110 protein-coding genes, 2 tRNA genes and 1 pseudogene (2 of these 113 cut by a window edge) are annotated in these 108,844 nt (G+C 67.7%); 41 read left to right on the top strand and 72 right to left on the bottom strand.

Annotated elements, in window-relative coordinates; genetic code table 11:
* Positions 1 to 1,262: the 3' portion of a PAS domain-containing sensor histidine kinase gene (locus BSP_RS05495; RefSeq protein ID WP_152949569.1), read on the top strand. The gene continues 646 nt to the left of window position 1, outside the view; 1,262 of the gene's 1,908 nt are visible here — the last part of the coding sequence; its start codon lies off the left edge, out of view; the stop codon is at positions 1,260 to 1,262.
* A 4-nt stretch (positions 1,263 to 1,266) separates the two neighbouring features.
* Here BSP_RS05495 and BSP_RS05490 read toward each other — a convergent pair whose 3' ends face one another.
* Positions 1,267 to 1,881, bottom strand: coding sequence for a TetR/AcrR family transcriptional regulator (locus BSP_RS05490; protein ID WP_152949568.1), 615 nt, complete (start codon positions 1,879 to 1,881; stop codon positions 1,267 to 1,269).
* 59 nt (positions 1,882 to 1,940) lie between these two features.
* Between BSP_RS05490 and BSP_RS05485 the strand changes: the two genes are divergently transcribed.
* On the top strand, positions 1,941 to 2,726 hold the full coding sequence (locus BSP_RS05485) for a Coq4 family protein (protein ID WP_370513375.1): 786 nt from the start codon (positions 1,941 to 1,943) through the stop codon (positions 2,724 to 2,726).
* Complete coding sequence (locus BSP_RS05480) at positions 2,726 to 3,178, top strand: DUF2147 domain-containing protein (RefSeq protein ID WP_152949567.1); 453 nt, start codon at positions 2,726 to 2,728, stop codon at positions 3,176 to 3,178. The genes BSP_RS05485 and BSP_RS05480 overlap by 1 nt, the downstream gene beginning before the upstream one ends.
* A gap of 1 nt (position 3,179) precedes the next feature.
* On the opposite strand, the gene BSP_RS05475 is transcribed toward BSP_RS05480, so the two are convergent.
* Positions 3,180 to 4,850, bottom strand: a complete 1,671-nt coding sequence (locus tag BSP_RS05475) for an FAD-binding dehydrogenase (protein WP_152949566.1) — start codon at positions 4,848 to 4,850, stop codon at positions 3,180 to 3,182.
* A gap of 225 nt (positions 4,851 to 5,075) precedes the next feature.
* Here BSP_RS05475 and BSP_RS05470 point away from each other — a divergent pair, with 225 nt between their 5' ends.
* The 3 genes from BSP_RS05470 (at position 5,076) to BSP_RS05460 (ending at position 11,017) form a co-directional block, all read left to right on the top strand.
* Entirely contained in the window at positions 5,076 to 8,072 is a 2,997-nt protein-coding gene (locus BSP_RS05470; RefSeq protein ID WP_194167005.1) for a TonB-dependent receptor, read from the top strand.
* Between the two features lie 217 nt (positions 8,073 to 8,289).
* On the top strand, positions 8,290 to 8,769 hold the full coding sequence (locus BSP_RS05465; protein ID WP_152949565.1) for a hypothetical protein: 480 nt from the start codon (positions 8,290 to 8,292) through the stop codon (positions 8,767 to 8,769).
* 106 nt (positions 8,770 to 8,875) lie between these two features.
* The gene (locus BSP_RS05460; RefSeq protein WP_152949564.1) at positions 8,876 to 11,017 is read left to right on the top strand and encodes a TonB-dependent receptor plug domain-containing protein; all 2,142 of its coding nucleotides are present in this window, start codon (positions 8,876 to 8,878) and stop codon (positions 11,015 to 11,017) included.
* A 145-nt stretch (positions 11,018 to 11,162) separates the two neighbouring features.
* Here BSP_RS05460 and mmsB read toward each other — a convergent pair whose 3' ends face one another.
* The 6 genes from mmsB to BSP_RS05430 all read right to left on the bottom strand — a co-directional run bounded on the left by mmsB (position 11,163) and on the right by BSP_RS05430 (position 16,679).
* A complete protein-coding gene (mmsB, locus tag BSP_RS05455) occupies positions 11,163 to 12,065 on the bottom strand; it encodes a 3-hydroxyisobutyrate dehydrogenase (RefSeq protein WP_152949563.1) in 903 nt (300 codons plus the stop codon).
* A 51-nt stretch (positions 12,066 to 12,116) separates the two neighbouring features.
* Positions 12,117 to 13,160 carry an enoyl-CoA hydratase/isomerase family protein gene (locus tag BSP_RS05450; RefSeq protein WP_152949562.1) on the bottom strand — a complete coding sequence of 348 codons (1,044 nt, stop codon included), beginning with the start codon at positions 13,158 to 13,160 and terminating at the stop codon, positions 12,117 to 12,119.
* Positions 13,157 to 13,585 carry a type II toxin-antitoxin system VapC family toxin gene (locus tag BSP_RS05445; RefSeq protein ID WP_054764810.1) on the bottom strand — a complete coding sequence of 143 codons (429 nt, stop codon included), beginning with the start codon at positions 13,583 to 13,585 and terminating at the stop codon, positions 13,157 to 13,159. The genes BSP_RS05450 and BSP_RS05445 overlap by 4 nt, the downstream gene beginning before the upstream one ends.
* The gene (locus BSP_RS05440; RefSeq protein ID WP_082382609.1) at positions 13,566 to 13,835 is read right to left on the bottom strand and encodes a type II toxin-antitoxin system Phd/YefM family antitoxin; all 270 of its coding nucleotides are present in this window, start codon (positions 13,833 to 13,835) and stop codon (positions 13,566 to 13,568) included. The genes BSP_RS05445 and BSP_RS05440 overlap by 20 nt, the downstream gene beginning before the upstream one ends.
* Before the next feature lie 57 nt (positions 13,836 to 13,892).
* Positions 13,893 to 15,032: an isobutyryl-CoA dehydrogenase gene (locus BSP_RS05435; RefSeq protein ID WP_152949561.1), complete on the bottom strand. Its 1,140-nt coding sequence runs from the start codon at positions 15,030 to 15,032 to the stop codon at positions 13,893 to 13,895.
* 144 nt (positions 15,033 to 15,176) lie between these two features.
* Positions 15,177 to 16,679 carry a CoA-acylating methylmalonate-semialdehyde dehydrogenase gene (locus BSP_RS05430; RefSeq protein WP_152949560.1) on the bottom strand — a complete coding sequence of 501 codons (1,503 nt, stop codon included), beginning with the start codon at positions 16,677 to 16,679 and terminating at the stop codon, positions 15,177 to 15,179.
* Positions 16,680 to 16,771: 92 nt separating this feature from the next.
* Here BSP_RS05430 and BSP_RS05425 point away from each other — a divergent pair, with 92 nt between their 5' ends.
* The 5 genes from BSP_RS05425 (at position 16,772) to BSP_RS05405 (ending at position 21,386) form a co-directional block, all read left to right on the top strand.
* The gene (locus tag BSP_RS05425; protein ID WP_152951058.1) at positions 16,772 to 17,701 is read left to right on the top strand and encodes a LysR family transcriptional regulator; all 930 of its coding nucleotides are present in this window, start codon (positions 16,772 to 16,774) and stop codon (positions 17,699 to 17,701) included.
* 386 nt (positions 17,702 to 18,087) lie between these two features.
* Positions 18,088 to 19,104, top strand: a complete 1,017-nt coding sequence (gene dusA / locus BSP_RS05420) for a tRNA dihydrouridine(20/20a) synthase DusA (RefSeq protein WP_152949559.1) — start codon at positions 18,088 to 18,090, stop codon at positions 19,102 to 19,104.
* Between the two features lie 87 nt (positions 19,105 to 19,191).
* Positions 19,192 to 19,881: a hypothetical protein gene (locus BSP_RS05415; protein ID WP_152949558.1), complete on the top strand. Its 690-nt coding sequence runs from the start codon at positions 19,192 to 19,194 to the stop codon at positions 19,879 to 19,881.
* Positions 19,882 to 19,916: 35 nt separating this feature from the next.
* Positions 19,917 to 20,741 (top strand): sulfite exporter TauE/SafE family protein, encoded by an 825-nt coding sequence (locus BSP_RS05410; RefSeq protein ID WP_152949557.1) that lies wholly within the window; start codon positions 19,917 to 19,919, stop codon positions 20,739 to 20,741.
* Between the two features lie 84 nt (positions 20,742 to 20,825).
* Positions 20,826 to 21,386 (top strand): 3D domain-containing protein, encoded by a 561-nt coding sequence (locus tag BSP_RS05405; protein ID WP_152949556.1) that lies wholly within the window; start codon positions 20,826 to 20,828, stop codon positions 21,384 to 21,386.
* 72 nt (positions 21,387 to 21,458) lie between these two features.
* Here the strand turns inward: BSP_RS05405 and BSP_RS05400 are convergent, their stop codons facing one another.
* The 3 genes from BSP_RS05400 to BSP_RS05390 form a co-directional block, all read right to left on the bottom strand.
* Positions 21,459 to 22,349, bottom strand: a complete 891-nt coding sequence (locus BSP_RS05400) for a hypothetical protein (RefSeq protein WP_152949555.1) — start codon at positions 22,347 to 22,349, stop codon at positions 21,459 to 21,461.
* Positions 22,350 to 22,441: 92 nt separating this feature from the next.
* The gene (locus BSP_RS05395) at positions 22,442 to 22,765 is read right to left on the bottom strand and encodes an Mpo1-like protein (protein WP_054764802.1); all 324 of its coding nucleotides are present in this window, start codon (positions 22,763 to 22,765) and stop codon (positions 22,442 to 22,444) included.
* 38 nt (positions 22,766 to 22,803) lie between these two features.
* A complete protein-coding gene (locus BSP_RS05390) occupies positions 22,804 to 24,717 on the bottom strand; it encodes a DEAD/DEAH box helicase (RefSeq protein WP_152949554.1) in 1,914 nt (637 codons plus the stop codon).
* A 206-nt stretch (positions 24,718 to 24,923) separates the two neighbouring features.
* On the opposite strand from BSP_RS05390, the gene BSP_RS05385 reads away from it, so the two are divergent.
* Positions 24,924 to 25,133 carry a flagellar basal body rod C-terminal domain-containing protein gene (locus tag BSP_RS05385; protein WP_054766837.1) on the top strand — a complete coding sequence of 70 codons (210 nt, stop codon included), beginning with the start codon at positions 24,924 to 24,926 and terminating at the stop codon, positions 25,131 to 25,133.
* 13 nt (positions 25,134 to 25,146) lie between these two features.
* Here BSP_RS05385 and BSP_RS05380 read toward each other — a convergent pair whose 3' ends face one another.
* Positions 25,147 to 27,054, bottom strand: a complete 1,908-nt coding sequence (locus BSP_RS05380; protein ID WP_152951057.1) for a methyl-accepting chemotaxis protein — start codon at positions 27,052 to 27,054, stop codon at positions 25,147 to 25,149.
* 91 nt (positions 27,055 to 27,145) lie between these two features.
* Positions 27,146 to 27,841 carry a winged helix-turn-helix transcriptional regulator gene (locus tag BSP_RS05375; protein WP_152949553.1) on the bottom strand — a complete coding sequence of 232 codons (696 nt, stop codon included), beginning with the start codon at positions 27,839 to 27,841 and terminating at the stop codon, positions 27,146 to 27,148.
* Between the two features lie 56 nt (positions 27,842 to 27,897).
* Here BSP_RS05375 and BSP_RS05370 point away from each other — a divergent pair, with 56 nt between their 5' ends.
* Genes BSP_RS05370 through BSP_RS05355 form a run of 4 tightly spaced genes read left to right on the top strand, consistent with a single transcriptional unit; the run spans position 27,898 to position 29,677 of the window.
* Positions 27,898 to 28,344 carry a VOC family protein gene (locus tag BSP_RS05370; RefSeq protein WP_054764799.1) on the top strand — a complete coding sequence of 149 codons (447 nt, stop codon included), beginning with the start codon at positions 27,898 to 27,900 and terminating at the stop codon, positions 28,342 to 28,344.
* A 13-nt stretch (positions 28,345 to 28,357) separates the two neighbouring features.
* Complete coding sequence (locus BSP_RS05365; RefSeq protein WP_152949552.1) at positions 28,358 to 28,825, top strand: SRPBCC family protein; 468 nt, start codon at positions 28,358 to 28,360, stop codon at positions 28,823 to 28,825.
* Positions 28,825 to 29,307 carry a VOC family protein gene (locus BSP_RS05360; protein ID WP_152949551.1) on the top strand — a complete coding sequence of 161 codons (483 nt, stop codon included), beginning with the start codon at positions 28,825 to 28,827 and terminating at the stop codon, positions 29,305 to 29,307. The genes BSP_RS05365 and BSP_RS05360 overlap by 1 nt, the downstream gene beginning before the upstream one ends.
* Before the next feature lie 22 nt (positions 29,308 to 29,329).
* Positions 29,330 to 29,677, top strand: coding sequence for a DUF1428 domain-containing protein (locus tag BSP_RS05355; RefSeq protein ID WP_054764796.1), 348 nt, complete (start codon positions 29,330 to 29,332; stop codon positions 29,675 to 29,677).
* Positions 29,678 to 29,681: 4 nt separating this feature from the next.
* Here BSP_RS05355 and BSP_RS05350 read toward each other — a convergent pair whose 3' ends face one another.
* The 3 genes from BSP_RS05350 to BSP_RS05340 are packed head-to-tail and all read right to left on the bottom strand — an operon-like array spanning position 29,682 to position 31,145.
* Positions 29,682 to 30,131: a hypothetical protein gene (locus BSP_RS05350; protein ID WP_152949550.1), complete on the bottom strand. Its 450-nt coding sequence runs from the start codon at positions 30,129 to 30,131 to the stop codon at positions 29,682 to 29,684.
* A gap of 37 nt (positions 30,132 to 30,168) precedes the next feature.
* Positions 30,169 to 30,909, bottom strand: a complete 741-nt coding sequence (locus tag BSP_RS05345) for an extensin family protein (RefSeq protein ID WP_152949549.1) — start codon at positions 30,907 to 30,909, stop codon at positions 30,169 to 30,171.
* Between the two features lie 56 nt (positions 30,910 to 30,965).
* Positions 30,966 to 31,145, bottom strand: a complete 180-nt coding sequence (locus BSP_RS05340; protein WP_152949548.1) for a DUF2256 domain-containing protein — start codon at positions 31,143 to 31,145, stop codon at positions 30,966 to 30,968.
* A 202-nt stretch (positions 31,146 to 31,347) separates the two neighbouring features.
* On the opposite strand from BSP_RS05340, the gene BSP_RS05335 reads away from it, so the two are divergent.
* Positions 31,348 to 31,611 (top strand): DUF2798 domain-containing protein, encoded by a 264-nt coding sequence (locus BSP_RS05335; RefSeq protein WP_152949547.1) that lies wholly within the window; start codon positions 31,348 to 31,350, stop codon positions 31,609 to 31,611.
* 42 nt (positions 31,612 to 31,653) lie between these two features.
* Here the strand turns inward: BSP_RS05335 and rpoD are convergent, their stop codons facing one another.
* The 5 genes from rpoD to BSP_RS05310 form a co-directional block, all read right to left on the bottom strand.
* On the bottom strand, positions 31,654 to 33,600 hold the full coding sequence (rpoD, locus tag BSP_RS05330) for an RNA polymerase sigma factor RpoD (protein WP_152949546.1): 1,947 nt from the start codon (positions 33,598 to 33,600) through the stop codon (positions 31,654 to 31,656).
* Positions 33,601 to 33,965: 365 nt separating this feature from the next.
* Positions 33,966 to 34,370 carry a type II toxin-antitoxin system VapC family toxin gene (locus tag BSP_RS05325; protein WP_152949545.1) on the bottom strand — a complete coding sequence of 135 codons (405 nt, stop codon included), beginning with the start codon at positions 34,368 to 34,370 and terminating at the stop codon, positions 33,966 to 33,968.
* Positions 34,367 to 34,606 carry a hypothetical protein gene (locus BSP_RS05320; RefSeq protein ID WP_152949544.1) on the bottom strand — a complete coding sequence of 80 codons (240 nt, stop codon included), beginning with the start codon at positions 34,604 to 34,606 and terminating at the stop codon, positions 34,367 to 34,369. Before BSP_RS05320 ends, BSP_RS05325 begins: the two co-directional genes overlap by 4 nt.
* Positions 34,607 to 34,649: 43 nt before the next feature.
* Entirely contained in the window at positions 34,650 to 36,512 is a 1,863-nt protein-coding gene (gene dnaG, locus BSP_RS05315; protein WP_370513374.1) for a DNA primase, read from the bottom strand.
* Between the two features lie 260 nt (positions 36,513 to 36,772).
* On the bottom strand, positions 36,773 to 37,612 hold the full coding sequence (locus tag BSP_RS05310; protein WP_152949542.1) for an LD-carboxypeptidase: 840 nt from the start codon (positions 37,610 to 37,612) through the stop codon (positions 36,773 to 36,775).
* A gap of 69 nt (positions 37,613 to 37,681) precedes the next feature.
* Between BSP_RS05310 and murC the strand changes: the two genes are divergently transcribed.
* The 3 genes from murC (at position 37,682) to BSP_RS05295 (ending at position 40,344) form a co-directional block, all read left to right on the top strand.
* Positions 37,682 to 39,082 (top strand): UDP-N-acetylmuramate--L-alanine ligase, encoded by a 1,401-nt coding sequence (gene murC / locus BSP_RS05305; RefSeq protein ID WP_152949541.1) that lies wholly within the window; start codon positions 37,682 to 37,684, stop codon positions 39,080 to 39,082.
* A 46-nt stretch (positions 39,083 to 39,128) separates the two neighbouring features.
* Positions 39,129 to 39,959: a TIGR02587 family membrane protein gene (locus tag BSP_RS05300; RefSeq protein WP_152949540.1), complete on the top strand. Its 831-nt coding sequence runs from the start codon at positions 39,129 to 39,131 to the stop codon at positions 39,957 to 39,959.
* Between the two features lie 61 nt (positions 39,960 to 40,020).
* Positions 40,021 to 40,344 carry a hypothetical protein gene (locus tag BSP_RS05295; RefSeq protein WP_152951056.1) on the top strand — a complete coding sequence of 108 codons (324 nt, stop codon included), beginning with the start codon at positions 40,021 to 40,023 and terminating at the stop codon, positions 40,342 to 40,344.
* Positions 40,345 to 40,349: 5 nt separating this feature from the next.
* Here the strand turns inward: BSP_RS05295 and BSP_RS05290 are convergent, their stop codons facing one another.
* From BSP_RS05290 to BSP_RS05275, 4 genes are all read right to left on the bottom strand, one after another.
* A complete protein-coding gene (locus BSP_RS05290) occupies positions 40,350 to 40,544 on the bottom strand; it encodes a hypothetical protein (RefSeq protein WP_224764354.1) in 195 nt (64 codons plus the stop codon).
* Between the two features lie 91 nt (positions 40,545 to 40,635).
* On the bottom strand, positions 40,636 to 43,188 hold the full coding sequence (locus tag BSP_RS05285; RefSeq protein ID WP_152949538.1) for a cbb3-type cytochrome c oxidase subunit I: 2,553 nt from the start codon (positions 43,186 to 43,188) through the stop codon (positions 40,636 to 40,638).
* Complete coding sequence (gene coxB / locus BSP_RS05280; protein ID WP_152949537.1) at positions 43,185 to 44,162, bottom strand: cytochrome c oxidase subunit II; 978 nt, start codon at positions 44,160 to 44,162, stop codon at positions 43,185 to 43,187. Before coxB ends, BSP_RS05285 begins: the two co-directional genes overlap by 4 nt.
* On the bottom strand, positions 44,152 to 44,556 hold the full coding sequence (locus BSP_RS05275; RefSeq protein WP_152949536.1) for a cytochrome c family protein: 405 nt from the start codon (positions 44,554 to 44,556) through the stop codon (positions 44,152 to 44,154). Before BSP_RS05275 ends, coxB begins: the two co-directional genes overlap by 11 nt.
* Before the next feature lie 96 nt (positions 44,557 to 44,652).
* Here BSP_RS05275 and BSP_RS16580 point away from each other — a divergent pair.
* Positions 44,653 to 45,240 (top strand): annotated as a pseudogene (locus BSP_RS16580) (cytochrome c); the annotation flags it as partial.
* A gap of 49 nt (positions 45,241 to 45,289) precedes the next feature.
* Here BSP_RS16580 and BSP_RS16310 read toward each other — a convergent pair.
* Positions 45,290 to 46,009, bottom strand: coding sequence for a cytochrome b (locus BSP_RS16310; protein WP_054764777.1), 720 nt, complete (start codon positions 46,007 to 46,009; stop codon positions 45,290 to 45,292).
* Positions 46,006 to 46,752 carry a cytochrome c oxidase assembly protein gene (locus BSP_RS05260; RefSeq protein ID WP_194167004.1) on the bottom strand — a complete coding sequence of 249 codons (747 nt, stop codon included), beginning with the start codon at positions 46,750 to 46,752 and terminating at the stop codon, positions 46,006 to 46,008. Before BSP_RS05260 ends, BSP_RS16310 begins: the two co-directional genes overlap by 4 nt.
* Before the next feature lie 142 nt (positions 46,753 to 46,894).
* Here BSP_RS05260 and BSP_RS05255 point away from each other — a divergent pair, with 142 nt between their 5' ends.
* Positions 46,895 to 47,740 carry a Ku protein gene (locus BSP_RS05255; RefSeq protein ID WP_152949534.1) on the top strand — a complete coding sequence of 282 codons (846 nt, stop codon included), beginning with the start codon at positions 46,895 to 46,897 and terminating at the stop codon, positions 47,738 to 47,740.
* A gap of 140 nt (positions 47,741 to 47,880) precedes the next feature.
* Here the strand turns inward: BSP_RS05255 and ligD are convergent, their stop codons facing one another.
* From ligD to BSP_RS05235, 4 genes are all read right to left on the bottom strand, one after another.
* Positions 47,881 to 50,436, bottom strand: a complete 2,556-nt coding sequence (ligD, locus tag BSP_RS05250; protein ID WP_152949533.1) for a DNA ligase D — start codon at positions 50,434 to 50,436, stop codon at positions 47,881 to 47,883.
* An 82-nt stretch (positions 50,437 to 50,518) separates the two neighbouring features.
* On the bottom strand, positions 50,519 to 50,788 hold the full coding sequence (locus BSP_RS05245; RefSeq protein ID WP_152949532.1) for a hypothetical protein: 270 nt from the start codon (positions 50,786 to 50,788) through the stop codon (positions 50,519 to 50,521).
* The gene (locus BSP_RS05240) at positions 50,769 to 51,281 is read right to left on the bottom strand and encodes a chemotaxis protein CheW (protein WP_054766834.1); all 513 of its coding nucleotides are present in this window, start codon (positions 51,279 to 51,281) and stop codon (positions 50,769 to 50,771) included. Before BSP_RS05240 ends, BSP_RS05245 begins: the two co-directional genes overlap by 20 nt.
* A 5-nt stretch (positions 51,282 to 51,286) precedes the next feature.
* Entirely contained in the window at positions 51,287 to 52,789 is a 1,503-nt protein-coding gene (locus BSP_RS05235; RefSeq protein ID WP_152949531.1) for a PAS domain-containing methyl-accepting chemotaxis protein, read from the bottom strand.
* Between the two features lie 300 nt (positions 52,790 to 53,089).
* Between BSP_RS05235 and BSP_RS05230 the strand changes: the two genes are divergently transcribed.
* Positions 53,090 to 54,829 carry a methyl-accepting chemotaxis protein gene (locus tag BSP_RS05230; RefSeq protein WP_227976048.1) on the top strand — a complete coding sequence of 580 codons (1,740 nt, stop codon included), beginning with the start codon at positions 53,090 to 53,092 and terminating at the stop codon, positions 54,827 to 54,829.
* Positions 54,830 to 54,907: 78 nt separating this feature from the next.
* On the opposite strand, the gene BSP_RS05225 is transcribed toward BSP_RS05230, so the two are convergent.
* From BSP_RS05225 to BSP_RS05215, 3 genes are all read right to left on the bottom strand, one after another.
* The gene (locus tag BSP_RS05225; protein ID WP_054764770.1) at positions 54,908 to 55,519 is read right to left on the bottom strand and encodes a MarR family winged helix-turn-helix transcriptional regulator; all 612 of its coding nucleotides are present in this window, start codon (positions 55,517 to 55,519) and stop codon (positions 54,908 to 54,910) included.
* Between the two features lie 298 nt (positions 55,520 to 55,817).
* Positions 55,818 to 60,014, bottom strand: a complete 4,197-nt coding sequence (locus BSP_RS05220; RefSeq protein WP_152949529.1) for an S-layer family protein — start codon at positions 60,012 to 60,014, stop codon at positions 55,818 to 55,820.
* 8 nt (positions 60,015 to 60,022) lie between these two features.
* On the bottom strand, positions 60,023 to 61,723 hold the full coding sequence (locus tag BSP_RS05215) for a ShlB/FhaC/HecB family hemolysin secretion/activation protein (RefSeq protein WP_194167003.1): 1,701 nt from the start codon (positions 61,721 to 61,723) through the stop codon (positions 60,023 to 60,025).
* A gap of 220 nt (positions 61,724 to 61,943) precedes the next feature.
* On the opposite strand from BSP_RS05215, the gene BSP_RS05210 reads away from it, so the two are divergent.
* Together BSP_RS05210 and BSP_RS05205 are read left to right on the top strand one after the other, a co-directional pair.
* Positions 61,944 to 63,047 carry a helix-turn-helix transcriptional regulator gene (locus tag BSP_RS05210; protein WP_152949527.1) on the top strand — a complete coding sequence of 368 codons (1,104 nt, stop codon included), beginning with the start codon at positions 61,944 to 61,946 and terminating at the stop codon, positions 63,045 to 63,047.
* Between the two features lie 173 nt (positions 63,048 to 63,220).
* Positions 63,221 to 63,928, top strand: a complete 708-nt coding sequence (locus BSP_RS05205) for a glutathione S-transferase (protein WP_152949526.1) — start codon at positions 63,221 to 63,223, stop codon at positions 63,926 to 63,928.
* A 350-nt stretch (positions 63,929 to 64,278) separates the two neighbouring features.
* Here the strand turns inward: BSP_RS05205 and BSP_RS05200 are convergent.
* The 13 genes from BSP_RS05200 to BSP_RS05140 all read right to left on the bottom strand — a co-directional run bounded on the left by BSP_RS05200 (position 64,279) and on the right by BSP_RS05140 (position 74,278).
* Positions 64,279 to 64,355 (bottom strand) — tRNA-Arg (locus BSP_RS05200).
* Positions 64,356 to 64,571: 216 nt separating this feature from the next.
* The gene (locus BSP_RS05195) at positions 64,572 to 65,021 is read right to left on the bottom strand and encodes a hypothetical protein (protein WP_227976047.1); all 450 of its coding nucleotides are present in this window, start codon (positions 65,019 to 65,021) and stop codon (positions 64,572 to 64,574) included.
* A gap of 44 nt (positions 65,022 to 65,065) precedes the next feature.
* Positions 65,066 to 65,659 (bottom strand): response regulator, encoded by a 594-nt coding sequence (locus BSP_RS05190; RefSeq protein ID WP_152949524.1) that lies wholly within the window; start codon positions 65,657 to 65,659, stop codon positions 65,066 to 65,068.
* 4 nt (positions 65,660 to 65,663) lie between these two features.
* Complete coding sequence (locus BSP_RS05185) at positions 65,664 to 66,005, bottom strand: hypothetical protein (protein WP_054764763.1); 342 nt, start codon at positions 66,003 to 66,005, stop codon at positions 65,664 to 65,666.
* Positions 66,005 to 66,550 carry a chemotaxis protein CheD gene (locus BSP_RS05180; RefSeq protein WP_054764762.1) on the bottom strand — a complete coding sequence of 182 codons (546 nt, stop codon included), beginning with the start codon at positions 66,548 to 66,550 and terminating at the stop codon, positions 66,005 to 66,007. Before BSP_RS05180 ends, BSP_RS05185 begins: the two co-directional genes overlap by 1 nt.
* Positions 66,547 to 66,936, bottom strand: a complete 390-nt coding sequence (locus tag BSP_RS05175) for a response regulator (protein WP_054764761.1) — start codon at positions 66,934 to 66,936, stop codon at positions 66,547 to 66,549. The genes BSP_RS05180 and BSP_RS05175 overlap by 4 nt, the downstream gene beginning before the upstream one ends.
* Positions 66,937 to 66,953: 17 nt before the next feature.
* A complete protein-coding gene (locus BSP_RS05170) occupies positions 66,954 to 67,994 on the bottom strand; it encodes a chemotaxis response regulator protein-glutamate methylesterase (protein ID WP_152949523.1) in 1,041 nt (346 codons plus the stop codon).
* The gene (locus tag BSP_RS05165) at positions 67,994 to 68,854 is read right to left on the bottom strand and encodes a protein-glutamate O-methyltransferase CheR (RefSeq protein WP_054764759.1); all 861 of its coding nucleotides are present in this window, start codon (positions 68,852 to 68,854) and stop codon (positions 67,994 to 67,996) included. Before BSP_RS05165 ends, BSP_RS05170 begins: the two co-directional genes overlap by 1 nt.
* On the bottom strand, positions 68,851 to 69,306 hold the full coding sequence (locus tag BSP_RS05160) for a chemotaxis protein CheW (RefSeq protein ID WP_054764758.1): 456 nt from the start codon (positions 69,304 to 69,306) through the stop codon (positions 68,851 to 68,853). Before BSP_RS05160 ends, BSP_RS05165 begins: the two co-directional genes overlap by 4 nt.
* 3 nt (positions 69,307 to 69,309) lie before the next feature.
* The gene (locus tag BSP_RS05155) at positions 69,310 to 71,589 is read right to left on the bottom strand and encodes a chemotaxis protein CheA (RefSeq protein WP_152949522.1); all 2,280 of its coding nucleotides are present in this window, start codon (positions 71,587 to 71,589) and stop codon (positions 69,310 to 69,312) included.
* A gap of 30 nt (positions 71,590 to 71,619) precedes the next feature.
* The gene (locus BSP_RS05150; protein WP_054764756.1) at positions 71,620 to 71,985 is read right to left on the bottom strand and encodes a response regulator; all 366 of its coding nucleotides are present in this window, start codon (positions 71,983 to 71,985) and stop codon (positions 71,620 to 71,622) included.
* Positions 71,982 to 72,269 carry an STAS domain-containing protein gene (locus BSP_RS05145; RefSeq protein WP_054764755.1) on the bottom strand — a complete coding sequence of 96 codons (288 nt, stop codon included), beginning with the start codon at positions 72,267 to 72,269 and terminating at the stop codon, positions 71,982 to 71,984. The genes BSP_RS05150 and BSP_RS05145 overlap by 4 nt, the downstream gene beginning before the upstream one ends.
* Before the next feature lie 74 nt (positions 72,270 to 72,343).
* Positions 72,344 to 74,278 (bottom strand): methyl-accepting chemotaxis protein, encoded by a 1,935-nt coding sequence (locus tag BSP_RS05140; protein WP_152951054.1) that lies wholly within the window; start codon positions 74,276 to 74,278, stop codon positions 72,344 to 72,346.
* Positions 74,279 to 74,801: 523 nt separating this feature from the next.
* Here BSP_RS05140 and BSP_RS05135 point away from each other — a divergent pair.
* From BSP_RS05135 to BSP_RS05120, 4 genes are all read left to right on the top strand, one after another.
* Entirely contained in the window at positions 74,802 to 76,115 is a 1,314-nt protein-coding gene (locus tag BSP_RS05135) for a sensor histidine kinase (RefSeq protein ID WP_227976046.1), read from the top strand.
* Entirely contained in the window at positions 76,112 to 76,723 is a 612-nt protein-coding gene (gene fixJ, locus BSP_RS05130; RefSeq protein ID WP_054764753.1) for a response regulator FixJ, read from the top strand. Before BSP_RS05135 ends, fixJ begins: the two co-directional genes overlap by 4 nt.
* Before the next feature lie 68 nt (positions 76,724 to 76,791).
* The gene (locus BSP_RS05125; protein WP_152949521.1) at positions 76,792 to 79,281 is read left to right on the top strand and encodes a helicase-related protein; all 2,490 of its coding nucleotides are present in this window, start codon (positions 76,792 to 76,794) and stop codon (positions 79,279 to 79,281) included.
* 184 nt (positions 79,282 to 79,465) lie between these two features.
* Positions 79,466 to 79,744 carry an RNA-binding S4 domain-containing protein gene (locus tag BSP_RS05120; protein WP_152949520.1) on the top strand — a complete coding sequence of 93 codons (279 nt, stop codon included), beginning with the start codon at positions 79,466 to 79,468 and terminating at the stop codon, positions 79,742 to 79,744.
* Here BSP_RS05120 and BSP_RS05115 read toward each other — a convergent pair.
* On the bottom strand, positions 79,734 to 80,375 hold the full coding sequence (locus BSP_RS05115) for a YceI family protein (protein ID WP_224761248.1): 642 nt from the start codon (positions 80,373 to 80,375) through the stop codon (positions 79,734 to 79,736). The two genes, BSP_RS05120 and BSP_RS05115, sit on opposite strands and share 11 nt — an antisense overlap.
* A gap of 179 nt (positions 80,376 to 80,554) precedes the next feature.
* Between BSP_RS05115 and fdxA the strand changes: the two genes are divergently transcribed.
* The 3 genes from fdxA to BSP_RS05100 all read left to right on the top strand — a co-directional run bounded on the left by fdxA (position 80,555) and on the right by BSP_RS05100 (position 82,370).
* Positions 80,555 to 80,896 (top strand): ferredoxin FdxA, encoded by a 342-nt coding sequence (fdxA, locus tag BSP_RS05110; protein ID WP_054764750.1) that lies wholly within the window; start codon positions 80,555 to 80,557, stop codon positions 80,894 to 80,896.
* A gap of 309 nt (positions 80,897 to 81,205) precedes the next feature.
* Positions 81,206 to 81,736 (top strand): CarD family transcriptional regulator, encoded by a 531-nt coding sequence (locus tag BSP_RS05105; RefSeq protein ID WP_054764749.1) that lies wholly within the window; start codon positions 81,206 to 81,208, stop codon positions 81,734 to 81,736.
* A 253-nt stretch (positions 81,737 to 81,989) separates the two neighbouring features.
* Entirely contained in the window at positions 81,990 to 82,370 is a 381-nt protein-coding gene (locus BSP_RS05100) for a hypothetical protein (protein ID WP_227976045.1), read from the top strand.
* 3 nt (positions 82,371 to 82,373) lie between these two features.
* Here BSP_RS05100 and BSP_RS05095 read toward each other — a convergent pair whose 3' ends face one another.
* Positions 82,374 to 82,847 carry a DUF3617 family protein gene (locus BSP_RS05095; protein ID WP_224762282.1) on the bottom strand — a complete coding sequence of 158 codons (474 nt, stop codon included), beginning with the start codon at positions 82,845 to 82,847 and terminating at the stop codon, positions 82,374 to 82,376.
* A gap of 275 nt (positions 82,848 to 83,122) precedes the next feature.
* Here BSP_RS05095 and rpmB point away from each other — a divergent pair, with 275 nt between their 5' ends.
* The gene (rpmB, locus tag BSP_RS05090; RefSeq protein ID WP_054764747.1) at positions 83,123 to 83,419 is read left to right on the top strand and encodes a 50S ribosomal protein L28; all 297 of its coding nucleotides are present in this window, start codon (positions 83,123 to 83,125) and stop codon (positions 83,417 to 83,419) included.
* Positions 83,420 to 83,529: 110 nt separating this feature from the next.
* On the top strand, positions 83,530 to 85,302 hold the full coding sequence (locus BSP_RS05085) for a M1 family metallopeptidase (protein WP_152949517.1): 1,773 nt from the start codon (positions 83,530 to 83,532) through the stop codon (positions 85,300 to 85,302).
* Between the two features lie 14 nt (positions 85,303 to 85,316).
* On the opposite strand, the gene BSP_RS05080 is transcribed toward BSP_RS05085, so the two are convergent.
* Positions 85,317 to 86,093 carry a transglutaminase family protein gene (locus BSP_RS05080; RefSeq protein ID WP_054764745.1) on the bottom strand — a complete coding sequence of 259 codons (777 nt, stop codon included), beginning with the start codon at positions 86,091 to 86,093 and terminating at the stop codon, positions 85,317 to 85,319.
* A gap of 235 nt (positions 86,094 to 86,328) precedes the next feature.
* Between BSP_RS05080 and BSP_RS05075 the strand changes: the two genes are divergently transcribed.
* A complete protein-coding gene (locus BSP_RS05075) occupies positions 86,329 to 88,518 on the top strand; it encodes a histidine kinase dimerization/phosphoacceptor domain -containing protein (protein WP_152949516.1) in 2,190 nt (729 codons plus the stop codon).
* A 110-nt stretch (positions 88,519 to 88,628) separates the two neighbouring features.
* Here BSP_RS05075 and BSP_RS05070 read toward each other — a convergent pair whose 3' ends face one another.
* The 3 genes from BSP_RS05070 to BSP_RS05060 all read right to left on the bottom strand — a co-directional run bounded on the left by BSP_RS05070 (position 88,629) and on the right by BSP_RS05060 (position 90,436).
* Positions 88,629 to 88,832 (bottom strand): cold-shock protein, encoded by a 204-nt coding sequence (locus tag BSP_RS05070; RefSeq protein WP_008264090.1) that lies wholly within the window; start codon positions 88,830 to 88,832, stop codon positions 88,629 to 88,631.
* A 196-nt stretch (positions 88,833 to 89,028) separates the two neighbouring features.
* Complete coding sequence (locus BSP_RS05065) at positions 89,029 to 89,790, bottom strand: extensin family protein (RefSeq protein ID WP_054764743.1); 762 nt, start codon at positions 89,788 to 89,790, stop codon at positions 89,029 to 89,031.
* Between the two features lie 76 nt (positions 89,791 to 89,866).
* Entirely contained in the window at positions 89,867 to 90,436 is a 570-nt protein-coding gene (locus BSP_RS05060) for a chemotaxis protein CheD (RefSeq protein WP_152949515.1), read from the bottom strand.
* A gap of 230 nt (positions 90,437 to 90,666) precedes the next feature.
* On the opposite strand from BSP_RS05060, the gene ppk2 reads away from it, so the two are divergent.
* Positions 90,667 to 91,416: a polyphosphate kinase 2 gene (ppk2, locus tag BSP_RS05055; protein WP_152949514.1), complete on the top strand. Its 750-nt coding sequence runs from the start codon at positions 90,667 to 90,669 to the stop codon at positions 91,414 to 91,416.
* A gap of 6 nt (positions 91,417 to 91,422) precedes the next feature.
* Here ppk2 and BSP_RS05050 read toward each other — a convergent pair whose 3' ends face one another.
* From BSP_RS05050 to BSP_RS05030, 5 genes are all read right to left on the bottom strand, one after another.
* Positions 91,423 to 92,091, bottom strand: coding sequence for a DsbA family oxidoreductase (locus BSP_RS05050; protein ID WP_054764741.1), 669 nt, complete (start codon positions 92,089 to 92,091; stop codon positions 91,423 to 91,425).
* Positions 92,092 to 92,232: 141 nt separating this feature from the next.
* On the bottom strand, positions 92,233 to 93,144 hold the full coding sequence (locus BSP_RS05045) for a DUF1206 domain-containing protein (RefSeq protein ID WP_082382603.1): 912 nt from the start codon (positions 93,142 to 93,144) through the stop codon (positions 92,233 to 92,235).
* Positions 93,145 to 93,213: 69 nt separating this feature from the next.
* Positions 93,214 to 94,641: a sensor histidine kinase gene (locus BSP_RS05040; protein ID WP_152949513.1), complete on the bottom strand. Its 1,428-nt coding sequence runs from the start codon at positions 94,639 to 94,641 to the stop codon at positions 93,214 to 93,216.
* A 10-nt stretch (positions 94,642 to 94,651) separates the two neighbouring features.
* Positions 94,652 to 95,332 (bottom strand): response regulator transcription factor, encoded by a 681-nt coding sequence (locus BSP_RS05035; RefSeq protein WP_054764739.1) that lies wholly within the window; start codon positions 95,330 to 95,332, stop codon positions 94,652 to 94,654.
* 2 nt (positions 95,333 to 95,334) lie between these two features.
* The gene (locus BSP_RS05030) at positions 95,335 to 95,682 is read right to left on the bottom strand and encodes a hypothetical protein (RefSeq protein WP_054764738.1); all 348 of its coding nucleotides are present in this window, start codon (positions 95,680 to 95,682) and stop codon (positions 95,335 to 95,337) included.
* 268 nt (positions 95,683 to 95,950) lie between these two features.
* On the opposite strand from BSP_RS05030, the gene BSP_RS05025 reads away from it, so the two are divergent.
* A complete protein-coding gene (locus tag BSP_RS05025; protein WP_054764737.1) occupies positions 95,951 to 96,343 on the top strand; it encodes a hypothetical protein in 393 nt (130 codons plus the stop codon).
* A gap of 67 nt (positions 96,344 to 96,410) precedes the next feature.
* Here the strand turns inward: BSP_RS05025 and BSP_RS05020 are convergent, their stop codons facing one another.
* Both BSP_RS05020 and BSP_RS05015 read right to left on the bottom strand, forming a co-directional pair.
* A complete protein-coding gene (locus tag BSP_RS05020; protein WP_152949512.1) occupies positions 96,411 to 97,049 on the bottom strand; it encodes a ChrR family anti-sigma-E factor in 639 nt (212 codons plus the stop codon).
* Positions 97,046 to 97,651 (bottom strand): sigma-70 family RNA polymerase sigma factor, encoded by a 606-nt coding sequence (locus BSP_RS05015; protein ID WP_054764735.1) that lies wholly within the window; start codon positions 97,649 to 97,651, stop codon positions 97,046 to 97,048. Before BSP_RS05015 ends, BSP_RS05020 begins: the two co-directional genes overlap by 4 nt.
* Before the next feature lie 98 nt (positions 97,652 to 97,749).
* On the opposite strand from BSP_RS05015, the gene BSP_RS05010 reads away from it, so the two are divergent.
* Together BSP_RS05010 and BSP_RS05005 are read left to right on the top strand one after the other, a co-directional pair.
* Positions 97,750 to 99,132 (top strand): NAD(P)/FAD-dependent oxidoreductase, encoded by a 1,383-nt coding sequence (locus BSP_RS05010; RefSeq protein ID WP_152949511.1) that lies wholly within the window; start codon positions 97,750 to 97,752, stop codon positions 99,130 to 99,132.
* Positions 99,129 to 99,899: a DUF1365 domain-containing protein gene (locus tag BSP_RS05005; RefSeq protein WP_152949510.1), complete on the top strand. Its 771-nt coding sequence runs from the start codon at positions 99,129 to 99,131 to the stop codon at positions 99,897 to 99,899. Before BSP_RS05010 ends, BSP_RS05005 begins: the two co-directional genes overlap by 4 nt.
* Positions 99,900 to 100,051: 152 nt before the next feature.
* On the opposite strand, the gene BSP_RS05000 is transcribed toward BSP_RS05005, so the two are convergent.
* From BSP_RS05000 to BSP_RS04985, 4 genes are all read right to left on the bottom strand, one after another.
* Positions 100,052 to 100,738 (bottom strand): hypothetical protein, encoded by a 687-nt coding sequence (locus BSP_RS05000; protein WP_152949509.1) that lies wholly within the window; start codon positions 100,736 to 100,738, stop codon positions 100,052 to 100,054.
* A 96-nt stretch (positions 100,739 to 100,834) separates the two neighbouring features.
* A complete protein-coding gene (locus BSP_RS04995) occupies positions 100,835 to 101,557 on the bottom strand; it encodes a hypothetical protein (RefSeq protein WP_054764731.1) in 723 nt (240 codons plus the stop codon).
* 67 nt (positions 101,558 to 101,624) lie between these two features.
* The gene (locus BSP_RS04990) at positions 101,625 to 101,888 is read right to left on the bottom strand and encodes a hypothetical protein (RefSeq protein WP_152949508.1); all 264 of its coding nucleotides are present in this window, start codon (positions 101,886 to 101,888) and stop codon (positions 101,625 to 101,627) included.
* A 276-nt stretch (positions 101,889 to 102,164) separates the two neighbouring features.
* Positions 102,165 to 102,239, bottom strand: a tRNA-Gly gene (locus BSP_RS04985).
* 78 nt (positions 102,240 to 102,317) lie between these two features.
* Here BSP_RS04985 and BSP_RS16465 point away from each other — a divergent pair.
* Positions 102,318 to 102,443 (top strand): hypothetical protein, encoded by a 126-nt coding sequence (locus tag BSP_RS16465; protein ID WP_255478930.1) that lies wholly within the window; start codon positions 102,318 to 102,320, stop codon positions 102,441 to 102,443.
* A gap of 18 nt (positions 102,444 to 102,461) precedes the next feature.
* On the opposite strand, the gene BSP_RS04980 is transcribed toward BSP_RS16465, so the two are convergent.
* The 7 genes from BSP_RS04980 to BSP_RS04950 all read right to left on the bottom strand — a co-directional run bounded on the left by BSP_RS04980 (position 102,462) and on the right by BSP_RS04950 (position 106,984).
* On the bottom strand, positions 102,462 to 103,436 hold the full coding sequence (locus BSP_RS04980; RefSeq protein WP_152949507.1) for a TraB/GumN family protein: 975 nt from the start codon (positions 103,434 to 103,436) through the stop codon (positions 102,462 to 102,464).
* 25 nt (positions 103,437 to 103,461) lie between these two features.
* Positions 103,462 to 104,022 carry a hypothetical protein gene (locus tag BSP_RS04975; RefSeq protein WP_227976044.1) on the bottom strand — a complete coding sequence of 187 codons (561 nt, stop codon included), beginning with the start codon at positions 104,020 to 104,022 and terminating at the stop codon, positions 103,462 to 103,464.
* Positions 104,023 to 104,048: 26 nt separating this feature from the next.
* Positions 104,049 to 104,240 (bottom strand): helix-turn-helix transcriptional regulator, encoded by a 192-nt coding sequence (locus BSP_RS04970; protein ID WP_152949505.1) that lies wholly within the window; start codon positions 104,238 to 104,240, stop codon positions 104,049 to 104,051.
* An 11-nt stretch (positions 104,241 to 104,251) separates the two neighbouring features.
* Positions 104,252 to 104,710 carry a hypothetical protein gene (locus BSP_RS04965; protein ID WP_152949504.1) on the bottom strand — a complete coding sequence of 153 codons (459 nt, stop codon included), beginning with the start codon at positions 104,708 to 104,710 and terminating at the stop codon, positions 104,252 to 104,254.
* A gap of 83 nt (positions 104,711 to 104,793) precedes the next feature.
* Complete coding sequence (locus BSP_RS04960) at positions 104,794 to 106,008, bottom strand: DNA recombination protein RmuC (protein ID WP_152949503.1); 1,215 nt, start codon at positions 106,006 to 106,008, stop codon at positions 104,794 to 104,796.
* Between the two features lie 44 nt (positions 106,009 to 106,052).
* Positions 106,053 to 106,655, bottom strand: coding sequence for a recombination mediator RecR (gene recR / locus BSP_RS04955; RefSeq protein WP_054764725.1), 603 nt, complete (start codon positions 106,653 to 106,655; stop codon positions 106,053 to 106,055).
* Complete coding sequence (locus tag BSP_RS04950; RefSeq protein WP_054764724.1) at positions 106,655 to 106,984, bottom strand: YbaB/EbfC family nucleoid-associated protein; 330 nt, start codon at positions 106,982 to 106,984, stop codon at positions 106,655 to 106,657. Before BSP_RS04950 ends, recR begins: the two co-directional genes overlap by 1 nt.
* A gap of 161 nt (positions 106,985 to 107,145) precedes the next feature.
* Here BSP_RS04950 and BSP_RS04945 point away from each other — a divergent pair, with 161 nt between their 5' ends.
* The gene (locus BSP_RS04945) at positions 107,146 to 107,760 is read left to right on the top strand and encodes a malonic semialdehyde reductase (protein WP_054764723.1); all 615 of its coding nucleotides are present in this window, start codon (positions 107,146 to 107,148) and stop codon (positions 107,758 to 107,760) included.
* 71 nt (positions 107,761 to 107,831) lie between these two features.
* On the opposite strand, the gene ftsH is transcribed toward BSP_RS04945, so the two are convergent.
* On the bottom strand, positions 107,832 to 108,844 hold the 3' portion of the coding sequence (gene ftsH, locus BSP_RS04940; RefSeq protein ID WP_054764722.1) for an ATP-dependent zinc metalloprotease FtsH. 952 nt of this gene lie beyond the right edge of the window; the window shows 1,013 of its 1,965 coding nt (coding positions 953-1,965); its start codon lies beyond the right edge, outside the window; it ends in the stop codon at positions 107,832 to 107,834.

Genomic DNA, 108,844 nt, shown 5'->3' with positions numbered 1-108,844 from the left:
AGGGGCCCGTCCGCTCGGCCCTTGTCGACATGTGGTTCGAATGGGCGGTCATACCCTGGCGCGACGCCGAAGGGGCGATCGGCGGCCTGCTGCTGATGAATTTCGACGTCTCCGCCCTGGTCCGCGCGCGCGACGCCGCCGCCGCCGCCGACGCGGCCAAGTCGCGCTTCCTGGCCAATCTGAGCCATGAACTGCGCACGCCGCTGAACAGCGTCCTGGCGCCGCTGGAACTGCTGCGCGGACACGCCCTGCCCGAGGCGGCCCACAAGGCGCTGGAAACCGTGGCCCAGGCCGGGGCCGAGGTGACGCGCCGCATCACCACGCTGCTGGACTTCTCGCAGCTGGAAGGCGGAGGCTTCACGCCCCAGTCGTCGCCCCTGTCGGCGCGGACCCTGTGCGACGAGGTGCTGACGGAATGCGCCGACCTGATCGGCGACCGGCCGATCGTCCTGAGCGGCCCGGACACGGGCGCCGACGTCCAGGTTTCGGCCGACGGCGACGCCCTGAAGCGCATCCTGATCCAGCTGGTCGCCAATGGGGTGAAGTTCACCGAGACCGGCGCAGTTTCTCTGGATGTCCAATACGAAGACGACGCCCTGGTCTTCACCGTCGCCGACACCGGCTGCGGTTTCGACATCGACAGTTTCGACGCCCTCGTCCGCCCCTTCCATCAGCGCGACGTCACCGCGACACGGAAACACGGCGGCATGGGTCTGGGCCTGGCTCTGGCCGACGGCCTGGCCCGCGCCGTTGGCGGCGAACTGACCGCCCAGAGCACGATCGGCGTCGGCAGCCGCGTGACCTTGCGCGCGCCGGCGGTTCTGCTGTCGACGCCCGGGGTCAGGTCCGCCGCGACCGATGCGGAGCCCGCCGCCCTCCGCATCTTGGCCGTGGACGACAATCCCGCCAATCTGGCGGTGCTGAACGCGGTTCTGGCCGCTACGGGCGCGGAAGTCACCTGCGCCGAGAACGGGCTGGAAGCGGTCGAACTGAGCCGGTCGATGGATTTCGACCTGGTGCTGATGGACGTTCAGATGCCGGTGATGGACGGTCTGACGGCGATGCGGATCATCCGGGCCGAACACCCCTGTCCGCCCCCGATGATCGTCGTCAGCGCCAACGTCTCGCGCCCCGAGGTCGCCGAGGCGCGGGCGGCCGGCGCCGTTGAGGTGCTGGGCAAGCCTGTCGGCGCCGCCGTGCTGTTGCAGACCGTCGGCGCCGTGCTTCAGGCGGCGGCGGAACAGGCGTCCCAGGCCGCCTGAACGGCTACTGTCCCCGCTCGGCCTTCAGCAGGAAATAGGGCAGCAGGCCGGCGACCACCTGGCGGCTGGCGTCCTCGTCCTGATCCAGCATGTCGCGCAGAGGCGGGCCGATCAGGGCCTCGCCGAAGGCGCTGAGCGCAATGAACAGAACCGCCGACGACAGCTGTTTGGGCGAGGTGGTCAGGGGATCGCCCAGCTTGTCGCGGATCGCCTCGACCAGACCGTTCACCGCCGCCCGCACCGGTTCCAGATGGGTCAGGTCGCCCTTCAGCACGATCCAGGCCGCAAGCTTGCCCGCCCCGCCTTCCGCAAAGGCGTCGAAGACGGCGTTGATCAGCTCCAGCGGCGCCCCCTCATCGGTGCGCAGCCGGGCGATGGCGGCGTCCAGGGCGTTCGACAGATCCGCCACCATCGACCCCATCAGGGCCGACTGCAGCCCCTCGGCCGAACCGAAATGGTGGATCAGATTGGCGTGGGTCATGCCCAGGTCGTCGGCGACGGCCTTCAGGGTGACGGAGTCCGGCCCCCCGGCCAGCAAGCGCGCACGGGCGCAAGCCAGGACCTCCAGGCGGGCTTCTTCAGGGGTGCGACGACGGCGACGAACGCGCTCTATTGACATTGTTGTTAGTTACATCCATGTAGATAGCACTGGTTAAGCTCAGCGCCCGGAGAGAGCAAGTGACGGCTGAACTGATGATGGACGACGCCCTGGTCGATGCGCGCCCCCGCAGCGACAGTCTGGGGCGGCCCCGGCGGATCGAAATCGGCCGGGCCTTTCGCGCCCTGCGCCGCCTGATCGCGAACAAGGAAGACACCACCCAGGTCTTCGAGATCATGAACGCCCTGGCCGGAAACTCGGTGCGACGCGGCTATATGCGCATGCTGGAGACGCCCGAGGGCGCGCGCCAGGCCTTCAAGATGGTCGAGCTGGCGGACCGGCTGCACGACCGCCCCTGGCTGGAATCCATGCCCGCCGGATCGGTGGGCCGCGCCTATCTGGACTTCATCGACGAACGCAATCTGTCGGCCTACGGCCTGGCGAACGATAGCCGCAAGGTGGCCGACAGCGACATAGAGGCGGCCCACCCCTACGCCTGGTACGCCCGGCGTCTGCGCGACATCCATGATCTGTGGCACGTTCTGGCGGGCTATCGCACGGATGCGCTGGGCGAGGCCTGCGTGGTCGCCCTGTCCCTGCCCCAGACGGGCAGCAAGGGCTTCGGCCTGATCGCCATCGGCGCCGCCGTCGAGATCACCAAGGCCCGCACCGGCTATCCCTGCGCCCGCGCCGTCTTCGAGGCCTGGCGTCGGGGGCGGAAGGCGGCCTGGCTGCCGGCCCTGGACTATGAGGCCCTGATGGCGGAGCCGCTGGATCAGGCGCGGGCGCGGCTGGGCCTGGGAGGGCCGACGCTCTACGACCGCATCCCGGTCGAGGTCCGCAACCGCCTGCTGGTCCGGGGCTGATGCGTCGCCCGACCTGGCTCGCCGCCTTGACCCTGGCCGGCGCGACCCTGATCGGCGGCGTCGCGGCCGCCGCCCCGGCCTCGGCCCAGGACAATCCGCTGCTGGGGCGGTGGCGCACCGGCGCCCAGGGCGGGGTGGTCGAAATCCACCGCTGCGGCGCCGCCCTGTGCGGCCGAGTGGTGGACGCCGCCGCCCTGCGTCGAAATCCCGATCAGACCGATGTGCGCAACCGCGACCCGGACTTGCGGAGCCGGCCGCTCAGGGGCCTGCGCGTTCTGGACGGATTCACCGGCGGCCCCACGACCTGGTCCGGCGGCCCCCTCTATGATCCGGACAGCGGTCACCGCGCCGCGCGCGGAACCCTGACCCTGGTCGAGAGCGATCGTCTGTCCTTGCGGGGCTGTATCGCCCCCCTTCTGTGCCGCACCCAGACCTGGACCCGGCTGCGCTAGATCAGCCCGCCATCGCCCGTCCCGCCGCCCGTCCGGTGAACAGACAGCCGCCCAGGAAGGTGCCCTCCAGGGCGTTGTAGCCGTGGGCGCCGCCCCCGCCGAACCCCGCCGCCTCGCCCGCCGCATAGAGACCCTCCAACACCGATCCGTCGCCCCGCAACACCCGGCTGTCCAGATCCGTCTGCACCCCGCCCAGGCTCTTGCGCGTCAGGACGCTCAGCTTGACGCCGATCAGGGGGCCGGCGGCCGGGTCCAGCAGACGGTGCGGTTTCGCCACCCGCGCCAGCCGGTCGCCCAGATAGCGGCGGGCGTTGTGCACGCCCTGGATCTGCAGATCCTTGGCGAAGGGGTTGGCGATCTGGGCGTCGCGCGCCTCCACCACACGCCGCACCGCCTCAATCTTCAGCAGGGGCGTCGGCGTCAGGGCGTTCATGCCCGCGACCAGGGTCTCCAGATCCTGGGCCACCACGAAGTCCGCCCCCCTGGCCTTGAAGGCCTCGACCTCGGGCGAGGCGCCCTTGCCCAGCCGCGTCTTCAGCACCCGCAGCCAGTCGCCCGAGGTGATGTCGCCGTTCTGCTCCGAGCCTGAGAGGGCGAACTCCTTTTCGATGATCGACTGGGTCAGGATGAACCAGGAATGGTCGTGCGCGGCCAGGTCCGGCGCGGTGCGCAGATGGCGCAAGGTGGACAGGGTGTCGTACCCCGGCAGGGCGGGGAACGGCAGCCGCCGCCCCAGGGCGTCCAGCCACAGGGACGAGGGGCCGGGCAGGATGCGGATGCCGTGTCCGGGCCAGATCGGGTTCCAGTTCCGCAGACCCTCGACATAGTGCCACATCCGGTCGCGGTTCACGAGCCGGGCGCCCGCCGCCTCGGCGATGTCCAGCCCCCGTCCATCGACATAGGCGGGCACGCCCGTGACCATCGTCTGCGGCGGCCGCCCCAGCCGTTCGGGCCAGAAGCGGCGCACCTTGTCGTGGTTCCCGCCGATGCCGCCGGTGGCGATCAGGACCGACGGGGCGCGCAGGGTGAAATCGCCCGCGACCTCGCGGCTGGAAGGGGCGCCGCGCGGAGCCTCGCTGGACGCCAGGCGGACGCCCGCGACGCCGGTCACACGGCCCGCCTCGACGATCAGCTGATCCACCCGACTGCGGAAATGGAAGGTCAGCCGACCCTGGGCCTGGGCCTCCAGGGCGCGGGCGGCGAATGGGCCGCTGACGCCCGTGCCCGTGCCCCAGGCCACATGGAAGCGCGGGACGGAGTTGCCGTGCCCCTGGGCCCGGCCGTCGCCCCGTTCGGCCCAGCCGACCATGGGGGTGAGGCGGATTCCATGGCGGCGCAGCCAGTCGCGCTTTTCGCCGGCGGCGAACTCGACATAGGCCCGGCCCCAGCGGGCGGCCCATTCGTCCTCGGCCAAGTCGCCGTCCAGCCGGTCCCAGCCGGCGCTGCCCCGCCAGTCGGACCAGGCCAGGTCGAAACTGTCACGCACCCCCAGACGCCGCTGTTCGGGGCTGTCCACCAGAAACAGGCCGCCGAAGGACCAGAAGGCCTGACCGCCCAGATTGGCGGCGTTCTCCTGATCCACCACCGCCACCCTGCGCCCGGCCTGGACCAGTTCATTGGCGGCGACCAGGCCGGCCAGGCCCGCCCCGACGACTATGGCGTCACAGTCCATTTCGTCCCTCCTGATCCGCGCCCTCAGCCCTCGCGAAAGTCTGAAATCGCACCGTCTGCGGATGGCCGTCAACCGACATCATTGTCAATAGGTATTGACATGAGAGTGAGTAGTGCGAAGCTGGCGACAACCGCCGGTGGCCCCGCCCCGCCGAGCGGAAATATCAGGCGGGAGGAAACGCACATCAGGACGCCGTCTCCGGTCGGCGTGCTCAGGGAGGATCACATGGTTTCAGCCGTCCGCACTCGCGCGCGCCTTGCGCTCTCGGTCTCCGCCACAGCCCTGCTGATGGCCGGGGCGCCCGCCCTGGCCCAGACGACGCCGCCCGCAGCTCCAGCGCCGCAGGCCGGTCAGGCGTCTCCCGCCGTGGTGGACGACATCATCGTGACTGCCCAAAAGCGCGAACAGTCCGTTCAGGACGTGCCCATCGCCGTCTCGGCCCTGTCGGCCGAGGCCCTGGAATCGCGCCAGATCGAGGGGGGATCGGAACTGCTGCGCGCCGTGCCGAACGTGTCCTTCTCCAAGTCCAACTTCAGCATGTACAACTTCTCGATCCGAGGGATCGGGACCAAGGCGGTGTCCGCCTCCAGCGACCCGGCCGTGGCCGTCAGCTTCAACAACACTCCCCTGATCCGCAACCGGCTGTTCGAGCAGGAATATCTGGACGTCGCTCGGGTCGAGGTGCTGCGCGGGCCGCAGGGGACGCTTTACGGCCGCAACGCCACCGGCGGCGTCCTCAACATGTTCCCCGAACTGCCCAAGTTCCGGTCGGAGGGCTTCGCCACGGGCGAACTGGGCAACTATGACAGCCGGCGCGGCCAGGCCATGCTCAACGTCCCCTTCGGCGACACCTTCGCCGTGCGCGGCGCCTTCGGCTTCACCCAGCGCGACGGCTTCGACTACAACAGCTTCAACGACACCCATGTGAACGACCGCGACCTGTTCACCACCCGTCTGTCCGCTCGGTGGGAGCCGACGGCGCGGTTCCGCGCCAATGCGATCTGGGAGCATTTCGAGGAAGACGACCACCGCTCCCGCACCGGCAAACAGCTGTGCACCACCGATCCGGGTCCGACCCAGGTCGGATCGGCGTCCATCACCACACCATATAATCAAGATCAGTTGAGCCAGGGCTGCCTGCCGGGTTCGTTGTATTCCGACGCCGCCTATGGCGCGCCCAACGGCGGTTCCTTCGGGCCGATCCGGCTGCTGTCCGGTTTCTTCAGCCTGGGCGGCTTCGACGCAAACGGCGCCAGCGTCTATCCGATCCCACAGGGCTTCGACCCCTATGAGGGCGTCGTGCAGTCGCGAGACCTGCGTGAGATCGCCACCAACTACGATCCCGTCTTCCGGGCCGAGAACGACGTCGTCCAGGTCAATCTCGAATTCGACCTGACCGACACCCTGACCCTGTTCTCACAGACCGCCTACGCCAAGGACGACTATTATGCGTCGCAGGACTATGCGCGCTACGTCTCCAACCCCGCCTTCTCGGACAGCAGCCAGGTGTTCGATTTCTTCGGCGACCTGATTCCGTCGCCGGCCGCGCCCGGCGGCGTCTACACCGATCCGCAACTGGGGCCGTCAAACCGGATCTTGTCGGCCGACATCAGCCAGTCCGACAATCGACAATGGTATCAGGAGTTCCGCCTTCAGTCCGACATGGCGGGCGATTTCAACTTCAGCCTCGGCGCCAACTATTTGGACTTCAAGTCGCAGGACGATTACTACGTTTTCAACAACACCTTCTCCTACCTCGCCGAATATTTCTACAACTTCGAGCTGGGTCCGGACGGAAGTTCGCAAACCGTACCCTGCGATGACGATCGCGTGTTCGAATGCGTCTATGTCGACCCCAATCCGCTGAGCGAAATCAACGGCGAAGGTCACAACTATTTCCGCAGCAAGAACGTCGTCCACACCCGCTCCTGGGCCGTCTTCGGCGAGGGCTATTGGGACCTGACGCCAGAACTGCGGCTGACGACCGGCCTGCGCTATACCGAGGACCGCAAGGACACGACACCCTATCCCAGCCAGCTGCTGCTGGGCGCGCCGCTCGGCGGCGGGTCCGGTCCGGGGTCGGGCGGATTCGTGCGTCGGGGCTATTACGCCCTGCCGGACATCGAACAGAAGTGGGAGGCGGTCACCGGCCGGATCGTGCTGGATTGGACACCCGATCTGTCCTTCACCGACGACACCCTGGTCTACGCCTCCTTCTCCCGCGGCTATAAGGGCGGCGGCACCAACCCGCCTCGCCTGGAGCTGGACCCCAAGGTCGTCCAGTATCAGCCCCTGGCCAGCACCTTTGATCCCGAATACGTCAACGCCTTCGAAATCGGCGCCAAGAATACGCTGATGGACGGGGCGCTGCGGCTGAATGCGACCGGTTTCTACTATGATTACAAGGACTATCAGGTTTCCCAGATCGTCGATCGCATCTCATTGAATGAGAATTTCGACGCTGAAATCTGGGGTCTGGAGCTTGAAGCGGTCTACCGGCCGACGCCCAGTTTCCAGATCGACGGCAATCTCGGCTATCTGAAGTCCCGCATCGCCGACGGCGAGCGGTCCATCAACGTCATGGACCGCACCCAAGGCGACCCCGACTGGATCACCATCCGTCCCTGGATCCAGGTGCCGTCGAACTGCATCGCCCCGCGCGCCTATGCTGAAACCATCCTCAACAGCGCTTTCGGACCCGACGCGGCCAATCTGGCGCTGAGCGCCCTGTGCGCCGGCTCGTCGCGGTTCGGCACCTTCAACCCCAACTTCGAGTCCATCCTTCCCTTCTGGGCCCTGTACGGCTTCACCTATGATCCCCTGACCGAGGCGCCGAACGGCGGACGGGGGTTCGAAGCCGACCTGGGCGGCAACGAACTGCCCAACTCGCCCAACTGGACCGCCAACATCGGGGCCCAGTACAGCTGGTTCCTGGGCGATTGGGACCTGACGCTGCGCGGCGACTATTATCGCCAGGGCGAGAGCTTCTTCCGCGTCTACAACACCGAATACGACCGGCTGGAGGGCTGGGACAATCTGAACCTGTCGGTGTCCCTGACCAATGAGGCGCGGGGCCTGAAGCTCCAGGCCTATGTCAAGAACGTCTTCGACGATGCGCCCATCGTCGACGCCTTCACCAACTCGGACGACACCGGGCTGACGACCAATGTCTTCACCCTGGACCCGCGGCTGTTCGCCGTGCGGCTGACCAAGTCGTTCTGAGGCTGACGTCAGGCCGGTCTTCCCGGCCACCCTGTAAGGCCGTCCCCGACGTCAAGAGACGCCGACAGGACGGCCTTATGTCGTTTTATATCATTGAAAAATATACGTATTTCTCCTTGACTCCAACCTACCTTCCGCGTTGTAAGTACATCGCCCCTAGCGGGTGAACACACGCTCAACGGGTCCAACCAAGGACCCATTCAAAGGGAGGACTACCATGATCAAGACGCTTTCCATCGCCGCTGCGGCGCTCGCTTCCGTCGCCGTCGCTTCCCCCAGCTTCGCCCAATCCTTCTCGCCCAGTTCGGGCAGCGTATCCGGATCGGGTTCTGTGACCCTGTCGCAAACGATCAGCGTCACCTGCAACGTCTCCATCACCGCAAGCCCGCTGAGCGCGACCAGCGCGCCCATTCCGACGCGCAGCATCTCGCCCGGCGGCATCGCCTGCTTGGCCGTTGCGCCGTCCGGCGCTTGGAGCGCGGCCGTGGTGCCGGGATCGACCACCTCGATCGCACTGACCATCGGCGCCAACACCGTGGCCAACGATCCCTGCTACGGCACCGTGGTGGTCGCCTGGAACAATGCGACCAGCACGGCGACCTTCAACAACAACGTCCTGCCCCCCGTGAACCCCGGCGGTCGCAACTGCACCATCGTCAGCGGCTCGATCCGTATTCCGGGTCTGCAAATCCTCTAGGCTCGGCTGGTCCCCGGATCCTAAACCTGAAAAAGCCTGGCCGGACGTCCGCGACGCCCGGCCTTTTTTCTTTCCGCGCGGCCCGGCTCGCCCCTAGTTTGTCCCTGTGATCTCCCTCTGTCTCACGCTCGCCGGGTTCGGCGCCGCCGTCCAGGCGACGCCGGCAGCGCCGCAGGCCGCCCCGCCTGCGGTGACCGTCCTGCCCGACGTGGAGGTGGCGGCCCGGCGCGGCGCGACGCGCGCCCCGCCCCAGTATGAATATGACGCCGCGCGGATCGACGCCCTGGCCGGCGGCAGCGTCAGCGAGGTGCTGGGCCAGGCCGTACGTCAGTTCAGCCCCGGCCAGCCGCCCGTGGTCATCATCAACGGCGTCCGCATGCCGGACCCCTCCGTCTTTCTGGACCTGCCGCCCGACGCCCTGGAGCGGTTGGAGGTCCTGCCGGCCGGTTCGGCGGCGGAATACGGCGGCTCTCCCTCCGGCCGGGTCTTCAACCTGGTCCTTCAGCGCAGTTTCGCCAGCCGCGACGGCGCCCTGACGGCGGCCGCTCCGACCGCCGGAGGATTCCGCGAGCTTTCCGCCACGGCGCGCCAGTCCGGGCTCCAGGACCGCAACATCACCAACCTGACCCTGACCCTGCGCGACGTCTCTGCGCTTCTCGCCGATGATCGCCAGGCCTATCTGCGTGATCACCCCGACAGCGCGGGCGTCAGCCTGACGCCCGAGAGCCGGTTTCTGTCGGCCAACGCCGCCTTCAACCGCAGCCTGGGCGACTGGGCCGCCAGCCTGAACGCCTCGGCGAGCCAGACCTCCAGCCGATCGACCGCGCGGGACGCCGACGGCCTGACGGTTCTCTCCGCCGACACCCGCCGTTGGGAGGTGCGCAGCGGCCTCAGCGGTTCGGTTCTCGACTGGATCGCCCAGGTCAATCTCCTCGCCACGGCCGATGTCGTCGAGGCCGAAGGCCCGACGCCTTCCCAGACCGACCTGATGAGCTGGAGCGGCGCGGTCGCCCTGAACCGCAGCCTGCCGGGCCTGGGCGCCGGCCCGATCGCCGTCAATCTGTCCGCCGATGCGAACCGGAACCGAACCCGGACGGAGGCTGTGGGAGAGGCGGACCGGCGCGCCACGACGGCCTCCGCCTGGCAGGGGCAGATCACCGTTCCCCTGTCCCAGCCTGCGCCGCCGCCTGGTCTGGAGGACGAGGCGAAGACCCTCAAGATCGGGGGCGTGAGCCTGGGCGGCCTGTCCGTCAGCCTGGGCGCGGGGGGCCGCGACACCGACGCCGGGGGCGGAAACAGTCTGGACCTGGGCGCCGCCTGGCAGCCGCGCGACCAGATCAGCCTCAGCGCCAGTTGGAACCGCACCCTGACCGCGCCCAGCGACCTGGACCGCTTCGCCCCGCCGCGCCAGGGCCCGAACGCCGTCGTCTATGACTTCCGCACCGGTGAGGCGGTCGAGGTCCAGACCCTGGTCGGCGGAAATCCCGACCTGACCGCCGCCCGGTCCGAAGGCGCGGCTCTAAACCTGTCGCTGGGCCCCTTCACCCGGTGGAGCGTCGGCTTCAACCAGGGCCTGTCCCTGGCCCGCACGAGCGACGGGATCTCGTCGAGTCTTCAGCCGACGCCACAGACCGAGGCCGCCTATCCCGACCGGTTCCTGCGCGATGCGTCGGGCCGTCTCGTTCGGATCGACCTGCGCCCCTTCAACGCCACGGCTTCAGAGACCCGGTCTCTGACCACCAGTCTGAGCCTGAACCCGCCGGTCGATCCGGAGGCCTCCGCCGCGACCTGGACGGTCAACCTGTTTCACACCTGGCGGCTGACCGACCGGACCGAGCTGGGCCGGGGCCTGCCGGTCCTGGATCGTCTGGCCGGTGACGGCGGCGGCGTGTCCGGCCAGGACCTGGGATGGACGCTCAGCCGGATGAAGGGGCCGCTGAAGATCGACGTCACCGGCCGGTGGACGGCGGGCTATCGCAGCCGGGCGACCATCGGTGAAGACGGCCCGGCCGACCTGCGGATCAGCGACTTCGCCCGCCTGGACCTGAAGGCGACCTATCGCCTCTTCCGGGACGTGTCCGGGCGACGGGCGGAAGGGGCGGCGCGGCTGGAGCTGTCGATCCAGAACCTGACCGACGAACGCCCCTCCGCCCGCCTCGCCGACGGCGCACCCGCCGCCGGCTACGGGCGCGACAGCCGCGACCCCGTCGGCCGCCGCATCGAGATCACCCTGGGCAAGCGGTTCTAGATGTGGAGGCCCCACAGCGAGAACCCGCATGTCGATGTCTATGAACACCCGCCCGGATCGCACCCCTGCCAGCAGCCCTTGACCGAAAGCTCGGGCATAGGGCCGTTCTAGCGCATTCAGCGCCTCGGGCCGGGGGTGTCGGCCATCATTGGGCCTCCAGCGCGTCCAGCCGTCCGCGCAGCATCTGCAGCATGGCCGAGAAGTCGCGGCCGCCGTGGCCCAGGCCGTCGAACAGGGCGTAGAGGGCCTCGGCCTGGGCGCCCAGGGGGGTGGAGGCGCCGGACTTGGCCGCCGCGTCCTGGGCCAGTTTCAGATCCTTCAGCATCATGGCGGTGGCGAATCCGCCCTGATAGCCGCGGTTCGACGGGGCGGCGGGTACGGGGCCGGGCCAGGGGTAGTAGCTGGTCACGCTCCAGCACTGGCCCGAGGATTTGGAGGCGATCTCGAAAAACCGCTCCGGGTCCAGGCCCAGTTTTTCGGCCAGGGCGATCGCCTCGCACGCGCCCAGCATGGATATGCCCAGGAGCATGTTGTTGCAGATCTTGGCCGCCTGGCCCGCGCCGTGATCGCCGGCGCGGATGGTGATCCGACTCATCGGCTCCAGCGCCGCCTCGACCCGGGCGAAATCGCCCTCGTCGCAGCCGACCATGAAGGCCAGGGTTCCCGCATCGGCCGCCGCCGTCCCGCCCGACACCGGCGCGTCGGCGAAGGCGTAGCCGGCCGCCTTGGCCAGGCCCGCCACCTTGCGCGCCGTCTCCACGTCGATGGTGGAGCAGTCCAGCAGCAGGGCGCTGGACGGCGCCGCCCCGATGATCTGTTCGGCATAGACCTTATGCACATGGGGGCCGGCGGGCAGCATGGTGATCACCACCTCGGCGTCGCGCACGGCCTCGGCGACCGAAGCCGCAGGCGTGCAGCCGGCGGCGGCAGCCCTGTCCAGGGCCGCCTGCGACAGGTCGAAGGCGGCGACGGCGTGGCCGGCCTTGGCCTGGTTGGCGGCCATGCCCCCGCCCATATTGCCCAGGCCGATGAAGGCGATCTTGGTCATGGTCTCTCTCCCTATTGTCGCCCGCTCATCCCCGCGAAAGCGGGGACGCTGTCAGGGCAGCGGCGTCCATTGTTCATGTTCAGGCAGAGGCGCGAACAGGGCGGCCAGCGTCGCCTCGGTAACGCCCGACAGGTCCGCAGGGGACCATTTCGGCGCATTGTCCTTGTCGACGATCACCGCGCGGACACCCTCCTGGAAGTCGTGGGTCCGCACCATCCGGCCGCCCAGGGCGTATTCCATCGCCATATTGTCGGCGAAGGCGGTCAGCCTGGCCCCGGTGCGGATCTGGCGCAGCGAGACCTTCAATGACTGGGGCGACTTGGTCTTCAGAACCGCCAGCTGAGCCAGGGCCCAGTCCGAACCGTCCGCCTCCAGGGCTGCGAAGATCTCTTCGACCGTGTCGAAGGCGAACAGCCGGTCGATGGCCGCGCGGTGGTCCGAAAGGCCCGGCGGAATGCGGAAGTCGTAACGTTCGGCGACCGCGATCGGCGCGTCGCCCTTCACTATGTCCGCCTTCAGCGCCTCGATCTGATCGGACGGAACATAGTGGGTGTGGATGCCTAGTTCGATCGTCTGTTGCGCCTTCAGCCGCGCCCCCGTCAGCGCCAGCCAGACGCCGGTCTGGCCCGGCAGGCGTGGCAGGAACCAGCCGCCGCCGACGTCCGGGAACAGGCCGATGCCCGTCTCGGGCATGGCGTAGGTGGTCCGCTCGGTGGCGACGCGGATGGCGGCGGGTTCCGATATCCCGACGCCGCCGCCCATGACGATCCCGTCCACGATCGCCGTGATCGGCTTGGGATAGTCGAACATCAAATTGTTCAACCGATATTCCGCCAGGAAGAAGGCCCTGGCCTCCGACGCATCCCCCGCCCCGCTCTCGGCGAGCGTGCGGATGTCGCCCCCGGCGCAGAAGCCGCGCTCGCCGGCATGGTCGATCAGCACCGACGTGACCGCCGCATCGTCGCGCCAGGCCAGCAGGGCCTGGGTCATGGCCTCGCACATGGGCCGGTTCAGGGCGTGGATCGCCTTGGGCCGGTTCAGGGTGATGCGGCCCACGCCGTTCTCGATGCGGGCGATGATTTCGGCTTCGGTCATGGACGTTCCTTTTCCCTGAGATCGAGAACATCCTGGCCGGCGTCCGCCACGGCGTTCAGAAGATCGGCGTCCCGCGACGCCAGGCCGGCGTCCCTTTCGAGCGTCAGCCACAGATAGGCCGCGTCAAACAGACTCAAGCCCCGACCCTGGGCCAGAAAGGCCATCCGCCGCACCTCGGCAGCGGACATGACAGGGGCGAGACCGATCTCATACTCGTCCAGCCGCGCGAAGGCTTGGGACAGGTCGAACCCGGCGTCGCGCCGCGATTGCCGGACCAGCAGATTGCCGATTTCCCACTGAAAGACATCTGGCGCGATCAGTTCATAGTCGTCCAGCGCCGCCAGCAGACGACGCGCTGGAGCCGTGGATTGGCTCGCCAGCAGCCAGGACGCCGCCGCCGAGGCGTCAACGACCAGGGTCTTCATCGCGCGCAATCGCCTTCAACTGGTCCCAGCTCATTTGCGCCCAGTCCGCATCCGCCGCCTGCCCGGCCATAAAGGCCTGAGACCGTGCGGCCAGTTCGGCGCCGGACAGTCGGCGACGACGCGGCTCGGGCGTCAGCCGCGCCACTGGTCGCCCGTGTCGGGTGATGACGATGGTCTCGCCTGAGGTCTGAACCTCGTCCAGCAAGGCCGACAGCGACGTCTTGGCCTCGAGAACCCCGATGGAGCGCATGGTCGAATTCCTGATCAGAATTCTGGTCAGAATAACAGATCGCGGCGCCGACCGCCATCATCCCCGTCCCATCTCCCGTGCGATGATCACCCGCATGATCTCATTGGTCCCTTCCAGGATGCGGTGGACCCGCAGATCCCGCACGATCCGTTCCAGCGGATAGTCCTTCAGATAGCCGTAGCCGCCGTGCAGTTGCAGGGCCTCGTCCGCGATCTGGAAACAGGCGTCGGTGGCCATTCGCTTGGCCATGGCGCACCATTTGGTCTTTTCCGGATGGTCGGCGTCGATGGCCCAGGCCCCGCGCAGCACCATCAGCCGCGCCGCCTCCAGGTCGGTCGCCATGTCCGCCAGGCGGAACTGCAACGCCTGGAACTCGCCGATCGGCCGACCGAACTGTTTGCGGGTTGCGACGTAATCCTGCGCCGTCTCCAGCGCCAGCCGCGCCCCGCCCAGCGAACAGGCGGCGATGTTCAGACGCCCGCCGTCCAGACCCGCCATGGCGTAGCGGAAGCCCGCCCCCTCCTCGCCCAGCAGATTGGCGACGGGCACGCGGCAGTCGTCGAACTGGACGATGGCGGTCGGCTGGGCGTTCCAGCCCATTTTCCGCTCCTGGGCCCCGAACGACAGGCCGGGCGTCCCGGCCTCGACCACCAGGGCGCTGATCCCCTTGGGCCCTTCGCCGCCGGTGCGAACCATGACGACATAGAGGTCGCTGGTCCCGGCGCCCGAGATGAAGGCCTTGGAGCCGTTCAGCACATAGTGGTCGCCGTCGCGCACCGCCGTGGTCCGCAGCGCCGCCGCGTCGGAGCCGGAGCCCGGCTCGGTCAGGCAGTACGAAGCGATCTTCTCCATCCCGACCAGCGACGGCACGAACCGCGCGCGCAGAGCGTCCGACCCGAACCGGTCGATCATCCAGGTCGCCATATTGTGGATCGAGATGAAGGCCGCCGTCGCCACATCGCCGCGCGACAGCTCCTCGAAGATCAGCGCCGCCTCGACCCGGCCGAGCGCCATGCCGCCGTGCTCCTCTCCGGTATAGATGCCGCAGAAGCCCATCTCGGCCGCCTGTTTCATCACATCGACGGGGAAATGCTTCTCCTCGTCCCAGCGGGCGGAATGGGGCGCCAGTTCAGCCTCGGCGAAGGCGCGCGCCGCGTCCTGGATGGCGCGTTGGTCGTCGGTAAGGGCGAAATTCATAGGTCATCACTCCCCGCCCCTCCCCCGTCATCCTCGGGCTTGACCCGAGGATCGGAGGCCGGAGCGTCTGTGCGTCCGCGTCGTCGCACAAGCCGCGGACAATCCGGCCCTCGGGTCAAGCCCAAGGGTGACGGCGGCGAAGGGTCAGCGCATCGTCGGAATGACGAACGAGCTGTCCGAATGCTCCAGCGCCGAATCCGGCCAGCGGGCCGTCACGGTCTTGGTCTTGGTCCAGAAGCGGACGCCCTCCATGCCGTGCTGGTTGATGTCGCCGAAGGCCGAACGCTTCCAGCCGCCGAAGGTGTGATAGGCGACCGGCACCGGGATGGGCACGTTTATCCCGACCATGCCGACATTGACCCGGGCGGCGAAATCCCGCGCCGCGCGGCCGTTCTGGGTGAAGATGGCGACGCCGTTGCCGTACTGATGGTTCGACGGCAGGGCCAGGGCCTCCTCGAAGGTCTCGGCGCGGACGATCTGCAGCACCGGGCCGAAGATCTCCTCCTGATAGGACGACATCTCGGGCTTCACATGGTCGAACAGCGAGGGGCCGATGAAATAGCCCTTCTCATGCCCCTGCAGGCTGAAATCGCGGCCGTCGACGACCAGTTCGGCGCCTTCCTGAACGCCCTTCTCGATCCAGCCGGCGACGCGCTCGCGGTGCTGGGCCGTAACGACGGGGCCGTAATGGGCGCCGGCGTCGGTCGAGACGCCGACCCGCAGCGAGGGGATTTCGGCGACCATCCGTTCACGGAGTTCGTCCGCCGTCTTCTTGCCGACCGGCACGACCACCGGCAGGGCCATGCAGCGCTCGCCCGCCGAGCCATAGGCCGCGCCCGCCAGATCCTTGATGACCTGATCCATGTCGGCGTCGGGCAGGACGATCCCGTGGTTCTTGGCCCCGCCCATGGCCTGGACCCGCTTATGGTTGGCCGCGCCGGTCTGATAGACATAGTGGGCGATGTCGGACGAGCCGACGAAGCTGACGGCGTGGACCAGCGGATGGGTCAGGATAGCGTCGACCGCCGTCTTGTCGCCATGCACCACGTTCAGCACGCCGTTGGGCGCCCCGGCCTCCAGCATCAGTTCGGCCAGCCGCACCGGCGCCGACGGATCGCGTTCGGACGGCTTCAGCACGAAGGTGTTGCCCACCGCGATCGCCACGCCGAACATCCACATCGGGATCATGGCCGGGAAGTTGAACGGGGTGATGCCCGCCACCACGCCCAGGGGCTGGCGCATCGAATAGACGTCGATGCCGGGCCCGGCCCCTTGGGTGTATTCGCCCTTCAGCGCATGGGGGATGCCGCAGGCGAACTCGATCACCTCCAGCCCGCGCTGGATGTCGCCCTTGGAGTCGGCGATGACCTTGCCGTGCTCGCTGGACAGCAGTTCGGCCAGTTCGTTCATGTTCGCCTCGACCAGGCGTTTGAAGTCGAACATGACCCGGGCGCGACGCTGGGGATTGGTGCTGGACCAGCCCTCGAAAGCGTTCTGGGCCGCCTGGACGGCGCGATCGACCTCGCCGGCCGCGGCCAGCTGGACCCGCGCCTGAACCGCCCCCGTATTGGGATCGAACACCTCGCCGAACCGGCCCGACGCGCCCGCGAAGACGGCGCCGTCGATGAAATGGTTGATGTCGCGCATGAGCGTTCCTGCCTTTTTTATCTTGCCCAGCCCTAGACTGTTCATCTACAGACTTGAACTGCGTTTTTGCGTGTTTGAAATTGCATTTCCGCATGTTCGATTGGGACGATCTCCGAGTGTTCCTCGCCGCAGCCCGCAGCGGCTCCCTTTCGACAGCGTCCATCCGGCTCGGGATTGACGCGGCGACCGTGGGCCGCCGGATCGCGAGGCTGGAGTCGGCCCTGAAGGCCACCTTGCTTGTGAGGTCCAAAAGCGGCCTTCGGCTGACAGCCGCCGGCGCCTACCTCCTCGAAACGGGCGCCCAGGCCGAGGTGGCGATGGAAGCTGCGGCGAGCGTCGGCCATCCCGATCGCATCGCGGGCACCGTGCGGATCAGCGCCGCCGAGGGATTCGGCGCCACCATCCTGGCGCCTGCCCTTTCCGGGCTTCGCCGACAGCATCCTCATCTCCGGATAGAACTGGCGGCCAGTTCGGGCTTTCTCTCTCCCAGCCGTCGCGAAGTGGATATGGCCATCACCCTGAGCGCGCCCGACAGCGCTCGCCTGGTCGTGGAGCCGCTGACGCCCTATCAGCTCGGGCTCTACGCCTCGCCGGAGTATCTCGAGCGACACCCGACGCCCCAGGACGCCAATGATCTGACCGGGCACGACATCGTCGGCTATGTCGAGGATCTGATCTATGCGCCCGAGCTCAGGTATCTCGATGAGGTTTCACCGGGTTTGAAGCCCGTCCTTTCCTCTTCATCCATCCGCGCCCAGAGGGAAATCATCGCCGGGAACGGGGGGATCGGCGTCCTGCCCTGCTTCATGGCGACCGGCCTCGAACGCGTGCTTCCAGACCTCTGGATAGAGCGTCGTTTCTGGCTGAGCACCCACAGGGAGGTCCACGGCAGTGCACGGATCAAGGCTGTTCACGCCTGGATAAAGGACATCTGCGACATGCACCGGACGCGACTGTCTCCCCACGAGCGTCGCGGGTCCGATCAGGATCGTCCGGCTCGACAGGGATCGAAACGGCGCTGACGGCCGCTGTCCCGCGCCTCATCAGTCGATGAACCGCCAACGCCCGAGGAGAGGGGGCGCGCGCCGTCCAGGCACTGGGATCGCCGAGCCGATTCCGCATAATGAACGGCTGCGCCGCCACGGAACCTCGCTAAGCGCGGCCAATGCGGCCCTCGGCCTCAGTCGCCCACCGCCGCGCATCATCGCGTTTGAGGACGGTCTCGCCTATATAGCGACCCTTCCTCCTGACCTGGACCCGCGATGTTCCGGACGGGAGCTTCGAATACCTCGCCATTTTCGTGTGCGCCCTGCGTGCGCTGAGATGTCGAAAAGCCGGAAACAACGTCGCAAACCGACGCAAGATCGAGCGCACAGTCTGCCAACCAAAGTTTTGATATTACTGAACCATGCCTATAACCCACGCACGTAGGCTGTCCGTTGCGCCGATGATGGACTGGACCGACCGGCATTGCCGGGCGTTTCACCGCGCCCTCAGCGCGCGGGCCCTGCTCTATACGGAGATGGTGACGGCGCCGGCGGTGCTGCATGGGGATCGGGATCATCTGCTGGGGTTCGATGCGGTCGAACATCCGGTCGCCCTGCAACTGGGCGGGTCCGATCCTGAAGCGCTGGCCCAGGCGGCCAGGATCGGCGAAGCCTACGGCTATGACGAGATCAATCTGAACGTCGGCTGTCCCTCGGACCGGGTTCAGTCGGGCCGGTTCGGCGCCTGTCTGATGCGCGAGCCGGCGCTGGTGGCCGACTGTATGGCGGCGATCCGGGAGGCCGTGTCCGTGCCCGCCACGGTCAAATGCCGGATCGGGGTCGACGACCAGGACCCGCAGGTCAGCCTGTTCGCCACGGTGGACGCCTGCGCCGCCGTCGGGATCGAGGTATTCATCGTCCATGCGCGCAAGGCCTGGCTTCAGGGCCTGTCGCCCAAGGAGAACCGGGACGTGCCGCCCCTGGATTATGGACTGGTGCGCCGGCTGAAGCGCGAGCGGCCCCAGCTGAACATTTCGATCAACGGCGGGATCGCCGATCTGGATCAGGCCGAGGCCCTGCTGGACGACACCGACGGGGTGCGGCTGGACGGGGTGATGCTGGGCCGGGCCGCCTATCATGAGCCGGCCCTCCTGGGTCAGGCGGATCGGCGCCTGTTCGGGGCCGAGACGGTCGACGTCGACGCCTTTGCGGCCCTGGACCGTTATCGCCCCTATATGGCGGCCCGGCTGGCGGAGGGGGTGCGGCTGGCGACCATGACGCGCCACATGCTGGGGCTGATGCACGGACGGCCGGGGGCGCGGGCCTTCCGCCGCATCCTGACGGTCGAGGCCATCCGGCCGGGCGCGGGGCTGGAGGTTCTGGACCGCGCCGCCGAGGCGGTGCGCGAGGCCGAGGCGCGGCGCGACGCGGCGGCCTGAGACACGCCGGGTCTGAAACACGCCGAGCTGGGAACCGTCCGGGGCGTCGCGCCTTTCAGCGTCAAACCTCTTCGACCGGAACCCGCCATGAAGTTCATCGCCCTCGCCGCCGCCGCCGCGGCCGCCCTCCTGCCCGCCGCCCAGGCCGCAGCCCAGACGCCCGTTGCAAACGCGGAACGGGGCCGTTTCGCCCTGGGCGCCCAGGTCGGCACGCCGGGGGCCGGGCTTCAGGCCCAGTTCGCCGTGAACGACTATCTGGTGCTGCGCGGCGGTTACGACGCGCTTCAATGGGACCGCGACGACACCTATGACGGCATCGACTATGAGGCCGATATCGACTTCAAGTCGCCGGGCGCCTTCGTGGATCTGCACCCGTTCAAGAACCCCTTCTTCGTCTCGGCCGGCGCCTATTTCGGCACGCGCAAGGTCGATCTGAACGCCACCCCGACCGAGCCGGTCAATATCGGCGGCCTGGTCTTCACCCCTGAGCAGGTCGGAACCCTGACCGGCCGCATCGACCTGGAAAGCACGGCCCCCTTCGTCGGCCTCGGGTTCGACAACACCTTCACCCATGACGGGCGCTGGGGCTTGCGGCTGCTGGCCGGCGCGGCCTTCGGCGATGCGCCCCAGGTCGATCTGAACGCCTCGGGCGGGACCCTGTCCGACCAGCCGGCCTTCCAGGATCGTCTGGCGGAAGAGGAGCGTGAGATTCAGGCCGACGCCGACGACTACAAGGTCCTGCCCGTCGTGCAGATCGGGCTCAACTACCGGTTCTGATGGTGAAGGCGCCCCGCGCCTGCTAAGGGCGCGGCATGTTCGGCCTGCCCCTGTCTGAAATCGCCCTGCTGGTTCTGGCCCTGATCGGGGCGGGGCTGTTCGGCGGGATCATCGCCGGCCTGTTCGGGGTGGGCGGCGGCACGGTTCTGGTGCCGGTGCTGTTCTACGCCTTCACCGTCCTGGGCGTCGGGGGAGAGGGCGATCTGCACACCGCCATCGGCACCTCGCTGGCGACCATCGTGGTCACGGCCCTGCGGTCCCTGGCCGCCCACCGCAAGCACGGGGCCGTGGACGAACAGGTGCTGCGGACCTGGACGCCCTGGGTGGCCCTGGGCGCCGTGGCGGGGGCGGCCATCGCCGGCGTGACCTCCATGGAGGGGCTGGCCCTGGTTTACGGCGTCCTGCTGATCCTGGTGGCGGCCCAGATGGGCCTGCTGCCCGAGCGCTACGTGCTGAGGAATGACATGCCCACGGGCGGGACCCGAGGCGTCCTGGGAAGCCTGATCGGCCTGTTCTCGGCCATGATGGGCGTGGGGGGCGGCAGTCTGGGCGGCATGACCATGAGCCTGTTCGGCCGGCCGATCCACCAGGCGGTGGCGACGGCCTCGGGCTTCGGGGTCGCGATCGGGGCGGCGGCGGCGGCCGGTTTCGTCGTTTTCGGCTGGGACGCGCCGGGACGGCCGCCGTTTTCGCTAGGCTACGTCAACCTGCCTGCAGCCGTCATCATGGGGACGATGACGGCCCTGTCGGCGCCGCTGGGCGCGCGACTGGCGCACCGGCTGGATCGGCGCGTCCTGAAAAAAGCCTTTGCAGTCTATCTGTTGGCGACAGCCCTATCGGTCGTCATCAAGGCGTTTTGAGCCGCGCCCCTTTCTGGCCACAAGTCCCGGCGACAAAACGCGCGCCGGCGGCGTTGGGAGCCGGCGCCTCTATGAGCAAATCGGATGATCGGCGCCTCCGCTGCCTTCGCCTTGTTGTGGACCGCTCTGTCCTCGGTTTCGAGCGAGCCAGTCCCTTACAATGTCGCTGTCGCGGCGGATGCAGCCAGGGTTGAAACCCCGGCGGACGACATCGGTTCCCCCGATCTGGAGGCTGCGGCCCTGACGGAGGAACAGGCCGAGCTGATGGCCGGCGATCCCGACTGGCGCGCCTCGGCCCGGTTGTACCACGCGGGCGGCGGCGGGGCGACGGGCAACGACTCCCTGGGTTGTCGCCCCATCGCCATGCGCACCGTGGCGGTCGATCCGCGCGTCATTCCGCGTCGCACCAAACTCTTCATCCGCGAAACCGTGGGGATGCGTCTGGCCGACGGTTCGATCCATGACGGCTATTGGTACGCCTCCGACACCGGCGGGGCGATCAAGGGTCAGAAGATCGACCTCTATACCGGGAACGGCCGCGGCTCGATGGCCCAGGCGCGTCGTCTGAACATGCGGACCCTGACCATCGCCGACGCCGGTCGTTTCGACGGCTGCCCCCCGGCCTGGGAAAGCGCCGGCCGCTAAATCACCGTCCAGACGTGAAAAACGCCGGCTCCGTCAGGGGCCGGCGTTTTCATGTGCGGGATTTGCGAAGGCTCAGTCCAGTTCGCTGACCTTCAGCGTCGACTGGACCATGTCGTCGCCATAGGTGCCGACCCAGACGTCATAGCGGCCGCTCTGCGGATTGGTGATCTGGACCTTGGGGTTCAGAGCGCCGCCGCTGTCGTCGTCGCAGTACCAGCGGCCGTTCGGCGTATTGATCAACAGGGTGGTGTCTTCCGACGCCTCGACCAGGAAGGTCAGGTCCAGATTTCCCGCCTCGAAGAAGACCTGATAGTCGGGCGCCGCGCTGACTGAACCTTCACAGCCCGCCTTGGCGTTGGCGGCCGGGACCGAGCCGCCGGCCAGGATCGACTTTTCGTGCGGATCGGGGGTGAAGCCGGTGCGCAGGCGCACCGAGCCGTAGTTCGGCTCCTTATCCGTATCGGGGCTTTCGCCGCCGCCGCTGCTGGAGCCGCCCAGTTCGCTGACCTCCAGCGTCGCCTGGACCATCTTGTCATTATAGGTGCCCAGCCAGATGTCGTAGCGGCCGCTCTGCGGATCGGAGATCAGCACCTGAGGGTTCAGATCGCCGCCGCTGTCATCGTCGCACAGCCACTGACCGTCGGGCGTATTGATCAGAAGCGTGGTGTCTTCCGAGGCCGTGGCCCGGACGGTCAGGTCCAGTTCGCCGGCCTCATAGGTCAGTTGCAGATCCGGCGCGGCGCTGACCGAACCTTCGCAGCCCGAACGGGCGGCCGAGGCGGCCACGGAACCGCCCGCCAGGATGGACTTGGTCCAGGGATCGGGGGTGAAGCCGCTTTCCAGCTCCACCTCGCCATAGTTGGGCGACAGGGTGAAGTCCGGCCGGCCGCCCGACTTCTGGGCCAGGGCGACGCCCGGCGTGAGCATGAGGGCGGCGACGGCCGCGGCGGCGATGCGTTTCATGAAGCTGGTCCCCTTCCCTGCGGCCCCTCGCCGCGCTCCTTGCATAACTCATTTTTCAGAATGGCGCAGCTTTGGGAAGCGGCCCCGCAGCGTCAGAATTTGCGTCGGCCGGACACGGTCTCGAAGAACAGGCGGAAATCGCCCATCAGGCTCCACAGCGGATATCGGAATGTCGCAGGCCTGTTCTTCTCGAAGAAGAAATGCCCGATCCAGGCGAAGCCGTAGCCGACCAGGGGCATGGCCAGAAGCCACCAGGGGTTCAGGGTCACGACGAAGGCGAGAAAGGCCAGGATCACCAGTCCGGTGCCCACGACGTGGATGCGCCGACAGGCCCGGTTGGAATGCTCATGGATGTAATAGGGATAGAAGGCCTCGAACGAGGCGTATCGGCCCTGGGGTTCGGACGGCGTGGTCATGGGCGGAGGGTGCGCCTCCGCCAAGGATCAATCAAGTCTCAGCCCTTGGGCTTGCCCTTGAATCCGTCCTTCTTGAACCCGTCCTTCTTAAAGCCCGGCTTGGCCTTGAACGGCTTCTTGGCGAAGGGCTTGTCGCCCGCCGCATTCGAACGCGGATTGGCGGCGCCGTCTGTCTTGGGCGCCCAGGGCTTCTTCTTGAACGGCGGACGGGCGTCGCCCTCTCCGCCTTCGGCACGCTTGTAGGGCGTCTTCTTGAAGGGGCGGTCGCCGTCCTCGCGCGGCTTGCCGGCGAAGCGCGACGCCTTCATCGACCCCGGCGTGGGCGCCTCCGACGGCGTGATCTTCACCTCTTCCTTCGAAGCGGCGACCGCCTCGCGGAAGGCCTTTTCGTGGGTCTTGGCGATCTCGAACCGGGTCTCTTCAGGGAAGGTGCGGATCGAGCCGATCTGGGGTTTGGAAATGCCGCCGATGCGGCAGATCAGCGGGATCAGCCATTTAGGGTCGGCGTTCTTGTTGCGGCCCACGTCCAGGCGGAACCAGACCACCTCATCGGCGCCCAGGCGTTCGCCGGGCCAGGGCTGGGCGGCGGTCCCGTCGTCGGTGCGCGCGGCCCGGTCGCGCTTGGCCGGCCCGCGATCGGCGCCCGGATCGGACAGTTCTTCCGGCGCCGGCTGTTCCTTGCGCAGCAGGCGAACCAGGGCGGCGGCGATCTCGTCGGGCGTGCGCTCGGCGATCATCCGTTTGGCGACGATCATGTCCTCGTCCGACACCTCGGCCTCGAAATGGGCGGGCGACAGCAGCCGATCCTCGTCGGCCTTGCGGATTTCGTCGAAGGTCGGGGCGCCGGACCAGACGGCCTCGATCCCCGCCTCGTCCATCAGACGCTCGGCCTTGCGGCGACGCGAGTGGGGCACCAGCATGACCGAGACGCCCTTCTTGCCCGCCCGGCCCGTCCGGCCCGAACGGTGCAGCAGGCCGGCGCGGTTCATCGGCAGTTCGGCGTGGATGACCAGGCCCAGGTCGGGCAGGTCCAGACCCCGCGCGGCGACGTCGGTGGCGACGCAGACGCGGGCGCGGCCGTCCCGCAGCGACTGAAGCGCGTCGGTCCGCTCGCGCTGGCCCATTTCGCCCGACAGGCTGACCGAGGAGAAGCCGCGTTCCAGCAGCGACGACTGCAGATGCCGCACGCTGTCGCGCGTGGAGCAGAAGACCATGGCCCGCGGCGCCTCGAACCAGCGCAGGGTGTTGACCACGGCGTGTTCGATCTCGTTGGGGGCGATGCGATAGGCCCTGTATTCGATGTCGGCGTGCTGGCGCGACTTGTCGGTGGCGTCGATGCGCACCGCATCCTTCTGATAGCGCTTGGCCAGGGTCACGATCTCGCGCGCCAGAGTGGCCGAGAACAGCAGGGTGCGGCGGCCTTCCGGCGCCTGGTCCAGAATGTGCTCCAGGTCCTCGCGGAAGCCCATGTCCAGCATCTCGTCGGCCTCGTCGAGCACCGCGACCTTCAGCTCGGACAGGTCCAGATTGCCCCGGTCGATATGGTCCTTCAGACGGCCGGGCGTGCCGACGACGATGTGGACGCCGAAGCTTAAGGCACGCGCTTCACGGCGCGCGTCCATGCCGCCGACGCAGGTGGCGATCTTGGCGCCGGAATCGGCGTAAAGCCATTGCAGCTCGGCGGCGACCTGCATGGCCAGCTCCCGCGTGGGCGCGATGGCCAGGCACAGGGGCGCGCCGCCGGGGCCGAACTGGGGACTGTCGCCCAGCAGGGTCGGCGCCGCCGCCAGGCCGAAGGCCACCGTCTTGCCCGATCCGGTCTGGGCCGAGACCAGCAGGTCGCGGTCAGCGTGCTCGCCTTCCAGGACGGCGGCCTGAACCGGGGTCGGTTCGGCATAGCCCTTGTTGATCAGAGCGCGGTCGAGCGCGGGGTGAACGGCGGGAAAGGGCATCGGCTACCTGGAATGACGGACGAGGCGGTCGTCGAAACGACCGCGCCCGGCCGAGGACAGACCTCAGGCCGGGCGAATGAAGGGCGCTCTATACACGGATAAAGGCTGAAGCGGGGCGGAAAACGCCGTTCACCCTGTTCCTTCAGGCGACGTTGACCGGACAGACGCAGTCTGGCGATCGAACCCGCCTCGCCTGGAGCTTCATCATGCAAGCGCTTTCCATCGCCGCCGCCGGAATGACCAGCGCCCAGACGCGGTTCGACGACAGCGCGCGCCGCACTGCGACCGCGCCGCTCGACAACCTCGCTGAGGAAACCGTCGAACGCCTCCAAGCCAAGACCGCCTTCAGCGCCAACGCCGCCGTGGTCCGCACCGCCGACGAAATGACGGCGACCCTGCTGGACATCCTGGCCTGAGCCGCGTCGCCGCTTAGAACTCTTCCCAGCCGTCGGCTTCGGGCGCCGCCTTGGACGCAAGGGCCGCGCCGCCGCGCCCCAGGGTCTTCAAGGCCGCCGCCATATGGGGCGTAGACGCCCGCGCCGAAGCCGGAGCCGGCGCCGCCGGACGTTGCGCCGCGGACTTGGCGGGGGAGGCCTGACCCACGGTCCCGACCTTGAACCGGGCCGCAGAGGCTTGCAGGGACTGGGCCTCCTGATCCAAGGCGTGGCTGGCGGCGGTCGACTGTTCGACCATGGCCGCATTCTGCTGGGTGACCTGGTCCATCTGGTTCACGGCCGTATTCACCTGGGCCAGGCCGATGGCCTGTTCCTGGGCCGAGGCGGCGATTTCCGACACCAGACCGTCGATCTCGGCCACCCGGTCGACGATCCGTTGCAGGGCCTCGCCGGTCTGGCCGACCAGGGTCACGCCCGTGCCCACCTGGCTGGTGGAGGTCGAGATCAGGGTCTTGATCTCTTTCGCCGCCTCGGCCGAGCGCTGGGCCAGGGCCCGGACCTCGGAGGCCACGACGGCGAAGCCGCGACCGGCCTCGCCCGCCCGCGCCGCCTCGACCCCCGCGTTCAGAGCCAGAAGGTTGGTCTGGAAGGCGATCTCGTCGATGACCCCGATGATCTGGCTGATCTGGCTGGACGAGGACTCGATCGCCTGCATGGCTTCGACCGCGTCGCGGACGATGACGCCGGACGTCTCGGCGTCGCCCTTGGCGGCGTCGACGACGTCGGCCGCCTGGCGAGCGCCGGAGGCGGTCTTCTTCACCGTGGCGGTGATCTCGTCCAGGGCGGCCGCCGTCTCTTCCAGAGAGGCGGCCTGCTGTTCGGTGCGGCGCGACAGGTCGTCGGCGGCCTGGGAAATCTCGGCCGCGCCCGAACGAATGCCCGCCACATTGCCCAGGACGACGCCCATCGCCTGTTGCAGCTGGGCGATGGCGGCGTTGAAGTCGGACTTGAGCTGGGCGGCCTTGGGCGCGAACTCGGTTTCGATCCGATAGGTCAGGTCGCCGTTGGACATGGCCGACAGCCCCTCGGCCAGGGCCGTAAGCGCGATCCGATCCTCCTCGGCGATCCGGGCCTTTTCGGCTTCATTGGCGCGATGTTCGGCCTCGCTGACCGCCCGCTGCGACTGGGCCTCGGCTTCCAGCCGGGCCTTTTCGACGGCGTTGTCGCGGAAGGTGCCGACGGCCGCGGCCATCCGGCCGATCTCGTCGCCACGCCCCTGGGCCGGGATGGAGACCTTCAGATCGCCGCCGGCCAGCTGCGCCATGGCGCGGGTCATGGCGACGATCGGCTGGCTGAGCGCCCGGACCAGCCAGACCGTCATGGCGGCGGCGACCAGCAGGGCCAGGATCCCGCCGACGACCAGGGCCGCATAGCCCCGTCCGAAGGCCGCCTTCTTGGCGGCGCTTCTCTGACTCAGCACCGCATCGGCGGCCTGATCGACAGCGGCGACGGCGGCGCGAATGTCCTTCAGGTCCGCCGTCTGCAACAGCCGCGCTTCGGCCTGGAGCCGGGTCGCCGGATCGGCGGCCTGGGCCATCAGCCCCTGCGACTGCTGGTGAAAGGCGTCGCTGGCGGCCTTCAGCGCCTGATGCTGGGCGGCGTAGACATGATCGGCGTCGCTGGCGTCCAGGGCCTGGGCCGCCTGGTCGAAGGCGGCCTTGCGCGCCAGATAGTCCCGTCGCGCCGTCTCCTGGCCCGTCGCCACATAGGCGCGCAGGGCGTTTTGCTGTTCGACGGCGGCGGCCAGGGTCAGAGTGGCCGCCTCGCTGATCTGATAGGCGGACCGTTCGGCCGTGTCCGACCGTTGCAGCGTCACCAGGCTGAACAGGACGACCAGGGTCGCCACGCCGCACGCGCTCATCATCGCCCCGAGCGCGATCATCAGCTTGATGGATATGGACAAGGACTTGAACACGACCGGCTCCGAAAGCGGTTAACCCGTCGCAACTACCGGACAAGCCTTACCAAACCTTCTAAGGCGACGCTTCCAATCCGACCTTTTCGGGTAGGTGGAAATACCCAGTGAACTGTTCGAAGACCGCCCGGTCGCCGACGATCCTCAGCCCGCCTTCGGCCTCCAGCGCCGCCGTCGGAACCTTGCCGTAAACGGCCGCCGCCACCCGTTCGGGGCGGGTGGTCAGGACCACGGCGGCGTCCTCGATCGGCCCCCGCCGCGCGTCCAGACCGCCGTCCCGGATCTCAACCCGGAAGGTCTCGTCTTCAAAGACGAAGCCCAGGACCAGGACGGCGTCACCGGCCAGGACGGGATCGAACATGGTCTTGAACGACAGCATGATCGAGACGGCGCTGATCGGCAGGGTCGGATCATGCTGGGGCGAGCGCGCCGCCCAGCGCCCGAGGACGATGAAGACCGGCTCGATCTCCACCCCCCAGTCGGTCAGCTCATAGACCTGGACCGAGGCGGGCGGCGGCAGTTTGCGACGCCGCAGAACTCCCGACGCCTCCAGCCCTTCCAGCCTCTGGGTCAGGACATTGGCCGATATGCCGTGCAGATCCTTCTTCAGATCGCCGAACCGGCGCGGGCCCAGCATCAGCTCGCGCACGACCAGCAGGGCCCAGCGTTCGCCGATCAGGTCCAGCCCATGGGCGGCCCCACAGGCGTCATGATAACGGCGCCCCGGCTTTTCAGTTACTTTTTCTAACTTCATTATTGACTATTCTAACTATCAAAGGCACGGTTCGCAAAGAGGGAGAGGACCGCCGCATGACCCAACTGATCTTCATCAACCTGCCCGTCGCCGACCTTGACCGTTCGATCGCCTTTTATGAAGCCGTCGGGGCGACGAAAAACCCGATGTTCAGCGATGAGACGGCCGCCTGTATGGTGGTGTCGGACGTGATCCACGTCATGCTGCTGACCCACGACAAGTGGCGCAGCTTCACCGACCGGGCCATTCCCGACGCCCAGGTCTCGGCCCAGATGCTGCTGTGCCTGTCGCGCGAGGACAAGGCGGCGGTGGATGCGACGGTCGCCCAGGCCGCCGGCGCCGGGGGTCTGCCCGACCCGAACAGCCCCCAGGATTACGGCTTCATGTACGGCCGCAGCTACGCCGATCCCGACGGCCATATCTGGGAGGTCATGTGGATGGACCCCACAGCCGTCGCCGCCGGGCCCGAGGCCTTCGCCGCCCATGACCTGACGCCGGCCTGAGGCGGAGATCGTCATGTCCGAGATTTTCGAACTCCGCATCAGCCGCCTGATCAGGGCCGCGCCGGAAACGGTCTGGAACGTCTATACGCAACGCACCGCCGAATGGTTCTGCCCCCGCCCCTGGACCACGCCGGTGGTGGACTGGGACCTGCGCGTCGGCGGCCGGGCCAATGTCGAAATGGCCTCGCCCGAGGGGGAGCGTCATCCCTATTCCGGCGTCTTCCTGGAGGTGGTTCCGGGCCGCAGACTGGTCTCGACCGGCGCCTTCACCGAGGGCTGGGTTCCCCAGGCCGGCGAGATGAACTTCGTCCGCATCGACACCTTCGAGGCCGAGGACGATGCGACCCTCTACACCGCCGTCGCCCGCCATTGGGACGAAAAGGCCATGTCGGCGCACCGAGCCATGGGCTTCGAACAGGGCTGGGCCGCCGTCGCCGATCAACTGGCCGAACTGGCCGAACTGGCCGAAGGAGCGGCGTGATGGCCGACAAGATCGTTCCCTGCCTGTGGTTCGACGGCGAGGCGGAAGCCGCCACCGCCTTCTATGTGTCGCTTCTGCCCGACAGCCGTATCACCGCCGTCAACCGCTCGCCGGTCGACACGCCGTCCGGCCCGGCCGGTTCGGTCCTGACGGTGCAGTTCGTCCTGGCGGGCCGTGAGTATCTGGCCCTGAACGGAGGGCCGAACTTCCGTTTCACCGAGGCCGTCTCCTTCATGGTGATGACCGAGGATCAGGCCGAAACCGACCGGCTGTGGGACGCCCTGACCGCTGACGGCGGCCGCGAGAACGCCTGCGGCTGGTTGAAGGACCGTTGGGGCCTGTCGTGGCAGATAACGCCTCGGCGCCTGGTGGAACTGACGACCGACCCCGATCCCGCCCGCGCCAAGGCCGCCATGCAGGCCATGATGGAGATGATCAAGATCGACGTCGCGGCCCTGGAACGCGCCGTCGCCGACCTCTGAACCCTCAGCAAAGGACGACCCCATGACCTATGTGACCGGCTTCCTGACCCCCGTGAAATCCGAGGACAAGGCGCGCTACGTCAAGTCCGCCCAGGCCTCCTGGCCCCTGTTTCAGAAATACGGCGCCCTGTCCCAGGTCGAGACCTGGGGCGAGGACGTGCCCGACGGCAAGCTGACCAGCTTTCCCATGGCCGTAAAGCTGGAGCCGGGCGAGGTGGTGGTCTTCTCCTGGGTCACCTGGCCCGACCGCGCCACCGCCGACGCCTGCTGGGCGCAGATGGAGACCGACCCCGGCTTCGCCGAGATGGACATGCCCTTCGACGGCAAGCGGATGATGTGGGGCGGTTTCGAAACCATCTTCCAGTCATAGGGGCTCAGCGGCGCGCCGCCTTCAGGGCCGCCGTCAGGGCCTTGCGGCGTTTTGCATGGGTCCGCTCCCGCTCGGCCTGTTCGTCCTCCAAGGCCTTCAGCCGATCCGCCAGATCCGCCATCGCCTGCTGATGTTCGGCGTCCAGGGTCTCAAGCTCGGCTTCCAGCCGCTGGATCTTGGCGCGCCGGGCCTTGGACGGACCGGCGGCCTTCTTCGGTCCGGCCGCCTTCTTGATCTTGCCGACGTCGATGGCCAGGCCGCGTTCGATCACCTCGCCTGGAGCGGCTAAGGCCGCCTCATAGTCGGGGCCGCCGCTCAGTTCGCTGGCCAGGCCCGTGGCGAACAGATCCTGTTTGGAGCCCCAGGCCTCCAGCGCCTTGGGCCGCGAGCTGACCGCGACCGTGAAGGCGTGAAACCCGTCCGACCAGGTGAAGACCTTCAACCGTTTCGCCATGCGCCTCTCCCGGCCGACGGCCCGACTCGGCGCCGTCTCAGCGGCAGAAACGTGTGTCGGTCGCTTCCAGATGCAGATGGTCGAAATGGACGGCGTTGTAGTCTGGGCTCAGCACCGTTCCGAAGATGCGGCAGGCGTCGTCGCGGATACGGCGCAGGAATCGGGCCTCGGGCGCATCGCCGCTCCAATCCTTCGTCACCGTGATCCGCCGCCCGTCCCTCAGCCGCACCCCGGCGAAGTCCAGGGCGGCCGCCTGGGCGTGGGCGCTGATCCGGCTGGAGCCCACGCCGTTGTTCACATTGCGACAGGCGTAGGCGCCCATATGGTCGATCTGGACCACGTCCGACCCCAGGATCTCGCGCGCCGCCGGTTCCAGCGACTGACGCCGCCAGACGCTCAGCGCCAGGGCGGTCTGGCAGGTCATCTCGACGTCGCCGGGCGCCATCCGCGCCACCGTTCCCAGGTCCGGCCCCAGCACCCCGCCCTGTCTCAGGCCGCAGACGGCCGAGTTCTGCCGATCCGGCACGGGGCTGAACCGCACCCGCGCCGCGGTCAGCTGGGCCATGCACCGCCCCAGCTCAGAGCCTTCGCGCACCACCGCCGCCTGGGTGCCCCCGTCGATCGGCCGGTCGATCAGCCCCCCGACGAGAGGCGCCGCCGTCTGGCCCGGATAGGGCGACGGCCGCAGGGGCTCCGGCGCGCGCCGGACGCAGCCGGCCAAAATCAGCAGGACCGAAAGGCCGGCGCAAAGGCGCATCAGACGAGGCGACGAGGACATGGCTCCGGTCCTAGCCGATTCCCGCCGGGTCCGGCGGTCACGAGGCGGAGAGCCGCCTATCGCCGCTCTTCCGACACGCCCTTGGCCCGACAACGGTCGGAACAGAACCGCACCCGATCCCAGTCCCGCGCCCATTTCTTGCGCCAGACGAACGGCAGACCGCAGGCGGCGCAGACCTTCTGCGGCAGATCGGCCTTGGCCGGCGCCGTGCCCAGATTGACGTGTTTACGGCCCATCCGGTCCTCTATTTGAAACGGCGGGCGAGGGACCGCGCCGCCATTGTTGCGAAACACTCTCAACCTTGCTACAGGGCGCACGTCGCCTCGGCGGCCGTAAGCGTCTCACGTCAGGCAACGCATCCATCCCGGTCTTCGGCCGGGGCCGGTTCGTCCGGCGGATGCCCGCGCCGAAGACCTGAGTTTAAGAGAGACGCAAACCATGCACCCTCATCCCGCCGTCGTCCGGTTCCGACGCCTGCCCGCCCGCTACGCCGGACTGGTCATGCCGCTGATCCTGTCGCTGATCATGACCTTTGTGGTCTCAGCCATCGCCACCGCTCGAACCCTGGGCTTCGTCCCGGCCTTTCCCAGCGCCTGGATGCAGGCCTGGGGCCTGTCCTGGCTGATCGCCTTCCCGGTCCTGCTGCTGATCCTGCCCCTGGTCCGGCGCATCGTCGCCGCCCTGGTCGAGCCCGCCCGCTGAACGAAGAAGGGGCGGCCCTTTCGGCGCCGCCCCTGATCGTCTTCAGCTGTCCAGGAAGGACCGCAGCTTCCGCGACCGGCTGGGGTGTTTCAGCTTGCGCAGGGCCTTGGCCTCGATCTGACGGATCCGTTCGCGCGTCACCGAGAACTGCTGGCCGACTTCTTCCAGCGTGTGGTCGGTGTTCATGCCGATGCCGAAGCGCATGCGCAGCACCCGTTCCTCGCGCGGCGTCAGGGACGCCAGGACGCGGGTGGTGGTCTCGCGCAGGTTCGACTGGATGGCGGCGTCGATCGGCAGGACGGCGTTCTTGTCCTCGATGAAGTCGCCCAGGTGCGAATCCTCTTCGTCCCCGATCGGGGTCTCCAGGCTGATCGGCTCCTTGGCGATCTTCAGGACCTTGCGCACCTTCTCCAGCGGCATGGCCAGCTTTTCGGCCAGCTCTTCCGGGGTCGGCTCGCGGCCGATCTCGTGCAGCATCTGGCGGCTGGTGCGGACGATCTTGTTGATCGTCTCGATCATGTGCACCGGAATACGGATGGTGCGCGCCTGGTCGGCGATGGAGCGGGTGATCGCCTGACGGATCCACCAGGTGGCGTAGGTCGAGAACTTGTAGCCGCGGCGGTACTCGAACTTATCGACCGCCTTCATCAGGCCGATGTTGCCCTCCTGGATCAGGTCCAGGAACTGCAGGCCGCGGTTGGTGTATTTCTTGGCGATGGAGATCACCAGGCGCAGATTGGCCTCGACCATCTCCTTCTTGGCCTGACGGGCCTCGCGCTCGCCCTTCTGCACGGTCTGGACGATGCGGCGATAGTCGTCGATCGGCAGGCCGGCCTCCAGGGCCACGGCGGCGACGTCGGCGCGGATGGTCGCGATCTGGCTGGCTTCGTTCTCGCTAAACTTGGTCCAGCGCACGCCCTGATCCTTGATCCGGTCCGTCCAGGTGGGGTCCAGCTCGGAGCCGAAATAGGCCTTCAGGAATTCGGGGCGTGAAATGCCGTAGCTGTCGGCCAGACGCAGCAGCCGGCCTTCCAGACCGATCAGCCGCTTGTTGATCGCATACAGCTGCTCGACCAGGGCCTCGATGCGGTTGTTGTTCAACTTCATCGTCTTCAGACGATCCGAAATGGTCGTCGTCAGGGTCTGATAGGTCTTTTCGTCCTTGGCGCTCAGGGTCTCGCCCTTCAGCCGGGCCTGGACCAGCTTGTCCTGCAACGCGCGGAAGGCGCCGAAGTCGGCGGCGATGGCGTTCAGAACCTCCATCACCCCGTCGCGCAGCTCGGCCTCGAGCGCCGAGATCGACATGCCGCCGCCGTCGTCGAAGTCGTCGTCGTCCTCGTCGTCGGACTCCGGCTTATCCTCAGCCACTTGTTTTTCTTCGACGTCTTCTTCCTCTTCGCCCTCAGCCGGGGCGGCGCCCGGCAGGGACGAAGGATTCAGCACGCCGTAGGTGGCGTCCAGGTCGATGACCTCGCGCAGCAGGATGCGGTTGTTCTCCAGCTCGTCGCGCCAGACCATGATGGCCTCGAAGGTCAGGGCGCTTTCGCACAGACCCGAGATCATGGCGTCGCGGCCGGCCTCGATCCGCTTGGCGATGGCGATTTCGCCCTCGCGGCTCAACAGTTCGACCGAGCCCATTTCGCGCAGATACATCCGCACCGGGTCGTCGGTGCGGTCATAGGCGGCCTTGGCGGGCGTCTCGGCCACGCCGGTGGAGGCGGCGGCGGCGACGTCGGTGGACTGCTGCTCCTGCGCGTCCTCCTCGGCCTCGACGACGTTGACGCCCATTTCCGACAGCATGGCCAGGGTGTCTTCGATGGCGTCGGGGGTGACTTCTTCGGACGGCAGGACCTTGTTCAGCTCCTCCATCGTCACATAGCCGCGCGCCTTGGCCTGTTTGATGAATTTCTTGACGCCGGCGTCGGTCAGATCGAGCAGGGGCCCGTCGGTCGTAACCTCGGCGTCCTGCGTCTCGGTCTGTGCGTTCATAGTCAGTCTGTCTCCGGCCGGAGGGGGTGATCAGTCCACCCCGGCGAAAATACAATGCCTGGCGAGGCGTAAGGTTACGCGCCCGCTCTGTCTTCCCAAATCGTCCCGGCTTTGATCGCACGGCGAAGCGCATCCCGCGCAGCTGCCGCCGACGGAACCCCCTCATCCCGCCCCGACGCCTCTCGCGCCGGGACCGAGGCGTCGTCAAACGCCTGCGACCATCGGACCCTTGCCTCGGCGAGGGGCGCATTTGCGGCCAGGAATGGCGCACCGGACTTCGCCGCCGCCTTCTCGACCTCGCGCACTAAGGCGTCATGATCCGATTGCGCCAGATGGCGTCGCAAGCGGGCGGAGTCAAGGCCGCCCTACGGCTCGCGCAACCAGTTTTCGACGCGCAGACCCGGAACGCGGGAAAACTCCCGCTCATTGTCGGTGACGAGGATGCAGTCCAGCGCCAAGGCGTGGGCGGCGATCAGCAGGTCGTTGGCGCTGACGCTCGCCCCTGACCTTTCCAGAGCCTGGCGAGTCCGCGCATAGGCGCGATCAGTCGGCGCATCGAAGGGCAGGACCGGGATGTCGGCCAAAATCGCCTCCAACTGGCCCGAAAGTGTTGCGGACCCGCGCTTTTCAGCGCCGAACCGCAACTCGGCCGCAACGATGATGCTGGTCGCGGCGTCTTCCAAACGCAGACTGTACTGTTGAGCCACTTGCCCATGCGGATTGCGCACCAGATCCGAAAGCGTGTTCGTATCCAGCAGATAGAGGATCAAAAGCGGACAGGGCTCGAAGGCAGGTCGTCTATAGGAGCGAAGTCCTCCTCGATCGGCTCGAGGCGCGCCAGGGTGTCGAGCAGTCTGTGCCGATTCGACGCCTGTCCCCGTTCGATGATCAACCGCTCCCCGTCCTGACGCACCACGGCGTCGGCCGGAACGGCGACGCCGCTCGGCAGGTGGACGACCTGATGATCGCCTTCGCGCGTGATCCTGACGGGTTGGGAGCCATCCATGGGGCGAGACTACTCCAGATCGTCAAGCCCGCCAATCGGCGGCTCAAACCAGGGTCGCCCAGAAGTCAGGGGCCGCGAACGAGCGGGTGATGGCGTCCCGCTCGGCCTTCAGCCGGATCAGAGCCTCGATGCCCGTCCCCTGGCCCAGGTCCTGTTTCGCCGTCTCTATGGCGCGCGACAGGGCGGCGAGATGGGTCATCAGGCCGAACACCTTCAACCATTGGGCGCGCGCCTCGGCCACGGGGAGATCGGACGACAGGAAGGAGGCGCCGGACTTGGACGCCGCCTTCTCGATCTCTTTCAACAGCGGATCAAAGCCGGAGTCACGCAGCCGATGTCGCACCACGGCCGCGTCCGGCGCCTGGCCCGACAGCCGCAGCCGCACCAGCTCCTGGGCCAACCCCTCCAGGGCTGCGTCGCCAAATCCCTGAACGCTGACTTCTTCCAGATGATCGTCCAGCCGCTCGATGTCGTCGATCGCGGCATAGGCCAGGGCGGCCGCCACCGGACTGACGGCGCGGAACAGCGACTGCATGGCCTGGGCCCCCTCGACGGTCTGGCCCAGCTTCGGCGGCGGGCCGAAACGGCCCCGCCCCTGCCCCGGCGTCCAGGGCGCGCGCGGAGGGTTGCGGGGAAACAGGGCGTCGAACCGGTCGAACAGGTCGCGGCGATACTGTTCCGCCAGATCCTTGTCCTGAATGGCGCCGGCCGCCGCCCGCAGCCGCGCCTTGAATCCGGCCTTGCGCTCGGGCGTGTCCAGCGGCTCCACATCCTGTTCGCGACGGAACAGAACCTCGGCGAAACCATGGGTCTCGGCCAAGGCCTGGCGCAGGGCCGGCGCCCCCTTGTCGCGCAGTATGTCGTCGGGGTCCTGCCCGCCGCTGAGCAGGGCGAAGCGGAACGATCGCCCCGGCTTCAGCAGCGGCAACGACCGTTCGATGGCGCGATAGGCGGCCCGCAGGCCCGCCGCATCCCCGTCGAAACACAGCACCGGCTCATGGCTGACCCGCCACAGCCGCTCCATCTGTTCTTCGGTCAGGGCCGTGCCCATGGGGGCCACGGCCGGCAGGCCCGCGCGCTGGCAGGCGATGACGTCCATATAGCCCTCGACCACGATGATCGGCTGGTCGTTCCGGCTCTCGGCCCCCAGAATGCGCCGCGCCTCGGGCAGGCCGTAGAGGGTGGAGCCCTTGTGAAACAGCGGGCTTTCCGGCCCGTTCAGATATTTGGCCCGGTCGTCGGGGTTCATGGCCCGGCCGCCGAAGCTGACGATCCGCCCCCGCGCGTCCAGAATGGGGAAGATCAGCCGGTCGCGGAACCGGTCATAGGGCTGGCCGCCGCTGTCCGGCGCGATCAGCAGCCCGGCCTCGACCAGTTCGGCCGGCCGCGCCCCGCGCTGGACCAGGGCCTGTTTCAGCCCCTCGCGGTCATTGGGCGCATAGCCCAGGCCGAACCGCTCCCACTGATCCTCGGGCAGGCCGCGCTTCTCAAGATATTCGCGCGCCGCCTTGCCCGGCGTGCGGCGCAGATTGGCGGCGAACCATTTCTGGGCCAGGTCCATCCACTCGGACAGGCCTAAGCGCTTCTGCTCGCGCTCGGCCTCCTTGGGGTCTTCGGCCGGCAGCTGCATGCCCGCCTCGCCCGCCAGCCGCTGCACCGCCTCGACGAAGCTCAGCCGCTCGGTCTCCTGCAGGAAGGAGATGATGTCGCCGTGCTTGCCGGACGAGAAGTCGTGAAAGAAGCCCTTGTCGTCATTGACGAAGAAGGACGGCGACTTCTCCTTCGAAAAGGGCGACAGGCCGACATACTCGCGGCCCTGCCGCTTGAGCTTCACCGTCCGCCCGATCACGTCGGACGGCCGAAGGCGGGCCTTCAGTTCATCGATGAATCTTTCGTCGAAACGCACACGACGATCCATAAGCCTTGCGACAGGTTCCGTCGATGTTCGGGACGATCAGGCGGTTCGTCCGGGCATCCCCCGATAGCCGAACGAACCGCCGCATCGCAGAAGGCGTAAGCCGCAGCGTCCCCCAACGCCTTGGCTAACGAAGTCCTAACGCCTCGCGGACCTTCATCTGACGTTCGACGGCGTCGGCTGTCGAGAGGCCGGCGACCGGCGTGATGCGGATCATGGCCGGACTGTGTCTTTCGCGTCGCAACGGCTTTTCAGCGGCGAGGTCCAAAGGGCACCACCTTATTGGCCGTATCGTGCCCGATATCAGCGGAGCCCAGGTAGTCTATGCCCGATCTCAGGCACCAGTATCGAACGATCTCCTCCGGAGTCTGGCCGAAATCAGGATCGTTTGGCGTGACATCGGAAACACGCCCCAGGCGAATTCCAGCCACACTTCTGATAGAAGCCTGACCCGTCAAGTGAAACATCATCCGGTCGATCCGATAGGCGGCCTCCGACACCTCCTCCAGCATCAGGACATGGCCGGTCAGATCCGGCTCCAGCGCCGTGCCGACGAGCTGGTCGATGATGGTCAGGTTGAAGGCGACGGCGGGACGCGGGTCGGCGGCCAGGGACGGCTCGATCCAGTCCGTCCGGCCCGTGGTCAGCCAGGCCAGGGCGCCTTTAGCCGTCACGTCGTCCCGCACCGAATCCGAAGCCATCGGCCCATGGGCCAGATGTTCGAATCCGGCCCGGTACATGCCAGCCAACAGACTGCCCGCGTCGGAATAGCCCAGATAGCGCTTCTTGCGCGCCACCGCGTTCAGCCGGGGGATCACCGCCTCGGCGATGCGGCAAGAGCCATAGCCGCCGCGTGCGAACCAGACGGCGTCGATGCGCGGATCATTGGCGAACTCGATAAGGGCCTCGGCCCGCGCCCGGTCGTCCCCCGCGAAGTGACCGTGCTTCAAGAAGCAGGCGGGGTGGAAGACCACAGCCACGTCGCGATCCGGGTGATGTTCGGCCATCCACTGTTCGACGGCCTCGGCCCGCTCCTTTGAAAAGCGGGAACTGGCGCAGACCACGCCGATCTTGAAGGTGTTTGCGTTCACGCCCGTCTTCTTCGTCGAAATTGCAGTCCGCCTCTGGCGGATCGGCCCGATCCCCTGTTCTAAGGGGGCATGAACCAAGACGCCTCCTATTTCTTCTGCGGCATCGGCGGGTCGGGCATGCTGCCCCTGGCCCTGATCGTCCAGGCCCAGGGCGCCCGGATCGAAGGCTCTGACCGCGCCCTGGATCAGGGCCGCACCCCTGAAAAGTTCGACTGGCTGCGCGCCCACGGCGTCACCCTGCACCCCCAGGACGGATCGGGCGTCACCCGGCCCGATCAGATCGTGATCGCCACCGGCGCGGTCGAGGAGACGGTGCCCGACATCGGCGCGGCCCGCCGCGTCGGGGCGACGATCAAGACCCGCCCCGAACTGCTCAGCGAACTGTTCAACGCCGCCCCCACCTCGATCGGGGTGGCGGGCACCAGCGGCAAGTCCACCATCACCGGCATGATCGCCTGGATCCTGCACCAGACCGGCCGCGATCCGACCGTCATGAACGGGGCGGTGATGAAGAATTTCGCCGACGCCGACCATCCGTTCGCCAGCGCCCTGATCGGCGGGTCGGATCTGTTCGTGTCCGAGGTCGATGAATCGGACGGCTCGATCGCCCGTTACGTCCCGACCGTGGCGGTCGTCTCCAACATCTCGCTTGACCACAAGTCGATGGAGGAGCTGCGCGACCTGTTCGGCGGCTTCGTCCAGCGGGCGGCCACGGCGGTGCTGAACCTGGACAATCCCGAGACGGCGGCCCTGGCGCAGGAACTCGCGCCCGGAAAGGCGATCACCTTCGCCCTGGGCGAAGAGGCGGCCGACCTGTCCGCCCACGACCTTCAGCCCCAGCCGACCGGCATGCGTTTCCGCCTGATCGAGGGCTGGAGCGAGTTCGACGTCAGGCTGAACGTGCCCGGCGCCCACAATGTCGCCAATGCGCTTGCGGCGCTCGGCGCGGTCAAGGCCCTGGGCGTCTCGACGGCCGAGGCGGTCAAGGCCCTGGAAAGCTTCGCCGGCATTCGGCGGCGAATGGAGGTGGTCGGGACCGTCAACGCCGTCACCGTCATCGACGACTTCGCCCACAACCCCGACAAGATCGCCGCCACCCTGAAGACGCTGCACGCCTTCGACGGGCGTCTGCTGATCCTGTTCCAGCCCCACGGCTTCGGCCCCTTAAAGCTGATGCGGCGGGAGTTCATCGACGGTTTCGTCGGCCTGATGCGCGAGGACGACGTCCTGTTGATGCCCGAGCCGGTCTATTACGGCGGCACCACCGACCGCAGCGTCGGCAGCGAGGCCATCGCTGAAGGAGTGCGCGAGGCGGGCCGTCAGGCCGAGGCCCTGCCCGACCGTGCGGCCTGCGGAGACCGCATCGTCGAAATGGCCCGGCCTGGCGACCGCATCCTGGTCATGGGGGCGCGCGACGACACCCTGTCCAGCTTCGCCGCCGATCTGCTGGAGCGGCTGGGCGCGCGCTGACGCCTGACGTTCGGAGCCAAGGCGCCGCTTCGGACGTTGGCGGAAGATGAGCGCCGCCGCCCTGATCGATCTGAGCCGAGAACGCGCCTATCTGCGCGACCTGGGCCGCGCGTTCGGGGGCGCCCTGGTGTTCAGCATCCCCCTGCTGATGACGATGGAGATGTGGGAGCAGGGCGTGGCCATGGACCGGGGCCGGCTGCTGGCCTTCATCGTCGCCGGCCTGCCCCTGCTTTACGGCCTTGCCTATTATGCGGGCTTCTCCGACCGGCGGGGGCTGGCGAACGATCTGATGGACACGGCCGTCGCCCTGGCGGTCGGCTTCCTGACCGCCGGCCTGCTGTTGAGCCTGTTCGGCGTGGTCCGATGGGGCGATCCCCCTCGTGAAGCCCTGGGCATGATTGCGCTTCAGGCCGTTCCGGGCGCCATGGGCGCCCTGCTGGCCCGCCGCCAGCTGAGCGGCGACGCGGACGGCGGCGAGACCCAGGAGGATCAGGCCTCCTATGTCGGGGAGCTGTTTCTGATGGCGGCCGGAGCCCTGTTCTTCGCCCTGAACGTCGCCCCGACCGAGGAAATGATCCTGATCGCCTACAAGGCCGGCGCCCTCAACGTCCTGGGGCTGATGGGCGTGTCGATCCTGCTGCTGCACCTCATCGTCTTTCGCGCGGGCTTCGCCGGTCAGGAAGAGGCGGATCGACCGGCCCACGCCTTCTTCCACTTCACCCTGCCCGGCTACGCCATCGCCCTGGGGGTCAGCCTGTTCGCCCTATTCGTCTTTGGGCGGATCGAAGGGCATTCTCTGGCCGGGGTGGTCCAGGCGACGGCGGTCCTGGGCTTTCCCGCCGCGATCGGCGCGGCCGCCGCCCGTCTGCTGGTCTGATCCGATGAACCGAGCCACGCGCCGAAAAACCGCCCCGCCCCGCCCGCTTTTGCAGACCGCCATGGCCGCTCTGGGCGGGGTGGTGACCCTGGCCGCCGTCGGGGTGATCGTGTGGGAGGCCGTGCAACCCGCCGCCCCGGCGACCCTGAACGCGCGGATCGAGAGGGTCGAGACCACCGCCCACGGCCATGTGGCCGAGATCAAGGTGGTCAATGACGGCGACGAAACCGCCGCCGGGGTCGATGTCGAGGCCGTGGCAGGCGACCAGACCGCGACCGCCACCCTGGACTATGTGCCCGGCCGCGGCCATGCGACCGCCTATATGCGGTTCGACGCCGATCCGCGCGCGGCGGTGGTGACGGTCAAGGGCTGGTCGGCGCCCTGAAGGGCTCAGATCAGCAGCAGGGGCAGGGTCTGAAACACCACCCCGACGCCGCCGATGAAACAGCCGCCGACGCCGATGGCCGGCTCGAATCCCCGACGGGTCTTCAGGATCAACAGGGCGAGCCCCGCCTCGCCCGCCAGACAGGCCAGGCTGAATCCCCCGCCGATCAGGCGCCACAGGGGCGCCTCTGCCGTCGCCACCACGTCCGCCGTGGACGAGATCAGATAGACGCCCAGGAAATGGGCTGCCCAGATCAGCAGCCCGCCCGTCAGGATCAGCCAGCGTCCGATGTCAGCCTCCCGGGAACAGATGGGTCAACAGGGCGGCGGCCGCCCCTTGCGCGGCGGAAAAACCGATGAACAGGGCGATCAGCTGATAGGTCGCCGGCCTCCGGGCCGACAGCAGGCCGAACACCCAGCGCATCAGGGCGAAGACCGCCATGATGGCGCAGATGGCCGCGAACAGCCCCTGCCAGGCGATCAGGGCGAAGACGGTCGCCCCCTGGCCGCTGGCCTGGGGACGCAGGCCCGCCCCCCACCAGGCGGACGCCTCGACCGCCCAGCCCGCCCCGATCGTCAGGCCCGCCAGCAGCATCAGGACGGCGGCGATCACCCCGCTGCGCGGCCGGTCCAGCGCCAGGACCCTCAGCGCGGCCCAGGCCAGCAGCGCCGCCGCCGCGCAAAGGCCGACGACCTGGATCAGAGACCCCATTTCCGGCGGCGCCTGCCACAGATCGGGTCGGCGGCTCCACAGAAAGACATAGGAGAAGCCGGCCATGACCGCGACCATGCCCGCGACGATCAGGGTGATGACCATGGCCCACCAGCCGTGGCTGGTCGGACCCGAGACATAGGTCGGCAGGCGCACCCCCGCCCCGATGTCCACCACAGCCGCCCCGCCCTCGCGCCGATCCGGCCGGTCCAGTTTCCAGCACCATTTGAGGATGCAATATACGGCCAGAATTCCACTGATCACCGAAGCCAGATAGGCCTGGATGGTCAGGATCAGGAAGAAGCCCGCCGTAAACACCGCCCCCCAGACGTGCCAGCTGGAGGGCCGGGGGATCTGCAGCAGATATTGGGGCTCGGCGTTCAGCGGGCTGGTGACGATGGTCTCGCGTTCGCCGCGCGGGGCGCCGGGCAGGAAATAACGTCCGGCCTCGACGTCCTCGGCCAGCCCCTTCTGCTCCCAGCCGGGATAGAGGCTCTTGATCACCGGGATCGACCGCAGCGAATAGAGCCCCGCCGGCAGCCACTCCAGCCCCGGCCCATTGAAGACATTGCCCGCCTCGCGTCGCCCGAAGGGGCGGAAGTTGCGGATCATGTCCACCAGCCAGATCAGCACCGCCAGGCCGAACAGGAAGGCGCCGACGGTCGAGATCATATTGGGCAGGTCCCAACCCCGATCCGGCAGATAGGTGTAGACCCGCCGCGGCATCCCCATCAGCCCGGTCAGATGCATGGGCAGGAAGGTGACGTTGTGGCCGACGAACATCAGCCAGAACACCCACCTGCCCCACCGCTCGCTCAGCGGCCGGGCGCTGGACATGGGCGTCCAATAGTAGATGGCGGCGAACAGCGGAAACACCATGCCGCCGATCAGGACGTAGTGCAGGTGGGCGACGATGAAATAGCTGTCGTGGGCCTGCCAGTCGAAGGGGACCATGGCGACCATGACGCCGGTCAGCCCGCCCATGACGAAGATGACCAGCCCGCCGACGGCGAACAGGCCCGGCGTGTTGAACCGCATCTTCCCCGCCGCCAGGGTGGCGATCCAGGCGAAGACCTGAACCCCGGCGGGCACGCTGACCGCCATGGAGGCGGCGCTGAAATAGTTGATCGAGATCTGGGGCATGCCGGTGGCGAACATGTGGTGGGCCCAGACGCCGAAGCTGATGAAGCCCGTCGCCAGCATGGCCAGGACCACCAGCCTGTGTCCCACCAGCCGGGTCTGGGCCACGGCCGGGATGATGGTGGACATGGCGCCCGCCGCCGGCAGGAAGATGATGTAGACCTCCGGGTGGCCGAAGAACCAGAACAGGTGCTGCCACAGCATCGGATCCCCGCCCCGCGCCGCGTCGAAGAAGGGCCAGCCCAGGGCGCGTTCCAGCTCCAGCAGCAGGGTGGACAGGATGATCGACGGGAAGGCGATGATGATCATGCAGGCGAAGATCAGCATGGCCCAGGCGAAGATCGGCAACTTGTCCAGGGTCATGCCCGGCGCCCGCGTCTTCAGAACCCCGACGATGATCTCAATCGCGCCGGCGATGGCCGAAATCTCGATGAAGCCGATGCCCAGGAGCCAGAAGTCGGCGTTGATCCCCGGCGAATAGGCCATGGAGGTCAGGGGCGGATACATGAACCAGCCCCCGTTCGGCGCCAGGCCGAAGAAGAGAGAGCAGAAGAAACACAATCCACCGATCAGATAGGCCCAGAAGGCGTAGGCGCTGAGACGCGGGAACGGCAGGTCGCGCGCCCCCAGCATCTGGGGCAGCAGCAGCACCCCCAGGGCCTCGACCGCCGGCACGGCGAACAGGAACATCATCACCGTGCCGTGCATGGTGAAGATCTGATTGTAGGTCTCCTGGGCCAAGAAGCCCGTCATCGGCAGGGCCAGCTGGGTCCGCATCAACAGGGCCAGAACCCCGGCCAGCACGAAGAACAGCATGGCCGCGCCGACGTAATAGACGCCGATATAGTTGTTGTTGATCGCCGTGACCCATTCCCACGGCTTTCGCGGCGCGCACCAGACCTGTTCCAGCTGCTCCAGCTCGCCCTCGGGGCGGGGTTCGCGGGTCGGCAGGCGTTTGTAGAGTTCGGGATCGAACCCGGTTTCCGAACTCATTTCAGACTGTCCAGATAGGCCGAGACGGCGCGCAGATCCTGGCCCGTCAGGACCGGATAGGAGGGCATGCGGTTGCCGGGCTTGACGCCCTGGCTGTCCGAAATCCAGCCCGCCAGAGTGCCCTGATTGTTCGGCAATATGCCCGCCCCGATCGTCTGGCGGGAGCCGACATGGGTCAGGTCGGGACCGGCCAAACCATTGGCCTCGGTTCCGCGAATGGTGTGGCAGGCGCCGCAGCCGGAGGCGGCGAAGACGTCGCGGCCGCGCGCGATCATTGCGGCGGTCGGCGCGGCCGCATCCAGGGCTACGGCCGGCCCGGCCTGACGCGCGCGCCAGGCGGCGAATTCCTGGGGCGTATGGGCCACCACGACCAGCCCCATCAGCGCATGGGGCCCGCCGCAGTATTCGGCGCACTGGCCGCCATAGGTTCCCGGCTGATCGGCCTGAAGCCGCATGAAGTTGCGCCGGCCGGGGATCATGTCGGTCTTGCCGCCCAGGCGCGGAACCCAGAAGCTGTGGATCACGTCGGCGCTTTCCAGCTCGAACACCACGGGCTGACCGGCGGGGATATGGACCTCATTGGCGTCCTGAAGTATTTCGCGCCCCTGGTCGTCCAGATAGGCGACCCGCCACCACCACATCTCGCCGGTGACGCGGACCCGCATCTCGCCCGGTCGCGGCGCCTCGGCGACCCGCGCGGTCGTGGTCAGGCCGTAGATCAGAAGGCCGGTCAGAACCACGATCGGAAAGGCCAGGCCGCCAATCCAGACCAGACGCTCGCCGCTGACCCGCCGCTTCCACCGCCGGGGGCCGAACAGGGCGATCCCCAGGGCGATCAGCACCACGGTCATCACCACCGCCGCCATGACGAACAGCACCCAGGCCACCACCTCGATCGGCCCGGCGAAAGGGCCGGCTGGGTCCAGCACAGGCGGGGGCCAGCCCGCGGTTCCCGGCGTCGGTTCAGTCGTCATCGAGCGTATACAGATAGGCCGCGACGTCGCGGGCTTGGGCTTGGTTCAGGGGCATGGGGGGCATGGCGGTTCCGGGATCCAGGGACGGCGCGTCGATCAGCCAGCGGGTCAGGACGCCGGGCTGGTTCGGCAGGCGCCCGGCGATGAAGGGGCGCGCCCCGAAGCCCGCCAGGTCGCCGCCGCTGCGGCCTTCGGGCCAGGCGACGCCGGGAATCGTGTGGCAGGCGGCGCAACCGACGGCCTCGATGACCGCCAGGCCGCGCGCCGGATCGCCCTGGGCCACCGGCCGGGGCTGATCCGCCTTGTCGACGCAGGCGCTGAGGCCCGCCGAGGCGAGCGCGAGCAGAGCCGCGGCGGCGGTCCGCCCTGCCTCGCCCTGTCCGCCCCATCTCATCGCCGCCCGGTCCCCCGCCCTGAATCGCCTCGGGCCAGGCCTCGAAAGCTTCACCAGACCAATCCCCCCAGGACGAGGAAGTTCCCCGGCTGCGACATGGCGTCTCCGTCGGGCGGCGCCTTCGGAACCGGGGCCGTAGGCGGGGGTTGGATGCAGGTGCGCGCGCCCCTTGCCCCTCTGATGCTCCTGATGCTGCTGGCCGGATGCGAGGCGGCGGCGACCGACACCGACCGCGTTCTCTCGGCGAATGGCGAAGTCATCGCCCTCAGCGGCGGCGCCGGCGGTGCGGCCAACGCCTGTTTCACCTGTCACGGCCTGGACGGCGGCGGCGACGGCGCGGCCGCGCCCCGACTGGCGGGCCTGGACATCGGCTATCTGCAGAAACAGATGGAGGACTACGCCTCGGGCCTCAGGGCCGACGACCAGATGACGCGCATCGCCAAGGCCTTGGATCAGAGAAGCCGACGCGAGGTGGCGGCCTATTACGCCGCCCTGCCGATCCCGCCGACGGAACGGAACGCCGCCGCCCCTGCGCCGTCGGTCTATCTGAGAGGCGATCCTGCGCGCGGCGTGGTGGCCTGCGCCGCCTGTCACGGCTTGAACGGCGAAGGAACCGGCCTGGGCGGCAATCCTCAGATCGCGGGTCAGCCCTACCCCTATCTGGTCGAACAGATGGAGCGGTGGAAGTCGGGCGAACGCCGCAACGATCCGCGCGGCGTCATGGCCGCCGCCGTCAAACCGCTTTCGGACCCAGAAGTCCGCGCCATAGGGCTTTGGCTGTCCGCGCAACCTGCTTCTCCAGCGCCCGCCAGCGCCTCTGCCACCGGGTCCGCTTCCGTCGACGCAGCGGCACGACCGGCAGCATCGCGTGAAACACGTCGTCCCGATCGATCAGATGGTGCTTGAGGGCGGCCCCGGCGTGGATGGGGATCATCAGCAGCAGGGTGACCACCAGGCCCCAATGCATCCATTCCGCCGCCGCCTCGATCGCCCATAGCTGACTGTTGGACAGGTCCTGGAACGGCAGCAAGGGCCAGGGGATGAAGCCCAGCGCCTCCAGTTCGCGCGTCCGGTCCGTCGCCGAGATCATGGCCCAGCCCGACAGGGGCAGGCCGAACAGGCAGATGTAGAAGACATAGTGGGTGACGTGGGCGGCCCAGCTCTCCCACCCCGGCTTGTCGGCGTCATTGATCAGGTCCGGCGCCAGCAGCCGCCAGGACAGCCGCCCGATCACAAGGATCAGCATCAGGACGCCCACGGCGAAATGCAGATCATAGGCGGCCAGCATCTGACCGCCGACCGGCTGACGCCCCATCCACCAGCCCCAGCCCAGCTGAAAGATCACCAGGGCGGCCATGACCCAGTGAAACAGGATGCCGACCGGCGAATATCGGCCCTGGTCATGGTGGCCCGCCGCCCATTCCAGCAGTTGGGTGAAGAGCTTTTCGATCACGCCGGACGCACCCCGGCCTCGGCGGGAAGGTCCGGCCCCAGCATCCGGCCCAGCCGCCACAGGGCCGCCAGCAGATAGAGGCCCGCCGCCGGCGCCCACATGATCAGCCCCGCCGCCTGCTGGTCCTCCAGCGGGGTCAGGCCCCAGGCCAGGGTCGTATAGGCGTGGGGCGCATAGACGGCCTGGCCGGCGAAGGTCAGGACCGCGCCCAAGAGCCCCATCGCCAGCATGGCCGCCAACAGGCCGACCACCGCCGCAGGCGCGCTGGCCGCCCGCGCCGCCGCCCAGAACCAGACGGCGGAGGCCAGAAGGCTGAGCTGCATGATCCAGTAGACCAGGTCGCTGGACAGGGCGGCGCCATAGGCGGCGGGCGCATGCCACACCCACAGCACCGCCGCCTGGACGAAGTTCGCCAGGGCCAGAGACCCGTATCGCCGTCGCGGCGCCATCTCGGCCAGCAGGGGGGCGGCCACGGCGACCAGCAGGACGTGGTGCACGGTCCGGGCCGAAAACAGGGCGGAGCTGAGGGCGCACAGGGGCGAGACGAAGCTGACGCCCAGCACCGCCATGGCGGCTAGGCCCAAGCCCCGCGACCGGCCGCGCGTCCGCATCAGGATCAGGGCCGTCGCCCCGGCCATGACCAGAAGCAGCACGGGGTCCAGGTTCCAGCGCCAGTCGCCGGCGGCGGGCGCGGGGCCGCAATAGGGCGCCCAGCCCGAAATGGGGGTCAGGCTCTGGCTCATCGAAATGGTCTGGTCGGCCGCATGCGCCCCGCCCTTGCTGCAAGCTTCACATCGGAAAGGTGCGACAGGCCGGCCGGTTCCGCGCGGAAACGCCCGCAGCCCTGCGGCGTTAGGTCACCGAACCCAAGGCGAGGAACGCACCATGGCCGCAAGACCCACCTGGCAGGGGCATCTGAAACTGTCGCTGGTGACCTGTCCGGTCGCCCTCTACACCGCCACCGCCTCCAACGCCCACGTCAGCTTCCACCTGATCAATCCCGAGACCAACAACCGCATCCGCATGGTGCCGACCGACCCGGACACCGGCCCGATCGAACGGTCGGATCTGGTCAAGGGCTATGAGGTGGCCAAGGACGAATATGTCCTGTTCGACGACGCTGACTTCGACAAGGTCAAGCTGGAGACCACCCGCACCATCTGCATCGACAGCTTCGTGGACGAGGACGAGATCGACCGTCTGTACTGGGACGACCCCTTCTATGTGGTGCCCGAAAAGGGCGTGGGGGCCGAGGCCTTCGCCGTCATCCGCGACGCGATGAAGTCGGCGGGCAAGATCGCCATTGGGACCCTGGTCCTGCGCGGGCGGGAACGGCAGCTGGCCCTGGAGGTGCGCGGCAAGGGGCTGGTGGCCTATTCCCTGCGGGCGCATGACGAGGTGCGGCCCGCCGAGGACTATTTCGACGACATTCCCTCGGTCAAGGCGGACAAGGACATGGTCGAGATCGCCAGCCGGATCATCGCCCAGAAGGAGACGGACTTCGACCCGACCGACTTCAAGGACCGCTATGACGAGGCCCTTCGCGAGATGGTCAAGGCCAAGCAGAAGGGCGGCAAGTCGGTGGTCGAGGCGCCCGAGCCCGACGACACCAATGTGATCGACCTGATGGAGGCTCTGCGCAACAGCCTCAAGGGCTCCGCGACCAGCGCCAAGCCGAAGAAAAAGGCCCCCTCCAAGAAGAAGCCGGCGAGGCGCAAGACGGCGGCGTGATGGGACGGGGTTATAGTGATTAGTGCTGGTGATTAGTGCTAGTGAGGAAGAGGTGGGCTGGGCGCGAACACTCCCACTGCTCATGCCTTACTCACTAGCAATAGCACTAATCACCAGCACTAATCACCGGCACCGCCCCTCTAAAGCCCCATCGCCTTCAGCACGGGCCGCAAGCTGACCTCGCCGGCCCTGAAGTCCTTCCACGCATCGGGCTTCTTCAGCAGGGCCGGGGCGTCGTGAAGGGTGAAGGCCCGGGGGTCCAGGCCCGCCTTGACCTGCCCCCAGGACAGGGGGAAGGCGATGCCTGCGCCCGGCCGCGCCCGCACCGACCAGGGGGCGACCGCCGTCGCCATCCGACCGTTCCTCAGATAGTCGATGAAGATCTTTCCGCCGCGCGCCTTCTTGGCCAGGGTGGTGGTGAACCGGTCGGGATCGGCGCGGCGCACCTCTTCGGCCACGGCCTTGGCGAAGGCCTTGCACCGGTCCCATTCGATCCGGCTGCGGCCGTCCGAGCGGATCGGAACCACGACATGCAGCCCCTTGCCGCCGGTCGTCTTGACGAAGGGGTTCAGCCCCTTGGCCTCCAGCGTCTTTCGCACCGTCTTGGCCGCCGCAATGACCGCTTCGAAATCCAACCCCTCGTCGGGATCGAGGTCGAAGGTGACCTGTTCGGGCGTCTCCGGATCGCCGGGCCGACAGCCCCAGGGGTGCAGCTCCAGCCCGCCTGACTGGGCGACGGCGACCAGGCCCCCGACGTCGATCACGGCGACATAGGGTTTGCGCTCATGCACGTCGATCAGCTTCAGCCGCGGGTTCGACCCCGGCATGGCGTGGCGCTGGAAAAAGGTCTCGCCCTCGATCCCGTCGGGCGCGCGGATGATCGACACCGGCCGGTCGGCGACATGGGGCAATATCCGTTCGGCCGCCCGTTCATAGTAGCGGGCCAGGTCCGTCTTGGTGATGGCCGGCCGCCCCCCGGCGGCGGGCCACAGCACCTTGTCCGGGCTGGACAGGGTGACGCCGGCGACGACCACCTTGTCCTTGCCCGTTCGGCGCGGCGTGGGCGCGGCCTTCTCCGCCTGTTTCGGCCCAGGCGATTGCGGCTCATCGACCACCTCCTGAGCCCGCTTGTCCTCGCGCAGCCCCTTGAAGGCGGCATGACGCAGCGACCCGCCTTCGGTCAGACCGCCGTGTTCCAGCTCGGCCACCAGAACCGGCCGCACCCAGTGGATGTCCTTGCCGCCGCGCGGCGCCCCCTTGCCGACGAAGGGCGAGGTCTCGGCCGCCGCCGCCTTCAGCGCGGGCAGCAGGGTCTTCAGCAGCGGGGCGGAATAGCCGGTCCCGACCCGGCCGAGGTAACGCAGCCCCTCCTCCTCCGCCACGCCGACCAGGAGGGAGCGAAAGCGCGTCCCGCCCTCCGACGACCAGCCGCCGATGACGACCTCATCCCTGCCCCGGCATTTGGACTTGACCCAGGTCGAGGACCGGCCCGGCTGATAGGGGGCGTTCAGCGTCTTGGAGATCACCCCCTCCAGATCCATTCGGCAGGCGCTGTCCAGAACCGCCTGGCCGGTGGAGGCGAAGTGATCGACATAGCGCACCCTCCCCCGCGCCTTGGCCGGGATCCGGTCGATCAGGGCCTGGAGCCGCGCCTTCCGGTGCGACAGCGGCAGGGCCGTCAGATCGTCCCGCCCCTCCTTCAGCAGGTCGAAGGCGAAATAGACCAGGTCCTGGGTCTTTCCGTCGGCGATGGCGGCCTGAAGGGCGGAAAAGTCCGGCGTGTGGTCCTCGGTCAGGGCGCACAGTTCGCCGTCCACCACCCCGTCGGGCCACTGGGCCGCATCGGCCGCCAGTTCGGGAAAGCGGTCGGTCCAGTCATGGCCTCGACGGGTGTAGAGGCGCGCCTGCCCGCCGCCGACGGCGATCTGGATGCGATAGCCGTCGAACTTGATCTCATGCACCCAGCCGGCGCCCCCGGGCGGATGGTCCGCCACCTTGCACAGCTGGATCGGCTGGAAGGCGGGGGGCTGGGCCAGGTCGGCTTCGCGCGGCTTGGCCTTCGGCGGCTTGGGGCCCTTGCGCGCCACGGGGCGAGAGGCGGTCCATTGGGTCTTGCCCTCTGCGATCTCGGCCAGGCTCCGGCCGCTGGCGACGGAGGCGTCGATCTCCATATTGGCGTCGCCCTCGCCGGGCACGGCCGCCTCGTCCTTCTCCTTGATCAGCAGCCAGTTGTTGCGTTTGGACGGCTTGCCGCGATCGGACTTCAGCCGCACCAGGGCCCAGCCGCCGCTCAGCCGCTCGCCGTGCAGGATCATCTTCAGCGAGCCGCGCTTCAGCGCCGCCTCTATGTCGGGCTCCTGCGGCTCCCATTCGCCCCGGTCCCACAGCTGGACGGTCCCGGCGCCGTAGTTGCCGGACGGGATGGTCCCCTCGAACGTCCCATAGGCCAGGGGGTGGTCCTCCACCTCCACCGCCAGTCGTTTGACGGACGGATCGCGCGACGGCGCCTTGGTGACGGCCCAGGACTTCAGGACCCCGTCATGTTCGATGCGGAAGTCGTAGTGCAGCCGGGTGGCCGCATGGCGCTGGATCAGATAGGTCAGCCGGCCCTTGCGTCCGGCCTTGGTCTTTCCCGCCGGTTCGGGGGTGCGGGTGAAGTCGCGCTTGGCCCGATAGGCTTCCAATCCGTTCGCCATGCCGCCGCCTCGCCCGTCTTCGTCCCTGGTCGGACGACAACGTGCGTGGGGCGAAAACGATCACCCGGCCCTCAGGCGACCCTCAGACGGTTTCGTTGGCCGAGGCGGCGGCTTGCAGGGCGCCCCATCCCGACAGAAGAAGGACGCTGACGTCGTCGGCCCAGGGCGCCCCCTCTTCAGACACCGACAGGGCCATCTGAAGCAGGGCCGAGACCATGCCGGCCCTGTCGCAGCCGTCCGGCATGACAGGGCTCAGATCGCGCTCATCGACCTCATCGGCCAGCCAGGCCGCCACGCCGTACGGGGGCCAGGAGGCGTCTGCGGCCGGGATCTCAAGCTGCGGCGATCGCATCGAAAGCCTCGTCGGCGGGACGGCTGCGGTCCGGCGGCAGCAGATTGTCCAGGTCCAGCAGGCTGAGCATGGCGCCGTCCACCGCGAAGATTCCGGCGACGACCCCACCCTGGCCATGGCCCATGTCCGGCGTCGCCTGGCGGTCGGCGTCGTCCAGTTGGACGATGTCGGACACTCCCTCGACCAGCAGGCCCACGGTCCGCCCGCCGCAGTTGGCGACCATGATGGCGTGACGCGCTGAGGGTTCAGTCGTCGGCAGGCCCAGGCGCGCGGCCAGGTCGATGATCGGCAGGACGCTGCCGCGCAGATTGACCACCCCCTTCATATAATGGGGCGACTGGGGCACGGGCGTCGCGGGGGTCCAGCCCCGGATCTCCAGCACCGAGGTGATGTCGATGCAGAAGGCTTGGTCCCCGACCCGGAAGCCGACCATCTCACGACGGCCGGCGCCGGCGCGGTTGACGGAAAAGGCGTCGGTTTGAGTATGCGCCATGGACATCAGAAGGCCTCCCATTCGGAGTGAACGGCGGCCTGTCGGCCTCCGCCCGCGGCGAGTTTCAGTCGGGGCGCAGGGCGGTCGGCCGCGAAGGCGGCGATCCGGCCATGGGCCTCTTGCAGCGGCGCAGGTCGGCTGGAGCCGCCGTCCTGGCTGGTGGTGAACCGGCCGACCAGCTGGGCCAGTTCGGCGGCCTCGCGGCTCAGGGCCACGCTGGCGGCCGTCGACTCCTCGACCATGGCCGCATTCTGCTGGGTCACCTGGTCCATTTCATTGACGGCGGTGTTGACCTCGGCCAGGCCGACCGCCTGTTCCTGGGTCGATCCGCGAATCTCGCTCATCAGCTGAGTGACTTCGACGATCCGGCCGGCGATGCCGGTCAGGGCCTCGCCGGTTTCACGCACAAGGACGACGCCGGATTTGACCTGGGCGCCGCTGGCGGAGATCAGGGTCTTGATCTCCTTGGCCGAGTCCGCCGACCGCTGAGCCAGGGCCCGCACCTCTGAGGCCACGACCGCAAAGCCCCGCCCGGCCTCGCCGGCGCGCGCCGCCTCCACTCCGGCGTTAAGCGCCAGAAGGTTGGTCTGGAAGGCGATCTCGTCGATGACGCCGATAATCTGACTGATCTGGTCGGACGAGCGTTCGATCTCGCCCATGGCGTCCACCGCCCGTTGGACCACGGCGCCGCCCGTTTCGGCCTGGGCGCGGGTCTGGCTGACCACCTTGTCGGCCTCCTGGGCGTTCTCGGCCGTCCGGCGGACGGTGGCCGTGATCTGATCCAGGGCGGCCGCCGTCTCTTCCAGGCTGGCCGCCTGACGTTCAGTGCGACGGGACAGATCTTCGGCCGCTGAACTGATTTCCTTGGCGCCGGACTGCATGGTCTCGGCGTTGCCGCCGATGACGGCGATCGCCTGGTCCAGCGCCGCCATGGCGCGGTTGAAGTTCTCGCGCAGAGCGGCGTACTCGCCCGGAAAATCCTCTTCGATCCGATAGGACAGATCGCCCGAGGCCATGGCCGACAGGCCCTGGCCCGTATTTCGCACCACCATGGCCTGAACGGCCGCCGCCTGACGATCAGCCTCGGCGCGGCGTTCGCGCTCCTCTTCGACGGCGGTGACGTCAATGGCGAACTTGACCACCTTATAGGGCTTGCCGTTCACGTCGAAGATCGGATTGTACGACGCCTCGATCACCGCCCGCTTGCCGTTCTTGCCGTAACGGACGAACTTGTCGGCGACGAATTCCCCGGCGTTCAGCCGTTTCCAGAACTCGGCATAGGCCGGCGAGCCGGCCTCGGCCGGATCGACGAACATCCGGTGATGCCGGCCTTTGATCTCGGACAGTTCATAGCCGAGCACCGCAAGGAAGTTGGCGTTGGCGTCGAGCACCACGCCGTCGAGATCGAACTCGATCACCGCCTGAGACAAATGAACGGCCGCGACGACGGCGCGAAGCTCCAAGAGCTCCTCGCTTTCCGCCTGCGGTCGATTGAACAGCTTACGCATTCGGGTGGCTTTCTCTTCTTTGCCGCCTTTTCCCAGACCCACATTACCGCTTCGCTATACGATGCTTCGCGCCCGAAGCTTTTACAACCTTGGTCGATGCCGCTACGCCACTGCCAGTTTAACTTCGTTTATAAGTAAAAGTACTAGTATCCCCGTAAAACACAGCGATGTTGGGTTCAGATAAACATTCCGTACACTTTCCAGTAATGAGTGAGCACTAACGCTGCAGCCAAAGGGCGACGAACGCCCGCAGCATCGAGAGCGGATATGTGGGCCAAGGGGAAAAAGCCGGCGAGCGGCATGCTGGAAACGGCTGTAGAGGCTCTTCGCACCAACATCATGTTGGCCGACAAGGACCTGAACATCACCTATCTGAACCCGGCGGTTCGCAATCTTCTGCAAGAGGCGGAAGCCGAGCTACGGTCAGACCTGCCCAACTTCAGCGTCGATCGGCTGGTCGGCTCCAACATCGACGTCTTCCACAAGAACCCGGCCCACCAGCGGCGGATGCTGGCGACTTTGAGCGAACCCCATTCGGCCACCATCCGGGTCGGGGGTCGCGCCTTCGACCTGTTGGTCACGCCGCTGAAACAGGGCGGCAAGGCCGCCGGTTTCGTCGTGGAATGGGCGGACGCCCGCTATCGGCTCGCCAGCGAGGACTATGCGGCCCAGATCGAGGCCATCGGCCGATCTCAGGCCATGATCGAATTCACCCTGGACGGGACCATCGTCAACGCCAACCGCCTGTTCCTGGACGCCATGGGCTATCGGCTCGAAGAGATCGTCGGGCGCAAACACGCCATCTTCGCCGAGCCGGCCTATCGCGACAGTCCTGAGTACAGCCAGTTCTGGGCCGCCCTGTCGTCCGGCCAGTTCCAGTCCGGCGAGTTCCGGCGCGTCCGCAAGGACGGCGGGGCCGTCATCATCCAGGGCTCCTACAACCCCATCGTCAATCCGGACGGCAAGGTGGCCAAGGTGGTCAAGGTCGCCGTGGACGTGACCCGTCGAGTCGAGGCGGTGGAACAGATCGGCGACGCCCTGACCGCCCTGGCCCAGGGCGACCTGGAGCGCCGCATCACCACGGCCTTCATCCCGGAACTGGACAAGCTGAGAACCGACTTCAACGCGGCCGTCGACGCCTTGCAGGCGACGATGAAAAGCGTCGGCGAGACGGCGGGCGCCATCCGTTCCGGCGCCGACGAGATTGGCGTGGCCTCCGACGACCTGTCGCGCCGCACCGAACAGCAGGCCGCCAGTCTGGAGGAGACCGCCGCGGCTCTGGATCAGCTGACCGCCACCGTCCAACGCAGCGCCGCCAACGCCCAGCAGGCCGCGACCGTCGCCGCCGGGGCGCGCGGCGACGCCGAACGGTCCGGCGCCGTCATGGAAGAAGCGATCGGCGCCATGGCCGAGATCGAGCGCTCCTCTGGCGAAATCAACCAGATCATCGGCGTCATCGACGAAATCGCCTTCCAGACCAATCTTTTGGCCCTGAACGCCGGGGTCGAGGCGGCGCGCGCGGGCGAGGCCGGCCGCGGCTTCGCGGTCGTGGCGTCTGAAGTTAGAGCCCTGGCCCAGCGGTCGGCTGAGGCGGCGAAAGAGATCAAGGGTCTGATCGCCGGCAGCACCAGTCAGGTGGGCAAGGGGGTGAAACTGGTCGGCGAAACCAGCCAGGCCCTGGCCGTCATCGTGGACCGGGTCGCCGAGATCGACGGCCTGATCACCGAAATCGCCACCTCGGCGCGCGAACAGTCGACCGGCCTGGCCGAGGTCAACACCGCCGTGAACCAGATGGACCAGGTCACCCAGCAGAATGCGGCGATGGTGGAGGAGTCGACAGCCGCCTCCCATTCGCTTCGCCAGGAGACCGAGAACCTCGCCTCGATGATCGGGCGGTTCCGCCTGGGCGCCGGATCAAACGTGCTCGCCGCCGCTCGCCCCGCCTCGCCGCCCCGTCCCGCGCCGGTGAAGCTGGCCGCCGTCGCCGGCCGTCAGACCGCCGCCGCCCAGAGCGCCGAGGCGGACTGGGAAGAGTTCTAGAACCCGACCGTTTGGCCGGCGCCGCGCAGCGGTTCCGGCCAAAGCGTCAGTCAAGCGCTCGCTTGGATTTTCAGCCGATCAGGCCCTGGGACCGGACGCAGCGGGCGGGCGTCGACGCGGGGCCGGCTTGAGCTTGCGCCCCTCCTGCTCAGACAGCCGTTCGACCGCCGCGCCGATCTTTTCGAGCGTTCTCTGGGTCACGGCCAAGTCTTCGGCCCCGACGGACTCGAGAATCTGCTCCTGAACGCAGGACAGGCACTTAGACCAGACGTCATGGGCCGACCGTCCCTCGGCGGTGATCTGCAACAGATGCGCCCGTCGGTCGCCGATCAGGGTCTGACGGCTCACCAACCCCGCCGACAGCAGGGCGGCCGTGCGGGTAGACATGACCGCCTCTGACACAGCCAAAAGGTCGGCGGCCTCGCGCTGGGTCAGGCCGGCAGGCCGGTTCTGCAACAGCGTCAGCACGGCCAACTGGCCGACGCCGAAGCCGGCTTCGGCCAAAACCTCGTCCAGGTGGGCGGCCCACCGCCGCGCCAGGATCGCAACCGTCAGCCCCAGGGTGTTGCCGGCGTCGCCCTTGCCGCCGTGGCCGCAGTTCGCGTCCGGGCCATGACCTGCGCAGGTCGTAGGATCGCCACAGACGAGGGGTCGATCTTCTGGCGCGGCGAGTCGGGCGCCGTCGTGCATGTCAGGTTTCCTCCTAGCCTGACAGTTTCACCCAAAGACCCTGCACGCAATAAGGATTTTCCCGAGTGGGCGGGGTATGTAATCGTCAACAGACATTGTCGGGCCAAGTTAAGGCTGTCGTGGGATAAGCCCGGCCACGCCTGAATGATGGGCGATCGGCAAGACCCTGTCCCAGGTTAAAGCCGCCACCGCAAGGCCGCGCAACATGACGGTGTCACCACAGGCGCCGCTCATGAGACGCTATAAAAATAACAGACTAGGCATCCCGCAGAACCTGGATACCCTTCAGCGGTCAGGGTCAGCGTGTTGGGTCAATCGCGCAGTCGCTTGTCCCCCGGTCGCCATTGCAGTCGCCGCGCTCGTCTACGACACTCAATGCACCCTCGCGGCTGCCTGGCGTCTCATACGAGGCGAGATAGGCGACGAGACCCTGGATTTCCTGAACGGTCGCTGTTTGCGTGGTCGGAGCGACCGGGACCGCCGTGATCGTCAAGCTGTTGCCGATGAATGTGAGTTGGTAGTTCGCCGAGGCCGCAAGGCTTCCCTGGGTGATGGCGTAGGCGCCTGGCGCCTCGCCTGGGGACCGTGTAAGCGCGCCGGTCAGCGCATCGCCGGTTACAAGACTGCCGGTAGTGACGGCGTAGGTTAGCGCGGGATCCGGCGCGCCCTGGGTTTTGGAAACCGCGTCGGCGGACACGGTGATCGACCGTCGAAGGATGGTCGCAAGAGTCGATGCGGGCACGGTGAGAGTATAGTTGCCAGCATCGGCGCCGGTCAGGCCGACGCCGCTGACCGTCACGGTCTTTCCGGTTCCGGCGTTGGCGTCGGTGAAGGCGAAGGATCCGGCGGTGGCGCCGACGCTGTCACCGCCGAGCACGCCGTTCAATGTCACCGTTCCCGCGGCCGCCGTCGTGCCGTCATAGGTCTTGTTAGACGCAGACACATTGGCGGTGATCGCACGCTGAAGGATGTCGGCCAGGGCCGTAGCGGGGATGGTCACGGTGTAGTTGCCCGCATCCGCCCCCGTCAGACCGACGCCGCTGACCGTCACCGTCTTGCCGGTTGCGGCGTTGCGGTCGGCGAAGGTCCAGGTTCCCGCCGTCGTGCCGACCGTATCGCCGCTGACGACGCCCGACAGGGCGACCGAGCCGGAACCGGCGGTCGTGCCGTCATAGGTCTTGTTCGAGGCGGTCAGGGTGACGGTCAGACTGCGCTGAAGAATGTCGGCCAGGGCCGTGGCGGGAATGGTTACGGTGTAGTTGCCCGCATCCGCCCCCGTCAGACCGACGCCGCTCACCGTCACCGTCTTGCCGGTTCCGGCGTTGCGGTCGGCGAAGGTCCAGGTTCCCCCCGTCGCGCCGACCGTATCGCCGCTGACTACCCCCGACAGGGCGACCGAGCCGGAGCCCGCCGTCGTGCCGTCATAGGTCTTGTTCGAGGCCGTCAGGGTGGCGGTCAGACTGCGCTGAAGGATGTCGGCCAGGGCCGTGGCGGGAATGGTTACGGTGTAGTTGCCCGCATCCGCCCCCGTCAGACCGACGCCGCTCACCGTCACCGTCTTGCCGGTTCCGGCGTTGCGGTCGGCGAAGGTCCAGGTTCCCCCCGTCGCGCCGACCGTATCGCCGCTGACTACCCCCGACAGGGCGACCGAGCCGGAGCCCGCCGTCGTGCCGTCATAGGTCTTGTTCGAGGCCGTCAGGGTGGCGGTCAGACTGCGCTGAAGAATGTCGGCCAGGGCCGTGGCGGGAATGGTCACCGTGTAGTTGCCCGCATCCGCCCCCGTCAGACCGACGCCGCTGACCGTCACCGTCTTGCCGGTTCCGGCGTTGCGGTCGGCGAAGGTCCAGGTTCCCGCCGTCGCGCCGACCGTATCGCCGCTGACGACGCCCGACAGGGCGACCGAGCCGGAACCGGCGGTCGTGCCGTCATAGGTCTTGTTCGAGGCGGTCAGGGCGCTCGTCAGGGCCTTGGGCGTGACGGTGATCTGGCCGGTGTTGCTGAAGGCGAAGGCGTAGCCGCTGTTGCTGGTGAGCGTGCCCTGCGCGGCGGTGACGGCATAGGGGCCGCCGGCGACGGAGGCGCGCTCCGCTGATCCGGTAGAGCTGATCGCAGCTGCCCCGCTGAAGGCCGTCGCCGCCGTATCGGCCAGGAAGGCCCCCGCCACGCCCGGATGATAGCCGCTGACGGTGTAAAGGGCGCCCACCGAACCCGTCAGATCGGTCCCATAAACCTTGCTCGTGGAAAGGGTAGTGACCGTCAAAGTGGGTTGGGCGGCGAAGACGTAGCGGTTGCCGCTCAGACCCGCCGGCGCTCGTGTCGCCAAGGTTCCGTTCCAGAGGGCCGTGGAGCCGCTGTCCAAACCGCCGAAGGTGCTGGAGTTCGGAGACGCCGCATAAATCGTCCACTTGCCCGAGGCGGCAAGCGCAGAAGAGCCCGACTGGTTGATGAAGTCGCCGTCGGTGGAAAGGACGATGTCGCGCCCGCTTGCGATCCCCGAGGGGCTGAACGACAAGGCTCCTCCGGTGGTGCGGACCAAGATGTCGCCGGCGCCGGCGTTGACGCCGCCCGTCACCGTCAGCCCACCCTCATCAACGAGCGAAAAGCCGTTGGCCGTAAAGACGTCGAGATCGCGAACACGGTTGACGGCCGCCGTCAGATCGGTGGCCCCGCCTGATCCCCCCATCAGATTACCCGTGATCCGGCCCAGGGCGCTCTGGCTGATCGTTCCGCCGGCATGGAGCGAAACCGTGGAGGTTCCTGCATCGAGCGCCGCGTTGAGCACGATGTCCGAACTCGCCCCGCTCGCCGACAGGGTGATTCCGCTGGCGGTGATCGGCGCCTGCGCCGTCAAGTCGCCCGTGGTGGTCAGCGAGACCCCGGTGGCTCCGCCGTTGAGCGCGCCGCTGACCGTCAGGCCGCCTGTATCGACCAGGCTCAAACCGTTCGCGGTGGACGCGCCCAGGGCGCCGATCGCATTGGCCGCACCATTCAAGGTCACCCCGTTGATCGCCGAGATCGTCAGGACTCCCGCCGTCAGGGCTCCGGCGGTCTGAGAAATTCCGTCGCTGGACGTCAGGCTGAGAACCCCGTCCGCTCCGGTCTCGGTCAGATCGCCGCCGAGCTGGAGCGACTGCCCCGACAGATAGAGGCCGTTGCCTGCGGTGAGCGTCCCCACCACGTTGACGGCGCCGCCGTTCTCGGCGGTGATGCGAAGTTCATCCGGCGCGCTGAGCCCGCCCAGGGTTACGCCGAAGGCCATGTCCTGAATGATGAACTTGCCGATCCCTGAAGCCGCGTTGAGGAAGACCGGCGAAAAAGCGGCGCCTCCGGTCCAGTCCGGCGCCTTTAGGGTATAGTTCTGACCCACCTCGACCGAGACGGAAACAGTGGTCAAATTGCCTGACTCCAGCCGCACGCTTCCGGTGGGGACTGAGATAAGGTCGTTGATGATCACTTCATCGGACGCAATCACGTTCAGATCACCCCCGGAAACCGTGGCGGCGCCGATTGTCACATCCCCTGCGGGAGCCCCCGTCGGTGTTTGCAACACCCCTCCGGCGATGAAGTGGCGACTGAAGGACTCCTCTCCCGCTGAGTAAAGCACGACGTCGCCATCGACGAACTCCACTGCGTCAGCCGCCGAACCGCCCAACAGAATGGAGCCGAGACCGCCGTTGTAGCCGGCGGCGATCAGATAGGTGCGTCCTCCGGCGGCAGCCGACGCGGTGTCGAAGCGCGCTTGGGACCCGACGCTGATTGCGGTGTTCTTGTCGGTACCCGTTGCGACGGTGAGCGCAAGATAGGCGTCGAGATCGCCGTCGAAGACGAGCGTCGCGTCACGCGCGGCGATCAGGGCGATGCTGCCGCTGGCGGTCGCGCTGCCTGAGAAGTTGATTTCGGGGCCCACCACGGTCACCGCGCCGGCGGCGGCGTTCAGCGCCGCGCCCCCGTTCACCGCGACGGAGCCGCCCACGCCGGTGAAGTTGAAACTGCTGTCGTTGCCAAAGATATCGGCGTCGGTCAGCCCTAGAGACGACAACAACAGTCCGCCGACGTTGAGAACCGCGGTCCCTCCCACCGCTACGCCGGAGGAATCGAGAAACCAGACCTGGCCGTTGCTGTTGACGGCGCCGTTGATGATCGTGCCGCCTCCGCCCAGAACCCGATTGACGGCAATGCTCGTCGAGCCGCTCTGGTTGAAGTTCAGCGTGTCGCCGGGCGCCAGATTGAAACCGTTCCAGTTCAAAAGCGTCCGCGAGCCGCTCAAAGTGATGGTCGAGGTGTCGGCGCCGCCGGTGTTGGACGCCGCGCCCGAGAAGACGGTCGCCGATCCCGATCCGTTATAGGTGTTGGAGACGGTTCCGGCGGCCGTGCTTCCACCGCCGGCTGCGATCTGGGCCGAGGCCGGCGCCGCCAACGCCAGCAAAAGTGCGACGGGGGCCGCGGCGCTCAGAAGAAGCGAGACGCGACGACGAGCGGCGTGAGCGTTGTTCATGGCGAGCCTCAACGGAACGAGAAGGTGGTGGAGAGCGACAGCAGCAGCCGATCCTTCGGCCGGACCGCGCCGGGGAACGGCGCGTTCTGCGGCGCCGCATAGACCAGGCTGACCTGCCCCCTGCGTGTGCGGGCGCGCACCCCGGCGCCGACGGACCAAGGCCGGCTGTCGTAGCCGAAGGCGTCCTGGTTCCACAGCTTGGCCGCATCGACGAAGCCGAAGACGGTCCAGACCGCCTGGGCGGACGCCGCCTCCCAGCCCGCCTCGATCTGGGTCGCCAGGGCCCGATCGCCGGACGCCGCTCCCGGATCAAAGCCCCGGCCTACGGTGTAGGATCCCACCTGGAACTCTTCATAGGCCGGCAGCGGATCCGGCGCCCACTGCCCCAGCAAAGCCGCCGCCGCATAGAGGCCGCGTCCCGGCGACAGGACGACGTCCTTGCGGATCGAGGCTTGACCTCGAACCGAGGTGAAGTCCGGCCGCCCTTCGGGCCGCGACAACAAGGGATCGCCGGCTTCGCTGGCGCCGAAAGCCTCCAGACCTTTGCGCAACTCGGCTTGGAACCCGCCTTGAAGCCCCGGCGTCTGCCTCGGCCGCCAGGTGGCGACGACCTCGGCGGAAAGGACCCGCAGGCTTTCCTCGAACAGGGCGGTCGCATCGCCGTTCGGCTGGCGGAAGGCGCCCAGATCGTTCTTCTGATCCACCCACTCCAACCGGGCGCCCACATCCATACGCAGGGGCCGAGTGAGGACGACCGGATACTGGACGCCGAGTCGGCCGACGGTCGAGCGTCCCTCTAACTCTAGCGGCGCCAGGGCGCCGCCGGGCTCGGATTCGCTGTAGGCCACATCGCCCAGAACGGTCAGGCCGGAGGCTCCAATACGGAATTCCTCCAGCAGTTGGACCACTCGTTGATCGCCTTCCAAACCCGAGAACAGGATCAGGCTGGTGCGCTCGGCGAAGGCGGTGAAGCTGTTGGCGTCAAGGCGGATTGAGGCGCCCTCGCGCCCGACTTCTTCTGAACCGAAGTTCTGGCCGCTCAGGGTGACGTCCAGCTTCCGCCGAGGGGCGAAGGCCGCCACGGCTTCCAGACCATTGGCTTCGCCCGTCTCCGCGCGACGGATGCTGAAAGACGGGTCGGCGCCGGGAATGTCGCGAACCAAGAGAAAGGCGCGTTCGACTTCGCGCCAGCGCGTCGCCCGTTTCGTCTCCAGGGTGCCGAGATAGTCGGCGGCGATGGCGGCCGCAGGGCCCAGTTTGTCGGCGTCAATCACGGAGGCGCTGACCACTCGACCTTCGGTCACGGCGATCACCAGGACGCCGCCCGTCATCCGCTGTTGGGGCAGATCCACCCGCACCAGGGCTTCGCCCTCAGCACCGTACAGGGCGGCGACGCGGTCCCGAGCGACGCAGAGCACCGACAGATCGCTGTCCTTACCGATCAGATCCGCCACCGCGTTTTGAATCTCGGCGTCGGAGATCAGGCTGGCGCCCTGCGCCTCGATCCGCGTCAGGGTCGTGCGACCTTGACCTGTGAAGGGGCATTGTCCGGGCTGGTACAAGGTTGTTGGATCAACGACCGGTGCGGCCAGCGGGCGCGCCTGACGCGCCGGATCGATCTCTTCGCGGGTCTGGCCGGGGACGACCTGGGCCGAGGCGACGCCTGCACCTAAGAATAGCGCGACGGCCAGGGTCGATGCGCCTCCCATGATTCGCCAAGAGGCGCCGCGCCTTGCAATACCACCCATCACGCCTGCCCTCTCCCCAACCGCCGTAGGGCGGCGATCCAGTCCTTGTTCGCTGAACTAGACTCCCTCAGTCTTGTCTGCATCTACAATCTTGTAGAGGTTCCGTCGGTCCAGGACATTCGGACAGAAGGGAAGACGCACGGATGAATCAGCATTCGCTCGCCGGCTCAGAGCTTCTAGCGTGACCGAAGAGGATGTCGCGGCGGCGACCGCCGCCTTCCAGGGCGTGGGTTTGGGGGACCGGACCTGGGTGGAGGCGCTGGAAGGCCTGGCCAGGCTGACCGGTTCAAAGGGCGGCGAACTGATCGGCCTGGGTCGAGAGGCGGCGGTGCCGTTCAACTGGATGACGGGCTTGCCGCCGGAAGCCTCCGCCGAGTTCGTGACGGCGGGCGGCGGCGACCCGCGCGTGAACTCGCGCGTTCGAATCGGCATGGCGGCGCCCGAGATGGCGGTGCTCGACGAAACGGCCTTCACCAGCGCGCAGGACGCCGCGCGCTTTCCGGAATACGGCGCCTGGTTGCGTCGGCATGATCTGGCCTTCGCCTGCCTGTCCCCGCTGCTGCGCCAGGACGACCTGCTGGTGGGTCTGGCGCTGATGCGGAGCGAGTCTCAGGGCAATGTGACAGTGGAACAGCGTCGGGCCTTCGCAACCGTCGTTCCTCACGTCCGCGCCGCCGTCCGGACCCAGATCGCCCTGGACGCGCGAGGATTGAACCTCGCCCTGGGGCTTCTAGATACGCTTTCAAACGCCATCCTCATCTGTGACGGGCACGGTCGAGTCCTGGCGCTCTCCCCCGCCGCTGAGGCGATGGCGACTTCGGGCGAGATCCTACGCGTGACGCGCGGCATGGCGGCCGGCGCTCGCGATGCGGACACCGCCGCCCTTCGCACCGCGATCGCTGCGGCGGCGGCGAGCACCGGCGGCCTCCGGCCGCCGCCCCGACCCGTCGTGCTGCGCGACGCCAGAGGAGACCGGCCGACCCTTGCCGAAGTCTGCGCCGCACCTGGAGACTATGCCCTGAGGTTCGGGGCCGCGGCCCTGGTGGTCATTCGCCCGCCGCGACAGGAGGAGACGCGCCTTGTCGCCGCAACACGCAGCCTGTTTCACCTGACCAGGGCAGAGGCGGAAGTCGCCGCCAAACTAGCCGCCGGAATGGGACCCCAAGCAATTGCCGAAGCCAACGGCGTCGCCGTCGGAACGGTACGCACACACGTACGCCGCATATTCGAGAAATGCGGCGTGCGGAGCCAACTGGAACTCGTGGCGCTTCTGGCGCGACTTTAATGACGACGACTATGTCGGCATCCCCATCCTGGCGACCGGCGAAGTCGGAGCGCCGGATCGCGACCGCGCTGGCGATCCGTTGCGACTGGCTGTTCTGAAGCCCCGCGCGTGGCGCCGTGAACGCCTGACGCCCGCCCGCGTTCGTCAGTGAGCTTCAGGATCAAAGGTTCGCTATGACGGACTACACCCTCTATTATTGGTCCCTGCCCTTTCGGGGGCAGTTCGTTCGCGCGGTTCTGGCCTATTCCGGCAAGACTTGGCGGGAGCCCGACGACAGAGAGATTTCCCGCTTGATGGAGGGGCCGGTCCGCGCCATGCCAGTGCCCTTCATGGCGCCGCCGGTTCTTATCGACGAACAGAATAAGGTCGCGCTATCCCAAATGCCGGCCATTCTCCTCTATCTCGGCGAAACTCTCGATTTGCTGCCGGCAACGCCCGGGGCTCGGGCTTTGACGCTCAAGATCATCAATGACGCCAATGATCTGATCGACGAACTCACGCTCGACGGCGGCCGTCAGATGTGGACAAACCCGCGATGGGCCGACTTCGAGCCGCGTCTGAGAAAATGGATGTCCCTCTGGGAGGAGACCGGCCGACGTCACGGCCTAACGGGGACCTCCGGCTTTTTGCTCGGCAGCGCAAACCCACAGATGGCGGATCTTGTGACAGCGACGCTCTGGGCCACCCTGGCCGACCGGTTCCAGCCCCTCGAGGACTTGATCAGGGATGCCGCACCGATGACAGCGGCCCTGTCCAGCAGGGTGGCCGCCCTCTCGCCCTTGGCCGACTTGGCCAATAAGGCGCGGTCAGATTACGGGGACACCTGGAGCGGCGGAAATATCGAGGCTTCGCTCCGCAAGGTCTTGAGCGCCCGTCAATAGCCAGATTGAGGGATCACGGCGCCCTTCACATCCGCGAAGTCGCCATGATGCCTAAGAGTAACAGGGTCAGTATCGGCAAAGGGCGTCGAGACGGGCTCTGGGCGTCGAGAGCCCGAGACCTTCTCAAACAGGAAGGACGAAAACCCGTTCATATCCTGTCTGACCATCTGTGGTGGGGAAGACCAGAAACTCCTCGCCGGCAGAGTTGATCAAGTCTCGTGCTATCTCGTTGAAGGCTGAATCCTGCCCCTCCTTGCGGACAAGGATAAGCCTTCCCCGTCTTGCTCGCGGCGGAAGGCGGGGTGCTCGCGGCTGATGCTGTCCAGATGAACTCCCATTGCCCGACTTCATGGCGACCCCGGCAGGACTCCAACCTGCGACCTCGGCTTTAGGAAAGCCTTGCTCTATGCAGCTGAGCTACGGGGCCCGCAGGGGTGAACTAGCGGGTCGGGGCGGAGGGGGGAAGACGGTGGGTGCGGCGAACTGCATTTTCTTGGCCGCGTCGTCGGAGCCGCCCGAACTCGGTTGTGGTTAATCTGTCTTAAGATACAATATCTTGGGGTGAACAAAGGCTGAATCGGCGCGAGTCCGCGATTCGGTCCTGATTCGTTTCGCCCCTGTTCCGCCGGCTGCGGATCGCGCTTTAACCGGGCGCGGGCGTGCGGTCCACGACGGCCCGCAGGCCGGCCAGCAGGGTCGAATTGGCGTCCGAGGCGGCGCCCCCCTCGCCCAGGATCAGCGACAGGGCGTGGACATGGACGTCGATCGAGGGCCAGGACCAGGCCTCGGCCGCCGACATCCGGCTGACGACCTCGCACAGGCTGTAGGCGGCCTCGTAGAAGGCCGGCATGTCGAGAAAACCCGCCGTATCCACCAGGACGGAGGCGATGGCGTAGAGCTCGGCCTCCGGGGCGGCGGGCCGACCGGCGCAGAAGGCCGCCAAGGCCTGGACCTTGTCCTGGATCACCCGCAGGGTTTCCTCCCGGCGCCCCTCCAGTCCCTGTTCGGCGGCGGCGACGGCGGCCTCGATATCTATGCCGCCGGGGCGCGCCATCTGCCGCTGAAGCGAGGTGGTGATGTCGCGAATCCGCACGGCGGGCTTTGAGACATCCTGAGAAACGGCTTTGGAGGCGGCGGTCACAGGTTCACCTTCATCGGCTTCAACAGCATGTCGATATCGTCCTGGTTCATGTTTTCGCCGACCGCCTCGCCGACCTCGCCCGACAGGTCGGTGCTGCGGCGGCCGTCTTCGCCGGGCGGCGGGCCGTAGTTGTGGACGCGCCGATCCGGCCCGACATAGTTTTCGGCCTCGATGAACTGGCGCTTCTGGGCGCCCAGCCAGACGATGCGGCGCAGGAGGACCGACGGCGTCAGGGGTTTGGCGACGATGAAGCTGGCGCCGCAGTCGCGGCCGCGCGCGACTCGCGCCTGGGCGGCGTGGCCCAGGATCATGATCACGGGTGTGAAACGGGCCGGCTCGGGCGCCTCGCGCCTCAGCCAGGTGACGAAGTCGTAGCCGTCCATCTCCGGCATGGCGCAATCGACCAGGATCAGGTCCACCGCCCGACGACGCAGCAGTTCGACCGCCTCCTTGGCGGACGGACATTTCAGCTGTTCGCGCACTCCGAACCCCTGGACGATCGAGCTGAGCAGATCCAGCGACGTCGGCTGGTCATCGACCAGCAGCAGGGTGGAATGCGCCAGATTGACCTTATCGGGCGCCTTGGTCACGGCGTTAGAATAGGGTCAGATCGCCCGAATCGGGCGGAGCCGAGACCTTGACGCCGGCGGCGGGCCGCAGCCGCACCGCCATGTCGGCCAGGGAGATGCGGCTGACGGACTCGGCCGGGGTGGCCCCGTCGCCCAGCATACGCAGGACGCCGGACAGGGCCTCCAGCCGCTGGGTCAGGGCGTCCAGGGCCTGGGCCTCGGTCAGGGCCTCGGCCCGATCCTCGGCCGGGGCGCGGCGCACCAGACGGCTGACCAGGGCCTCGACATGGTCGATCCCCTCGCGCACCCGTGTCAGCTCGTCGGCGACGGCGACCAGCAGTTCGGCGTGTTCGGGAGGGGCGTGCATCAGAACAGCTCCAGGGCGCCGGTATCGACCGGAGGCGGGGCGACGGGCGCGGGCCGCGGCGCCACAGTGTCGGTCACGGCGCGTTGCAGAGCCTTGCCGGTCACGGGCCAGTAGTGGACCCGGCGCCCGCCGTCTCCGCGCAGGCTGCCGCCGACGACCGGAATGCCTTCGTCACGCAGGAATTTCTCGGCGAAATCGGCGTTGGAGCGACCCACGTCGCGCAGGGAGTCGAACATGCGGCCGCCGCCGAACAGCTTGGCCTCCAGCCGATCGCGCCGGCCGCCCGCCTTCAGCACGTCGTTGATCAGCAGTTCCATGGCGTAGGCGCCGTAGCGGCGGCCCGCGTCGGTGCCGGCGCCGGACCCTTCGGGCAGCAGGAAGTGGTTCATGCCGCCCACCCCGGCGACCGGATCGCGCAGACACATGGCGACGCAGGAGCCCAGAATGGTGCTGAGCACCACATTGGGATCGCGCGTGACATGGTGTTCGCCCTGTCCGACGTGCAGACGCTTTTCTTGCGTGTCCTTCAGGGCGGAAAAGGTCATGTCAGGGCGCCGAAGACGGCTTCCATCTTGCCCTTCAGCTGGGCCACGGTGAAAGGCTTAACCAGGTAATTGTTGACGCCGAACTGGACCGCGCGCTGGACCAGCTCGCGATCTGCCCGACCCGTCAGCATGATGAAGGCGGTCTTGGAGGTCGGGGGGTGGGCGCGCACGGCGCGCAGCAGGCCCAGGCCGTCCAGATTGGGCATGTTGTAGTCGGAAATGATCAGATGGGCCGGCTTGGCGATGATGTCGCGCAGGGCGATTTCGCCGTCGGCGGCTTCGCGGATCTCGCGCACGCCGAGCTGTTGCAGGCTGGTGCGGACCAGAGAGCGCATCGTCATCTGATCGTCGACGACCAGGCAGTGAAGTGAGGCGGCGGCGGGCATGAGTAAGGCTCCCGGTGTCAGGCGACGGACCGTGCGGCCGGATCGGCGCACAGATCAAGGATGGCTGGGGCCAGGCGGTGCAGCGGCAGTTGCCGCTCCACAGCGCCCAGTTCGAAGGCGGCCTTGGGCATGCCATAGACGACCGAGGTGGTTTCGTCCTGACCCAGGGTGCGGCCGCCCGCATCGCGGATGGCCTTCAGCCCCTTGGCGCCGTCCTTGCCCATGCCGGTCAGGATCACGCCGGTCATGGGCCGTTTCAGACGGACGACGGAATCGAACATCACGTCCACAGACGGACGGTGGCCGTTGACGGGTTCGCTGTTCACCAGGCGGCAGCGCGGCGACAGGCCCGGCGTCAGCTCCAGGTGCGCGGCGCCGCCGGGCGCCAGATAGATGTGGCCGGGCTTCAGCGGCGCGCCGTCCACGGCCTCGCTGACCGCCGGGGCGCAGACCCGGTCCAGGCGCGCCGCGAAGCTGGAGGTGAAGGTCGCCGGCATGTGCTGGGTGATGACCGTCGCCGGGCAGTTGGCGGGAAAGCCGCTCAAGACCGTCAGCAGGGCCTCGACCCCGCCGGTGGAGGAGCCGATGGCCAGGACGTGATTGGGCGCGGGGCGATAGGCGCTGGGGGCGGCGGCGGCGGCGGGCACGTCGCCGCGGGCGCGAACCCGCGACCGGGCCGCCGTCTTCACCTTGCCGATCAGTTCGTGGAAGGCCTCGGCGCTGGCCACGGCCGGCTTGGCGACCGCGTCCACCGCCCCGATCTCCAGCGCCGCCAGGGTCACGTCCGTGCCCGCTGCGGTCAGGGTCGAGACCATCACCACCGGCATGGGGCGCAGCCGCATGATCTTATCCAGGAACTCCAGCCCGTTCATATTGGGCATTTCGACGTCCAGCGTGAGGACGTCGGGATTCAGCTCCTTGATGGCCGTGCGGGCCTCCAGCGGATCGGCGGCGGTGCCGACGACTTCGATTTCGGGGTCCGACTTCAGGGCGGCCGAGATCAGGCCGCGCATGGTCAGGCTGTCGTCCACGATCAGGACTTTGACGCGATCGGCCATCAGGCGGCTCCCAGGCGGTAGGTGGTCAGGCCGGCGGTCTGCAGCTGGCGGCTCGCCGGGCCGGACACGCGCTCGGAATGACCGATGTAGAGGGTGGCGCCGGGGTTCATCAGCGGGGTGAACCGGCTCCAGATCCGCTCCTGCGTCGGATCGTCGAAATAGATGACCACGTTGCGGCAGAAGATGACGTCGAACCGGCCCTTCATCGGCCAGTCGCCGATCAGGTTCAGTTCGCGGAAGGTGACCAGCCGCTTCAGCTGCGGCCCCGCCACCCAGTTTCCACGATCCGCGCGGTTGAAATATTTGCGCCACAGGGTCGCCGGCGCCGGCTCCAGCGCCTCTTCGGAATAGACCCCGTCATAGCCCTGGGCCACCATATTGGGGTCGATGTCCGTCGCCAGGATGCGCACGTCCAGGTCCGCCGCCTCGGGCAGGACCGACAGCACCGTCAGGGCCATCGAATAGGGCTCCTGCCCGTTCGAACAGGCGGCCGACCACAGCCGCACCCGGCCCCCGGCGCGGGCGCGCGCGGCCAGGTCGGGCATGACGCGGTCGCGCAGATCGTCGAAATGATGCGGCTCGCGATAGAAGCGGGTGACGTTGGTCGTCAGGGCCGCCGTCATCTTCTGACGCTCGTCCACGCCGTCGGCGCCCTCGACCAGGGCGCAATAGTCCCGGAAGCTGGTCAGGCCCAGGGTCCGCAGCCGTTTGGCCAGGCGCGAATAGACCAACGCGGCCTTGCCCTCGTTCAGGGCGATGCCGGCGTGGGCATGCAGCATCTGGGCGATTTGACGGAAGTCGTCGGCGGTGAAGACGAACTCGCCTTCGACGATCGACCCCCGTCCCGGGGCGGGGTTCATGCGGCTTCGGCCTCGACCTGGGGCAGGATGTGGTCCAGTTCGATCAGGCTGATCATCCGCCCGTCGATCGAGAAGATGCCTTTGACGAAGGTCTTGACCTGGTCGCTGGCGACGTCGGGCGTCGGCTGAACCGCGGCGTCGTTCATCTCCAGAATGTCGGACACGGCGTCGACCAGCAGCCCCACCATGCGGCCGCCGATATGGGCCACCATGATGACGTGGCGGGCGGTCGGCTCGGACGTCTCAAGCCCGAACCGGGCGCCCAGGTCGATGATCGGCAGGACGGTGCCGCGCAGATTGATCACCCCCTTCATATAGCCGGGCGAGCGCGGCAGGGGGGTTGCGGGCGTCCAGCCGCGGATTTCGCGCACCGACATGATGTCGACGCAGAATTCCTGCCGGCCGATGCGGAAGGCGATGAGTTCGCGCTGGGTGTCGTTGGCTTCTGTCATGGGTCAGCTCGCGAGCTTGAAGTCGGATCGGGGAGATTTGCGGCGCATGTCGGTGACAAGGACGTCGACGTCGAGGATCAGGGCCACACGGCCGTCGCCCAGGATGGTGGCGGCGGCGACGCCCTCGACCTGGCGGTAGTTGGTCTCCAGGCTCTTGATCACCACCTGGCGCTGGCCCTGGATGGCGTCGAACAGCAGGGCCGCCTGCTGGCCGCCTTCGGTCTCGACCACCACGGCGACGCCTTCGGAAGGGACCATCGGCGTCTCGCGGAAGCCCATGGTCAGGGCCACGTCGATCAGCGGCAGGAAGCGATCGCGGAAGCGGATCACCGGATCGAGCCCGCCGACATAGTGCAGGTCGCTTTCCTGCGGCGTCAGGCTTTCGACGATGGCCGGCAGAGGGGCGATCAGGGTCTGGTCGGCGGCCGTCACCACCATGCCGTCCAGAACCGCCAAGGTCAGCGGCAGGCTGAGGGTGAAGGTCGAGCCCTTGCCGGGGACCGAACTGATCGAGATGCGGCCGCCCAGGGCCTGGATCGACCGCCTGACCACGTCCATCCCCACGCCCCGACCCGAGATGTCGGACACCACGGCGGCGGTGGAGAAGCCGGGCAGGAAGATCAGATTGTCGATCTGTTCGTCGGTCAGGGCGGCGTCGGCGGCGATCAGCCCCTTGTCCACCGCAATCTTCTTGACCCGTTCGCGATTGATGCCGCGGCCGTCGTCGGCGATTTCGATGACGATCCGGCCCGAGCGGTGCAGGGCCGCGAGGCGCACCGTACCCTCGGCCGGCTTGCCGGCGGCGATCCGCTCCTCCGGCGTCTCCAGCCCGTGGTCGATGGCGTTGCGCAGCATATGGGTGATCGGCTCGGCCAGGCGTTCGACCACGGTCTTGTCGACCTCGGTGTCTTCGCCGGAGGTGACCAGACGGACCTGTTTGGAGACCATGTCGGCGACTTCGCGGACCAGGCGCGGCATGCGCTGGAACACCGACTTCACCGGCTGGGCGCGGATGGCCATGACGCTGTCCTGGATCTCGCGCGTCAAAAGCTCCAGATCTTCCATCCCAAGCGCGATGCCCGAAGAGCGGGCCAGGCCGCTTTCCAGCACGCGCTGGGACAGCATGGCCTGCTGGATGACCAGTTCGCCGACGACGTTGATCAGGCGATCGACCCGATCCAGGTCGACGCGGATGGTGACCGGCGCCGGCGCCACGGGGGTGGCGACCTGGGCGGGGGGAATGGGGGCGGCGGCCGGGGCCGGTGCGGGCTCAGGCGCGGAGACCTGGGCGGCGACCGGCGCAGGCGCGGCCGGCTCGGGCGTGACCGACTGGGGCGCGACAGACTGGGGCGCGGGGGCCGGCGCCGGAGCGGCGGCGGGCGTTTCGGGCGCGGCGCCTGCAGCGGCCTTGGCCAGAAGGGCGGCGATGTCCAGATCGTCGCTGGCGGGCAGGACGGCCGGCGGCTCTTCCTCGAAGACCAGGGCCGGGGCGCCGCCCAGCGGGGTGATGGTCAGGTCGCAGTCGGCCTCGACGAAGTCGAACACTTCCCGCACGGCCTTTTCGTCGACATCGGCGACCAGGTCGATCGTCCAGGTCAGATAGCCGTCCTCGGCGACCAGCACGTCCAGGGTCGGCAGGGCGGCCTCGTCCACAGAGACGGTGATGGGGCCCAGCCGGCCCACTTCGCGCAGCAGCAGACCCGCCTCATTGGCGCTGCCGTACATGCGGCCGTGCGGCTTGAAGACGATGCGCCAGCCGGGCTGGCCCGCGGGCGCCGCATCCGCAGCGGTAGCCTCGACCGCCAGCGCCGGGTCGTCCAGCGGCGCGTCGAAGGCCATGGGGGTGAAGCCGAAGTCGTCTTCCTCCTCCTCTTCGACGGCGGGCGGCGCCTCGCCGCCGTGGGTCAGAAGCTCCAGCTCCTGGACCAGGCCGGCCGAACGCTCTTCGTCCACCGGAGGAGCCAGGCCCTGGGCGGCCTGGATGTGGTCGGCCAGCACGTCAGAGGCCCGCAGCAGGGTCTTGATCGTGACCGCGTCGCAGGGTTTGCGGCCGCCCCGCAGCTCGTCCATCAAGGTCTCAAAGACGTGGGCGAACCGGACCAGAGCCTCCAGGCCGAACGCCCCCGCCCCGCCCTTGACCGAGTGAACGGCGCGGAAGACGGCGTTGATCGTCTCCAGGTCGGTCTGACCCTGCTCCAACAGCATCAGCTTCGATTCCAGTTCGGCGAGCAGTTCGTCGCACTCCTGGAAGAAGGTGGCTTTGATGGCTTCGAAGGCGTCCATGGCTGTTGGCCCGACCGATCTGGAAAAGTGTTAGGCCGCCACGCGGCGAACGGCGTCGACCAGTTTCACCGGGTCGAAGGGTTTGACGATCCAGCCGGTCGCGCCGGCGGCGCGGGCGCGGGCCTTCTTCTCGGCGTCGCTCTCGGTCGTCAGCACCAGCACCGGGGTGGTGCGGTGGTTCGGATCGGCGCGCACGCCTTCGATGACGCCGAAACCGTCCATGCGGGGCATGTTGATGTCGGTGATGATGACGTCGGCGCCCTGGGCGGCGAGCGTCTCCAGGCCGTCCACGCCGTCTACGGCTTGGATGACGACATAGCCGGCGTCTTCCAGGGCCATCAGCAGCATGTCCCGCATGGTGCGGGAATCGTCGATGGTCAGAACGGTCTTGCTCACGCGAGCGCTCCTTCAGTGAGGTCTGGTGCGTTGGTTTCGGACGCGCCGAAGGCGGCCCATTGTTCAGCGAAAGACGTCGATTGGGGCGTGATCATCAGATCGACCCCGTCGGCCGCCCAGGTCTTGCGGGCGGAGAGAAGGACTTGGAGACAAAGACCGCCCAGGCGTTCGACGCCGCTCGCATCCACCGTTACGGCCTGGCCGCGCTTGGCCAACAGTTCGGCCTTCAGCGGCTCGGCTGCGTTCATGTCCAGGACCGATGCGAGACTTATGACCTCAGCCATTGGTGTTTCCTTGTTTCAGCCCCGTCCGCTTCGTCTCACGCGGTTGGTAAATATCGCTTGAAGAACGGAGCATTTTAGAACTCTTCCCAGCCGTCTTCGGCGGGAGCGGCCTGTTGGGCGGGCGCGGCGCCGCCGCGGCCCAGGGTCTTGAGGGCCTGGACCATTCGATGGGCCGGCTTGGCCGGTGCGGAAGACGCAGGCGCGGGCGCAGGGGCGCGGGCGGGGGCGGCGGCGACCTGGGCCGCTGAGCCGACCTTGAACCGGGCCACCGAGGCCTGGAGCGACTGGGCCTCCTGGGCCAGAGAGTGGCTGGCGGCGGTCGATTGTTCGACCATGGCGGCGTTCTGTTGCGTGACCTGGTCCATCTGGTTGACGGCCGTATTGACCTCGGCCAGGCCAATGGCCTGTTCCTGGGCCGAGGCGGCGATTTCCGACACCAGACCGTCGATCTCGGCCACACGGTCGACGATCCGCTGCAGGGCCTCGCCGGTCTGGCCGACCAGTTTCACCCCCGAACCGACCTGGGTGCTGGAGGTCGAGATCAGGGTCTTGATCTCCTTGGCGGCCTCCGCCGACCGCTGGGCCAGGGCGCGGACCTCGGAGGCCACCACCGCAAAGCCGCGACCGGCCTCGCCCGCCCGGGCCGCCTCGACCCCGGCGTTCAGGGCCAGGAGGTTGGTCTGGAAGGCGATCTCGTCGATGACGCCGATGATCTGGCTGATCTGTTCGGAGGAGCCTTCGATGGCCTGCATGGCCTGGACGGCGTCGCGAACGATGACGCCCGAGGTCTCGGCGTCGCCCTTGGCGGCCTGGACCACGTCCGAGGCCTGGCGCGCGCCCGACGCCGTCTTGTTCACCGTGGCGGTGATCTCGTCCAGAGCCGCCGCCGTCTCCTCCAGCCCCGCAGCCTGCTGTTCGGTGCGGCGCGACAGGTCGTCGGCGGCCTGAGAAATCTCTCCGGCGCCCGAGCGGATGCCGGCGATATTGGCCACCACCACCGAGACCGCCTGTTGCAGCTGGGCGATGGCGGCGTTGAAGTCGGACTTCAGTTGGGCGGCCTTGGGCGCGAACTCGGTGTCGATCCGATAGGTCAGGTCGCCGTCCGCCATGGCCGCCAGACCCCGGCCCAGGGCCTCGATCGTCACCCGGTCGGCCTCGGCCTCCGCCGCCTTCTCGGCCTCGCGGGCGGCCCGCTCCTGCTCGCTCATCGAGCGCTGCGAAAGCGCCTCCGCCGCCAGACGCGCCTTCTCAATGGCCGCGTCGCGGAAGGCGACGATGGCCTGAGCCATCTTGCCGAACTCATCCTTGCGGTCGGCGCCCTGGACCTGGATAGCGGTGTCGCCCGCCATCAGCTTCTGCATATAGCCGATCATGGTGAAGGTCGGCCGCACGATCGAACGGGTGGCGACCAGACCTGCAGCCAGGGCCATCAGCAGGGCGCAGACCATGCCCACGATCACGGCCATGAGGGCGGCCTGGGCCGCCTCGGCCTGAGCCTTGCGGGTCGCCTCGCGGGCGGCCTCGTTCTCAGCCCTCAGGACGTCGATCGCTTCTTCAACTGGAGCGATGAACTGGTCGGCGACGCCGGTTTGACCGACCATCCGGCTGGCCTCGGCGATCCGCCCCTCGGCGACCATCGCCTTACCGACCTGGACGATGTTGGCGTACCAGCCGTCAGCGGCCTTGATGGCCTCGTCGACGGGCGCGGCGCGATCGGCGGGCAGTTTTGCCCGCACCTCCTCCAGCGCTTCCTTGAACTTGGCGCGGTGCAGATCCAGCCGTTCGGCGTAATAGGGGTCCTGCGACAGCAGATAGCCGCGATAGGAGTTTTCCTGCTTTGACAGGCGGAACTCGGCGACGGCGAGCACTTGATTGATCTCACCTTCTAGGTTGCGAGCGTGGTCGGCGCGCTGCAAGGCCAGAAGGTTCGTCACCACCACCACGCCCATGACGGCGATGGCGGCCAGGACCACGCCGAAAGCCACGGCGAGCTTCCGTCCGACGGACATGTTCTCAATAAAACGCAACCCAAACTCCTACGGTCTTCGTCGATCTGAGCGCGCCGCCACGGCCGAAACGGCCCTTTGCGGCGCGTCAGCCGCCCCTCTGCGATGAACCCGCATCTGTCCGACCAAGGATGGAAGGATGATTAATACGATTTCTGAACTGCGGCTTAGGTAGGAATGCGTAGCGAAGGTTGGCGCGGGCTGAGGGGCGGCGCCATCCGGCGCAGCGAACGCGGCGGATCTCCTGAATCGCATCGGACGAAGTGCGCTCGATAGTCGCGAGGCGTGTGAAAAGACGACGATATCGCTTCCCAGCCACGCCATTGTCGTTGTAGTAAATTGGTCAGAAAAGCGGCGACGGTGAAGTCCAGATGATTTCGCAACGGCGAGATCCAACATGACAGGGGCGCGAGCGGACGCCTTTACTGAGTTGTTGAAGCGGGTCATCGGAAAATCCGCGAACGCATCTCCGAAGAACGCCGTTCTGCTCGCTTGCGTCTGCGTCCCGCTGGCGGTTACGACGAGCGTGGCTCTTCGCGACGTCGATCACGTGCACTACCTGCCGCTGTTCGGAGCCGTCATGGCGACCGCCCTGGTCGGCAGCCGCACCGCGACCCTCTTCGTCATCGGCGTCTCCATCGCCGCCGATCTGGCGATGAAGGGGCGAAGCGACCTCTTCGATGCGGCGGTCGGCGCCGGCCTCTTCATCGCCGTATCCCTGCTGTTGGCCGAAGTCGGTCATCGGCTGACCAGCCGGACCGCCCTGTTGCACAGCATACTGACCTCGGTGCCCGTGGTGACGCTGGACGACGAGGGGCGTATTCGCCGCATCACCGGCCCGGCGGCCGATCTGCTGGGCGTGGCGCCCGAGGATGCTCATGAACGCCCTTTCAGCCTGTTCGCGCCGGACTTCGGCGAGGACATCCTGGCGAGTTTCGTCAAGGACGCCCCCCTGGCCGCCCCGCCCTCCGGCTATTGGCTGGTGAGACGTCCCAACGGCGAGATCGTGCCGGTGATCATCCACGGCGGGCTGCTGGCGCACAGCATGGCCTCCGAGCGGGTGGTCCTGTCCCTGGCGGACCAGCGTCCGAGCCTGGCCGTCAACGATCGCATGCGCGACCTGATGGACCAGCTCAGCAAGAGCTGGCGGCTCAATTCCATGGGTGAGATGGCGGCTATCCTGGCGCATGAGCTGAACCAGCCCCTGACGGCCGCCACCGTCTATCTCCATGCGTGCCAAACCGACATCGCGCGCGCCGGACCGATCGGCGACAGCGCGGGCCGCGCCCTCGACCTGGCCAAGACCCAGCTTCTGCGCGCGGGGGACATCATCCGGCGCATGCGCGAACTGATCGCGACCGGGGCGTCCCAGCTGACGGAAGAGCGGGTCTCCTCCATGGTGGACGACCTGCGCCCCCTCTTCGATTTGATCCGGCAGGAAACCGGTATCGCCGTCCGCATCGACGTCGATACGACCGGGGATCGGGTCTTGGCCGACCGAATCCAGTTTCAGCAGGCCATCACCAATCTGGTGCGCAACGCCGTCGACGCCGTCGGCGACCATCCCGGTGCGGTCGTATCGCTCACGGGCCGCAGCCTGGCCGATGAGGGCTATGAGATCCGGATCGAGGACAACGGCCCCGGCATCGCCGAGGATCAGATGGACCGGATCTTCCAACCGATGATGACCACCAAGGCCGGCGGCATGGGCCTGGGCCTGTCCGTCACCCGCTCCATCATAGAGAGCCACGACGCCGCCCTGGCCGTAGGCCGCAGCGCCCTGGGCGGCGCCGCCTTCTCCTTTCGCCTCACGCCTGTCACGGAGCTCGAAGCCGCATGACCGACCATTCCGTCTTCGTCATCGACGACGATCAAGCCATGCGCGATTCCTTGCTCATGCTCCTGCGGGGCGAGGGCATCCGCGCGCGGGGTTTCGCCAGCGCGATGCAGTTTCTGGAACAGCTGCCGGACGACAAGTCCGCCTGCGTCATCACCGACCTGCGGATGCCCCAGATTGAAGGCTCCGAACTGATCCAGCGGCTCAAGGCGCTGAAGGGCGAGGCCTGGCCCGTTATCGTCATCACCGGCCACGCCGACGTGCCCCTGGCCGTCCAGCTGATGAAGGCCGGGGTCGTGGACTTCATCGAAAAGCCCTTCGATCCCAACCGCATCCTGGAGGCGGTGCGCGGCTGTCTGTCGGCCTTGGCGCGCCAGGGCGTCGAGAGCGAGGCGCGCGAACAGACCGCCGCCCGGCTGGCCAGCCTGACGCCGCGCGAGCGCCAGGTGTTCGACGCCCTGATCGACGGCAAGTCGAACAAGGAGATCGCCCTGGCCCTGGACATCAGCCCCCGCACGGTCGAGATCTTCCGCGCCAAGGTGATGCAGAAGATGCAGGCCCAGAGCCTGTCCATGCTGGTGCGGCTGGGGCTCAGCGTGGCCGACGCCTGACGCCCGCCCCTTCTGGGCTCAAAAGACTCACTTGAGCCCGGGCGCGATCGTCGCCACCTTGTCCTGTCATGAGTGACCGGTCCGCAGGCCTGCCCCCATCGCGCGTCACTGCGGTCCTGGGGCCCACCAACACCGGCAAGACCCATCTGGCGGTCGAGCGGATGCTGGGTCACGCCTCAGGCATGATCGGCCTGCCCCTGCGGCTCCTGGCGCGCGAAATCTATGAGCGGATCGTCAAACAGCGCGGGGCCGCCGCCGTCGCCCTGATCACGGGCGAGGAGAAGATCGTCCCGGCCCGCCCCCTCTATTTCGTCTGCACGGTCGAAGCCATGCCGTTGGAGCGGTCGGTCGAGTTTCTGGCCATCGACGAAATCCAGCTGGTTGCGGACCCTGAACGCGGCCACGTCTTCACCCAGCGGCTGCTGCACGCCCGCGGCCGGTTCGAGACCATGTTCCTGGGCGCCGGGACCATGGAGCCCCTGATCCGTCGCCTGATCCCGGATGTGGAGATCGTGACCCGGGATCGGCTGTCCACCCTGTCCTACGCCGGCTCCAAGAAGCTGACCCGCCTGCCCCGCCGCAGCGCCATCGTCGCCTTCTCCACCGAGCGGGTCTACGCCATCGCCGAACTGATCCGGCGTCAGAGGGGCGGGGCGGCCGTGGTCATGGGCTCGCTCAGCCCGCGCACCCGCAACGCCCAGGTGGCCCTGTACCAGTCGGGCGAGGTCGACTTCCTGGTCGCCACCGACGCCATCGGCATGGGGCTGAACATGGACGTGGACCATGTCGCCTTTGCGGGGCTGAGAAAGTTCGACGGTCGCCGCACCCGCTGGCTGCACGCCCATGAGATCGGCCAGATCGCCGGGCGGGCCGGCCGCCATCTGCGCGACGGAACCTTCGGCGTCACGGCCGAGGCCGAGGATCTGGACGTGGATCTGGTCGAACAGGTGGTCGAGCATCGGTTCGATCCGATCGAGGCGGCCGAATGGCGAAACGCCCGACTGGACTTCGACACCCTGCCCGACCTTCTGCGGTCCCTGACGGTGACGCCGGGCCGCGCGGGGCTCAGCCTGACGGCCGAGGCCCTGGACGAGACCTTGCTGCGCCGCCTGATCAAGGATGAGGAGGTCGCCCGGATCGGCCGCTCGCGCGGGGCGGTGATGCGGCTGTGGGAGGCCTGCCAGCTGCCCGACTTCCAGAAGACGACCCTGGACGAGCACGCCCGCCTGGCCAAGGACGTCTTCCAGGCCCTGACCGGCAAGCGGGGGCGGTTGACCGACGACTGGATGGCGCCGCGCTTCGCCTTCGTGGACCGCGACGACGGCCAGATCGACCAGCTGTCGGCCCGGCTCTCGGCGGTGCGGACCCTGTCCTATATCGCCAACCGCCCCGACTGGGTCCATGACGCCCAGGGCTGGCGCGACAGGACCCGCGCCCTGGAGGACCGTTTGTCGGACGTGCTGCACGAACGGCTGACGGCCCGCTTCGTCGATCGACGCACCACGGCCCTGATGCGGGCGCTGAACGTCCGGGAGGATGCGTTTGCGGGCGTCGCCGAGGACGGCGAGGTCACGGTGGAGGGCCAGGTGGTGGGTCAGCTCGAGGGCGTCCGCTTCCAGATGGAAAAGGGCGCCTCGGCCCTGGAGGACCGCACCCTGCGCCAGGCGGCGGTGCGGGCCGTCACGCCGGAGATCAATCGCCGTCTGGGGCAGTTGGCGTCCGAGACCGACGAGGGTTTCGCCGTCACGCCGGACGGGGCGGTGCTGTGGCGCGGGGTGTTGACCGCCCAGATTCAGGCGACGCCGACCGGGGCCGATCCCTTTTCGCCGTCGGTGCGCCTGTTGGGCGACCTGGGGGCGACGCCGGCCCGCGAACGCGCCCGTCGACGGATCGAGGCCTGGCTGGCGTCCGAGGCGGGTCGGGCGCTGCGCGATCTGCGGCGGCTGAAACAGGCGGTCGAATCCGGCGCGCTGAAGGGCCTGCCGCGCGGCCTCGCCTTCCGCCTGATCGAGGCCGGCGGGCTGATCGACCGGCGCGACGTGGATCGGGATCTGGCGGCGCTGAGCCAGGTGGAGCGCCGCACCCTGAAAAGCTTCGCCATCCGCGTCGGCGTCCATTCGGTCTGGCTGCCGGGCCTGCAAAAGCCCCGCGCCCGCCATTTCGCCCAGGCCTTCGTCACGGCCCCGCTGATCCCCGCCAGCCCCGACCTGATCCCCGCCCCGGTCGAGCCCCCCTCCCCGCGCCTCTTGTCGGCCTCGGGTCTGCGCCACGCCGGTCGGTGGCTGGCGCCGGTGGAGGCCCTGGAGAAGATGGCGGAGCTGCGGGCCGTCGGGCACGGGCGGCTGTCGGACGAGGCGCTGACCGATCTGGGGTGGAGCGCCGATCAGGCGAAACAGGTCATCGCCGCCCTGAAAACCGAACGCGCGCGCCTGCCCGACAAGCCGGGCGCCGCGCCTAGGATCGTCAAGGATTCGCCCTTCGCCGCCCTGGCCGCCCTGACCGAGGCGCGGACGGCCAGACCCAAGCGGCGGCGTCCGCGCCGAAAGGCCGCCTCTTGAGGCCCTGTCCTTTCGTCATCCTCCGGCGAAGCGAAGCGGAGACCGGGGGACCCAGCGGCGCGCGCGAGCGCGAACCTGTCGCGGACAAGGCGCTGTGGACATTATGCGGCGGACACATCGCCTTCGGCGCCGCTGGGTCCCCCGGTCTGCGCCGCAAGCGGCTTGCCGGAGGATGACGAAAGGGATGAAGACCGACGCCTGTCGCATCGACGTCTGGCTTTGGCGGGCGCGCTTCGTGAAGACGCGAGGCCTGGCCGCCGCCCTTGTCGAGCGGGGCGCGGTGCGGCTGACCCATCAGGGGCGCGAGACACGGCTGGACAAGCCCAGCCGCTGCGTCCACCCCGGCGACCTCCTGACCTTCGTCCAGAACGGCGAGGTCACGACCCTGAGGATCGAGGCCCTGGGCGAGCGGCGCGGGCCCGCCGAAGAGGCCCGCGCCCTTTACAACCGCCTTACGACTTGATCACGAACTCGCCTTCGATGTGCAGCTTCACCTCGTCGGATACGGCCGGCAGGGCGTAGTTGATGCCGAAGTCCGAGCGTTTGATGGTGGCCTCGCCGTCGAAGCCGGCCTTATAGGCGCCCATGACGGTTCCGGCCGCATTGAACTCAACCTCGATCGTCACCGGCTTGGTCACGCCGCGCAGGGTCAGGTCGCCGACCACCGTCGCCTCGTTCGGATCGGACGGATCGACCGTCACCGAGCGCGAGACGAAGGTCGCCGTCGGATGGTTGGCGGTGTCGAAGAAGTCGGCCGTTTGAAGATGGGCCTTCAGCCGGTCGTCATTGGGCGCCACGTCGGTCAGCGGGACGGTGGCGGTCAGGGTCGAGGCGGAGGGGTTGGCCGGGTCCAGCTTCAACTCGGCCTTCACGTTCACGAACTGGCCCGTATAGGTCGACAGGCCGAAGTGGCTGACCGACCAGGTGATCTTGCCGTGGCTGGACTCCAGCGCATAGTCGCCGGCGCGGACCTCGGCCGGGTTCTGGGTCAGGGCGGCCTGGGCCACGACGGCGCCGCCGGCGGCGAGGCTGAGGGCCAAGGCGCCGGCCACGGCGTATTTGGCGAAGGCGTATTTCATCAGGGGAGCGCGCATGGTCATGTTCCGGTAGGGGTTGATATGTAATCTACACAGTTGCGGTTAAGCCCGGCCTTTGTCAAGCGGTCGTCCGGGCCCGCGAACGCCTCTCAGATTAAGCCCTGCTGTTGACAGTTGGTTGCGCGGTCGCCATGTCGCAGACCTCCCGCTCGCAATCGTGATCTCTTCGCCGCCCAATGACCTACATCGTCACCGACGCCTGTGTGAAATGTAAGTTCATGGACTGCGTCGAGGTCTGTCCCGTGGACTGCTTCTACGAGGGCGAGAACTTCCTGGTCATCGCCCCGGACGAATGCATCGACTGCGGCGTCTGCGAGCCGGAATGCCCCGTCGACGCCATCGTGCCGGACACTGAGGACGAGCCCGACGGCAAATGGCTTCAGGTCAACGCCGAATACGCCAAGGTCTGGCCCAACATCACCGTCAAGGGCACGCCTCCCGCCGACCGCGAACAGTATGAGCGCGAGACCGGCAAGTTCGAGAAATACTTCAGCCCCAAGCCGGGCAAGGGCTCCTGAACCGGGGCGGCCGACGCAGGGCCGCGCGTTCAAACCTTCGCGATATTCCGCGTCCTCTGTGTGGACGTTTTGAAATTCCGCAAATTTGTGATAGGTTCTGTTTCATTGGATCGGGCGGTCCGCGAAACCTTCGCGCCGCCCGTGTTTGCGACAGAATCCCGCCCATAGACGGGATCGGCCAGAGGTTTGGTGATCCGTTTCCGCATCTGACGTCCGCATTTCATCGACCGACGGAAGCTTCCGGCGGCGAGACTGCGTTGCGTTTGATGCGCCTTCGCTTCGCCCGGCCCTGACCGGGAAAGGACGAATATGACGAGCAAGACTGGTCTGGAGTTCAAGGTTGGCGACGCGGTCGTCTATCCGGCGCACGGCGTCGGCAAGGTGGCGGCCATCGAGACTCAGGAAGTCGCGGGCATGTCGCTGGAAGTCTATGTCGTGACCTTCGACCACGAGAAGATGACCCTGCGCGTCCCGACCAAGAAGGCGGCCACCGCCGGTCTGCGTTCGCTGGCCGCCGACGACGTCGTGACCAAGGCTCTGACCACCCTGAAGGGCCGCGCCCGCATCAAGCGCACCATGTGGTCGCGCCGCGCCCAGGAATACGAGGCCAAGATCAACTCGGGCGACCTGATCTCCATCGCCGAGGTGGTCCGCGACCTGCACCGCGCCGACACCCAGCCGGAACAGTCCTATTCCGAGCGCCAGCTCTATGAATCGGCTCTGGACCGGATGGCCCGCGAAGTCGCCGCCGCCAACAAGATTGACAAGGACGCCGCCGTCGAGCTGCTGGCCAAGTCGCTCAGCGCCAAAAAGCCGGTCCCGACCGCCGAAGCCGCCTAGAGCCTGATCTGTTGAAGTGGAATCGCTTCGCGATTCCGCTGAAGCCGTGAATCAGGCTCCAGATTAAAGCGAGAGCATGATTCACGCTTCTGTCGGAACCGCGAAGCGGTTCCGTCCGAAACGATCATGCTCTAAGCGTCCGCATCGGAACGACGAAAAGGCCCCGGAGCGATCCGGGGCCTTTTTGTTTTGACCGACGTCAAGGCGGGGCGCGGCGTCATCCGCTCAGATGGCCGGCGACAAGGAGCCGACCATGACCGACGCCGCCCCGCTGGGGTTTCACCACATCCGCCTGGAGCTGGCGCGCGAACCCCAGCACCCCGACGGCGACCATGACATGGGCTATGACATACTGGCGCCCCTGACGGCCGAGCGCCGGCTGGACGCCGCCGTCTGGCGCGAGGCGCCGGAGAAATGCCGGGTGCGCCGCTTCTCGCACGGGGCTACCCTGGCCTTCGGGCGGCTGCGCCATGCGGCGCCGGACCGCTGGTTCCTCGATTTCGAACCCGGAGAGGCCGACGACGCCCACGGCTTCCGCCTGGCCGACGAAACGATCCAGACCGGCGAATACCTCAGCCTTTCGACCGGCGACCAGACCCACACCTATGTGGTGGCGCGGGCCGAGCCGGTCTGAGCGTCAGAAATATTCGGCGTTGGCCGGGCACTGGGCGCTGATGCGCCGCGCGGTGATGCTGGCCGGAATATAGGGGGTGCCGCGCAGCAGCTGGGCGCCGCCGCGGAAGCTGAAGCTGGTGTCCTCATAGGTTCCGTTCAGCCGGACCTGAATCCGCCGCCCCTTCTTGTCCTGGCACGTCCCCTCGAACCGGGCGCGGCCGTCGCCGACCACCCGGGTCGGATAGGTGCAGCGCCAGCGGTTGGTCGACAGGCCGCCGAAGAAGCGGTTGATCTCGCTGGGACGGACGCATTTCTGATGGGTCTCGTTCTGGCCCAGGGCGCTGGTGGTGTATTCCCAATAGCCCGGCAGCACTTCCGACTGGGCTGGAGTCTGGGCCGGAGTCTGGGCGGGCGCCATGGCCGGAGCGGCCAGCATCAGGGCGCCGGCGGCGACGGGCGCCAGGGCGGCCAGCAGTTTAAGAGACGGACGGGACATGGCGGCCTTCTGTTCAGCGGAAGTCTTCATGATATGGCGTATAGAGCGCGTCATTTGAATGACGGCTGAACGAGGCTGTTCCCCGCCGTCCAGCCGCAGGCTTGGATTTCGGCCGCCGCCGGCGCGCCTGGCCTCGGCGTTCAAGACTCGGCTTGACGCCCGACCGCCTCTTCCCTTATACGGCCCCCTCTCGCGCGGGCTGGTTCCCGCGCGCAACTGTTTCATGCGTCCCCTCCCACGCTTCGGGCCGGACGCCGCACCTTAAGGATCTGACGATGTCGCGTCGTTGCGAACTCACCGGTATCGGCCCGATGGTCGGCCACAGCGTGAGCCACTCGAACATCAAGACCAAGCGCCGCTTCCTGCCGTCGCTGAAGACGGTCAAGGTCACCTCGGACGCCCTGGGTCAGACCTTCTCGCTGCGTATCTCCAACGCCGCTCTGCGCACCCTGGACTACAAGGGCGGCCTGGACGCCTTCATCGTCAAGGCCCGCGACGAGCAGCTGTCGATCGCCGCACAGCGCATCAAGCGCCAGGTCCGCGCCAAGCTGGCCGAACAGGCCGCCGCCTAAGTCGGGCGACGCATCATGATCTGGAAAGGGCCGGCGGCGACGCCGGCCTTTTTCTTTGCGCGCCTTCCAAGCCCGGATTAAGCCTGACGGGCAACTGGAGGGGAATCCGCATGACTGTCGCCCGCGCCCTGGCCGCCTCGGCCGCCGCCCTTGGTCTTTCGGTTTCGGGCCTGTCGGCTTTGACCGTCGCGCCGTCGATCGCCCAGGCCCAGGAGGCGCAGGCGGCGACGCCGGTGCGCGATTCGACTCCCTACACCCTGGCGACCGACCAGCCCCTGACCGTCGAACAGCAGGCCATGCGGTTCGACACGGCCGATCTGTCGATCAAGGTCATCCCCCAGGACAAGACCATCGACGCCGTCGCCGTTCTGGGCTTCACCGCCAAGGCGCCGCTGGAGCGGCTGGTGGTCGATCTGGATACGCTGCTGCCCATCTCTTCGGTCCAGATCGACGGGGTCGAACTGGCCGCAGACCGCTGGTCCAACCCCGAGGGGCGGCTGACGGTCGAACTGCCCCAGACCCTGGCCGCGGGCGGGTCGGTCGTCCTGCGGGTCGCCTATGCCGGACAGCCGCGCGTCGCCCCGCGCGCGCCCTGGGACGGCGGCTTCGTCTGGTCCACGGCCCCTTCGGGCGAACCCTGGATCGCCACGGCCGTCCAGGGCGAGGGCTGCGACATCTTCTGGCCCTGTATCGACAGCCCGCACGGCGAGCCCGGCCGGGTCGATCTGCACATCACCGTCCCGTCCGAACTGTCGGCCCCGTCAAACGGCCGCTTCCTGGGCAAGGTCGATCACGGCGACGGCTGGACCACCTGGAACTGGTCGGCCAAGAGCCCCAACACCTACGCCATCGCCCTGAACGTCGGCCCCTACGAGGAGGTCAGCGGCCAGTATCAGAGCCGGTTCGGCAATACGATCCCGCTGCACTACTGGCATCTGAAGTCGGACGCGCCCGAGAAGGTTCAGGCCCTGTTCGCCGAATTCCCCCAGATGCTGGACTTCTTCGAAGCCAACGTCGGCCCCTTCCCCTTCGGCGACGAGAAGATGGGCGTGGTCGAGACCCCGCACCTGGGCATGGAGCACCAGACCATCAACGCCTACGGCAACGGCTACAAGATCGACGGCCGGGGCTATGACTGGCTGTTGCAGCACGAATTCGCCCACGAATGGTTCGGCAACCAGCTGACCAACGCCAACGCCGACGACATGTGGCTGCATGAGGGACTGGGCAGCTATATGCAGCCGCTGTACGCCCGCTGGCTGCTGGGCGACCGCTACATGCAGCGCGAACTGGCCAATCAGCGCGAGGGGCTGGTCAATAAATACCCCGTGGTGTCCGGCACGCCCAAGACTGAGGACGAGGTCTATAAGGGCGACGTGGGTCCCGGCGGCGACATCTATTCCAAGGGTTCGCTGATCGCCCATTCGCTGCGGATGCTGATCGGCGACGACGCCTTCCATCGGTCCCTGACGCGGCTGGTCTATGGGACCGACGATCCTCGCCCCGGCGCCTTTACGCCCCTGTACCGTTCGACCCAGGACTATCTGCAGATCGTCAATGCGGTGACGGGCGAAGACTATGGCTGGTTCTTCCGCGGCTATCTGTACAACGCCGCCCTGCCGGTCCTGACCCAGACCCGGCGTGACGGCCGGCTGAGCCTGCAATGGACCACCGGCGACGGCGGCGTCTTCCCCATGCCGGTCGAGGTCGAGATCGACGGCCGCGTTCGGACCGTGGCCATGACGGGCGGCCGGGGCGAGATCGCGGTCCCGGCCGGCGCCCATGTCCTGATCGACCCGCAGAACAAGGTGCTGCGCCAGATGGACGTCATCGACCGGCTTCAGGCCTATACGGCCGAGCAGAGGGCGGCGGCCAAGCCCTAGAGTGTGATGGCGTCCTAAGCCGCCTCCACCGTCACCGACTGGCGCACCATCCGGCAGCGCTCCTGGGTGGTCAGAAAGGCGATGTCGGCGGCGTCGCGGCCGCAGGCGATCCGCACCAGCCCCTCGACCGGGGCCAGGCCCGTCGGATCGACCAGCCACCAGCCCCCGTCCAGCCAGACCTCGAAGATCGCGTGGAAATCGGGCGGGTTCAGCTGATGGGCGAAGGCGCTGACGGCGCGGGCCGGAACGCCCGAGGCCCGGCAAAAGGTCATGCCCAGATGGGTGAAGTCGCGGCACACGCCCGCCCGATCAATGAAGGTGCGGGCCGCCGTCGTCTCGGTGTCCGAGACCCCGTGCTCATAGTCGATGTTCTCGGCGATCCAGTTCAGAATGGCCAGAACCCGCGCCCCGCCCGCCGTCTCGCCGAACTGGCGCGTCACGAACCGGCCGAACTGGTCGGACGGGCAATAGCGGCTGGGCTGAAGATAGGGCAGGACCTCGGCCGGCAGATCGCCCCAGTCGTGCTGCGAGACGCTGGGCGGCAGCCCTTTCAACACCCCATTGTCGACCACCGCCTCATAGACCAGGCTGACCTCGCCCTGGACGTGGCAGCGCAGGGTCCGGGCGCCGAAATCGACGTCCTCGTCTTCCTGGAACTGGACCGGCGGATCGAAGGTCAGTCGCTCCTCCAGGATTTCCTGGCCGGGCCAGTGGGCGACCTGGATCTTGTAGATGGCGTCCGTGGGCGGATCAAAGCTGTAAACGAGCTCGGCGCGAACGCGCAATTTCATGGGGTCTGACCGGTGGAAGGGAATGGGGCTAACGCCATGCGACTGCGGCCGTTCCATGTCCAGCCCCTCCAGACTGTACGCCGCCGTACACGGAAGGCTTAAATAGACAAGCCTCGCCAATGTGTTACGGTATGAGCCCTATGGACCTCTCCCTATCTGACCTGCCGTCTGCCTCGCAGGTCGGACCTGCGGCCTTCCGCTGGGAGCGAACCCGCCGCAACGGGAAGACGAAATCATGACGGACTACGACGTCCGCGCCCAGATCGCCCTGAACGACTGCGACCGGGAGCCGATCCACATCCCCCAGGCGATCCAGGGCCACGGCCTGCTGCTGGTGCTGAACCTGGACGCCCTGACCCTGGAACAGGGGGCCGGGGCGATCGAGGATCTGACCGGCCAGACCCGCTGGATCGGCCTGCCGATCGCCGATCTTCTGGGCGAGGTGGTGGGGCGTCGTCTGCGCGACATGGCGGCCATCCGCGAGGCGGGCTTCGCCGGCCGTTGGCGGGCGACCAACCGGCTGGAATACGACGTCGTCGTCTATTATGCGCCCGCCGCAAAGGCGGCCGGCACGGAGGCCGCCCCCGCCCTTCGAATGGTGGTCGAGGTCGAGCAGAGCTCGCAACAGGCCCGGCTGGGCGTCGAACTGATCACCCGGCTCGATACGGCCGGCGCGGCTCTCGAACGCAGCGCCACGGTCCAAGGCGTCTGCGAACGCGCCGCCGACGCCTTCCGAAGTCTGACCGGCTTCGAGCGGGTCATGATCTATCGCTTCCTGGATGACGAGGCGGGCCAGGTGGTGGCGGAATCGCGCGCGGGCGATGCGACCTCCTTCCTGAACCACCACTTCCCGGCGACCGACATTCCCCGCCAGGCGCGGGCCCTTTATCTGCGCAATCCGGTGCGGGTCATTCCCGACACCCGCTACACGCCCCAGCCGCTGCGGCCGCCGTATCCGGACGAGCCTCCGCTGGACATGAGCGACAGCGGCCTGCGCTCCGTGTCGCCGATCCATATCCAGTATCTGCACAATATGGGGGTGCGGGCCTCGGCCTCGGTCTCCATCATCGTCGATGATGTTCTGTGGGGCCTGGTCGCCTGCCACAGCAGCACGCCCCTGCTGCTGTCCTATGAACTGCGCGTGGCCTGCACCACCCTGGCCCGCACCCTGGCCCGCCAGCTGAAGACCAAGGCGGACGCCGAACTGTATCGCGAACGGGTCCGGCTGCGTCGGCTGGAGGATGAGCTGATCATCGGTCTGTCGCGCGACCGCGACCTGGCCTCGGGCCTGGGGGATCAGGCGGGCGCGCTGAAGGACCTGGTCGGCGCCGACGGCGTGGCGATCGTCCAGGGCGACCGGATCGAGGGGTTCGGCCATGTCCCGCCGCCGGAGGCCCAGCGTCAGATCGCGGACTGGCTGGAGGCGCAGCCGGGGCTTCGTCCGGTCGCCACCAACGCCCTGTCCACCCTCCTGCCCGAGGCCGAGGCCTGGCGGACCCACGCCAGCGGCCTTCTGGCCGTGCGCCTGCCGGGGCCGCAGCCGCTCAGCCTGCTATGGTTCCGCGCCGAGATTCTGGAGACGGTGCGCTGGGCCGGCGATCCCTCGACCGCCGTCAAATCGACGGACGGGGGCGGCGCCCTGACGCCCCGCGCCTCCTTCGCCGAATGGCGCGAGACCGTGTCGGGCCGCGCCCGCCGCTGGGGCGCCGCCGCCGTCGAATCCGCCGCCCGCCTGCGCGACGCCCTGTCGGACTTCACCTCCGTCACCCAGCTTCGCAGCCTGAACCAGTCGCTTCAGGCCCGCCTGTCCGAGCGCGACCTGCGGCTGGAGCAGCAGGAGTTCCTGATGCGCGAGGTCAATCACCGGGTCCAGAACAGCCTGACCCTGGTGTCCAGCTTCCTGGGACTTCAGGCCCGCGACCTGGGCGACGGCCCGGCCAAGGTCGCCTTGCAGGAGGCGCGGCGCAGAGTGCGGGCCGTCTCGACCGTCCACACCCGCCTCTATCGCGGGGATCATGACGCGGCCATCGACCTGTCGCGCTATATCGGCGAACTGGTCGAGGATCTGGGCTCAAGCATGGGGCCGGAATGGGTCTCGGCGATCGAGACCGATCTGGCGCCGGTCTGCGTCGGGGCCGACCGGGCGGTGACCATCGGCCTGATCCTGACCGAACTGATCATCAATGCTCAGAAATACGCCTATGACGGGGCGCCGGGTCCGCTGCGCATCGGCCTGACCGAGGCGGACGACAGCCTGCGTCTGGTGGTGTCCGACGACGGCAAGGGCGGCCACAAGGCCGGCAAGGGCTTCGGTTCGATGATGATCGGCAGTCTGGTGGCCCAGCTTGGCGGTCAGATCGACTATCGCGATCAGAAGCCGGGACTGGAGGTCGCCCTGCGCACGCGCATCGAGGCGCCGGCCTGAAGCCAGGCCCTGCGGCGGACGCCGCGTCAAACAAGCTTCGCGGCGAAGGCCGCAGTCAACAGGAAAAACGGGCGCGGAGATCATCTCCGCGCCCGTTTCCATTCTTCGACTTAAAGCAGCTTCAGGTCGATGGCCGAGGTCTTGCCGCGCTGATTTTCCAGCTCGTATTCGACCTTGGCGTTTTCATCGAGGCCCTGAAGGCCGGCCTTCTGAACGGCGGTGACGTGAACGAACACGTCAGAGCCGCCGCTGTCGGGCTGGATGAAACCATAGCCCTTGGTGGGGTTGAACCACTTGACCGTACCGGTCGCCATGTCTGCGTCTCCGTAAACGCGCTTTTCCAGGCGGATCTCCCTCGGGAGGACCCGACAATCCATCTGGACAGCTCGTTCAGGCGAAGGAGCGAGACGCGGGTGTGGACCCCACGCAAAATCCGGACTGCGCCTCTGTTGTCACCCGGCTTTTCCAGACGGTCAACAGCAAAGCGGCGGGCCTTTTCGCCTATCGCGCTTAACGGCAGACGCCCCGGTCGGCGGCGTCGAGGTGCAGATGGTTCTCGTGGGCGGCGTTATAGTCGGGCGTCAGGACCGTGGCGAACAGGCCGCAGGCGCCGTCACGCAGGGCGTGCAGGAAGCGAGACCCCGCCGGTCCCGCCCGCCCCTCGCCGCGCCAGTCGTCCAGCACGGTCACGGTGCGCCCGTCCGCCAGGGTCACGCCCGCGACGTCCAGGGCGTTGGCGCGGGCGTGTTCGCTGGGCCGTTCGCTGACGTCCTGAGAGCCGTAGATGCGGCGGCAGGAATAGGTCCCATAGTTTTCGACCCGGGCCGGGGCCGAGCCCAGGATGTCGCGGGCGGCGGGCTGCAGCACCTGACGGTCCCAGATGACGTAGCGCACGGCCAGGGGGCACTGCATCACCACATCGGCCGGGGCCAGGGGCGTCACCGCGCCCCCGGTGATCCGAACGGCGCCGCGCACGACGCAGAAGCCGCCGTCGTCGCGATCGGCGGCCCGTTCGACCTCGACCCCCGCCTCACGCAGCACCTGCATACAGGCCTCGGTCGCGCCCTGCACCTCTTCAGGCGCGGCGGTGGGGGAAAGGTCGAAGTCCGCCACCTTGGCCGCCGTCGCCCGCCCGACCGGCTGGTTCAAGTCCAGCGGTTTCCAGGGCAGATCCTGCGGCGGCGCATAGGCGTTCAGCAGGGCGAAGGCGGCGCAGGCCAACAGCCCGACCTCCCACATCAGATTCCAGAAATCGGCGAAGTCGCGCTTCATGAGGCCCCAGCATGGACCGCCAACGGCCCCGCTGGCAAACGCGAGCGGGGCGCGCGCGTTCAACGCCGAGGGAGTCTCAGGCGGCGGCCGGCGTCAGGTTCAGCGGTTTCACAAGCGGCAGGATAATGCGCCGCACCTTGGTCTCTTTGACGCGCGTCAGGGGCTTGTGCGTCACATGGCCGCTGGCGGGCCAGAACACGATCCGGCATCCCGCCGGGCCGCTCTGTTCACCCACGCCGACGGGCACGCCCAGTTCTTCCAGAAAGCCGCAGGCGAAGGCGAGATTGTCCTGACCGATGGAGTTGACGAAATTGCCGGGGCTGGCGCCGCCGAACACCTGGGCCTCCAGCCGGTTCAGCTTCGCCCCGGCCTGCAACAGCCCCTCGATCAAAAGCGGCATCAGATGGTCGCCGTAGCGGGCCGGATCGCCGCTGGCGCCGCGGTTGCGGCGGGCCAGCACGAAATGGTTCATCCCGCCCACGCCGGCGACCGGATCATGGATGCAGGCGGCCACGCACGAGCCCAGGACCGTGGTCAGGGCCAGATCCGACTCGTCCGACACCCCGTATTCGCCCTGTCCCAGGGAGAACCGACGCCCCTTCCCGAGGGGGTCCCTGTTCACCACTGAGAAATTGCCGATCAACATCTGCGAACCCGTTTGACTGATCCGCCGACCATGAGCGCTCTGGGTGTATAAACAGTATAGGATAGGTCGGTATTGCTCCTTATTTTCAAGTTAAATTGCTGGAATTGCATAGACAATTGGCCGCCTACCATGTAGCCGACGGTTGTCTTCCTAAGTATACAGCCGTAATCGGCGACACCCTCATTAAGGCTCCGCTTGTCCCGACGCGCCGGACCCTTCACCATGCCCCGATGGGAAAAAAGACCGACGCCTATGACGCCGAGCTGGAACGGCTCCAGCTCGCTATTGTGAAGACCCAGGCCTGGACGATCGAACATGGGCTGCGCGTGGTGATCGTGCTGGAAGGGCGCGACACGGCGGGCAAGGACGGCGCCATCAAACGGCTGACTGAACATATGTCGCCGCGCCAGACCCGCGTGGTCGCCCTGCCCAAGCCCAGCGATCGCGAAACCACCCAGTGGTATTTCCAGCGCTATGTCCCGCATCTGCCGGCGGCGGGCGAGACGATCATCTTCAACCGCTCCTGGTACAATCGCGCCGGGGTGGAGCCGGTCATGGGCTATTGCACCCCGGAACAATACGCCCAGTTCCTGAAGGACGCCCCCCGGTTCGAGCGAATGCTGACCGAGGACGGGATCATTCTGATCAAGATCTGGCTCGACATTTCGCGCAAGGAGCAGGCCCAGCGGCTGAAGGAGCGCCGGGTCGATCCGCTGAAACAGTTCAAACTGTCGTCCCTGGACGCCGAGGCCGAGGCCCGGTTCGACGCCTATTCCGCCGCCCGCGACCGGATGCTGGACGAGACCGACCGCGCCTACGCCCCCTGGACCGTCATCGCCACCGACGACAAGAAGACCGCCCGGCTGAACCTGATCCGGCACATATTGAAGGTGCTGGACCATTGCGGCGAGGAGATCGCCGCACCGGACGACGAAGTGGTCTTGACCGTCGCCGAAGCCAAGGGCCGGCTGGCGCGCTAAAAGAGGTCAGGCTTCGCCGGCGATCTGGCGCAGGGCCTGTTCGAACACCTCGGCGGGCTGGCCGCCGCTGATCATATATTTGTTCTCGACCACCACGGCCGGGACCGAGTTGATCCCCCGCGACCGCCACAGATCCTCCTCGGCGCGCACCGCCTGGGCGTAGCGGCCCGACGCCAGGACCTCGCCCGCCTCGGCCCGGTCGAGCCCTGCCGCCTCGGCGGCGGCCGTCAGAACCCCGGCGTCGGTCAGGTTGCGGTTTTCGGTGAAATGGGCGGTAAACAGGGCCTGTTTCAGCGCCTTCTGCTTTTCAGGCGCGGTCTCGTGGGCCCAGTGCAACAGCCGGTGGGCGTCGAAGGTGTTCCAGATGCGGCTCTCATCGGTCATCCGCATGTCGAAGCCGACCTCCCCTGCCCGCTCGCGGATCATGGCGCGGTTGGCGGCCGACTGTTCCGGGCTCGCCCCGTATTTGCGGCCGATGTGTTCGACGATGTTCTCGCCCTCCGGCGCCATCTGCGGGTTCAGCTCGAACGGATGGAAGGTGATGTCGGCCTGGACGCCTTCATCCTTCAGCCGGTCCAGCGCCGCCTCCAGGCCGCCCAGCCCCACCACGCACCAGGGGCAGACCACGTCGGAGACGAAGTCGATCTTCAGGGTCTTGGAAGCGGTTTGGGACATGGCGCGCCTTCTGAAACAGCCTTGGTTTCGGATCATATGGGAGGGCCGCTGCCCTGGCGCCAGTGAGCAGGAGGTGAGCAGGGCGGGTCTGCCGCCGCAGACCCCGCGCACCGCTTGTTCACCCGCACCCGCGCGCTTCACTCACCCCAGTTTCAGATCGCGCGGCGGACGGATCCGTCGCCAGCGGGCCTCGACGAAGGCGAAGGCGCCGAAGGCCATCAGACCCACAGCCGTCAGCCCCAGGATCCATGAGCCGCCGGGCTGGCTTTCCAGCGTCTCCAGGGCGGCCGCCGTATTGGTGACCTCGCCCGATCGGGTGTGCAGACCGGCCAGAACGACGAAGATCCCCAGCGGCAGATAGGCGAAGCCCCGCGCCCCATAGCCGATCCGCGCCAGGATCGAGGCCGGACGGCGCAGGCCGTCGGGACAGGCCAGGGCGGCGTCGAAGTCGTCGCGGAAGGCCCGCACGATGTTGCCGATCCCGACCCCCAGCACCACCAGCCCCGCCGACATAAGCAGCAGGTCGCCGAACGGCAGGTCCAGGACCATGGCCGCCTTCTCCTGGTTTTCGGCGATGCTTTCGGCCTGGTCCGCCGCCTGGCTGGTCGCGCCGCCCGCCTCGTCCAGATATTCGAACACCCCCGCCGCCAGCAGGCCGTAGAACAGGCCGCTGGCCGCCTGGCCCGCCCGCGTCGCCCAGCCCTTCAGATCGCGCCCCGCATGGTCCGCATCGAAGACGGCCTGCAGGACGCGCCAGCCGACGAAGGCCCACAATCCCAGCCCCAGGGCCACCAGCCAGACCCGACCGAAGGGCTGTTCCGCCAGCCAGCCCGCCGCCCCGCCCGTGCCGACCGCATCGCCGATCCGGTCCAGGGCCGCCAGCAGGGTCAGGGCGCCGGCCGACAGATAGACGAAGCCCCGCGCCCCATAGCCGATCCGCGCCGCCTGCTCGACCAGGACATGAAGCGGCGGCGTCCGGCGCGCGACCGGAATCCGATCACGCACGGTTCGTCCCAGGGCGGCGGCGGCGTGACGAAGGCGGGCGACGGCCATGCGGGTTCCTGAAGAGGCGGAGCCGTTCAACGTGCCCGGCCGCCTATGGCTCCCGCCCCGCCCGCCGCCTCAGGCTCCGTGGGCGGCGGGAAGCTCCAGCACCGCCTTCAGCCCGCCCATGTCGCTGTCGCCGAGCGTCAGCCGCCCGCCATAGGCGCGGGTCAGGTCTTCTACGATCGACAGACCCAGGCCCGATCCGGGCGCGCTTTCGTCCAGCCGGGCGCCGCGCTTCATCACCGCCTCGCGCTGATCGGCCGGCAGGCCCGGTCCGTCGTCCTCGACCACGACGATCATCTGGCCCAGGCCGTTGCCCCCGGCCGAGACCCGCACCCGCCGCCGCGAGAACTTGGCCGCATTCTCGATCAGATTGCCCAGAATCTCCTGCAGATCCTGGCGTTCGCCCAGAAAGGCCAGGTCGTCGGGCGCGCGCCAGTCGATCTCGACCCCCTTGTCGCGGAACACCTGTTCGATCATCACCGCCAGCTCGTCCAGCACCTCGGGCACGGGCGTGGTCTCGCCCAGGCCGTGGGCGGCGCGGGCGGCGGCGCGGGCGCGGCGCAGATGGTGATCGACCTGGCCCTGCATGATCTGGGTCTGGCGACGCACCAGTTCCGGCAGGGCCCCTTGCGTCGTCCCGGCCTCGGCCAGCATGACGGAGATGGGCGTCTTCAGCGCGTGTGCCAGGTTGCCGACATGGGTGCGCTGACGGTCCACGACCTCCTGATTGTGGTCCAGCAGATTGTTGACCTGTTCGGCCAGGGGTTGGATCTCCAGCGGATAGGCGCGTTCGATCCGGGCCGCCTGGCCCTTGCGGACCGCCGCGATCTCATTCCTCAGATCATAGAGGGGCCGCAGGCCCACCTGGACCTGGATGAAGACCGCCGAGACCAGGCCGAAGCCCAGCAGCAACAGGGCGACCCAGGTGACGGTGGCGAACTGGCGCGCATCCGCCTCGACATTGGAGCGGTCGATCCCGACGAAGAAGACCACCGGCGCGGTCCGCCCCGGCAGGGACTTCATGCTGGCGGCGATCCGCAGCGGCTCGCCCGCCGGACCGACGGCGTTATAGGTGATGGTCTGGCCATAGGCGTCGTCCAGCCGCGCCGGCAGGTCCGGCGGCGCGACCAGGTCTTCGCCATACAGGGAGTCCGACCGGGTCAGGATGCGCAAGCCCCCCGCCAGGGTCGGCTCGGCCGTCATCCAGTATTTGCCGGAAAAGACCCGCAAGGTCGGGGCGTCCATGATCTGGGGCGTCATCACCGTTCCGCTGGCGGTGACGGTCCGCACCACCAGTTCGTCGGTCGTCTCGGCCAGGACGTTGCCCAGGCGGCGCAGGGCCGATTCCTTGAACTGATTGGTCAGGACCAGGCCCGTGGCGACCAGGGCCAGCAGGATCCAGCCCGAGGCCAGCCAGATCAGCCGCCGCGTCAGCGACCGCCCGGGCCGGCCGAACCATCGGCCCCAGCCGGCGCGCCTCGTCCCCCCGTCTCGGTTCATCGACTCAGGGTCACGCCGCCTCGGACTCGCCGGCCAGGGGCGCCAGCCGATAGCCCAGGCCCCGCACCGTCTCGATCCGGTCCGAGCCGATCTTCTTGCGCAGTCGGCCGATGAAGACCTCGATGGTGTTGGAATCCCGGTCGAAGTCCTGGTCGTAGAGATGTTCGACCAGTTCGGTGCGGCTGATCACCCGGCCCTGATGCATCATCATATAGTGCAGCAGCCGGTACTCCAGCGAGGTCAGGCGCAGCGGCTCGCCGTTGACGTTGGCGCGGGCCGCGCGCGGGTCCAGCCGCAGGCCGCCGCACGACAGGGTGGCCGAGGCGATGCCGGCCGAGCGGCGCAGCAGGGCCCGCAGCCGCGCCAGCAGCTCTTCGGTATGGAAGGGTTTGGTCAGATAGTCGTCGGCCCCGGCGTCGAAGCCCGAGACCTTGTCCGACCAGGCGCCGCGCGCCGTCAGGATCAGGACCGGCGTGGCCTTGCCTTCGCGCCGCCAGCGCTCCAGCACCGACACCCCGTCGATCTTGGGCAGGCCCAGGTCCAGAACGATGACGTCATAGGGTTCGGTGTCGCCCAGGAACCAGGCCTCCTCGCCGTCGGCGGCGTGATCCACCGCATAGCCGGCGTCGGCCAGGGCGCCCTTCAGCTGCCGCGACAGATCGGCGTCGTCTTCGACCAGCAGGACACGCATCTTCAGTCTTCTCCCATCACGCGGCCCGAACGGGCGTCCACGCGAATATCCGCCACCCGGCCGCCGGGATATTCCCAGCGCACCACCACCGTGTCGCCGCGCGGGCTGACGCCCAGCATCCGGCCCTCGCGACCGGCGCCGACCCGGCGCACCACGGCCCCCAGGTCGGCGCGGGGCGCGTCCATGGCCCGGCTGTCGCGCGGGGGCGGACCCCGACGGTCCTGGGCGGCCTCGCGATCCTGATCCCGCGACGCCTCGCGCGACTGGGCCGAGACCTGGGTCGCGGGAACCAGGGTCGCAGGGACCAGGGCCAGGACGGCGGCGATGAGAAGGGCGCGGGTGCGGGTCATGGGGCGGTTCTAGGCGGACGGCTCTGAACAGCCGCTGAACAAGGGTGTCGGAAAGGGGCCAGACTGATGAAAATCCCCGTCAACCGCCCTTACACCAAAGACGGCCCGCGCCAAAGACAGCGGAGTGCGCCCCGTTCGCTCGTTTGACGGGGGCGAACAGATGAACGGCGCCTGAAACGCGCCGTTCAGATCGGGCTCAGGCGGGGCGTGGTCTCTTGGCTTCATCGGCGCTCCCCCTCGGAGCGTCCCCAACGCAAGGATTGATCCGATGCTGAACAAGAAAGCCCTCATCCCCGCCCTGGTCCTGGCCGCCGCGGCCTCGGCCGCCCTGCCCGCCGCCGCCCAGTCTTATGGCCAATCCTACGGCCCTCATGGTCGTCCGCATCACGCCCAGCCCGCCGGCTACGGCTACGGCCCCTCGGTCAACGTCCGCATCGACCAACTCGACCGCCGCATCGACCAGGGCCTCCGCACCGGCCAGCTGAGCCGTCGCGAAGCCGGCCGTCTGCGCGCCGAACTCAACAGCGTCCAGCGTCTGGAAGCCGGCTACCGCCGGGGCGGCCTCAGCGGTTGGGAGCGCGCCGATCTGGACCGCCGCCTGGATCGCCTGGCGGCCCAGGTCCGCTATGAGCGCCGCGACTGGGACAATCGTCGCGGCTGATCGCCCTCTCCCGGCCTGAAAACCAAGACGCCCGGTCCCTGCGGACCGGGCGTCTTTCCTTGTGCGCCTACAGTTTGATGAAGGGCTGCATCAGCTTGCCCAGCCAGCCGTCCAGCTGGATCTGGCCGTCCAGGGCCACCACGCACAGGCAGGGGTCGGGCGAGACCACGCGCGGCTGGTGCAGCACCTCGCCGTCCGCCTCTTCGAAATCGCCCGGCTCGAACACCGCCGTCTCGGTGGCGTAGGCGCCGTGGATGACGCAGGTCAGCTCGATCCCGCCGTGGGTGTGTTTGGGCGTCTCCCGCCCCGGCCCGATCTCCAGCAGGATGACGCGGAAATCGCCGTCGCGCGGCGCATGGACGTCGCGCGCGCGCATGCCCGGTCCCAGCCAGCGCCACGGCCCCAGGGCGTAGCGGCGCAACGGCTCGGGCAGGCCGGCCATGTCGTTCAGCGGGGTGGAGGCCAGAACCTCTCCGGCGTCTGTTTCGGCCCGCGCCATCACCCGCGCCAGGGCGTCCTCGGCCAGGGCCTGAGGCTCCAGCTCGTCCAGCAGACGGCCGCCTACGGCCTGAAGCGTCCTGACCCAGGCGTCGTTCTGGGGCCGCATCGCCAGATGGGCGGCGACCACCACCGCCTCGGGCGGGCTCAGGGTCCCGGCCGCATAGGCCAACAGCCGCTCTTCGGAGGGATTGTGCACGCCGGTCACGCCACCCCTCCCTGTTCGTCGTCCAGCAGGGTTCTCAGCTTGATCATGGCCTTGCGAATACGCGACTTCACCGTGCCCAGGGGCAGTTCCAGCCGCCGGGCGATTTCGGAATGGGGGTTGTCCTGAAAGAAGGCCAGGCGCAGCACCTCGATCTGATCGGGCGAAAGCCGCGCCATGGCGGCCTTCAGCCGGGCGGCGTTTTCGGCGGCCAGAACGACCGTGTCGGGCTGCTCCGGCTCGTCCTGAACCAGGTCGATCTCGGGCAGGGGCAGACGCCGCGCGTCCTGGCGCAGCACGTCCAGCCGCCGGTTGCGGGCGATGGTGAAGATCCAGGTCGCGGCATGGGCCTTGGTGCGGTCGAACAGCTCGGCCTTGCGCCAGACGGTCAGCATGGCGTCCTGGGCGAAGTCCTCGGCCGCGCCGGCCGTGGCCCCCGCCTTCATCAGATAGGCCTTCAGCCGCGGGGCGAAATGGTCGAACAGGCGCGCGAAGGCGTCCCGATCGCGTCGCATCGCCACCGCCTCGATCAGGCGGTCGAAATCGTCGCCCGCCGGGATCACGGGCGTCCGAATCGGCCGAAGGATGGAAATCTGCTCATGCATCGACCCTAATACGGTTCAGGTCGAAGTCTGGATCATTTCGTGATCCGCCGCAGAGCGGGCGGCGTATCGTCGCAAACATCCGCCCTTCTGGAAACCCAATGCTCCCTTCAGCCGCCGTACAGACTGGTCCCCGCCTGCGGATCGCCGTCGTGGGCTCCGGCGTCTCGGCCCTGTCCTGCGCCTGGCTGCTGTCGGGCCGTCACGACGTGACCCTTTATGAGCGCGAGGATCGGCTGGGCGGCCATTCGAACACGGTCGACGTCCGTTCGGCGGAGGGCGAGACGGCGGTGGACACCGGCTTCATCGTCTTCAACGACGCCACCTATCCGAACCTGATCGCCCTGTTCGCCCATCTGGGGCTGAAGACCCAGGCCACCGACATGTCCTTCGCCGTCTCCCTGGATCAGGGCCGGTTCGAATATGCGGCGCCCGGCCTGTTCGCCCAGCGCCGCAACATGCTGCGCCCGCGCTTCTGGTCCATGCTGAGCGAGATTCTGCGCTTCTATCGCTCGGCGCCGGAAGGGCTGGCGGCCCTGGCCGACAGCGACGTGACCCTGGGCGACTATCTGAAGCGCGAGGGTTTCAGCGAGGCCTTCCGCGACGATCACCTTCTGCCCATGGCCGCCGCCATCTGGTCATCTCCGGCCCATACGCTGCTGGACTATCCGGCCGAGTCCTTCCTGAGGTTCTGCGGCAATCACGGCCTGCTGAAACTGGTCGGCCGGCCGCTTTGGCGCACCGTGGTCGGGGGCAGCCGGGTCTATGTCCAGGAACTGGCGCGCCAGATTGCGGCCAACCAGATCGCGGCCGGCCCGGCCGCCGCCGGCCGCGGCGGCGAGGGGTCGCGTCTGGGCCGGGCCGTGACCCAGGTCCGACGGATCGAGGGCGGGGTTCTTGTTCAGGACGCGACCGGCGCGACCGAACGGTTCGACCATGTCGTCATCGGCGCCCACGCCGACCAGGCCCTGGCCATGCTGGCCCAGCCCACGGCCCGCGAACGCGAGCTGCTGGGCGCCTTCCGCTACAGCCGCAACCTGACCATATTGCACACCGACCCCGGCCTGATGCCTCGCCGCCGCCGGGCCTGGGCGTCGTGGAACTATATCGGGGCCGACGACGGCCTTTGCGTCACCTATTGGATGAACCGGCTTCAGGGCCTGCCGGGCCAGGACCTGTTCGTCACCCTGAACCCGCCGCGCCCGCCGGCAGCCGGGACGCTGCTGCGCAGCGAACTGTACGAACATCCGATCTTCGACCCCGCCGCCGTCCGGGCGCAAAAAGACCTGTGGAGCCTGCAAGGTCACGGCGGCGTCTGGTTCTGCGGGGCCCATTTCGGCGCCGGCTTCCATGAGGACGGGCTTCAGTCGGGTCTCGCCGTCGCCGAACAGCTGGGCGGGGTGCGCCGCCCCTGGACGGTCGAGAACGAGAGCGGCCGCATCCACCTCAGCCCCGGCGCCGCCCCCCTGGCGCGCGTCGCGTGACGGGGGCCTCGGCCCTCTATGTCGGCGGGGTCTTTCACACCCGTCTGAGGCCACGGCGGCACCGGCTGAAATACCGCGTCTTCTGGCTGATGCTGGACCTGGACGAGATCGACGCCCTGGACCGGCGGCTCAAGACCTTTTCGCGCGGCCGGTTCAACCTGATGGGCTTTTACGACCGCGACCACGGCGACGGCTCGGGCGCCCCGTTGCGCGGCCAGATCGTCGCCCGCCTGGCCGAGGCGGGGATCGACGTCGGTTCCGGCGCGATCCGCCTCCTGACCATGCCGCGCGTTCTGGGTTTCGTCTTCAACCCCATCAGCCTCTACTACTGCCATCGGGCCGACGGGGGGCTGGCGGCCATGGTCTATGAAGTCACCAGCACCTTCGGCGAGCGCCGGTCCTATGTCCTGCCGGTCCCTGCGGCCGAGGTCGACGACGACCGGTTCCGCCAGCAGACCGACAAACGCCTCTATGTCTCGCCCTTCATGGGGATGGAGATGGACTATGTCTTCCGGGGCCGCCCGCCCGGCGAGACCCTGAGCCTGGCGATCGACGGCCGCGACGCCCAGGGCCTGTTGATCGCCACCGCCATGACCGGCCGCCGTCGCCCCCTGACCGACCGCGCCCTGGTCGCCGCCGCCCTGTCCATGCCGCTGCTGACGCTGAAGGTCGTCGCCGCCATCCATTGGGAGGCGCTGAAACTGTGGCTGAAACGCACCCCCCTGACCCGCAAGCCGGCGCCCGAGCCGGGGGTTCTGGTGCTTTAGAGCCTGATCCGTTGAGGAGGAACCGCTTCGCGGTTCCGCTGAAACGGTGAATCAGGCTCCAGATTTAAAGCGAGAGCATGATTCACGCTTCTGTCGGAACCGCGAAGCGGTTCCGTCCGAAACGATCATGCTCTAGCGCGGTCGGTCGATGATCAGACGCGCTTTGACGCCACCGTTCCCGGCTCATAGGGGGCGGGCTGGGCGTTGGGCTTGACGTCGCCGACGGCGGTCCTGGCCTTGTCCGACAGATCCAGTTTCGAACTGGGCGTCTCGCCGAACAGTTGAAGCACCAGGGCGGTCCAGGACGGCGCCGAGGTGTCGGCCATCATCCACAGCTTCTCCGCCTCGGCGAACTTGGGGTCCGCCTTGACCGCCGGGTCCGTCTTGGCCTTCGCCATGAAGTCCCGGACCTTGGAAACGGCGGCCACATTTTTCTTCCAGCTGTCAATATCGCTGTACTTTCTCGCCCCTCCGCCGTCCGCCGCATTGATGTTAAGATCAAATATCAGTCTCTGGTCTTCTTCTGAGTAGGTGCTGATGACGGAAACCATCGCCTCACCAAGACGACCATCCTGGTTGAGGGCCGTCACCTCCTCACCGTACCTATTGTCCAACTCGCTTACCCGCTTTCCAAACGGACTCTCGTATATTGTGTTCAGCGTCGACAAGAGCGATTGATTATTGTTGGCGGCATCTGAAAACGCTCCCGTGATGATCATATTTCGCATCGCGGCATAGGCGTTTTTCTTGCCCTCCACGTTCGTCTTGCCGTCGCCGTCGGCGATGATCGCCGCCAAACCGCGCAGCTTCTCCAGGTTCTCCGCCAGCTTCGGCGTCATCGGAGGCGCCGCCGTTGAGGAGGCGCCGGCGGCGGGGGTCGAGGCGGTATTGAGGGCGTCTGTCATTAGGGCGGTCCTTGATGTCGGAGGAAGGGATCAGACGCGCTTTGACGCCACTGCGCCGGGCTCATAGGGGGCGGGCTGGGCGTTGGGCTTGACGTCGCCGACGACGGTCCTGGCCTTGTCCGACAGGTCCAGTTTCGAACTGGGCGTCTCGCCGAACAGTTGCAGCACCAGGGCGGTCCAGGACGGCGCCGAGGTGTCGGCCATCATCCACAGCTTCTCCACCTCGGCGTACTTGGGATCGGCCTTGACCGCCGGGTCCGTCTTGGCCTTCGCCATGAAGTCCTGAACCTTGGACAGGGCCTCCATATTCTTCTTCCAGCTGTCGAGGTCGGCGTACTGCCGAGAGCCGTCTCCGTATGTGGGACTTAAAATGAAATCGAATATGATCTGCTGGTCTTCTGATGAGTATGAATTAACGAATTTCACCTCGTCCGCAGGACTGAGGTCTAAGTTCATCATTTCCGTTCTTATAGAATCTATTTTCTTTCTGAACTCGCTGTTGCTGATCTGAAGATATATCGGCGTCGTCTCCGTACCTGACCCCTTGAACTTTCCGTCGAGAAACATCCGGCGCTCCTCCAGAGCCGCCGCATGCTTGGCCTGTGTGGTGACGTTCCCGCTCTCATCCGTAATGATCGCGGCGAGGGTCCGCAGCCGCTCCATGTTCTGCGCGAGATTTGGCGCGGCGTCGGATTTGGGCGCGGCGGCCGAGGCCGCAGCCGAAGGCGGTTTGGGATTGAGGGCGTCGGTCATGGCGGGCTTCCCTGAAGGAGAAAGAGATCGCAGATTGCGATCTCTTCCCTTTTAAGACGTAAACCGATCAGAGACCGGAGACCTTGGCGTCGGCGTAGTATCGGCCGGTCGACGCGTTGGTCGATGTGGGCTCGAAGGTGCAGACCGCCGTGGTGTTCTCGCCATAGGGGGTGGCGGTGAAGCGGAACGACCAGACGCCCTTGGACGACAGGGTCATCGTGGTGGTGAAGGTGTTGCATCGAGGGCCCGCTTTCCCTGGCCCTGGGCCGAGGCGGCCCCGCGACGGCCGGCCGGCGATCAGGGCGGCGCCTGAAACAAGCAAACGACGCATGTGACGACATCCGCATTGCAGACGGATCAGCTCCGTCGGCCAAGTACAGCCACAACCTGAGGGATTCTAAAAGCTCAGATGTCGATGCAAAAACCCTTAGCAGGCACAACCTACGGGCGCTTCAACTTAAAAAAATTCTGAGTTGCGGTGCTAAATCCTTTTCCGCCCTGGGGGCGCCGCCCGCACAGGGCGTGCCGGGCGCCTCACGACCGGCGGACGGCGCGTCGTGCAGAGGCGTCCGGGGCCAGGGGCGCGATCGGAGGATGGGCGGGAAAATGGAGCGGGCGATGGGAATCGAACCCACGACATTCAGCTTGGGAAGCTGACGTTCTACCTCTGAACTACGCCCGCGCGCCTGTTTCCATAGACGGGGCGGTGGCGGGGCTCAAGGGCTTGGGGCAGTATGGGCGCGCAGGGGAGCGCCAGAGCATGAACCAGGGTGACGGACAGGGGCCGCAGGGCCTGGCCTTCGGCTGTCTGGCGGCGGCCCTGACGGCCGCAGCGGCGGCGGCGGCGCTGTGGGTGGTCTTCGTCTGGGACGTCAACCAGGCCTGAGCGCCGCCGCCTGTCGCCCTATTCGACCGTTTCGACCGCCACGCCGCGCGATTGCAGGATGGACTGGACGCTGTCGTCGCCGGTCAGGTGGGCGGCGCCCACGGCGATGAAGGCGGTGCCGGAGCCTTGCAGCAGGGTCTGGATCTGATTGGCCCAGTCGGTGTTCCGGTCGACCAGCAGCACCTTGTACAGTTCCGGCGCATCGGTCTTCATTTCTTCGACCACGATGCGGTCCAGAGCCTGGACGTCGCCCTTGGCCCAGGCCTCGACCATGGAGTCGAGCATCTCCACCGCCTCGTCGAAGTCCTTCAGGGTTTCGCGCAGGAACTCCAGTTGGACGTCGTCCGGCAGTGTGGCCAGCATGCCGACCTGTTTCTCCAGGGTCTCGAAGCCGTGCAGGCGCTTGCCGGCGGCCTGGGCGCGGGCCTTCAGGGCCAGTTCGACGCCCGACTGAGGATCATAGCCCGCCTTGACCAGAGGCGCGACCGAGAGGGACAGGGCGGCCAGCCAGGGTTTCAGCGGATCCAGCTGAGCGGCCGAAGCGCCGATGGTCTTGGCGGCGACGTCCAACTGGGCCACTTCTTCCGGCGTCAGACGGCTGGACAGGGGCGTCTGGGGCGACAGGCCGTACTGCTGGATCAGGGGCATCATGGCCGCCTGGTCTTCCGGATTGGTGATCTCGAACCAGATGTCCGAGGCGCTGTCGAAGGCGGCGTTGACGCGCGGGCTGGCCCAGCCGGTGGTCGGGCGCAGCACATGGACCGAGCCGAACAGATACAGGGTCGAGTCCGCGTCCTTGATCACCCACAGGGCCGGACCTTCGCCCTGGATAGGCGCAGCGGCCGCAGCGGCCGCAGGCGCCGGGGCGGCCTGGGCCAGAACCTGGGTCGGGGCGCCGGCGATGGCGAAGACCAGGGCCAGTCCGGCGGCGACGCCGACGGCGCCCTGGGCCAGGTTGGAGACGGAGGATTTGAGACGTTTGGCGAGGGTCATGGGTGTTTCCTTCGGTTGAGAGTTTTCAGTGGAGGCCGCGCCGCATCGAGGCGACGGTGGAGGCCAGGAGGTAGATCGTCATCAGCACGCCCATCATGCCCCAGGCGGAGACCCCTCCGGTCAGGCCCAGGCGCTCGGCCGCCGCATAGAGGAACAAGGCCATCTGCGAGGCCCAGAAGGCCAGGGCGCTGGTCTCCACCATCACCCGCCGCAGCATCTCGTCGGCCCGGCGCCACAGCATCAGATTGGCGACGGACTGGACGACAGAGAGAACCACCAGGCCGACGAAGACAAGGTCGGGCGAAGCCAGATGGACGCCCCAGATCGGCGCGATCATCAGAACCCCGGCGATCAGCATGACGACTGCCTGAAGCCAGCCACAGCCGGGCGGGACTGTGGTCGAGCGCACGGCGGCCATGCCGGCCATGATCGCCCCGGTCGCCAGCAGCATGGCGGCGATGACCAGGGCCAGGGCGTCGTCCCAGCGCAGGTCTTCGACCTCCATTCGGCCCCCGACCAGATAGCCGACGCCCGCCCCGGCCAGGCCGAGGAACAACAGGCCGCCGATACGCACCGGCCAGGACATTTTCGGATCTTCAACGCTCGACATGGTCAGTCCTCCGAGAAGATGGATTCGATGGGTTGTTCGAAGATGCGGGCGATCTTGAAGGCCAGCGGCAAGGACGGGTCATAGCGACCGGTCTCCAGCGCATTGACCGTCTGACGCGACACGCCCAGCAGTTCGGCCAGATGGGCCTGGGACCAGTCGCGCTCGGCCCGCAGCACCTTGAGGCGGTTGTTCATGGTTCAGCTCCTCAACGGCGCGCCAGCCACCACCAGCCCCAGACGACGCCGTAGCCGATCAGCATCAGGGCCATCAGACCCACGGCGCCGCTTGCCGCATAGGCGGCGGGATCGGTGCGCCCGTCGAACCAGGCGGGCACGGTCAGCCGCGCCGCCGGCGGTGTGGAGGCCAGAATGATGAACACCCCGCCCACCGCCAGACCGCCCGAGCCGCCGTAGAACCAGGAGGCCTTGTGCGCTTCGCGCGCCGCCTCGTCGATGCGGGTCATCCAGGCGACGCCCAGCCAGAGGGACAGGGCCATCATCAGCACAGCCATGACGGCGGAGATGATCAGGAGGGCGGCGTCCTCGGCGATCAGCCCCTTGTCCGAGGCCAGAACCGCAATGACGCCGCCGACGACGACCAGCACCACAATGGCGAGAACGCCGGCGAGCGAGAGGGCGATGATTTTCCAGAGGCCCTTGGCCATGACAATGCTCCTTGTCGTTATGACAAGGATGCTTGTCTCACCGTGCGTCGATTATGTCAAGCGACCTTGTCAAAGAGACAAGGTCAGTTGTCTGACGGCCCCGTCAGCTCCGGCCGAGTGATCAGGCGCGGCTGGGTTTCGACCTGGGCCAGGGCGGGGATTTCCTTGCCCTCGTGGTCGACCTGCAGATCCTCGAACCGGCGGGCGGAGACCATGACCTGGCTCTCCAGCGAACCGACGAACTGGTTGTATTTACCCACCGCCTGATCCAGCGCCCGACCGACCGCCGAGGCGTGGCCGCCCATGACCGACAGCCGCTTGTAGAGTTCACGCCCCAGGGCCGCGACCTTGTCGGCGTTGGCCGCCTGTTCCTCGGCCCGCCAGCCGTAGGCGACGGCCTTGCACAGGGCGAACAGGGTGGAGGGGGTGGCGATCACGACCCGCGATTCCATCGCGTCCGACAGCAGGTTCGGCGCATGGTCGAGCGCGGTGGACAGGAAGCTGTCGCCCGGCACGAACAGGACGACGAAATCGGGGCTGGGCTTGAACTGGTCCTGATAGGCCTTGGACGACAGCTGGCGCACATGGGTTTTCAGGCTGGCGGCGATGCGCAGGCCGACCGACCGGGCGCGCGTCTCCTCGTCCCCCTCCTCCTCGTCGAAGGCCAGGGGCACCTTGGCGTCGATCACGAACAGGCCGCCGCCGGGCAACCGCACCAGGAAGTCGGGCCGGTTCTGGCGCCCCTCGTCGTCGGCGCTGGAGGTTTGTTCGGTGAAGTCGAACCGCCCGGCCATGCCCGCGGCCTCCAGCACATTGCGGCAGGTCTGCTCGCCCCAGCGGCCGCGCCGCCCGGTGTTGCCGCGCAGGGCCTCGGTCAGTTTACGCGCTTCGTCCCGCGTCGCCGACGAGGCGGCCATCAGCTGGGTCAGCTGTTCCTTCAGGCCGCCGGTCTCCTCGGCCCGGGCCTTTTCCAGCGCCGCCACATGTTCCTGAAACTTCGTCAGGGTCTCGGCCACCGGCTTCAGCTGGGCCGCCATCCGCTCGCGCGCCAGCTGGTCCTGGGCGCGGAAGGTCTCGGTCGCGCGCGTCACCATCTGGTCCGCGACCGCCTGGGCCGACTGAGCCGCCTGGGCCTTCAGCAGCTCGCCCATGGTGACCCGGCTCTCCTCGACCAGGTCGATCCGCACCTGGGCGGCCGCCAGATCCCCCCGCGCCCTCTGCCAGCCCATAAAGGCCCACAGAAAACCGCCCCCGAAAGCAAGAGCGACAACGGCGAGGATCAGGACGAGCATGTTCATGCTCCGTTCCTAGCTGGAGTCGGCGGCTCGGGGAAGACGCGAGCCTAGGCCGGCCGCCTGGCCCGCAGGGCCTGGACGATAGTGCCGTCGTCCAGCCAGTCCAGTTCGCCGCCCACCGGCACGCCGCGCGCCAGGGAGGTGACCTGGACGTCCGGGCCGGCGATCCGCTCGGCGACATAGTGGGCCGTGGTCTGGCCGTCGACCGTGGCGGGCAGGGCCAGGACGACCTCGCGCACGGCGCCGCCCTTCACACGGCCGACCAGTTCGGCGATGCGCAGATGTTCGGGGCCGACGCCGTCCAGAGCGGACAACAGCCCCCCCAGCACATGATATTTGCCGCGGAAGGCGCCGGACCGCTCCATGGCCCACAGGGCGCCGGCCTCCTCGACCACGCAGATCAGGCCGTTGTCGCGGGCCCCGTCCGAACAGACGGCGCAGGGGTCGCGCGTATCGGGCGCGCCGCAGACCGAGCAGGAGACCACCTTGTCGGCCGTCTCGGCCAGAGACGCCGCCAGCGGCACGAGCAGCTGCTCGCGCCGCTTCAGCAGGGCCAGGGCCGCGCGCCGGGCCGAGCGCGGTCCCAGGCCCGGAAGCTTGGCGAGAAGGGAGATGAGCCGCTCGATCTCCGGCCCGGCGGAGGCGGCCATCAGAACAGTTTCGGCATTCCGGGAATATTCATCCCGGCCATGGGGCCGGCGGCCTCACGCATCAGGGCGGCGTTCACCTCGTCCAGCTTGCGCTTGGCGTCGGCATGGGCGGCCACGATCAGATCGGCCAGGATCTCGCCCTCGCCGGGGGTCAAGAGGCTGTCGTCGATCTTGATCGCCGTGATCTCGCCCGCGCCCTTCAGGGCCACGCTCACCAGCCCGCCGCCGGAGGAGCCCTCGGCGGTGGTTTCGGCCATCTTGGCCTGGGCGTCCTGCAGCTTTTGCTGCATCGCCTGGGCCTGCTGCATCAGTTGGGTCAGGTCTTTCATCCTGCCTAGATAGGACGAAGCCGCGTCTTGCGACAGGGGGCGGCGGGCGCGCCGGTCCAGATTCAGAAACGATGGATTGCCGTATTTGCACTTGCGACAGTTGCTGAAGGGTCTAAATAAGCACCAGAATTTGTTGCTTTTGCAGATCAGGACGCACTCCCATGGCCTATGACGCTCTCTCCCCCCGCGACCTCCCTCTGTCGGACGCCGCCCTGGCGCAACTCTTCACCGAGGCGCGCACCCGCAACGCCTGGAGCGACCGGCCGGTCGCGCCCGAGCTGCTGAAGAAACTTTACGACCTGACCAAGTTCGGCCCTACGGCCGTCAACGCCGGCCCGGCCCGCTTCGTCTTCGTCACCTCGCCCGAGGCCAAGGCCCGGCTGATCCCGCTGATGAGCGAGGGCAATCGCGCCAAGACCCAGCAGGCGCCGGTCAATCTGATCCTGGCTCAGGACCTCGACTTCCACGACCATCTGCCGACCCTGTTCCCCCATGCGCCGGGCGCGCGCGACTGGTTCGCCGACGAGGCCGGACGGCGCGAGACCGCCTTCCGCAACGCCTCGCTCCAGGGCGGCTATCTGACCATCGCCGCCCGCGCCCTGGGTCTGGACGTCGGCCCCATGTCGGGCTTCGACGCCGCGGGGGTGAAGGCCGAATTCTTCCCCGACAGCCATGTCGAACCCAACTACATTCTGAACCTGGGTTACGGCACGGACGAGAACCTGTTCCCCCGCTCGCCGCGCCTGAGCTTCGACCAGGCGGCGCAGATTCTCTGAACCCTGTCCGACGTCAAAAAAAGGGGCGGCCTTCGCAGGCCGCCCCTTCTTCTTTTGTCTGCGCCTGACCCTCAGTGGACCGTCGGCACACTCGTCACGGCGGGCTTTTCGACCGGGATCTCGATCTCGGTCCCGTCCGACACTGGCGTCACCGGCACCGAGACCGAAGGCCCGGCGTTGGGGAAGTTGTTCTCGTCGCGGTTCGGCGCGACCCCCTTCTCCAGCAGGTCCTTGATCTCCTCGCCCGACAGGGTCTCGTACTCCAGCAGGGCCTGGGACAGTTTCTCGTGATGCTCGGCCTTTTCGGTCAGTATCTTGCGCGCCTCGTCCCAGCCCGAGGCGACCAGACGGCGGACCTCCTCGTCGATGGTGCGGGCCGTCTCCTCGGACACGTTTTGGCTGCGCGCGACCGAATGGCCCAGGAAGACCTCCTCCTGGTTCTCGCCATAGGCCACGGTGCCGAGCTTTTCGGAAAAGCCCCAGCGCGTGACCATCGCCCTTGCAAGCTTGGTCGCCTGTTCGATGTCGGACGAGGCGCCGGAGGTGATGTTCTCCTTGCCGAAGATCAGCTCTTCCGCCACCCGACCGCCGGCCATGATGGCGATCCGGTCGATCATCTGCTGGTACTTCATCGAATAACGGTCGCCTTCCGGCAGCTGCATGACCATGCCCAGGGCCCGGCCGCGCGGCACGATGGTGGCCTTGTGCACGGGGTCGGCCATCTTGACGTTCATGGCGACGATGGCGTGACCGGCCTCGTGATAGGCGGTCAGGCGCTTTTCTTCCTCGTTCATCGCCATGGAGCGACGTTCCGAGCCCATCAGCACCTTGTCCTTGGCGTCTTCGAAATCGCGGTGCGTGACCATGCGACGGTCCTTGCGCGCCGCCATCAGGGCCGCCTCATTGACCAGGTTCGCCAGATCGGCGCCCGAGAAGCCGGGCGTGCCGCGCGCGATGGTCTTGACGTTGACGTCGGCGGCCAAAGGCACGTCCTTCATATGGACGCGCAGAATACGCTCGCGCCCCGAGACGTCAGGGTTGGGGACCACCACCTGGCGGTCGAAACGGCCGGGACGCAGCAGGG

It is taken from the genome of Brevundimonas sp. Bb-A, assembly GCF_009394735.1.
Classification (GTDB): domain Bacteria; phylum Pseudomonadota; class Alphaproteobacteria; order Caulobacterales; family Caulobacteraceae; genus Brevundimonas; species Brevundimonas aurantiaca.
Note: the sequence above shows the minus strand (reverse complement) of the source record. Positions and strands in the feature narration are given on the sequence as shown.

What these genes read in the sequence shown, in the direction of transcription:
- BSP_RS05490 (WP_152949568.1), bottom strand. Translation starts at nt 1,881, where the DNA reads ATGTCAATAGAGCGCGTTCGTCGCCGTCGTCGCACCCCTGAAGAAGCC.
- BSP_RS05480 (WP_152949567.1), top strand. Translation starts at nt 2,726, where the DNA reads ATGCGTCGCCCGACCTGGCTCGCCGCCTTGACCCTGGCCGGCGCGACC.
- BSP_RS05475 (WP_152949566.1), bottom strand. Translation starts at nt 4,850, where the DNA reads ATGGACTGTGACGCCATAGTCGTCGGGGCGGGCCTGGCCGGCCTGGTC.
- BSP_RS05470 (WP_194167005.1), top strand. Translation starts at nt 5,076, where the DNA reads ATGGTTTCAGCCGTCCGCACTCGCGCGCGCCTTGCGCTCTCGGTCTCC.
- BSP_RS05465 (WP_152949565.1), top strand. Translation starts at nt 8,290, where the DNA reads ATGATCAAGACGCTTTCCATCGCCGCTGCGGCGCTCGCTTCCGTCGCC.
- mmsB (WP_152949563.1), bottom strand. Translation starts at nt 12,065, where the DNA reads ATGACCAAGATCGCCTTCATCGGCCTGGGCAATATGGGCGGGGGCATG.
- BSP_RS05450 (WP_152949562.1), bottom strand. Translation starts at nt 13,160, where the DNA reads ATGACCGAAGCCGAAATCATCGCCCGCATCGAGAACGGCGTGGGCCGC.
- BSP_RS05445 (WP_054764810.1), bottom strand. Translation starts at nt 13,585, where the DNA reads ATGAAGACCCTGGTCGTTGACGCCTCGGCGGCGGCGTCCTGGCTGCTG.
- BSP_RS05440 (WP_082382609.1), bottom strand. Translation starts at nt 13,835, where the DNA reads ATGCGCTCCATCGGGGTTCTCGAGGCCAAGACGTCGCTGTCGGCCTTG.
- BSP_RS05435 (WP_152949561.1), bottom strand. Translation starts at nt 15,032, where the DNA reads ATGAATTTCGCCCTTACCGACGACCAACGCGCCATCCAGGACGCGGCG.
- BSP_RS05430 (WP_152949560.1), bottom strand. Translation starts at nt 16,679, where the DNA reads ATGCGCGACATCAACCATTTCATCGACGGCGCCGTCTTCGCGGGCGCG.
- BSP_RS05425 (WP_152951058.1), top strand. Translation starts at nt 16,772, where the DNA reads ATGTTCGATTGGGACGATCTCCGAGTGTTCCTCGCCGCAGCCCGCAGC.
- dusA (WP_152949559.1), top strand. Translation starts at nt 18,088, where the DNA reads ATGCCTATAACCCACGCACGTAGGCTGTCCGTTGCGCCGATGATGGAC.
- BSP_RS05415 (WP_152949558.1), top strand. Translation starts at nt 19,192, where the DNA reads ATGAAGTTCATCGCCCTCGCCGCCGCCGCCGCGGCCGCCCTCCTGCCC.
- BSP_RS05410 (WP_152949557.1), top strand. Translation starts at nt 19,917, where the DNA reads ATGTTCGGCCTGCCCCTGTCTGAAATCGCCCTGCTGGTTCTGGCCCTG.
- BSP_RS05405 (WP_152949556.1), top strand. Translation starts at nt 20,826, where the DNA reads ATGATCGGCGCCTCCGCTGCCTTCGCCTTGTTGTGGACCGCTCTGTCC.
- BSP_RS05400 (WP_152949555.1), bottom strand. Translation starts at nt 22,349, where the DNA reads ATGAAACGCATCGCCGCCGCGGCCGTCGCCGCCCTCATGCTCACGCCG.
- BSP_RS05395 (WP_054764802.1), bottom strand. Translation starts at nt 22,765, where the DNA reads ATGACCACGCCGTCCGAACCCCAGGGCCGATACGCCTCGTTCGAGGCC.
- BSP_RS05390 (WP_152949554.1), bottom strand. Translation starts at nt 24,717, where the DNA reads ATGCCCTTTCCCGCCGTTCACCCCGCGCTCGACCGCGCTCTGATCAAC.
- BSP_RS05385 (WP_054766837.1), top strand. Translation starts at nt 24,924, where the DNA reads ATGCAAGCGCTTTCCATCGCCGCCGCCGGAATGACCAGCGCCCAGACG.
- BSP_RS05380 (WP_152951057.1), bottom strand. Translation starts at nt 27,054, where the DNA reads ATGATCGCGCTCGGGGCGATGATGAGCGCGTGCGGCGTGGCGACCCTG.
- BSP_RS05375 (WP_152949553.1), bottom strand. Translation starts at nt 27,841, where the DNA reads ATGAAGTTAGAAAAAGTAACTGAAAAGCCGGGGCGCCGTTATCATGAC.
- BSP_RS05370 (WP_054764799.1), top strand. Translation starts at nt 27,898, where the DNA reads ATGACCCAACTGATCTTCATCAACCTGCCCGTCGCCGACCTTGACCGT.
- BSP_RS05365 (WP_152949552.1), top strand. Translation starts at nt 28,358, where the DNA reads ATGTCCGAGATTTTCGAACTCCGCATCAGCCGCCTGATCAGGGCCGCG.
- BSP_RS05360 (WP_152949551.1), top strand. Translation starts at nt 28,825, where the DNA reads ATGGCCGACAAGATCGTTCCCTGCCTGTGGTTCGACGGCGAGGCGGAA.
- BSP_RS05355 (WP_054764796.1), top strand. Translation starts at nt 29,330, where the DNA reads ATGACCTATGTGACCGGCTTCCTGACCCCCGTGAAATCCGAGGACAAG.
- BSP_RS05350 (WP_152949550.1), bottom strand. Translation starts at nt 30,131, where the DNA reads ATGGCGAAACGGTTGAAGGTCTTCACCTGGTCGGACGGGTTTCACGCC.
- BSP_RS05345 (WP_152949549.1), bottom strand. Translation starts at nt 30,909, where the DNA reads ATGTCCTCGTCGCCTCGTCTGATGCGCCTTTGCGCCGGCCTTTCGGTC.
- BSP_RS05340 (WP_152949548.1), bottom strand. Translation starts at nt 31,145, where the DNA reads ATGGGCCGTAAACACGTCAATCTGGGCACGGCGCCGGCCAAGGCCGAT.
- BSP_RS05335 (WP_152949547.1), top strand. Translation starts at nt 31,348, where the DNA reads ATGCACCCTCATCCCGCCGTCGTCCGGTTCCGACGCCTGCCCGCCCGC.
- rpoD (WP_152949546.1), bottom strand. Translation starts at nt 33,600, where the DNA reads ATGAACGCACAGACCGAGACGCAGGACGCCGAGGTTACGACCGACGGG.
- BSP_RS05320 (WP_152949544.1), bottom strand. Translation starts at nt 34,606, where the DNA reads ATGGATGGCTCCCAACCCGTCAGGATCACGCGCGAAGGCGATCATCAG.
- murC (WP_152949541.1), top strand. Translation starts at nt 37,682, where the DNA reads ATGAACCAAGACGCCTCCTATTTCTTCTGCGGCATCGGCGGGTCGGGC.
- BSP_RS05300 (WP_152949540.1), top strand. Translation starts at nt 39,129, where the DNA reads ATGAGCGCCGCCGCCCTGATCGATCTGAGCCGAGAACGCGCCTATCTG.
- BSP_RS05295 (WP_152951056.1), top strand. Translation starts at nt 40,021, where the DNA reads ATGGCCGCTCTGGGCGGGGTGGTGACCCTGGCCGCCGTCGGGGTGATC.
- BSP_RS05285 (WP_152949538.1), bottom strand. Translation starts at nt 43,188, where the DNA reads ATGAGTTCGGAAACCGGGTTCGATCCCGAACTCTACAAACGCCTGCCG.
- coxB (WP_152949537.1), bottom strand. Translation starts at nt 44,162, where the DNA reads ATGACGACTGAACCGACGCCGGGAACCGCGGGCTGGCCCCCGCCTGTG.
- BSP_RS05275 (WP_152949536.1), bottom strand. Translation starts at nt 44,556, where the DNA reads ATGAGATGGGGCGGACAGGGCGAGGCAGGGCGGACCGCCGCCGCGGCT.
- BSP_RS05260 (WP_194167004.1), bottom strand. Translation starts at nt 46,752, where the DNA reads ATGAGCCAGAGCCTGACCCCCATTTCGGGCTGGGCGCCCTATTGCGGC.
- BSP_RS05255 (WP_152949534.1), top strand. Translation starts at nt 46,895, where the DNA reads ATGGCCGCAAGACCCACCTGGCAGGGGCATCTGAAACTGTCGCTGGTG.
- ligD (WP_152949533.1), bottom strand. Translation starts at nt 50,436, where the DNA reads ATGGCGAACGGATTGGAAGCCTATCGGGCCAAGCGCGACTTCACCCGC.
- BSP_RS05245 (WP_152949532.1), bottom strand. Translation starts at nt 50,788, where the DNA reads ATGCGATCGCCGCAGCTTGAGATCCCGGCCGCAGACGCCTCCTGGCCC.
- BSP_RS05240 (WP_054766834.1), bottom strand. Translation starts at nt 51,281, where the DNA reads ATGGCGCATACTCAAACCGACGCCTTTTCCGTCAACCGCGCCGGCGCC.
- BSP_RS05235 (WP_152949531.1), bottom strand. Translation starts at nt 52,789, where the DNA reads ATGCGTAAGCTGTTCAATCGACCGCAGGCGGAAAGCGAGGAGCTCTTG.
- BSP_RS05230 (WP_227976048.1), top strand. Translation starts at nt 53,090, where the DNA reads ATGCTGGAAACGGCTGTAGAGGCTCTTCGCACCAACATCATGTTGGCC.
- BSP_RS05225 (WP_054764770.1), bottom strand. Translation starts at nt 55,519, where the DNA reads ATGCACGACGGCGCCCGACTCGCCGCGCCAGAAGATCGACCCCTCGTC.
- BSP_RS05220 (WP_152949529.1), bottom strand. Translation starts at nt 60,014, where the DNA reads ATGAACAACGCTCACGCCGCTCGTCGTCGCGTCTCGCTTCTTCTGAGC.
- BSP_RS05215 (WP_194167003.1), bottom strand. Translation starts at nt 61,723, where the DNA reads ATGGGAGGCGCATCGACCCTGGCCGTCGCGCTATTCTTAGGTGCAGGC.
- BSP_RS05205 (WP_152949526.1), top strand. Translation starts at nt 63,221, where the DNA reads ATGACGGACTACACCCTCTATTATTGGTCCCTGCCCTTTCGGGGGCAG.
- BSP_RS05185 (WP_054764763.1), bottom strand. Translation starts at nt 66,005, where the DNA reads ATGCACGCCCCTCCCGAACACGCCGAACTGCTGGTCGCCGTCGCCGAC.
- BSP_RS05180 (WP_054764762.1), bottom strand. Translation starts at nt 66,550, where the DNA reads ATGACCTTTTCCGCCCTGAAGGACACGCAAGAAAAGCGTCTGCACGTC.
- BSP_RS05175 (WP_054764761.1), bottom strand. Translation starts at nt 66,936, where the DNA reads ATGCCCGCCGCCGCCTCACTTCACTGCCTGGTCGTCGACGATCAGATG.
- BSP_RS05170 (WP_152949523.1), bottom strand. Translation starts at nt 67,994, where the DNA reads ATGGCCGATCGCGTCAAAGTCCTGATCGTGGACGACAGCCTGACCATG.
- BSP_RS05165 (WP_054764759.1), bottom strand. Translation starts at nt 68,854, where the DNA reads ATGAACCCCGCCCCGGGACGGGGGTCGATCGTCGAAGGCGAGTTCGTC.
- BSP_RS05160 (WP_054764758.1), bottom strand. Translation starts at nt 69,306, where the DNA reads ATGACAGAAGCCAACGACACCCAGCGCGAACTCATCGCCTTCCGCATC.
- BSP_RS05155 (WP_152949522.1), bottom strand. Translation starts at nt 71,589, where the DNA reads ATGGACGCCTTCGAAGCCATCAAAGCCACCTTCTTCCAGGAGTGCGAC.
- BSP_RS05145 (WP_054764755.1), bottom strand. Translation starts at nt 72,269, where the DNA reads ATGGCTGAGGTCATAAGTCTCGCATCGGTCCTGGACATGAACGCAGCC.
- BSP_RS05140 (WP_152951054.1), bottom strand. Translation starts at nt 74,278, where the DNA reads ATGTCCGTCGGACGGAAGCTCGCCGTGGCTTTCGGCGTGGTCCTGGCC.
- fixJ (WP_054764753.1), top strand. Translation starts at nt 76,112, where the DNA reads ATGACCGACCATTCCGTCTTCGTCATCGACGACGATCAAGCCATGCGC.
- BSP_RS05125 (WP_152949521.1), top strand. Translation starts at nt 76,792, where the DNA reads ATGAGTGACCGGTCCGCAGGCCTGCCCCCATCGCGCGTCACTGCGGTC.
- BSP_RS05120 (WP_152949520.1), top strand. Translation starts at nt 79,466, where the DNA reads ATGAAGACCGACGCCTGTCGCATCGACGTCTGGCTTTGGCGGGCGCGC.
- BSP_RS05115 (WP_224761248.1), bottom strand. Translation starts at nt 80,375, where the DNA reads ATGCGCGCTCCCCTGATGAAATACGCCTTCGCCAAATACGCCGTGGCC.
- fdxA (WP_054764750.1), top strand. Translation starts at nt 80,555, where the DNA reads ATGACCTACATCGTCACCGACGCCTGTGTGAAATGTAAGTTCATGGAC.
- BSP_RS05105 (WP_054764749.1), top strand. Translation starts at nt 81,206, where the DNA reads ATGACGAGCAAGACTGGTCTGGAGTTCAAGGTTGGCGACGCGGTCGTC.
- BSP_RS05100 (WP_227976045.1), top strand. Translation starts at nt 81,990, where the DNA reads ATGACCGACGCCGCCCCGCTGGGGTTTCACCACATCCGCCTGGAGCTG.
- BSP_RS05095 (WP_224762282.1), bottom strand. Translation starts at nt 82,847, where the DNA reads ATGTCCCGTCCGTCTCTTAAACTGCTGGCCGCCCTGGCGCCCGTCGCC.
- rpmB (WP_054764747.1), top strand. Translation starts at nt 83,123, where the DNA reads ATGTCGCGTCGTTGCGAACTCACCGGTATCGGCCCGATGGTCGGCCAC.
- BSP_RS05085 (WP_152949517.1), top strand. Translation starts at nt 83,530, where the DNA reads ATGACTGTCGCCCGCGCCCTGGCCGCCTCGGCCGCCGCCCTTGGTCTT.
- BSP_RS05080 (WP_054764745.1), bottom strand. Translation starts at nt 86,093, where the DNA reads ATGAAATTGCGCGTTCGCGCCGAGCTCGTTTACAGCTTTGATCCGCCC.
- BSP_RS05075 (WP_152949516.1), top strand. Translation starts at nt 86,329, where the DNA reads ATGACGGACTACGACGTCCGCGCCCAGATCGCCCTGAACGACTGCGAC.
- BSP_RS05070 (WP_008264090.1), bottom strand. Translation starts at nt 88,832, where the DNA reads ATGGCGACCGGTACGGTCAAGTGGTTCAACCCCACCAAGGGCTATGGT.
- BSP_RS05065 (WP_054764743.1), bottom strand. Translation starts at nt 89,790, where the DNA reads ATGAAGCGCGACTTCGCCGATTTCTGGAATCTGATGTGGGAGGTCGGG.
- BSP_RS05060 (WP_152949515.1), bottom strand. Translation starts at nt 90,436, where the DNA reads ATGTTGATCGGCAATTTCTCAGTGGTGAACAGGGACCCCCTCGGGAAG.
- ppk2 (WP_152949514.1), top strand. Translation starts at nt 90,667, where the DNA reads ATGGGAAAAAAGACCGACGCCTATGACGCCGAGCTGGAACGGCTCCAG.
- BSP_RS05050 (WP_054764741.1), bottom strand. Translation starts at nt 92,091, where the DNA reads ATGTCCCAAACCGCTTCCAAGACCCTGAAGATCGACTTCGTCTCCGAC.
- BSP_RS05045 (WP_082382603.1), bottom strand. Translation starts at nt 93,144, where the DNA reads ATGGCCGTCGCCCGCCTTCGTCACGCCGCCGCCGCCCTGGGACGAACC.
- BSP_RS05040 (WP_152949513.1), bottom strand. Translation starts at nt 94,641, where the DNA reads ATGAACCGAGACGGGGGGACGAGGCGCGCCGGCTGGGGCCGATGGTTC.
- BSP_RS05035 (WP_054764739.1), bottom strand. Translation starts at nt 95,332, where the DNA reads ATGCGTGTCCTGCTGGTCGAAGACGACGCCGATCTGTCGCGGCAGCTG.
- BSP_RS05030 (WP_054764738.1), bottom strand. Translation starts at nt 95,682, where the DNA reads ATGACCCGCACCCGCGCCCTTCTCATCGCCGCCGTCCTGGCCCTGGTC.
- BSP_RS05025 (WP_054764737.1), top strand. Translation starts at nt 95,951, where the DNA reads ATGCTGAACAAGAAAGCCCTCATCCCCGCCCTGGTCCTGGCCGCCGCG.
- BSP_RS05015 (WP_054764735.1), bottom strand. Translation starts at nt 97,651, where the DNA reads ATGCATGAGCAGATTTCCATCCTTCGGCCGATTCGGACGCCCGTGATC.
- BSP_RS05010 (WP_152949511.1), top strand. Translation starts at nt 97,750, where the DNA reads ATGCTCCCTTCAGCCGCCGTACAGACTGGTCCCCGCCTGCGGATCGCC.
- BSP_RS05000 (WP_152949509.1), bottom strand. Translation starts at nt 100,738, where the DNA reads ATGACGCCGAAGCTGGCGGAGAACCTGGAGAAGCTGCGCGGTTTGGCG.
- BSP_RS04995 (WP_054764731.1), bottom strand. Translation starts at nt 101,557, where the DNA reads ATGACCGACGCCCTCAATCCCAAACCGCCTTCGGCTGCGGCCTCGGCC.
- BSP_RS04990 (WP_152949508.1), bottom strand. Translation starts at nt 101,888, where the DNA reads ATGCGTCGTTTGCTTGTTTCAGGCGCCGCCCTGATCGCCGGCCGGCCG.
- BSP_RS16465 (WP_255478930.1), top strand. Translation starts at nt 102,318, where the DNA reads ATGAACCAGGGTGACGGACAGGGGCCGCAGGGCCTGGCCTTCGGCTGT.
- BSP_RS04980 (WP_152949507.1), bottom strand. Translation starts at nt 103,436, where the DNA reads ATGACCCTCGCCAAACGTCTCAAATCCTCCGTCTCCAACCTGGCCCAG.
- BSP_RS04975 (WP_227976044.1), bottom strand. Translation starts at nt 104,022, where the DNA reads ATGTCCTGGCCGGTGCGTATCGGCGGCCTGTTGTTCCTCGGCCTGGCC.
- BSP_RS04970 (WP_152949505.1), bottom strand. Translation starts at nt 104,240, where the DNA reads ATGAACAACCGCCTCAAGGTGCTGCGGGCCGAGCGCGACTGGTCCCAG.
- BSP_RS04965 (WP_152949504.1), bottom strand. Translation starts at nt 104,710, where the DNA reads ATGGCCAAGGGCCTCTGGAAAATCATCGCCCTCTCGCTCGCCGGCGTT.
- BSP_RS04960 (WP_152949503.1), bottom strand. Translation starts at nt 106,008, where the DNA reads ATGAACATGCTCGTCCTGATCCTCGCCGTTGTCGCTCTTGCTTTCGGG.
- recR (WP_054764725.1), bottom strand. Translation starts at nt 106,655, where the DNA reads ATGGCCGCCTCCGCCGGGCCGGAGATCGAGCGGCTCATCTCCCTTCTC.
- BSP_RS04950 (WP_054764724.1), bottom strand. Translation starts at nt 106,984, where the DNA reads ATGAAAGACCTGACCCAACTGATGCAGCAGGCCCAGGCGATGCAGCAA.
- BSP_RS04945 (WP_054764723.1), top strand. Translation starts at nt 107,146, where the DNA reads ATGGCCTATGACGCTCTCTCCCCCCGCGACCTCCCTCTGTCGGACGCC.